The 113,585-nt window shown below is 72.2% G+C and carries 101 protein-coding genes and 1 pseudogene (2 of these 102 running past the window's edge); 70 read left to right on the top strand and 32 right to left on the bottom strand.

The window, feature by feature from the left end:
- From ACH4ZA_RS16880 to ACH4ZA_RS16870, 3 genes are all read left to right on the top strand, one after another.
- Positions 1-217, top strand: partial view of a M20/M25/M40 family metallo-hydrolase gene (locus ACH4ZA_RS16880; protein WP_319279457.1) — the end only. The gene continues 1,112 nt to the left of window position 1, outside the view; only the last 217 of its 1,329 coding nucleotides appear in the window; the start codon falls outside the window, past its left edge; the stop codon is at positions 215-217.
- Positions 218-381: 164 nt separating this feature from the next.
- Entirely contained in the window at positions 382-615 is a 234-nt protein-coding gene (gene chpH / locus ACH4ZA_RS16875) for a chaplin ChpH (RefSeq protein WP_319166214.1), read from the top strand.
- 117 nt (positions 616-732) lie between these two features.
- On the top strand, positions 733-1,548 hold the full coding sequence (locus ACH4ZA_RS16870; RefSeq protein ID WP_398430111.1) for a chaplin: 816 nt from the start codon (positions 733-735) through the stop codon (positions 1,546-1,548).
- Between the two features lie 68 nt (positions 1,549-1,616).
- Here the strand turns inward: ACH4ZA_RS16870 and ACH4ZA_RS16865 are convergent, their stop codons facing one another.
- Complete coding sequence (locus ACH4ZA_RS16865) at positions 1,617-1,805, bottom strand: DUF5703 family protein (protein WP_319279459.1); 189 nt, start codon at positions 1,803-1,805, stop codon at positions 1,617-1,619.
- 47 nt (positions 1,806-1,852) lie between these two features.
- Between ACH4ZA_RS16865 and ACH4ZA_RS16860 the strand changes: the two genes are divergently transcribed.
- Positions 1,853-2,533: a hypothetical protein gene (locus ACH4ZA_RS16860; RefSeq protein WP_319279460.1), complete on the top strand. Its 681-nt coding sequence runs from the start codon at positions 1,853-1,855 to the stop codon at positions 2,531-2,533.
- Positions 2,534-2,610: 77 nt separating this feature from the next.
- Here the strand turns inward: ACH4ZA_RS16860 and ACH4ZA_RS16855 are convergent, their stop codons facing one another.
- Entirely contained in the window at positions 2,611-5,052 is a 2,442-nt protein-coding gene (locus ACH4ZA_RS16855) for a helix-hairpin-helix domain-containing protein (RefSeq protein ID WP_398430109.1), read from the bottom strand.
- The gene (locus ACH4ZA_RS16850) at positions 5,049-6,035 is read right to left on the bottom strand and encodes an aldo/keto reductase (protein ID WP_398430108.1); all 987 of its coding nucleotides are present in this window, start codon (positions 6,033-6,035) and stop codon (positions 5,049-5,051) included. Before ACH4ZA_RS16850 ends, ACH4ZA_RS16855 begins: the two co-directional genes overlap by 4 nt.
- A 182-nt stretch (positions 6,036-6,217) precedes the next feature.
- Here ACH4ZA_RS16850 and ACH4ZA_RS16845 point away from each other — a divergent pair, with 182 nt between their 5' ends.
- On the top strand, positions 6,218-7,273 hold the full coding sequence (locus ACH4ZA_RS16845) for an LLM class F420-dependent oxidoreductase (protein WP_398430106.1): 1,056 nt from the start codon (positions 6,218-6,220) through the stop codon (positions 7,271-7,273).
- 236 nt (positions 7,274-7,509) lie between these two features.
- Positions 7,510-8,298, top strand: coding sequence for a ferritin-like domain-containing protein (locus ACH4ZA_RS16840; protein ID WP_398430104.1), 789 nt, complete (start codon positions 7,510-7,512; stop codon positions 8,296-8,298).
- Between the two features lie 17 nt (positions 8,299-8,315).
- On the opposite strand, the gene corA is transcribed toward ACH4ZA_RS16840, so the two are convergent.
- Complete coding sequence (gene corA / locus ACH4ZA_RS16835) at positions 8,316-9,311, bottom strand: magnesium/cobalt transporter CorA (protein ID WP_398430102.1); 996 nt, start codon at positions 9,309-9,311, stop codon at positions 8,316-8,318.
- Between the two features lie 62 nt (positions 9,312-9,373).
- Between corA and ACH4ZA_RS16830 the strand changes: the two genes are divergently transcribed.
- The 4 genes from ACH4ZA_RS16830 to mshC all read left to right on the top strand — a co-directional run bounded on the left by ACH4ZA_RS16830 (position 9,374) and on the right by mshC (position 12,928).
- Positions 9,374-10,060 (top strand): histidine phosphatase family protein, encoded by a 687-nt coding sequence (locus ACH4ZA_RS16830; RefSeq protein ID WP_398430101.1) that lies wholly within the window; start codon positions 9,374-9,376, stop codon positions 10,058-10,060.
- Positions 10,061-10,172: 112 nt separating this feature from the next.
- Positions 10,173-10,763: a DUF3090 domain-containing protein gene (locus ACH4ZA_RS16825; protein WP_057579653.1), complete on the top strand. Its 591-nt coding sequence runs from the start codon at positions 10,173-10,175 to the stop codon at positions 10,761-10,763.
- Positions 10,727-11,560, top strand: a complete 834-nt coding sequence (locus tag ACH4ZA_RS16820; protein WP_398430100.1) for an SCO1664 family protein — start codon at positions 10,727-10,729, stop codon at positions 11,558-11,560. Before ACH4ZA_RS16825 ends, ACH4ZA_RS16820 begins: the two co-directional genes overlap by 37 nt.
- 138 nt (positions 11,561-11,698) lie before the next feature.
- Complete coding sequence (gene mshC / locus ACH4ZA_RS16815; protein WP_398430098.1) at positions 11,699-12,928, top strand: cysteine--1-D-myo-inosityl 2-amino-2-deoxy-alpha-D-glucopyranoside ligase; 1,230 nt, start codon at positions 11,699-11,701, stop codon at positions 12,926-12,928.
- Between the two features lie 130 nt (positions 12,929-13,058).
- Here mshC and ACH4ZA_RS16810 read toward each other — a convergent pair whose 3' ends face one another.
- From ACH4ZA_RS16810 to ACH4ZA_RS16785, 6 genes are all read right to left on the bottom strand, one after another.
- A complete protein-coding gene (locus ACH4ZA_RS16810; RefSeq protein ID WP_398430097.1) occupies positions 13,059-14,021 on the bottom strand; it encodes a PAC2 family protein in 963 nt (320 codons plus the stop codon).
- Positions 14,022-14,284: 263 nt separating this feature from the next.
- On the bottom strand, positions 14,285-14,956 hold the full coding sequence (locus ACH4ZA_RS16805) for a FadR/GntR family transcriptional regulator (protein ID WP_020128291.1): 672 nt from the start codon (positions 14,954-14,956) through the stop codon (positions 14,285-14,287).
- A gap of 231 nt (positions 14,957-15,187) precedes the next feature.
- A complete protein-coding gene (locus ACH4ZA_RS16800) occupies positions 15,188-16,804 on the bottom strand; it encodes an FAD-dependent oxidoreductase (protein ID WP_398430096.1) in 1,617 nt (538 codons plus the stop codon).
- A 9-nt stretch (positions 16,805-16,813) separates the two neighbouring features.
- Complete coding sequence (gene glpK / locus ACH4ZA_RS16795) at positions 16,814-18,352, bottom strand: glycerol kinase GlpK (RefSeq protein ID WP_398430094.1); 1,539 nt, start codon at positions 18,350-18,352, stop codon at positions 16,814-16,816.
- Positions 18,353-18,427: 75 nt separating this feature from the next.
- On the bottom strand, positions 18,428-19,222 hold the full coding sequence (locus ACH4ZA_RS16790; protein WP_398430092.1) for an MIP/aquaporin family protein: 795 nt from the start codon (positions 19,220-19,222) through the stop codon (positions 18,428-18,430).
- A 374-nt stretch (positions 19,223-19,596) separates the two neighbouring features.
- Entirely contained in the window at positions 19,597-20,361 is a 765-nt protein-coding gene (locus tag ACH4ZA_RS16785) for an IclR family transcriptional regulator (protein WP_398430091.1), read from the bottom strand.
- Between the two features lie 353 nt (positions 20,362-20,714).
- On the opposite strand from ACH4ZA_RS16785, the gene metH reads away from it, so the two are divergent.
- The 4 genes from metH to ACH4ZA_RS16765 all read left to right on the top strand — a co-directional run bounded on the left by metH (position 20,715) and on the right by ACH4ZA_RS16765 (position 28,781).
- A complete protein-coding gene (gene metH, locus ACH4ZA_RS16780) occupies positions 20,715-24,233 on the top strand; it encodes a methionine synthase (RefSeq protein ID WP_398430090.1) in 3,519 nt (1,172 codons plus the stop codon).
- Between the two features lie 112 nt (positions 24,234-24,345).
- Positions 24,346-25,044, top strand: a complete 699-nt coding sequence (locus tag ACH4ZA_RS16775) for an HAD family phosphatase (protein ID WP_351678432.1) — start codon at positions 24,346-24,348, stop codon at positions 25,042-25,044.
- Positions 25,045-25,518: 474 nt separating this feature from the next.
- On the top strand, positions 25,519-27,126 hold the full coding sequence (locus ACH4ZA_RS16770) for an ABC transporter substrate-binding protein (RefSeq protein WP_398430088.1): 1,608 nt from the start codon (positions 25,519-25,521) through the stop codon (positions 27,124-27,126).
- Between the two features lie 71 nt (positions 27,127-27,197).
- Complete coding sequence (locus tag ACH4ZA_RS16765; RefSeq protein ID WP_398430087.1) at positions 27,198-28,781, top strand: ABC transporter substrate-binding protein; 1,584 nt, start codon at positions 27,198-27,200, stop codon at positions 28,779-28,781.
- Between the two features lie 142 nt (positions 28,782-28,923).
- Here the strand turns inward: ACH4ZA_RS16765 and ACH4ZA_RS16760 are convergent, their stop codons facing one another.
- Entirely contained in the window at positions 28,924-29,595 is a 672-nt protein-coding gene (locus ACH4ZA_RS16760; protein ID WP_107444863.1) for a response regulator transcription factor, read from the bottom strand.
- 14 nt (positions 29,596-29,609) lie between these two features.
- Complete coding sequence (locus ACH4ZA_RS16755) at positions 29,610-30,587, bottom strand: RecB family exonuclease (protein ID WP_398430085.1); 978 nt, start codon at positions 30,585-30,587, stop codon at positions 29,610-29,612.
- Between the two features lie 152 nt (positions 30,588-30,739).
- Between ACH4ZA_RS16755 and ACH4ZA_RS16750 the strand changes: the two genes are divergently transcribed.
- The 3 genes from ACH4ZA_RS16750 (at position 30,740) to ACH4ZA_RS16740 (ending at position 34,083) form a co-directional block, all read left to right on the top strand.
- A complete protein-coding gene (locus tag ACH4ZA_RS16750; protein ID WP_398430084.1) occupies positions 30,740-32,281 on the top strand; it encodes a site-2 protease family protein in 1,542 nt (513 codons plus the stop codon).
- A gap of 73 nt (positions 32,282-32,354) precedes the next feature.
- Complete coding sequence (locus ACH4ZA_RS16745) at positions 32,355-33,257, top strand: tRNA (adenine-N1)-methyltransferase (RefSeq protein WP_046261810.1); 903 nt, start codon at positions 32,355-32,357, stop codon at positions 33,255-33,257.
- A gap of 253 nt (positions 33,258-33,510) precedes the next feature.
- Positions 33,511-34,083 carry a hypothetical protein gene (locus ACH4ZA_RS16740; protein ID WP_398430083.1) on the top strand — a complete coding sequence of 191 codons (573 nt, stop codon included), beginning with the start codon at positions 33,511-33,513 and terminating at the stop codon, positions 34,081-34,083.
- A 57-nt stretch (positions 34,084-34,140) separates the two neighbouring features.
- Here ACH4ZA_RS16740 and ACH4ZA_RS16735 read toward each other — a convergent pair whose 3' ends face one another.
- Entirely contained in the window at positions 34,141-34,446 is a 306-nt protein-coding gene (locus tag ACH4ZA_RS16735; protein ID WP_398430081.1) for a ferredoxin, read from the bottom strand.
- 243 nt (positions 34,447-34,689) lie between these two features.
- Between ACH4ZA_RS16735 and arc the strand changes: the two genes are divergently transcribed.
- The 6 genes from arc to prcA all read left to right on the top strand — a co-directional run bounded on the left by arc (position 34,690) and on the right by prcA (position 40,859).
- On the top strand, positions 34,690-36,456 hold the full coding sequence (arc, locus tag ACH4ZA_RS16730; RefSeq protein WP_398430079.1) for a proteasome ATPase: 1,767 nt from the start codon (positions 34,690-34,692) through the stop codon (positions 36,454-36,456).
- Between the two features lie 233 nt (positions 36,457-36,689).
- Positions 36,690-38,201 (top strand): depupylase/deamidase Dop, encoded by a 1,512-nt coding sequence (gene dop, locus ACH4ZA_RS16725; protein ID WP_373430310.1) that lies wholly within the window; start codon positions 36,690-36,692, stop codon positions 38,199-38,201.
- 188 nt (positions 38,202-38,389) lie between these two features.
- Complete coding sequence (locus ACH4ZA_RS16720) at positions 38,390-38,608, top strand: ubiquitin-like protein Pup (RefSeq protein ID WP_057579613.1); 219 nt, start codon at positions 38,390-38,392, stop codon at positions 38,606-38,608.
- A 45-nt stretch (positions 38,609-38,653) separates the two neighbouring features.
- A complete protein-coding gene (locus ACH4ZA_RS16715; RefSeq protein WP_398430077.1) occupies positions 38,654-39,247 on the top strand; it encodes an endonuclease VII domain-containing protein in 594 nt (197 codons plus the stop codon).
- Positions 39,199-40,044: a proteasome subunit beta gene (prcB, locus tag ACH4ZA_RS16710; RefSeq protein WP_256909858.1), complete on the top strand. Its 846-nt coding sequence runs from the start codon at positions 39,199-39,201 to the stop codon at positions 40,042-40,044. The genes ACH4ZA_RS16715 and prcB overlap by 49 nt, the downstream gene beginning before the upstream one ends.
- Positions 40,045-40,103: 59 nt before the next feature.
- A complete protein-coding gene (gene prcA, locus ACH4ZA_RS16705) occupies positions 40,104-40,859 on the top strand; it encodes a proteasome subunit alpha (RefSeq protein ID WP_107444872.1) in 756 nt (251 codons plus the stop codon).
- An 87-nt stretch (positions 40,860-40,946) separates the two neighbouring features.
- On the opposite strand, the gene ACH4ZA_RS16700 is transcribed toward prcA, so the two are convergent.
- Complete coding sequence (locus tag ACH4ZA_RS16700) at positions 40,947-41,966, bottom strand: LacI family DNA-binding transcriptional regulator (protein ID WP_398430076.1); 1,020 nt, start codon at positions 41,964-41,966, stop codon at positions 40,947-40,949.
- A 119-nt stretch (positions 41,967-42,085) separates the two neighbouring features.
- On the opposite strand from ACH4ZA_RS16700, the gene ACH4ZA_RS16695 reads away from it, so the two are divergent.
- The 12 genes from ACH4ZA_RS16695 (at position 42,086) to ACH4ZA_RS16640 (ending at position 54,448) form a co-directional block, all read left to right on the top strand.
- Positions 42,086-43,345 (top strand): MFS transporter, encoded by a 1,260-nt coding sequence (locus tag ACH4ZA_RS16695; protein WP_398430074.1) that lies wholly within the window; start codon positions 42,086-42,088, stop codon positions 43,343-43,345.
- Positions 43,346-43,354: 9 nt separating this feature from the next.
- Entirely contained in the window at positions 43,355-44,716 is a 1,362-nt protein-coding gene (gene pafA, locus ACH4ZA_RS16690) for a Pup--protein ligase (protein WP_057579606.1), read from the top strand.
- Positions 44,717-44,854: 138 nt separating this feature from the next.
- The gene (locus tag ACH4ZA_RS16685) at positions 44,855-45,859 is read left to right on the top strand and encodes an FKBP-type peptidyl-prolyl cis-trans isomerase (RefSeq protein WP_398430073.1); all 1,005 of its coding nucleotides are present in this window, start codon (positions 44,855-44,857) and stop codon (positions 45,857-45,859) included.
- A gap of 65 nt (positions 45,860-45,924) precedes the next feature.
- Entirely contained in the window at positions 45,925-46,296 is a 372-nt protein-coding gene (locus tag ACH4ZA_RS16680) for an FKBP-type peptidyl-prolyl cis-trans isomerase (RefSeq protein WP_020128331.1), read from the top strand.
- A 153-nt stretch (positions 46,297-46,449) separates the two neighbouring features.
- Positions 46,450-47,427 carry a helix-turn-helix transcriptional regulator gene (locus ACH4ZA_RS16675; protein WP_398430072.1) on the top strand — a complete coding sequence of 326 codons (978 nt, stop codon included), beginning with the start codon at positions 46,450-46,452 and terminating at the stop codon, positions 47,425-47,427.
- 18 nt (positions 47,428-47,445) lie between these two features.
- Positions 47,446-48,519 carry a helix-turn-helix transcriptional regulator gene (locus tag ACH4ZA_RS16670; protein WP_398430071.1) on the top strand — a complete coding sequence of 358 codons (1,074 nt, stop codon included), beginning with the start codon at positions 47,446-47,448 and terminating at the stop codon, positions 48,517-48,519.
- Positions 48,516-48,806, top strand: coding sequence for a hypothetical protein (locus tag ACH4ZA_RS16665; RefSeq protein WP_398430070.1), 291 nt, complete (start codon positions 48,516-48,518; stop codon positions 48,804-48,806). The genes ACH4ZA_RS16670 and ACH4ZA_RS16665 overlap by 4 nt, the downstream gene beginning before the upstream one ends.
- A 20-nt stretch (positions 48,807-48,826) precedes the next feature.
- Positions 48,827-49,021, top strand: a complete 195-nt coding sequence (locus tag ACH4ZA_RS16660; RefSeq protein WP_351672211.1) for a hypothetical protein — start codon at positions 48,827-48,829, stop codon at positions 49,019-49,021.
- A 298-nt stretch (positions 49,022-49,319) separates the two neighbouring features.
- Entirely contained in the window at positions 49,320-49,607 is a 288-nt protein-coding gene (tatA, locus tag ACH4ZA_RS16655; protein ID WP_398430068.1) for a Sec-independent protein translocase subunit TatA, read from the top strand.
- A gap of 47 nt (positions 49,608-49,654) precedes the next feature.
- The gene (gene tatC / locus ACH4ZA_RS16650) at positions 49,655-50,599 is read left to right on the top strand and encodes a twin-arginine translocase subunit TatC (protein ID WP_398430067.1); all 945 of its coding nucleotides are present in this window, start codon (positions 49,655-49,657) and stop codon (positions 50,597-50,599) included.
- Positions 50,600-50,630: 31 nt separating this feature from the next.
- The gene (locus ACH4ZA_RS16645) at positions 50,631-51,521 is read left to right on the top strand and encodes a diacylglycerol kinase (protein WP_398430065.1); all 891 of its coding nucleotides are present in this window, start codon (positions 50,631-50,633) and stop codon (positions 51,519-51,521) included.
- 74 nt (positions 51,522-51,595) lie between these two features.
- Entirely contained in the window at positions 51,596-54,448 is a 2,853-nt protein-coding gene (locus ACH4ZA_RS16640) for a DEAD/DEAH box helicase (protein WP_319281217.1), read from the top strand.
- A gap of 291 nt (positions 54,449-54,739) precedes the next feature.
- Here the strand turns inward: ACH4ZA_RS16640 and atzF are convergent, their stop codons facing one another.
- From atzF to ACH4ZA_RS16620, 4 genes are read right to left on the bottom strand one after another with little or no spacing between them, the layout of a single operon-like run.
- Positions 54,740-56,392: an allophanate hydrolase gene (gene atzF / locus ACH4ZA_RS16635; protein ID WP_398430064.1), complete on the bottom strand. Its 1,653-nt coding sequence runs from the start codon at positions 56,390-56,392 to the stop codon at positions 54,740-54,742.
- 10 nt (positions 56,393-56,402) lie between these two features.
- Positions 56,403-59,909 carry a 5-oxoprolinase/urea amidolyase family protein gene (locus ACH4ZA_RS16630; protein WP_398430063.1) on the bottom strand — a complete coding sequence of 1,169 codons (3,507 nt, stop codon included), beginning with the start codon at positions 59,907-59,909 and terminating at the stop codon, positions 56,403-56,405.
- Positions 59,906-60,508, bottom strand: a complete 603-nt coding sequence (locus ACH4ZA_RS16625) for an urea amidolyase associated protein UAAP2 (RefSeq protein ID WP_319281221.1) — start codon at positions 60,506-60,508, stop codon at positions 59,906-59,908. Before ACH4ZA_RS16625 ends, ACH4ZA_RS16630 begins: the two co-directional genes overlap by 4 nt.
- Positions 60,505-61,332 (bottom strand): urea amidolyase associated protein UAAP1, encoded by an 828-nt coding sequence (locus ACH4ZA_RS16620; RefSeq protein WP_398430062.1) that lies wholly within the window; start codon positions 61,330-61,332, stop codon positions 60,505-60,507. Before ACH4ZA_RS16620 ends, ACH4ZA_RS16625 begins: the two co-directional genes overlap by 4 nt.
- A gap of 174 nt (positions 61,333-61,506) precedes the next feature.
- Between ACH4ZA_RS16620 and ACH4ZA_RS16615 the strand changes: the two genes are divergently transcribed.
- The 6 genes from ACH4ZA_RS16615 to ACH4ZA_RS16590 all read left to right on the top strand — a co-directional run bounded on the left by ACH4ZA_RS16615 (position 61,507) and on the right by ACH4ZA_RS16590 (position 67,105).
- Positions 61,507-62,133, top strand: coding sequence for a TetR/AcrR family transcriptional regulator (locus ACH4ZA_RS16615; RefSeq protein WP_319281223.1), 627 nt, complete (start codon positions 61,507-61,509; stop codon positions 62,131-62,133).
- A 346-nt stretch (positions 62,134-62,479) separates the two neighbouring features.
- Complete coding sequence (locus tag ACH4ZA_RS16610) at positions 62,480-64,102, top strand: ATP-binding protein (RefSeq protein WP_319281224.1); 1,623 nt, start codon at positions 62,480-62,482, stop codon at positions 64,100-64,102.
- Positions 64,099-64,506 carry a roadblock/LC7 domain-containing protein gene (locus ACH4ZA_RS16605; RefSeq protein ID WP_057579584.1) on the top strand — a complete coding sequence of 136 codons (408 nt, stop codon included), beginning with the start codon at positions 64,099-64,101 and terminating at the stop codon, positions 64,504-64,506. Before ACH4ZA_RS16610 ends, ACH4ZA_RS16605 begins: the two co-directional genes overlap by 4 nt.
- Positions 64,503-64,925 carry a DUF742 domain-containing protein gene (locus ACH4ZA_RS16600; protein ID WP_398430061.1) on the top strand — a complete coding sequence of 141 codons (423 nt, stop codon included), beginning with the start codon at positions 64,503-64,505 and terminating at the stop codon, positions 64,923-64,925. The genes ACH4ZA_RS16605 and ACH4ZA_RS16600 overlap by 4 nt, the downstream gene beginning before the upstream one ends.
- Positions 64,906-65,526, top strand: a complete 621-nt coding sequence (locus ACH4ZA_RS16595) for an ATP/GTP-binding protein (protein WP_107444888.1) — start codon at positions 64,906-64,908, stop codon at positions 65,524-65,526. Before ACH4ZA_RS16600 ends, ACH4ZA_RS16595 begins: the two co-directional genes overlap by 20 nt.
- Positions 65,527-65,584: 58 nt before the next feature.
- On the top strand, positions 65,585-67,105 hold the full coding sequence (locus ACH4ZA_RS16590; protein ID WP_398430059.1) for a cytochrome P450: 1,521 nt from the start codon (positions 65,585-65,587) through the stop codon (positions 67,103-67,105).
- A 19-nt stretch (positions 67,106-67,124) separates the two neighbouring features.
- Here the strand turns inward: ACH4ZA_RS16590 and ACH4ZA_RS16585 are convergent, their stop codons facing one another.
- Positions 67,125-68,099 (bottom strand): RluA family pseudouridine synthase, encoded by a 975-nt coding sequence (locus ACH4ZA_RS16585; RefSeq protein WP_319281229.1) that lies wholly within the window; start codon positions 68,097-68,099, stop codon positions 67,125-67,127.
- A gap of 113 nt (positions 68,100-68,212) precedes the next feature.
- Between ACH4ZA_RS16585 and ACH4ZA_RS16580 the strand changes: the two genes are divergently transcribed.
- Positions 68,213-68,794, top strand: coding sequence for a GNAT family N-acetyltransferase (locus tag ACH4ZA_RS16580; RefSeq protein ID WP_319281231.1), 582 nt, complete (start codon positions 68,213-68,215; stop codon positions 68,792-68,794).
- An 83-nt stretch (positions 68,795-68,877) separates the two neighbouring features.
- On the opposite strand, the gene ACH4ZA_RS16575 is transcribed toward ACH4ZA_RS16580, so the two are convergent.
- Complete coding sequence (locus ACH4ZA_RS16575; RefSeq protein WP_319281232.1) at positions 68,878-70,449, bottom strand: amino acid permease; 1,572 nt, start codon at positions 70,447-70,449, stop codon at positions 68,878-68,880.
- Between the two features lie 271 nt (positions 70,450-70,720).
- Between ACH4ZA_RS16575 and ACH4ZA_RS16570 the strand changes: the two are divergent.
- A pseudogene (locus ACH4ZA_RS16570) lies at positions 70,721-70,963 on the top strand (PadR family transcriptional regulator); the annotation flags it as partial.
- 110 nt (positions 70,964-71,073) lie between these two features.
- Complete coding sequence (locus tag ACH4ZA_RS16565; protein WP_398430057.1) at positions 71,074-71,691, top strand: ABC transporter permease; 618 nt, start codon at positions 71,074-71,076, stop codon at positions 71,689-71,691.
- Positions 71,692-71,818: 127 nt separating this feature from the next.
- Here the strand turns inward: ACH4ZA_RS16565 and ACH4ZA_RS16560 are convergent, their stop codons facing one another.
- The gene (locus ACH4ZA_RS16560) at positions 71,819-72,664 is read right to left on the bottom strand and encodes a siderophore-interacting protein (RefSeq protein WP_398430055.1); all 846 of its coding nucleotides are present in this window, start codon (positions 72,662-72,664) and stop codon (positions 71,819-71,821) included.
- 147 nt (positions 72,665-72,811) lie between these two features.
- Positions 72,812-73,750, bottom strand: a complete 939-nt coding sequence (locus ACH4ZA_RS16555) for a 5'-3' exonuclease (protein ID WP_319281246.1) — start codon at positions 73,748-73,750, stop codon at positions 72,812-72,814.
- A gap of 549 nt (positions 73,751-74,299) precedes the next feature.
- Here ACH4ZA_RS16555 and ACH4ZA_RS16550 point away from each other — a divergent pair.
- Both ACH4ZA_RS16550 and ACH4ZA_RS16545 read left to right on the top strand, forming a co-directional pair.
- The gene (locus ACH4ZA_RS16550; protein ID WP_398430053.1) at positions 74,300-74,896 is read left to right on the top strand and encodes a helix-turn-helix domain-containing protein; all 597 of its coding nucleotides are present in this window, start codon (positions 74,300-74,302) and stop codon (positions 74,894-74,896) included.
- Positions 74,896-75,612 (top strand): helical backbone metal receptor, encoded by a 717-nt coding sequence (locus ACH4ZA_RS16545; protein ID WP_398430052.1) that lies wholly within the window; start codon positions 74,896-74,898, stop codon positions 75,610-75,612. The genes ACH4ZA_RS16550 and ACH4ZA_RS16545 overlap by 1 nt, the downstream gene beginning before the upstream one ends.
- Here ACH4ZA_RS16545 and ACH4ZA_RS16540 read toward each other — a convergent pair.
- Entirely contained in the window at positions 75,524-76,690 is a 1,167-nt protein-coding gene (locus tag ACH4ZA_RS16540) for a TDT family transporter (protein WP_398430050.1), read from the bottom strand. The genes ACH4ZA_RS16545 and ACH4ZA_RS16540 overlap by 89 nt on opposite strands.
- A gap of 70 nt (positions 76,691-76,760) precedes the next feature.
- On the opposite strand from ACH4ZA_RS16540, the gene ACH4ZA_RS16535 reads away from it, so the two are divergent.
- A complete protein-coding gene (locus ACH4ZA_RS16535) occupies positions 76,761-77,705 on the top strand; it encodes a LysR family transcriptional regulator (RefSeq protein WP_319281238.1) in 945 nt (314 codons plus the stop codon).
- Positions 77,706-77,919: 214 nt separating this feature from the next.
- Here ACH4ZA_RS16535 and ACH4ZA_RS16530 read toward each other — a convergent pair whose 3' ends face one another.
- Entirely contained in the window at positions 77,920-78,681 is a 762-nt protein-coding gene (locus ACH4ZA_RS16530) for a gamma-glutamyl-gamma-aminobutyrate hydrolase family protein (protein WP_398430049.1), read from the bottom strand.
- A gap of 63 nt (positions 78,682-78,744) precedes the next feature.
- Positions 78,745-79,479, bottom strand: coding sequence for a FadR/GntR family transcriptional regulator (locus ACH4ZA_RS16525; protein WP_398430047.1), 735 nt, complete (start codon positions 79,477-79,479; stop codon positions 78,745-78,747).
- Between the two features lie 105 nt (positions 79,480-79,584).
- On the opposite strand from ACH4ZA_RS16525, the gene ACH4ZA_RS16520 reads away from it, so the two are divergent.
- Genes ACH4ZA_RS16520 through ACH4ZA_RS16510 form a run of 3 tightly spaced genes read left to right on the top strand, consistent with a single transcriptional unit; the run spans position 79,585 to position 83,182 of the window.
- Positions 79,585-80,955 (top strand): glutamine synthetase family protein, encoded by a 1,371-nt coding sequence (locus ACH4ZA_RS16520; RefSeq protein WP_398430046.1) that lies wholly within the window; start codon positions 79,585-79,587, stop codon positions 80,953-80,955.
- An 11-nt stretch (positions 80,956-80,966) separates the two neighbouring features.
- The gene (locus tag ACH4ZA_RS16515) at positions 80,967-82,385 is read left to right on the top strand and encodes an aldehyde dehydrogenase family protein (RefSeq protein ID WP_398430045.1); all 1,419 of its coding nucleotides are present in this window, start codon (positions 80,967-80,969) and stop codon (positions 82,383-82,385) included.
- 14 nt (positions 82,386-82,399) lie between these two features.
- Complete coding sequence (locus ACH4ZA_RS16510) at positions 82,400-83,182, top strand: 3-oxoacyl-ACP reductase (protein WP_398430167.1); 783 nt, start codon at positions 82,400-82,402, stop codon at positions 83,180-83,182.
- Between the two features lie 23 nt (positions 83,183-83,205).
- Here ACH4ZA_RS16510 and ACH4ZA_RS16505 read toward each other — a convergent pair whose 3' ends face one another.
- Positions 83,206-84,408, bottom strand: coding sequence for an amino acid deaminase/aldolase (locus ACH4ZA_RS16505; protein WP_398430044.1), 1,203 nt, complete (start codon positions 84,406-84,408; stop codon positions 83,206-83,208).
- Positions 84,409-84,685: 277 nt separating this feature from the next.
- Between ACH4ZA_RS16505 and ACH4ZA_RS16500 the strand changes: the two genes are divergently transcribed.
- Complete coding sequence (locus ACH4ZA_RS16500) at positions 84,686-87,418, top strand: hypothetical protein (RefSeq protein WP_398430043.1); 2,733 nt, start codon at positions 84,686-84,688, stop codon at positions 87,416-87,418.
- Complete coding sequence (mycP, locus tag ACH4ZA_RS16495; RefSeq protein WP_398430042.1) at positions 87,415-88,611, top strand: type VII secretion-associated serine protease mycosin; 1,197 nt, start codon at positions 87,415-87,417, stop codon at positions 88,609-88,611. Before ACH4ZA_RS16500 ends, mycP begins: the two co-directional genes overlap by 4 nt.
- Before the next feature lie 34 nt (positions 88,612-88,645).
- Here mycP and ACH4ZA_RS16490 read toward each other — a convergent pair whose 3' ends face one another.
- Positions 88,646-89,686 carry a serine hydrolase gene (locus tag ACH4ZA_RS16490; RefSeq protein WP_398430041.1) on the bottom strand — a complete coding sequence of 347 codons (1,041 nt, stop codon included), beginning with the start codon at positions 89,684-89,686 and terminating at the stop codon, positions 88,646-88,648.
- A gap of 154 nt (positions 89,687-89,840) precedes the next feature.
- Between ACH4ZA_RS16490 and ACH4ZA_RS16485 the strand changes: the two genes are divergently transcribed.
- A complete protein-coding gene (locus ACH4ZA_RS16485) occupies positions 89,841-90,572 on the top strand; it encodes an SseB family protein (protein WP_398430040.1) in 732 nt (243 codons plus the stop codon).
- 69 nt (positions 90,573-90,641) lie between these two features.
- On the opposite strand, the gene ACH4ZA_RS16480 is transcribed toward ACH4ZA_RS16485, so the two are convergent.
- Positions 90,642-91,010, bottom strand: a complete 369-nt coding sequence (locus tag ACH4ZA_RS16480; RefSeq protein WP_398430039.1) for a DUF1844 domain-containing protein — start codon at positions 91,008-91,010, stop codon at positions 90,642-90,644.
- 384 nt (positions 91,011-91,394) lie between these two features.
- Here ACH4ZA_RS16480 and infC point away from each other — a divergent pair, with 384 nt between their 5' ends.
- The 9 genes from infC to ACH4ZA_RS16435 all read left to right on the top strand — a co-directional run bounded on the left by infC (position 91,395) and on the right by ACH4ZA_RS16435 (position 101,093).
- Positions 91,395-92,096 (top strand): translation initiation factor IF-3, encoded by a 702-nt coding sequence (gene infC, locus ACH4ZA_RS16475; protein WP_079041356.1) that lies wholly within the window; start codon positions 91,395-91,397, stop codon positions 92,094-92,096.
- A gap of 106 nt (positions 92,097-92,202) precedes the next feature.
- Positions 92,203-92,397 (top strand): 50S ribosomal protein L35, encoded by a 195-nt coding sequence (rpmI, locus tag ACH4ZA_RS16470; RefSeq protein WP_003977225.1) that lies wholly within the window; start codon positions 92,203-92,205, stop codon positions 92,395-92,397.
- 96 nt (positions 92,398-92,493) lie between these two features.
- Positions 92,494-92,877, top strand: coding sequence for a 50S ribosomal protein L20 (gene rplT, locus ACH4ZA_RS16465; RefSeq protein WP_057580434.1), 384 nt, complete (start codon positions 92,494-92,496; stop codon positions 92,875-92,877).
- A 188-nt stretch (positions 92,878-93,065) separates the two neighbouring features.
- On the top strand, positions 93,066-93,917 hold the full coding sequence (locus tag ACH4ZA_RS16460) for a TrmH family RNA methyltransferase (protein WP_398430037.1): 852 nt from the start codon (positions 93,066-93,068) through the stop codon (positions 93,915-93,917).
- 47 nt (positions 93,918-93,964) lie between these two features.
- Positions 93,965-95,080 (top strand): ATP-binding protein, encoded by a 1,116-nt coding sequence (locus tag ACH4ZA_RS16455; protein ID WP_398430036.1) that lies wholly within the window; start codon positions 93,965-93,967, stop codon positions 95,078-95,080.
- A gap of 151 nt (positions 95,081-95,231) precedes the next feature.
- Positions 95,232-96,353, top strand: coding sequence for a phenylalanine--tRNA ligase subunit alpha (gene pheS / locus ACH4ZA_RS16450; RefSeq protein ID WP_398430034.1), 1,122 nt, complete (start codon positions 95,232-95,234; stop codon positions 96,351-96,353).
- On the top strand, positions 96,353-98,875 hold the full coding sequence (gene pheT / locus ACH4ZA_RS16445; RefSeq protein ID WP_398430033.1) for a phenylalanine--tRNA ligase subunit beta: 2,523 nt from the start codon (positions 96,353-96,355) through the stop codon (positions 98,873-98,875). Before pheS ends, pheT begins: the two co-directional genes overlap by 1 nt.
- A 269-nt stretch (positions 98,876-99,144) precedes the next feature.
- Positions 99,145-100,485 (top strand): transcriptional regulator, encoded by a 1,341-nt coding sequence (locus ACH4ZA_RS16440; protein ID WP_398430032.1) that lies wholly within the window; start codon positions 99,145-99,147, stop codon positions 100,483-100,485.
- Positions 100,486-100,562: 77 nt separating this feature from the next.
- The gene (locus ACH4ZA_RS16435; RefSeq protein ID WP_398430031.1) at positions 100,563-101,093 is read left to right on the top strand and encodes an NUDIX hydrolase; all 531 of its coding nucleotides are present in this window, start codon (positions 100,563-100,565) and stop codon (positions 101,091-101,093) included.
- Positions 101,094-101,220: 127 nt separating this feature from the next.
- Here ACH4ZA_RS16435 and ACH4ZA_RS16430 read toward each other — a convergent pair whose 3' ends face one another.
- Positions 101,221-102,078, bottom strand: coding sequence for a 3-hydroxybutyryl-CoA dehydrogenase (locus ACH4ZA_RS16430; protein WP_266723634.1), 858 nt, complete (start codon positions 102,076-102,078; stop codon positions 101,221-101,223).
- Positions 102,079-102,259: 181 nt separating this feature from the next.
- On the opposite strand from ACH4ZA_RS16430, the gene ACH4ZA_RS16425 reads away from it, so the two are divergent.
- Positions 102,260-103,480, top strand: coding sequence for a glycoside hydrolase family 10 protein (locus tag ACH4ZA_RS16425; RefSeq protein ID WP_398430029.1), 1,221 nt, complete (start codon positions 102,260-102,262; stop codon positions 103,478-103,480).
- A 28-nt stretch (positions 103,481-103,508) separates the two neighbouring features.
- Here the strand turns inward: ACH4ZA_RS16425 and ACH4ZA_RS16420 are convergent, their stop codons facing one another.
- A complete protein-coding gene (locus ACH4ZA_RS16420) occupies positions 103,509-103,718 on the bottom strand; it encodes a DUF1918 domain-containing protein (protein WP_398430028.1) in 210 nt (69 codons plus the stop codon).
- A 47-nt stretch (positions 103,719-103,765) separates the two neighbouring features.
- On the bottom strand, positions 103,766-104,680 hold the full coding sequence (locus tag ACH4ZA_RS16415; RefSeq protein ID WP_398430026.1) for a DMT family transporter: 915 nt from the start codon (positions 104,678-104,680) through the stop codon (positions 103,766-103,768).
- On the opposite strand from ACH4ZA_RS16415, the gene ACH4ZA_RS16410 reads away from it, so the two are divergent.
- From ACH4ZA_RS16410 to ACH4ZA_RS16400, 3 genes are all read left to right on the top strand, one after another.
- Positions 104,679-106,166 (top strand): PLP-dependent aminotransferase family protein, encoded by a 1,488-nt coding sequence (locus ACH4ZA_RS16410; protein ID WP_398430024.1) that lies wholly within the window; start codon positions 104,679-104,681, stop codon positions 106,164-106,166. The genes ACH4ZA_RS16415 and ACH4ZA_RS16410 overlap by 2 nt on opposite strands.
- Before the next feature lie 24 nt (positions 106,167-106,190).
- The gene (locus ACH4ZA_RS16405; protein ID WP_398430022.1) at positions 106,191-106,661 is read left to right on the top strand and encodes a GNAT family N-acetyltransferase; all 471 of its coding nucleotides are present in this window, start codon (positions 106,191-106,193) and stop codon (positions 106,659-106,661) included.
- Between the two features lie 113 nt (positions 106,662-106,774).
- The gene (locus tag ACH4ZA_RS16400; RefSeq protein ID WP_398430020.1) at positions 106,775-107,368 is read left to right on the top strand and encodes a histidine phosphatase family protein; all 594 of its coding nucleotides are present in this window, start codon (positions 106,775-106,777) and stop codon (positions 107,366-107,368) included.
- Here ACH4ZA_RS16400 and ACH4ZA_RS16395 read toward each other — a convergent pair.
- Positions 107,350-107,865: a DUF6314 family protein gene (locus ACH4ZA_RS16395; protein ID WP_398430018.1), complete on the bottom strand. Its 516-nt coding sequence runs from the start codon at positions 107,863-107,865 to the stop codon at positions 107,350-107,352. The two genes, ACH4ZA_RS16400 and ACH4ZA_RS16395, sit on opposite strands and share 19 nt — an antisense overlap.
- Before the next feature lie 147 nt (positions 107,866-108,012).
- On the opposite strand from ACH4ZA_RS16395, the gene ACH4ZA_RS16390 reads away from it, so the two are divergent.
- The 4 genes from ACH4ZA_RS16390 to argB form a co-directional block, all read left to right on the top strand.
- Positions 108,013-110,547 (top strand): alpha-L-arabinofuranosidase C-terminal domain-containing protein, encoded by a 2,535-nt coding sequence (locus ACH4ZA_RS16390; protein WP_398430016.1) that lies wholly within the window; start codon positions 108,013-108,015, stop codon positions 110,545-110,547.
- Between the two features lie 165 nt (positions 110,548-110,712).
- The gene (gene argC / locus ACH4ZA_RS16385) at positions 110,713-111,741 is read left to right on the top strand and encodes an N-acetyl-gamma-glutamyl-phosphate reductase (RefSeq protein WP_398430014.1); all 1,029 of its coding nucleotides are present in this window, start codon (positions 110,713-110,715) and stop codon (positions 111,739-111,741) included.
- Positions 111,738-112,889, top strand: coding sequence for a bifunctional glutamate N-acetyltransferase/amino-acid acetyltransferase ArgJ (gene argJ, locus ACH4ZA_RS16380; protein WP_398430012.1), 1,152 nt, complete (start codon positions 111,738-111,740; stop codon positions 112,887-112,889). The genes argC and argJ overlap by 4 nt, the downstream gene beginning before the upstream one ends.
- Positions 112,886-113,585: the 5' portion of an acetylglutamate kinase gene (gene argB / locus ACH4ZA_RS16375; protein WP_398430010.1), read on the top strand. The gene runs 206 nt beyond the window's last position; 700 of the gene's 906 nt are visible here — the first part of the coding sequence; it begins with the start codon at positions 112,886-112,888; its stop codon lies beyond the right edge, outside the window. The genes argJ and argB overlap by 4 nt, the downstream gene beginning before the upstream one ends.

The raw sequence follows: 113,585 nt of genomic DNA, 5'->3' as shown, positions 1-113,585 counted from the left end.
GGACCCCACCGCCAAGGCCGTCCCCTACATGCTCTCCGGCGGCACCGACGCCAAGTCCTTCGACGACCTCGGCATCCGCGGATTCGGTTTCGCCCCGCTCAAACTGCCTCCGGAGCTCGACTTCGCCGGCATGTTCCACGGCGTGGACGAGCGGGTGCCGGTGGACGGCCTGCGCTTCGGAGTGAGGGTGCTCGACCGTTTCATCGACGCGTGCTGAACGTCCGGGCGGCACGAGATTCCCTCGGTGAGGGAAATCGGCCGCCTGTGCGGAACGGACTGGGAAGAGTGAATGCGCCGATAAGCGCGTAGCCCCACTAATTCCGCCTCGTTACTGGTGATGCGATCCGCTGCACGGGGTCGCTTTGCCTACAAGGAGGAATAATGATCAAGAAGGTCGTCGCTGCTGCGGCTGCCACTGGTGGGCTGGTTCTCGCGGGCGCGGGCATGGCCGTCGCCGACGCGGGCGCTCAGGGTGCCGCGGTGCACTCCCCGGGCGTCCTGTCCGGCAACGTCGTTCAGGTTCCCGTGCACGTCCCGGTGAACGTCTGCGGCAACACGATCTCGGTGATCGGGCTGCTGAACCCCGCCTTCGGCAACACCTGCATCAACAACTGACGTCGACCCGCTGAGGGGTCGTCCACACCGTCGGCCCCGGAGCGCACGCCATGTGCTCCGGGGCCGACCGGTCTTTTTCCCCATGGAAAAGCCGAGAGCGAAAGCAGGGATTCAGCAATGCGACAGGCCACCCGTAAAAGCCTCATGACCGTGGCGGCGGCGACGGGGGTGATCGCTGCCGCCGGCGGCTACGCCCACGCCGACTCCGGCGCGTACGGCGCCGCCACCGACTCGCCCGGCGTCCTGTCGGGCAACACGGTGCAGGCGCCGGTCAACGTGCCCGTCAACGTCTGCGGCAACACCGTGGACGTCATCGGCGCGCTCAACCCGGCCTTCGGCAACTCGTGCGCCAACAAGGGCGGCGGCGGGAAGTCCCACGGCTACGGCGACCACCAGGGCCGCGGCGGCGGCCAGGCAGGCCACCAGGGCGGCGGCCACGGCGGCGGTCACCACGGCGGCTCCGGCGCGCACGGCGGCTCCGGCGGCGCCCACGCGGGCGGCCACACCGGCGGATCGCCCGGTGTCGGCTCGGGCAACCACGTCCAGGTCCCCGTCGACGTGCCGGTGAACGTGTGCGGCAACAGCGTGGACGTCGTCGGCATCCTCAACCCGTCGATGGGCAACGACTGCGCCAACGGCAGCGGCCCGCAGCGGCCCCCGTCCCGCGGCCACGAGACGCCGGGCAAGCCCGGACACCACGGCCCCGGCAAGCCGGAGGGCCCGGGCGAGTCCACTCCGTCCGCACCCGAGAGGCCGAGCACCCCGGGTCATGCGACGCCGGTCGGCGACTCGTCCGTGCACGGGCCCGCCCTCCACGCGCCGCAGCTCGCGCACACCGGAAGCGGCCTGCCGATGGGCCTCGCGGTGCCGGTCGGCGCGGGCGCACTGCTCGCCGGCGCGGTGCTCTACCGCAAGGCGCGCCCCTCGGCGTGAGGCGTCCCGGCGCTCACGACGGAGCGGGCCCCGCCATGGCGGGGCCCGCTCCGTCTCGTCGTCTCAGCTCACCATGTGGCCCGCGCCTGACGAATGATCCGCCGGCGCAGCCGCACCCGGCGACTGCCGTCGCGCAGCAGGCTCAGGCGGTCCAACTCCCAGTGTCCGTACTCGGCGTGGTCGGTCAGCAGCCGTGTCGCCTCCTTGCGGGAGACCCCGCGCGGTACGTACACGTTGACAAATTCGTATTCCGGCATCGCATCTATTGTGCGGGCTGGGGCCCGGTACGGATAGCGTCTGCACTATGTCTGATGCTGCGCAGCCCACCGCTGCCGAGGTACGCGCCGCCGCCGAGGCGGTCAAGACCGCGCTCGACCGCCACCTGGCCGCGGTCGAACGCAGGACGGGAGAGGACGACCCGGCCGTCTACGAGGCGTTCAACGAGCTGGCCGCGGCCGCCGAGGTCTACGACGAACTGCTCTACGACCGCTACGACGAGGTCACGCCCTTCGAGATCCCCGGCGCGGAGGACTCCCTGCCGCCGTACGCGGGTCCCGAGGAGCCCAACGCCCTGAGCGTGCTCATCCGCCGCGACTACGCCGTCGCGGAGCCGCAGCGGCTGATGGCGCAGGCGCAGCGGGTGGAAGCGGCGGAGGACGAGGGCACGGGCACCGAGGTCTCGGCCACCGTGCACGGCGCGCTGGGCATCCTGTTCGGCGAGTTCGAACCGGACGAGATCGCCTCCCGGCACAAGGAGTTCGGCCTCGAGGAGGCCGACTCGACGCTGTGGGTGCTGGCCGCCGACGACCCGGCAGACCCGGGCGAGTGGCTGGAGACGCCGTTCGACCAGCCCGACCCGGGCAGCGTGATCTGCCGCTTCGACGTCAGCTCGGTCTTCGACGACCTCGACGACGACGCCGACGACGATCTCGTGGACGGGCTGGAGGAGGACGAGGAGCTGGAGACGCTCGACGCGGATCGCTGACCGGCAGCAGGCTGCTTCCGTGACGTAACCGGCGGCGGCCGCCCAGGGGCACCCCTGGGCGGCCGCCGCCGTCCGTGTCAGACCGGGGTCTGCTCGGCGGCCGCCGGGACCTGGGTGCGCAGCAGCACCGGCAGCCGGGTGGTACGGGGCTTCGCCGGGACCTCGGCCACGGCCCGCGCCAGGGCCTGCTCGACGCCGTGCACCACGGAGAGATGGCGCTCCGCCCGGCCGAAGGCCGTGTACACCCAGGGGCGGGAGAGGACCTGCCCGGCGTCCCCGGGCAGCACCACGACCGCCGCGGGCCAGCGGCTGCCCACCGCCTGGTGCGCGGTCAGCGCCCATCCATGACGCACGGCCTGCTCCACCCGCTCTCTCGGGACGACGACGGAGCCCTCGGCACAGGAGAGATGCAGACCCTCGGCGTCGGCCGTCACCACCCGGCCCGGCACCGCACGGCCCGGCACGGGGGAGTGGACGACCCGGTCGCCGGGGTCGAACCCGCCGAAGCGGCCGGGGCCCGGATTGAGCCGTTCTTTCAGCGCGGCGTTGAGCGCGCGCGTACCGGCCGCGCCGCCGTGGCCCGGGGTGATCACCACGGCCTCCTCGGGCGTGATCCCGAAGGCGCGCGGCACCGACTCGGCCAGCAGCTGCACGGTCCGGTGCACGGCCTCCCTGGCGTCCCGCACCGGCACGACGACGACCTCCTTGCCGGGCGCGTCGACCTGGTTCAGCTCACCGATGCCCACGCCGGAGACGAGCTCCCCGATCGGACCCGGATCAGGGGTCCGCGAGGCGATCTGCGGACTCACGCGCGCCGCGAGCAGATCGGCGAAGACCCGCCCCGGGCCCGCGGACCACAGCACGCCCGGATCCCCGCTGAGCACCAGCCGCGCCCCGTCGGGCAGCGACTCCGCCAGCATCGCGGCGCTCTCCACGTCGAGTTGCGGCGCGTCGAGCAGGATCAGCAGGTCGAGCGCGAACGCGCCCTCGGCGTCCCGGCCGGGCCCCTCGGCGCCCGAGAGCAGACCGCGGACGGTCACGACCGCGCCGTCACCCGAGTCGTCGCCCGCGGCGTCCGCCGTGCCGCCCTGCTCGTCGAGGAGAGCGGTGAGGCGGCGTCGTCCGTCGGGTGTGTGGCAGGCCGCGACCGCGCGCAGGCCCAGCCCCCGGGCCGCGGCGAGCAGCGCGGCCGGTTCGGCGCGGGCGGCCTCGCCGCCGGTGTGCAGCACCAGGCCGTTGGCGGCGACGGCGCGGATCAGCTCGGCCGCGCTGCCGGTCGCGGCGGCCGCCGCCGGCTCCCACACAGCGGCGGAGTCCTTCGCCGGCGAGTTGATCACGCGGGCCAGCGCGTCGGCGAGGCTCTCCTCCGCGAGCGCGTGACGCTCCAGTCCGACGAGGACACGAACCGGCCGGCTGTCCTCGTCCGCCCCGCCCTCGTCGGCCGCTCCCCCCGATGCCGGGCCCGCCGCCGACGCCGGCCGCTCGGCGCCCGGCGCGTCCAGGGCGTCCTGGAAGGCGAGCGCCTCACCCTCGGCCAGCGTGTTCTGCACGGCCGTCTGCGCGTCCGGCACGGCGTGGCGGCCGAGGGCCGTGGTGAGCGCCGGCAGGTCCAGGGCGGTGTGACCGGCCAGGGCGGCCTGCTCCAGCAGCCACACCGTGACCGCGCGGCCGCGCCGCTCGTCGTCGGGGGCGCAGTCCGGGCCCAGCAGCGTCCGCGCGAACCCGTCGGCCTGCTCGGGGCGTACCCCGGGGACGCGCAGCAGTTGCCACGGGTCCTCGCGCAGCAGGTGCTCGGCGCCCTCGCCGAGTGCGGCGGCGGTCTGCGGCGCGAGCACCTCGGGCGCACCGCCGTCGGCCAGCGCGCGGCGCACGCCCGCGACGGCGTCCGGCGCCGGCGGTCCGGCGGCCTCGGCGGGAGCCTGCTGCGCGCGGCGCACCGGCTCCTGGGCCGCTCGGCGCGGAGCGGCCTGCGGGTCGTCGAAGACGGTGGCCGCCGGCTTCGCGCCGCCCTCCACCGCGCGGACGGCCGCCAGCAGGTCGGCGGCCGTCCCGCTGAGCTTGGCCCCCGCGGCGATGGGCGCGGCCTTCTCGGCCTTCCGCCGCTCGATCCGCTCCCGCTCGAGCTTCTGCGCGGCCAGCTCGGCCTGTGCCTCGGAGATCTGCCCGGCTGCCTGCCCGTCACCGCCGTCCGCGGCCCCCGAAGCCGCGCCCTCCCCGTCCGCCGCCACGCCACCGGTCTCGCCACCCGCAGCCTCCGCACCCGCACCCTGCGCGCCGGCGGTCTCCGCTTCCGCCCCCGTGCCCACGGCCTCCGCGCCTGCGGTCTCCGCCTCCGCTGCCTCCGCGCCTGCGGCTTCCGGTTCGTTGCCGTCCGTCCCCTCGACGGCTGAGGCGGCGGGACCGGCTGCGGGCGACTCCGCCGTTACGGCGGCGTCCGGTGCGGTGGGGGCTCCGGTGCTCCGCGGTGTCCCCGGTCCGGTGTTCTCCGTCGTGTCCCGCGGCTCCGGCTCCGTGCTCACAGCGTGCTCCAGTCGTGATCGGGATAGCGGTGCACGGGCGCCGACACATCGTCGAGCGCCCGGCAGATCTCGTCAGGAAGACTAAGCGCCTCCACTGACAATGCCGCCGTGAGCTGCTGCGCGTTGCGCGCGCCGACGATCGGGGCGGCCACCCCCGGACGGTCGCGGACCCAGGCGAGGGCGACCTGCAGCGGCGTCACCGCCAGCCCGTCCGCGGCGGTCGACACGGCGTCCACGACGCGGCTCGCGGTGTCGTCGAGGTACGGCTCCACGAAGAGCCCGAAGTGGTCCGAGGCGCCCCGTGAGTCCGGCGGCAGGGCGTCGCCGCGGTACTTTCCGGTGAGCACGCCGCGCCCCAGCGGGGAGGAGGGCAGCAGCCCGATGCCCAGGTCCAGCGCGGCGGGCAGCACCTCGCGCTCGATGCCGCGCTGCAGCAGCGAGTACTCCATCTGCGTCGCCGCGAGCCGGGTGCGCGTGCCCGGCGCGGCGAGCTGCCAGGTGGCCGCCTTGGCGAGCTGCCAGCCGCAGAAGTTGGAGACTCCGGCGTACCGGGCGCGACCGCTGGCGACGGCGATGTCAAGGGCCTGCAGTGTCTCCTCCAGCGGGGTGTCCGGGTCGAAGGCGTGCACCTGCCACAGGTCGACGTAGTCCGTGCCGAGCCGGGCCAGTGAGGCGTCGAGGGCCGCGAGGAGGTGACCGCGCGAACCGTCGAACCGGCGGTCCGGGTCGGGCACGCTGCCCGCCTTGGTCGAGATGATCAGGTCCCGGCGCGGCACCAGCCCTTCCATGACCCGCCCGAGCAGGTACTCGGCGTCCCCGTCCCCGTACACGTCGGCCGTGTCGACGAGGGTCCCGCCCGCCTCCCAGAACGTCTTCATGACGTCCGCGGCGTCGTGCTCGTCGGTGTCGCGGCCCCAGGTCAGGGTGCCGAGCCCGATACGGGACACGCGCAGGCCGGTGCGGCCGAGATGCCTCTGCTCCATGGACGCCGAGATTACTGGCCAGAACTGGGCAGTGGGTTGCCTGTGGACAACCGGATCTCCGGTCCGGGGCGGCCGGGTCCCCGCAGGCGGCGGCCCTCGCGGGCTCCGGGCGACCCGGGCCGGACCTCGTCGCGCTAAGGTCTGCGGAACAGCGTCGTTACTGATGAGTAAGGGGATCGGCCATGCAGCTCGGGATCAACCTCGGCTACTGGGGTGCCGGAATGGACGGCGACAACCTCGCCGTCGCCCAGGAGGCCGACCGCCTCGGGTACGCCGTCTGCTGGGCCGCCGAGGCCTACGGATCGGACGCGGCCACCGTGCTCACCTGGGTCGCCGCGCAGACCGAGCGGATCGACGTCGGCTCGGCCATCTTCCAGATCCCGGCACGTCAGCCCGCGATGACCGCGATGACCGCCGCCACCCTCGACTCCCTGTCCGGCGGCCGCTTCCGGCTCGGCCTCGGCGTCTCCGGACCGCAGGTCTCCGAGGGCTGGTACGGCGTCAAGTTCGACAAGCCGCTGTCCCGTACGCGCGAGTACGTCGAGATCGTCCGCAAGGCCATGACGCGTGAGCGGCTGTCGTACGAGGGCGCGCACTGGACGCTGCCGCTGCCCGGCGGACCGGGCAAGCCGATCAAGCTGACCGTGCACCCGGAGCGCGAGCACATCCCCCTGTACATCGCCGCGATCGGCCCGAAGAACCTCGAGCAGACCGGCGAGATCGCCGACGGAGCGCTGCTGATCTTCCCGTCGGCGGACCACCTCGAGGACACCGCGATCACCCATCTGCGGGCCGGCCGGGAGAAGGCCGGCAAGACCCTCGACGGCTTCGACGTCTGCCCCACGCTGCCGCTCGCGCTCGGCGAGGACAAGGACGTCGAGCGCCTCGCCGACACCTTCCGCCCCTACACCGCGCTGTACGTCGGCGGCATGGGCAGCCGCAAGCAGAACTTCTACAACCAGCTCGCCCAGCGCATGGGCTACGAGCAGGCGGCGGCCGAGATCCAGGACAAGTACCTGGCCGGAGACAAGCAGGGCGCGGCGGCCGCCGTCCCGCACCGGCTGATCGACCAGACCACCCTGCTGGGCTCGGTGGAGCGGATCGCCGACCGCATGAAGGCCTACGCGGCGGCCGGCGTCACCACCCTCACCCTGGCGCCCGCCGGATTCACCCTGGAGGAACGCCTCGCCTCGCTGCGGGCGGGCTCCCGTGCCCTGGAGATCGCCGGCCTCGGATAGCCGCCCGCCGGGAATGTCAGCGGCCGTGGTGGGGGCTCGGGGTGTCTTCCCCGCCACGGCCGTCACGGGGAACAACGCGCCCGGGCCCGCGTGGTTACGCCTGCGCGCCGACTCCCCGGATCCCCCGTTCGGCGGAGCCGTCCGGCACAGCTGTTGCACCGTCGCAGTCGCCGCATTTGACTCGTTTCTCACGGAATGTCGCGAAAACACGCGCCATGCGGAGAGGTGAGCGACGAGTGCTTTCGGCCAGGAGTCTGTTCCAGGAGATCATCGACAACGACCGGTCCTTCGCGCTGTTCTGCTCCATCGCCGCCGGCGGGGAGTCGCAGGGCGGCTGGGAGAACGCCCGGATCGCCGCGCTCGTCCCGCCGGGCGAACGCGATCTCGCCCCCCGGATCGCCCGCCACGGCGCCGACGAGGACAAGCACGGGCGGATCTTCAACGCCCTGATGCGCAGGCGCGGTCTGGACCCCGTGCCCGTGCCGCCGGAGACCGACTACACGATGCTGCTGGAGCGCCGCGGCATCGGTCTCGCCCACGACCGGCTCAGCGCGGACGAGCCGCTGAGCGTGCCGGACATCGTCACCTACCTCGCCCACAGCCGGGTCACCGAGCAGCGCGCCTCCGAGCAGATGGAACTGCTGCGCAGGCACTTCGCCGACCACCCCGACCTCGGCCGCGCCGTGAAGATGATCTCGAACGACGAGGACAACCACCTCGCCTACTGCCACGAGGAACTGCTGCGCTTCGCCCGCGCGGGCCACGGCCGCGCCATCCAGCGCACCCTGCGCGCCTGCGCGCTCGCCGAGATCCGCGTCTACCGGGACGTCAGCCTGGCCGTCATGGACCACATGGGCCGGCTCCTCGGCTGGCCGAAGGCGAAGGCGGCCGTCCTCGCGGCCGGCATTCACGCCGTGTACGCGTGGGAGCGGGTCGTCGGCTGGCGGCGCATGGTGTCCCTGGAGATGCCCGAGCGCCGTGACGCGCTCGGCGGCTCTGCGACCACCGCCGCCGAGTTCGCCTGAGCCGTGCGGCCGTCCGGCTACAGCCAGCCGCGCCGCTTGAACAACCGGAACAAGAGCACCTCGAGCACGCCCATCACCGCGATGACCGCCGGATACGACCACACCCAGTGCAGTTCCGGCATGTGCTCGAAGTTCATGCCGTAGATCCCCGCGATCATCGTGGGCACGGCGGCCATCGCCGCCCACGCCGAGATCTTGCGCATGTCGTCGTTCTGCCGGACGCTCATCTGCGCCAGATGCGCCGACAGGATGTCCGTCACCAGCCGGTCCAGGCCCTCCACGGACTCGTTCACGCGCGTCAGGTGGTCGTGCACGTCACGGAAGAAGGGCCGCGCCCTGTCGTTCACGAACGGCACGCCCGAACCGTACGCGCCCGTGCCGGCCAGCCGGCTCAGCGGCGGCCCCAGCGGGCCGGTCGCCCGGCGGAACTCCAGGATCTGCCGTTTGAAGGTGTAGATCCGCGACGCCGTGTTCCGCGAACCGCCCCCGTCCGGCGAGAACACCTCCGTCTCCAGCTCCTCCAGGTCGGTCTGCAGCTCCGTCGCCACGTCCAGGTAGTGGTCCACGGTGGCGTCGGCGATCGCGTACACGACCGACGTCGGCCCCTCGGCGAGCAGTTCCGGCTCGTCCTCCAGCCGGCGCCGCACGGCGGCCAGCGGGGCGCCGTCGCCGTGCCGGACGGTCACCAGGAAGGAGTCGCCCAGGAACACCATCACCTCGCCGGAGGAGACGGTGTCGCTCTCCGCCTCGTAGACGACCGGCTTGAACACCAGGAACAGGGAGTCGTCGTAGACCTCCAGCTTGGGCCGCTGGTGGGCCTTCAGCGCGTCCTCGACGGCCAGCGGATGCAGCCCGAACTCCTGGGTGACGTGGTCGAACTCCTTCTCGGTGGGCTCGTGCAGCCCGATCCAGACGAACCCGCCCGCGGAACGCGCCTCGTCCACGGCGTCGGAGAAGTCCTGCGGGCCCTCGGCACGGCGCCCGTCACGGTAGATGGCACAGTCGACGATCACGCGTCGCATTCTCCCCTCGCACCCTCGCCGGCACACGCGCGCGTACGCCTACCCTGGGCCGCATGCCCACGCTGATCCTCGTCCGGCACGGCCGGTCCACCGCCAACACCTCCGCCGTGCTCGCCGGCTGGACGCCGGGAGTCGCCCTCGACGAGCGCGGCGCCGCACAGGCCGCGGCGCTGCCCGGAAGGCTCGCGGCGCTGCCCCTCGCGGAAGTCGTCGCGAGCCCCCTGCAGCGCTGCCAGGAGACGATCCGGCCCCTCCTCGACGCCCGCCCCGGCCTGCGCGCGCACACCGACGAGCGGATCGGGGAGTGCCACTACGGCGACTGGTCCGGCCGCAAACTCGCCGAGCTGATGGACGAGCCGCTGATGGAGGTCGTGCAGTCGCACCCCTCCGCCGCCGCCTTCCCCGGCGGCGAGTCGCTGCGGGCCATGCAGACCCGCGCCGCGGAGGCGGTCCGCGAGTGGAACGCGCGCGTGGAGCGCGACCACGGCGCCGACGCCGTCTATCTGATGTGCTCGCACGGCGACGTCATCAAGTCGCTCGTGGCGGACGCTCTCGGACTTCATCTCGACCTCTTCCAGCGGATCTCCGTCGAACCGTGTTCCGTCACCGCGATCCGTTACACCCGGCTGCGCCCCTTCCTCGTGCGTCTCGGCGACACCGGCGACCTCGCCTCCCTCGCACCGCGCGAGGAGCCGCCGACCGGGGAGGCCACGGTCGGGGGCGGTGCGGGCGCACCGTGATCGTCGGCCGCAGTAGGGTGAAGCGGTTCGTGTAGGCGCGCCTACCCGCACGGACGATCCTCATCCGCCTCCCCGACCCACGACGACCCTCGATTCCCATGGAGATCAGGACGTGTCCCGTCAGGTGTTCCTCTACGACCCGCCGGACCGCTTCGTGGCCGGTACGGTCGGACTGCCCGGGCGCCGCACTTTCTTCCTCCAGGCCACCGCCGGTACCCGGGTGACCAGCGTGGCCCTGGAGAAGACCCAGGTCGCCGCACTCGCCGAGCGCATGGACGAACTGCTGGACGAGGTCGTGCGGCGCAGCGGCGGCAGCGCCGCGGTGCCCGCCGTGTCGCCCGCCGAGAACACCGACACGGCGCCCCTCGACACCCCCATCGAGGAGGAGTTCCGGGTCGGCACCATGGCCCTTGCCTGGGACGGCGAGGAACAGCGCATGATCGTCGAGGCGCAGGCCCTGGTGGAACTCGAGGCGGACTCCGAGGAGGACCTCGCGGAGGCCGAGGAGAAACTCCTGCAGGACGAGGAGAACGGACCGCCGATGCTGCGGGTCCGGCTCAGCGGCTCCCAGGCGAGGGCCTTCGCCAAGCGCGCCCTCGACGTCGTCAACGCCGGCCGTCCGCCGTGCCCGCTGTGCAGCCTGCCGCTCGACCCGGAAGGACACGTATGTCCGCGCCAGAACGGATACCGCCGGGGGGCGTGACCACCACCGACCCCGCGACCGCCGCACTCCTCGCGCACGGGGAGCTCACCGTGCGCGGACGCATCCGTGAGGCCTCGAACGCGGCCCTGTACTGCACCGTCTCCCACGAGGGCCGGGAGGCCGCCTGCGTCTACAAGCCCGTCGCCGGCGAGCGGCCGCTCTGGGACTTCCCGGACGGCACCCTCGCCGGCCGCGAGGTGGCCGCCTACGAGGTCTCCGAGGTCACCGGCTGGGGCCTCGTGCCGCCGACCGTGCTGCGGGAGGGACCGTACGGCGAGGGCATGTGCCAGCTGTGGATCGAGACGGCGCCGGAGGCAGAGCTGCTCGCCCTCGTGGACGCGCAGGAGCCCGGGCCGGGCTGGAAGGCCGTCGGATTCGCCGAGGTCGGCGAGGGCCGCACCGCGCTGCTGGTGCACGCCGACGACGAACGGCTCAGACGGCTCGCCGTCCTCGACGCGGTGATCAACAACGCCGACCGCAAGGGCGGCCACCTGCTGCCCACCGCCGACGGCCGGCTCTACGGCATCGACCACGGCGTCGCCTTCAACGCCGAGAACAAGCTGCGCACCCTGCTGTGGGGCTGGGCGGGCGAGCCGCTGAGCGGCGAGGCCCTGGACGTTCTCAAGGCCCTCAAGAGCGCCCTGGAACCGGCCGGCCGACTGGCGACCGCGCTGACCGCGCTGATCACCCCCGCCGAACTCGACGCCACGCGCGCGCGTACCGAGGCGCTGCTGGAGTCGGGCATCCACCCCGAGCCGACGGGCGACTGGCCGGCGATCCCCTGGCCTCCCGTGTAGCCGCGCCCCGCCCTCGCGGGACGCCGTCCGGAACGCGCCGGCCCGGGCACACCGGCCGGGATCGCACAAGAACGCCTTCCCGGCCATCCGGCCCGCTCCGGTTCGTACCCGCAACTGCCGTCCGGTTAGGCTCATGACATGCATGCCTGGCCCGCTTCCGAGGTCCCCGCCCTGCCTGGTCAGGGCCGCGACCTGAGGATCCACGACACCGCGACCGGCGGCCTGGTCTCCCTCGCCCCCGGTCCCGTCGCCCGTATCTACGTCTGCGGCATCACGCCGTACGACGCGACCCACATGGGTCACGCGGCGACCTACAACGCGTTCGACCTCGTTCAGCGCGTGTGGCTCGACACCAAGCGGCAGGTTCACTACGTCCAGAACGTGACCGACGTCGACGACCCGCTGCTGGAGCGGGCCGAGCGCGACGGCGTCGACTGGACCGCCCTGGCCGAGAAGGAGACGGCGCTCTTCCGCGAGGACATGACCGCGCTGCGGATGCTCCCGCCGCAGGACTACATAGGCGCCGTCGAGGCGATACCCGGCATCGTCCCGCTCGTCGAGCGGCTGCGCGACGCGGGCGCCGCCTACGAGCTCGAGGGCGACGTCTACTTCTCCGTCGAGTCCGACCCGCACTTCGGCGAGGTCTCGAACCTGGACGCGGCGGCCATGCGGCTGCTGTCCGCCGAGCGCGGCGGCGACCCGGACCGCCCGGGCAAGAAGAACCCGCTCGACCCGATGCTGTGGATGGCGGCCCGCGAGGGCGAGCCCAGCTGGGACGGCGGCTCGCTCGGCCGGGGCCGCCCCGGCTGGCACATCGAGTGCGTGGCCATCGCACTGGACCACCTCGGGATGGGCTTCGACGTGCAGGGCGGCGGCTCCGACCTCGCCTTCCCGCACCACGAGATGGGCGCCTCCCACGCTCAGGCGCTGACCGGCGAGTTCCCGATGGCCAAGGCGTACGTCCACGCCGGCATGGTCGCCCTCGACGGCGAGAAGATGTCGAAGTCCCGCGGCAACCTCGTCTTCGTCTCCCGGCTGCGCCAGGACGGCGTCGACCCCGCCGCGATCCGCCTCACCCTCCTCGCCCACCACTACCGCGCCGACTGGGAGTGGACCGACCAGGTCCTGGCGGACGCCGAGGCACGGCTCGGCCACTGGCGCGCGGCCGTCTCCCGGCCCGACGGGCCGCCCGCCGAGGCCCTGGTCGACGAGATCCGGGAAGCCCTCGCGAACGACCTCGACGCACCCGCCGCGCTGGCCGCCGTCGACCGCTGGGCCGCGCTCCAGCAGGAGCAGGGCGGCACCGACATGGGCGCCCCCGGCGTCGTCTCCCGCGCGGTGGACGCCCTGCTGGGCGTAGCGCTGTAACCCGTAGGGAACCGGTCACCTGCCGGACGGCGACAGGGGCGGTGCGCACATCGCGCACCGCCCCTGTCGCCGTCTCCGACGCCCGGGCCGGCCGGCCGAGCCGCCGCCTCAGGCTGTTCTGCCGCCGGTTTCAGTCGTCCGACGAATCGCCGTCGTCGGACGACTCCTCGCTCGGTCGGTCGTCCGAAGCCTCCTCGCTCGGCTTCGGGGGGTACGGGGGACGGGTGCGCTCCCCGGGGTCGGGCGGGCCGCCGCCGTCCCGCCGCCGCAGATAGCGCTCGAACTCGCGGGCGATCGCCTCGCCCGACGCCTCCGGCAGCTCGGCGGTGTCGCGGGCCTCCTCCAGCGTCTGGACGTACTCGGCGACCTCGGTGTCCTCGGCCGCCAGCTGGTCCACGCCCACCTGCCAGGCACGCGCGTCCTCGGGCAGCTCGCCCAACGGGATGCGGACGTCGATCAGGTCCTCCAGGCGGTTGAGGAGGGCCAGCGTCGCCTTCGGGTTCGGCGGTTGCGACACGTAGTGCGGCACGGCCGCCCACAGGCTCACCGCGGGCACCCCGGCGTGCGTGCACGCCTCCTGGAGGACGCCGACGATGCCCGTGGGGCCCTCGTACTTGGTCTCCTCCAGGTCCATCCGCTGCGCCAGGTCCGCGTCGGACGTCGTCCCGCTGATCGGCACCGGACGCGTGTGCGGGGTGTCGCCGAGCAGCGCGCCCAGGATGACCACCAGCTCCACGCCCAATTCGTGGGCGAAGCCGAGCAGTTCGTTGCAGAACGAGCGCCAGCGCATCGACGGTTCGATGCCGCGCACCAGCACCAGGTCGCGGGGCTTGTCACCGCCGACCCGGACCACGGACAGTCTCGTCGTCGGCCAGGTGATCTTGCGCACGCCCGCGTCCAGCCACACCGTCGGACGGTTCACCTGGAAGTCGTAGTAGTCCTCGGCGTCCAGCGCCGCGAACACCTCGCCCTTCCACTCCCGCTCCAGATGCGCGACCGCGGTGGAGGCGGCGTCGCCGGCGTCGTTCCAGCCCTCGAACGCGGCCACCATGACCGGGTCGATCAGCTCGGGAACCCCCTCGAGCTCGATCACCCAGCGCCTCCTTCCGACGTGCCCTCGCTTGACCACCCAACCTTACGGCGTTCTGCGGGGGCGCCCGCAGCCCCTTTGTACGGGGAGTGAACGGATCACTGCCCCGTTCGCCACCCCCGAACACCCCCGAGCCGGCACCGGGCGAGCCCGCCCGGCCGACCGTGCCGGTCGACGGCCGGGGAGGGCCGCGGGAAAAGCCGGGCGCCAGGGGGTCCGTGCGGCGCCCCCGGCCGCGCTCACCGCACTCACCGCACTCACCGCGCTCACAGCGTGGAACGCAGCCACTGCTCCACACTCGCGATGTGCACCGTCGCCCACGATCTGGCGGCCTCCGCGTCGCGGTCGCGCAGGGCCGCGAGGATCGCCCGGTGCTCCCGCAGGGTGCCGGCGACGGCGTCCTCCTGGGTCAGCCCCCGCCAGATCCGGGCCCGGGTGGTGGGCCCGGACAGCCCGTCGAGCAGCGAGCACAGCACCGAGTTGCCCGCGCTCTGCACGATGCCCCGGTGGAACTCCAGGTCGCCCGCGACGAGTTCCTCCACCGAGGGCTCGGCGCCGAGCTTGTCCAACTGGGCGTCCAGGGCGTCCAGTTGCTGCTCGCTTATGCGCAGGGCGGCCATCGCCGTCGCGGCCGGCTCCAGTATCCGGCGCACCGCCAGGAACTCGAGGACCGTGTCGTCGCGGTGGAAGTCGACGACGAAACTCAGCGCCTCCAGCAGCAGTTGCGGGTCGAGGCTGGTGACGTAGGTGCCGTCGCCCTGCCGCACGTCCAGGATCCGGATGAGGGACAGCGCGCGCACCGCCTCCCGCAGGGAGTTGCGCGACAGCCCGAGGTCGGCGGCCAGCTCGCTCTCCTTGGGCAGCCGGTCGCCGGGGCGCAGCGCACCCGAGACGATCATGCCCTTGATCTTCTCGATCGCCTCGTCGGTGACTGCCATGACCGGCCTCGCTCTCGTCCGTCGTCCAGACATCGGATGTCTCGTCGCCATTATGAGGCCAGAGCGGGGGACTGCCTCCACCCCTGCGAAAGGGGCGGCTCCATAGGGGTGGAGCCGCCCCTTCCCGGTGCCGGCCCCGGTACGAGAGGGCCGTCCCCCGGCGCCGGCCCCGGTCAGGGCGGCGGGCCGGCGGAGGGTCGGTGTGCCGTCGGGCAGGTCACTTCCCGCAGGTCACTTCTTGTCGAGCAGGTCCTGCACCCCCGCGCGGACCTCGTCCGTGGCGAGACCGCGGATCGTCAGCGTCGTACGGCGGCGCAGCACGTCGTCCGCCGTCTCGGCCCACTCGTTGTCGCGGGCGTACACGACCTGCGCCCAGATCTCCGGGGCGTCCGGGTGGACGCGTGCGCCCAGCTCGGGGTTGTCGTTGGCCAGCCGCGCGATGTCGAAGGCCAGCGAGCCGTAGTGGGTCGCCAGGTGCTTCGCGGTGTCGGCGGCCATGCGCGGGCCGGGCGCCGGGTTGTCGACCAGCAGCCGGTGGGCGACCGCGCGCGGGTTGGCGACGCCGGGCAGCGGCAGCTTCTTCGGCAGCGAGGAGATCGGTTCGAAGTCGTCGCCCAGCGGGTGGCCCGGCAGCGCCTCCAGCTTCTGCATGACCGTGCGGCCGATGTGCCGGAACGTCGTCCACTTGCCGCCGGCGACGGACAGCATGCCGCCCCGGCCCTCGGTGACGACGGTCTCGCGCTTGGCCTTGGCGGTGTCGCCCGGGCCGCCCGGCAGCACACGCAGACCGGCGAAGGCGTACGTGATCAGATCGCGGTCGAGCTGCTGGTCCCGGATGGAGAACGCGGCCTCGTCGAGTATCTGGGCGGTGTCCTTCTCGGTGACCGCGACGTCCGCCGGGTCGCCCTCGAACTCCTCGTCGGTGGTGCCGAGCAGCAGCATGTCCTCCCACGGGAGGGCGAAGGTGATGCGGTACTTGTCGATGGGCGTGGCCAGCGCGGCCCGCCAGGGCGCGGTGCGCTTCAGCACCAGGTGCGCGCCCTTGGACAGGCGGATGGACGGCGCCGCGTTCGGGTCCTCCATCCGGCGCAGGTGGTCGACCCACGGTCCGGTCGCGTTCAGCACGAGCCGGGCGTTGACGCCGAACTCGTCGCCGGAGAGCCGGTCGCGCAGGTCCGCGCCCGTGACCCGGCCCTTGGTGAAGCGCAGGCCGGACACCTCGGCGTGGTTGAGGACGACGGCGCCCGCCTCGACGGCCGCGCGGACCGTCATCAGCGCCATGCGCGCGTCGTTCATCTGGTCGTCGCCGTACACGGCCACGGCCTTCAGGTTGTCGGTGCGCAGCTCGGGCACGTCCTGTGCGGCCTTCGCCGGCGACAGGAGGTGACCGACGCCGTCGCCGAACGCCGACAGTGCGGAGTAGGCGAAGACGCCCGCCCCGAGCTTCGCCGCGCCGTGCGGCCCGCCCTTGTACACGGGGAGGTAGAACGTGAGCGGGTTCGCCAGGTGGGGGGCCACCTGGCGGGAGACCGCACGGCGCTCGAAGTGGTTCTCCGCCACCAGCTTCACCGCGCCGGTCTGCAGGTAGCGCAGACCGCCGTGGAGAAGCTTGGAGGAGGCGGAGGAGGTGGCGCCGGCGAAGTCGCCGGCGTCGACCAGGGCCACCCTGAGGCCGGACTGCGCGGCGTGCCAGGCGGTGGAGATGCCCAGGATGCCGCCGCCGATGACGAGGAGGTCGTACGACGCCTTGGAGAGCTGCTCCCGGGTCTCGGCGCGGCTCGGGTTGGAGCCGGACGCCGGGCGCGTCCCCAGGGCAGGCACGGACTGCAGGGTGGACTGACTGGTCATGTGGGGTTCTTACTCCTCGTCCTCGAGCCAGCCCATGGTCCGCTCGACGGCCTTGAGCCAGCTCTTGTACTCACGGTCGCGGGTCTCCGCGTCCATGCGGGGGGTCCACTCGGCGGCCCGCCGCCAGTTGGCGCGCAGGTCGTCGGTGTTGGTCCAGAAGCCGACGGCGAGGCCGGCGGCGTAGGCGGCGCCGAGGCAGGTCGTCTCGGCGACCATCGGGCGCACCACGGGCGCGTCCAGGAAGTCCGAGAGGGTCTGCATCAGCAGGTTGTTGGAGGTCATGCCGCCGTCGACCTTGAGGGCCGCGAGCTCGACGCCGGAGTCCTTCGTCATGGCGTCGGTGATCTCACGGGTCTGCCAGGCCGTGGCCTCCAGGACGGCGCGCGCGAGGTGCGCCTTGGTGACGTACCGGGTGAGGCCGGCGATCACGCCGCGGGCGTCGGAGCGCCAGTACGGGGCGAACAGTCCGGAGAACGCCGGCACGAAGTAGGCGCCGCCGTTGTCCTCGACGGAGAGCGCGAGCGTCTCGATCTCGGCGGCGGTGGAGATCAGGCCCATCTGGTCGCGCATCCACTGCACCAGCGAACCGGTGACGGCGATCGAGCCCTCGAGGGCGTACACCGGCTTCTGGTCGCCGATGCGGTAGCCGACGGTGGTCAGCAGCCCGGAGTACGAGTTGATGATCTTCTCGCCGGTGTTCAGCAGCATGAACGTGCCGGTGCCGTACGTGGACTTGGCCTCGCCCTCCGCGAAGCAGGTCTGGCCGAACAGGGCCGCCTGCTGGTCGCCGAGCGCGGAGGCGACCGGGATGCCGCCGAGCAGCTCGCCGAGCCTGCCGCCGGTGACCTCGCCGTAGACCTCGGCGGAGGAGCGGATCTCGGGGAGCATCGCCAGCGGGACGCCGATGGACTCGGCGATCTTGTCGTCCCACTCCAGCGTGTGGAGGTTCATCAGCATGGTGCGGGAGGCGTTGGTGACGTCGGTGTAGTGCTTGCCGCCGTCGACGCCGCCGGTCAGGTTCCAGATGACCCAGGTGTCCATGGTGCCGAAGAGGATGTCGCCCGCCTCGGCGCGCTCGCGCAGGCCCTCGACGTTGTCGAGCAGCCAGCGGGCCTTGGGGCCGGCGAAGTACGAGGCCAGCGGGAGGCCGGTCTCCCGGCGGAAGCGGTCCTGGCCGACGTTGCGGCCGAGCTCGCGGCACAGGGCGTCGGTGCGGGTGTCCTGCCAGACGATGGCGTTGTGGACGGGCTGACCGGTGTTCTTGTCCCACAGCAGCGTGGTCTCACGCTGGTTGGTGATGCCGATGGCCTTGATGTCGTCCCGGGTGATGCCGGCCTTCTCGATGGCTCCGGCGACGACTTCCTGGACGTTGGTCCAGATCTCGTTGGCGTCGTGCTCGACCCAGCCCGGCTTGGGGAAGATCTGCTCGTGCTCCTTCTGGTCGACGGAGACGATCCGGCCGTCCCGGTCGAAGACGATGCAGCGCGAGGAGGTGGTGCCCTGGTCGATGGCGGCGATGAACGGGCCGGCGGTGTGCGCGTCGGTCACTGAGTGCTCCTGGGGTTTCCGTGGATAAGAGGCTGTCTGTACGGCGCTGCCGAGTACGCGGTGCAGTTGGTGCTCTTAAGCGAAGGCGACGTTGTAGATGCCTGCGGCGATCGCGCCGCCGATCAGCGGACCGACCACCGGGATCCAGGCGTAGCTCCAGTCGGAGCCGCCCTTGTTGGGCAGGGGCAGGAGGGCGTGCACGATGCGCGGGCCGAGGTCACGGGCCGGGTTGATCGCGTACCCGGTCGGACCGCCCAGCGACAGACCGATGGAGACGACCACGAGCGCGGTGACGAGGGCGCCCAGGGTGCCCAGGCCGTTGCCCTTGTCGTTGAGGCCCTGCGTGAGGACGGCGAGGACCAGCACGATGGTGCCGATGATCTCCGTGGCCAGGTTCTGCCAGACGACGCGGATCTCCGGGCCGGTGGAGAAGACGCCCAGGACCGGGCCCGCGCCCTGCTCCTGCGCCTCGACGGCCTTGACCTTGGTCGACTGCGCGCCCGGACCGCCGACGATCTCCTTGTCGGTGAGGTGGGCGTGGAACTGGCCGTAGTAGGCGACCCAGACCAGCGTGGCGCCGATGGCGGCGCCGAGCAGCTGCCCGGCCCAGTAGACCGGAACGTTGCTCCAGTCGTCGTCCTTGATCGCGAGTGCGAGGGTGACCGCCGGGTTGAGGTGGGCGCCGGAGAGCGGCGCCGAGGTGTAGACAGCCGTCAGAACGGCGAAACCCCACCCGAAGGTGATGGCGAGCCAGCCGGCGTTGCGGGCCTTGGAGGCCTTCAGCGTCACGGCGGCGCAGACGCCGCCGCCGAGCAGGATGAGTATGGCGGTACCGATGGTCTCGCCGATGAAGATGTCGGAGCTGGACACCCGCGACTCCTTTGTCCTTCGTCCAGGGAAGCCGAACCCCGGGTCCCGCCGGGGGTTCGAGCGCCCTCGGGGGTGAGAGCGATGCCGGCCTTTGGCGTTGTCACACTCTAGCGCGTATTGCCGTTAGGTGTTCGACAATGTCGACCGATGGACGGGAGTCTTGCCCGGCGGTTACGTGTGCGTCAAGAGTGCCGTTATCGAAAACGCGATCGTTATTGATCGCTCTGGGTCGTCGATCTTCGCGTGGGTGCGCACATACTCGCCCCCGATGCCCACTTCAGGCGGCTTTCGCAGGGTATGACGGCGGCCGGGACGTCCTCGGACGCCCCGGTCAGGTCTTACGCAGTTCTCAGGAAGGGCAGCCGCGCGGCCGCTCAGAAACGCCCGCCGCCCAGGTCCCTGGAGACCGCGCGGGCGCAGTCGCGCACCGCGGCGATCAGCTCCGGGCGCAGCTCGCCGTCCCGGCCCAGCCGCTCCACGGCGCCCGTGACGCCGACCGCGCCGACGGGCATGCGCCGCCGGTCGTGGATGGGCGCCGCGATCGAGGCGACGCCCTCCCAGGTCTCCTCGACGTCCGCCGCGTACCCGCGCGCACGGGTCATGTCGAGGATGTGCTCGAACGCCTCCGCGTCGCACACCGTGCGGTCCGTGTAGGGCTTGCGCTCGGCCTCCAGGGCCTCGCTGTGCGCGACCGGGTCGTAGGCCGACAGCACCTTGCCGAGGGCCGTGGAGTGCAGCGGCTGCATGGCCCCGATCTCCAGCACCTGCCGGCTGTCGTCGGGCCGGAAGACGTGGTGCACGATCAGCACGCCCTGCTGGTGCAGCACCCCCAGGTGCACGCTCTCGCCGCTGGACCGCGCGAGGTCGTCCGTCCAGACCAGGGCACGCGCGCGCAGCTCGTGCACGTCCAGGTAGGTGGTGCCCAGGCGCAGCAGCTCGGCGCCCAGCTGATAGCGCCCCGAGACGTCGTCCTGCTCGACGAAGCCCTCCTGCTGCAGGGTGCGCAGGATGCCGTGGGCGGTGCCCTTGGCCAGGCCCGTGGACGAGGCGATGTCCGACAGGCCCAGCCGCCGCTCGCCGCCCGCGAGCAGCCGCAGCATCGCGGCCGCACGCTCGACCGACTGGATGTTCCGCGCCATCGCCCTCCCGCCTCCGTCCCCATCGGACCGCCTGTGGGCGGCATGCACTTCCGCCGTTCGGCAATGTCGAACACTACCGGTCCATGCCGACCTCTCGCCAATGGTTCGGTCGACAGGTGTTCCGCCGGGCGTCCCCCGGAAGCAGCAAGGCCGTCGCACGGCCGTGGCACCCGCCGGACCCGCCGTGGCCGGGTCCCGCCCGGCCGCCACACCCGTCCGCCCCGTGGACGCCCTGACCATAAGGCCTCCGTCCCGGCTACCCTGACGGCGTGCGCGCTCATCGGGAAGCCCCTGCTCCATGCATCCCGAGGTGACGCAAAGCCGACAGCCGTCGCATCCGAGGGAGCCCTTTCATGGCCTCTGTGCCGCCGACCCCTTCCGCCGACAGCCGGACCCGTGTGTCCGCGCTCCGAGAGGCCCTGGCCACCCGCGTGGTGGTGGCCGACGGAGCCATGGGCACCATGCTCCAGGCCCAGGAGCCCACCCTGGAGGACTTCCAGGACCTCGAGGGCTGCAACGAGGTCCTCAACGTCACCCGGCCCGACATCGTGCGCTCCGTGCACGAGGAGTACTTCGCCGCCGGCGTGGACTGCGTCGAGACCAACACCTTCGGCGCGAACCACTCCGCCATGGCCGAGTACGACATCGCCGAGCGGGTGCACGAGCTGTCCGAGGCCGGCGCCCGCATCGCCCGCGAGACCGCCGACGCCTTCGCCGCCCGCGACGGACGCACCCGCTGGGTCCTCGGCTCGATCGGCCCCGGCACCAAGCTGCCCACCCTCGGCCACATCGGCTACGGCACCCTGCGCGACGGCTTCCAGGCCAACGCCGAGGGCCTGCTCGCCGGCGGCGCCGACGCCCTGATCGTCGAGACCACCCAGGACCTCCTCCAGACGAAGTCGTCGATCCTGGGCGCCAAGCGCGCGATGGAGGCGACCGGCGCCGACGTGCCCCTGCTGGTGTCCATGGCGTTCGAGACGACCGGCACCATGCTGCTCGGCTCCGAGATCGGCGCCGCGCTCACCGCGCTGGAGCCGCTCGGCATCGACATGATCGGCCTGAACTGCTCCACGGGCCCCGCCGAGATGAGCGAGCACCTGCGCTACCTCGCCCGGCACTCCCGCACCCCCCTGCTGTGCATGCCGAACGCCGGACTGCCGATCCTCACCAAGGACGGCGCCCACTTCCCGCTCGACGCCGAAGGCCTGGCCGACGCCCAGGAGAACTTCGTCCGCGACTACGGGCTCAACCTCATCGGCGGCTGCTGCGGAACCACCCCCGAGCACCTGCGCCAGGTCGTCGAGCGCGTCCGCGGCCTCCAGCCCGCCGAGCGCAGTCCCCGCCCCGAGCCCGGTGCCGCGTCCCTCTACCAGACGGTGCCCTTCCGCCAGGACACCTCCTACCTCGCGATCGGCGAACGCACCAACGCCAACGGATCCAAGAAGTTCCGCGAGGCCATGCTGGCCGGCCGCTGGGACGACTGCGTGGAGATGGCCCGCGAGCAGATCCGCGAGGGCGCGCACCTGCTCGACCTGTGCGTGGACTACGTCGGCCGCGACGGCGTCGCCGACATGGAGGAGCTCGCCGGCCGCTTCGCCACCGCCTCCACCCTGCCGATCGTCCTTGACTCCACCGAGGTCGAGGTCATCCGGGCCGGCCTGGAGAAGCTCGGCGGCCGCGCCGTGATCAACTCGGTGAACTACGAGGACGGCGACGGCCCCGACTCCCGGTTCGCCAAGGTCACCAAGCTCGCCCAGGAGCACGGCGCCGCCCTGATCGCGCTGACCATCGACGAGGAGGGCCAGGCCCGCACCCCCGAGACGAAGGTCGCCATCGCCGAACGGCTGATCGAGGACCTCACCACGAACTGGGGCATCCACGAGTCGGACATCCTCATCGACACCCTCACCTTCACCATCTGCACCGGCCAGGAGGAGTCCCGGCGCGACGGCGTGGCCACCATCGAGGCGATCCGCGAGCTCAAGCGCCGTCACCCCGACGTGCAGACCACCCTGGGCCTGTCGAACATCTCCTTCGGTCTCAACCCCGCCGCCCGCATCCTGCTGAACTCCGTCTTCCTCGACGAGTGCGTCAAGGCGGGCCTGGACTCCGCGATCGTCCACGCCTCGAAGATCCTGCCCATCGCCCGCTTCAGCGAGGAGGAGGTGCGCACCGCCCTCGACCTGATCCACGACCGGCGCGCCGAGGGCTACGACCCCCTCCAGAAGCTCATGCAGCTCTTCGAGGGCGCCACCGCCAAGTCCCTCAAGGCCGGCCGGGCCGAGGAACTGGCCGCGCTCCCCCTGGAGGAGCGCCTCAAGCGGCGCATCATCGACGGCGAGCGCAACGGCCTGGAGGCCGACCTCGACGAGGCGCTGCAGAGCCGGCCCGCCCTCGACATCGTCAACGAGACCCTCCTGGACGGCATGAAGGTCGTGGGCGAGCTGTTCGGCTCCGGCCAGATGCAGCTGCCGTTCGTGCTGCAGTCCGCCGAGGTCATGAAGGCGGCCGTCGCCCATCTCGAACCGCACATGGAGAAGTCCGACGACGAGGGCAAGGGCACCATCGTGCTCGCCACCGTCCGCGGCGACGTCCACGACATCGGCAAGAACCTCGTCGACATCATCCTGTCCAACAACGGCTACAACGTCGTCAACCTCGGCATCAAGCAGCCGGTCTCCGCGATCCTGGACGCCGCCGCCGAGCACCGCGCCGACGTCATCGGGATGTCCGGCCTGCTGGTGAAGTCCACGGTGATCATGAAGGAGAACCTGGAGGAGCTCAACCAGCGCGGACTCGCCGCCGACTACCCGGTCATCCTCGGCGGCGCCGCACTGACCCGGGCCTACGTCGAGCAGGACCTGCACGAGATCTACGAGGGCGAGGTCCGCTACGCCCGCGACGCCTTCGAGGGCCTGCGCCTCATGGACGCCCTGATCGGCGTCAAGCGGGGCGTGCCCGGCGCGAAGCTGCCCGAACTCAGGCAACGCCGGGTGCGCGCGAGCGCCGCCCCCGCCGAGGTCGAGGAGCGGCCCGAGGAGGGCCACGTCCGATCCGACGTCGCCACCGACAATCCCGTGCCGAAGCCGCCCTTCGAGGGCACCCGCGTCATCAAGGGCATCCAGCTCAAGGAATACGCCTCCTGGCTCGACGAAGGCGCCCTCTTCAAGGGCCAGTGGGGCCTCAAGCAGGCCCGCACCGGCGACGGGCCGACCTATGAGGAACTCGTCGAGAGCGAGGGCCGGCCCCGGCTGCGCGGCCTGCTGGACAAGCTGCAGACCGACAACCTCCTCGAGGCCGCCGTGGTCTACGGCTACTTCCCCTGCGTCTCCAAGGACGACGACCTGATCATCCTGGACGAAGGGGGCAACGAGCGGACCCGCTTCACCTTCCCCCGCCAGCGCCGCGGACGCCGGCTGTGCCTCGCCGACTTCTTCCGCCCCGAGGAGTCGGGGGAGACCGACGTGGTCGGCCTCCAGGTCGTCACCGTCGGCTCGCGCATCGGCGAGGAGACGGCCAAGCTCTTCGCGTCGAACTCCTACCGCGACTACCTCGAGCTGCACGGCCTGTCCGTGCAGCTGGCCGAGGCCCTCGCCGAGTACTGGCACGCACGCGTGCGCTCGGAACTCGGCTTCGGCGGCGAGGACCCGGCCGAAGTCGAGGACATGTTCGCCCTGAAGTACCGCGGCGCCCGCTTCTCCCTCGGCTACGGCGCCTGCCCCGACCTGGAGGACCGCGCCAAGATCGCCGAGCTGCTCCAGCCCGAGCGGATCGGCGTCCACCTGTCCGAGGAGTTCCAGCTCCACCCCGAGCAGTCCACGGACGCCATCGTGATCCACCACCCCGAGGCGAAGTACTTCAACGCCCGGTGACGCGAGCGCGTCGCCCGGCACACTGATCCGATAAGTCGTACACTGGTCGGTCCACTGCAGGCCGGTTCCCCCAGCGGGAACCGGCCTGCTCGTCCCTCAAGGAGGTACGCGGATGACCAGTACGGTTCCCGCGCCAGTCACCCGCACGGCCGAGGGCTCCGCCCTGCAGGCCGTGCTCCTCGACATGGACGGCACCCTGGTGGACACCGAGGGTTTCTGGTGGGACGTCGAGGTGGAGATCTTCGCCTCGCTCGGACACGCCCTCGACGACTCCTGGCGGCATGTCGTGGTCGGCGGCCCGATGAGCCGCAGCGCACAGTTCCTGATCGAGGCGACCGGGGCCGACGTCACGGTCGGCGAACTCACCGTCCTGCTCAACGACGGCTTCGAGGACCGCATCACCCGCGCCCTGCCCCTGATGCCGGGAGCGGCCCGGCTGCTCGCCGAGCTGACCGAGCACGAGGTGCCCACCGCCCTCGTCTCCGCCTCCCACCGGCGCATCATCGACCGCGTCATCGCCTCCCTCGGAGTCGAGCACTTCCGCCTCAGCGTCGCCGGCGACGAGGTCGCCCACACCAAGCCGCACCCCGACCCCTATCTGCTCGCCGCCGCCGGACTCGGCGTGGACCCCACGCGATGCGCGGTCGTCGAGGACACCGCGACGGGCGTCGCCTCGGCGGAGGCCGCGGGCTGCCACGTGGTCGCGGTGCCCTCCGTGGCCCCGATCGCCCCCGCGTCACGACGCACCGTCGTCCCCTCGCTCGAACAGGTCGACCTGTCTTTTCTGCGCGGCCTGATGCCGCTCAACTGATCACCGCGCCACCTTTCGTGATCGGCCGATGACGGAAATGCAGCGGCCTTCACCCAGCGTGCACCGCCGATAACCAGGAATTCGGCGGATGCGCGCGGCGCGGAATTCCGATCTTCATCGACCGCTCCGCGACGGTCGAATTCCGCACCGCCCCGAACCCCCTCCGGCTGTGACGTTCCCCACCCGGCCGAGGCTCGACAGATGACTCTCCGTATGCATCCCGGCCACACCGGGGGCGTTCGAAGGCGACCTTGTGTCCCGATTGGTAAGCGGCTGTACGAATCCTTCCCCGGACGGCTGTTCAGTGCGTCCGCAGCCGGTTTCGCTGCGTGATGGGCTTTCAACTCCGGTGCCTGCGAACCCTCCTGTCGACGCGCACTAATCTCTTTGCGAGAACATCGACTACCCCCGTGATCGGCAGCGCCACCCCTGCATGCCGGGTACACGGACCGACAGCTCTGGAGAAACTCGAGCATGAACCGCAAGACTTTGGTGCTGCCGGCCGTGGTCGGTCTGCTCGCGCCCGTGCTCGCAGCCTGCGGAGGGTCCGACAGCGGGAGCGGCGGCGGCGACGCCATCGTCGTGGGCACCACCGACCGGTTCACCGCCACCAAGGACGCCCCGGCCCCGCTCGACCCGGCGTACTCCTACGACGTCGGCACCTGGAACATCCTGCGCCAGACCGTGCAGACCCTGATGATCCAGCCCAAGGGCGAGGGCGAGCCCGTCCCGGAGGCGGCCCAGAGCTGCGGCTTCACCGACACCGGCAACGAGCGCTACGCCTGCAAGCTGCGCAGCGGCCTGCAGTTCGCCGACGGTGACGACATCACGGCGAAGGACGTCAAGTTCTCCATCGACCGCGCCCGTGCCATCAAGGCCGACTCCGGCGTGTTCGCCCTGCTGTCCACCATCGACACCATCGAAACGCAGGGCGACAACGAAGTCATCTTCCATCTCAAGACCGCCGACGCCACCTTCCCCTTCAAGCTGTCGACCCCGGTCGCCGGCATCGTCAACCCCGACGACTACGACAAGGGCAAGCTGCGCGACGGTTTCGCGGTCGACGGATCCGGCCCCTACATCCTCAGGGCCGACACCGACGGCGACGAGATGACCAAGGCCGTGTTCACCAGGAACCCCCACTACAAGGGGACGCTGAAGGTGAACAACGACGAGGTCGACATGGTGTCCTACAAGGACGCCGACGCGATGGGCACCGCCCTCGAAAAGGGCGACATCGACCTGATGACCCGCACCATGTCGCCCGAGCAGATCAAGAAGCTCTCCGAGGCGTCCGCCGGCGGAGACATCGACCTGGTCGAACTGAACGGCCTCGAGATCCGCTACCTCGCGTTCGACACCACGGACCCGGCCGTGAAGTCCAAGGCCGTCCGCCAGGCCATGGCCCAGATCATCAACCGCAACGAGCTCGTGTCGAAGGTCTACGGCTCCCAGGCCGAGCCCCTCTACTCGCTCGTCCCGGCCAGCCTCACCGGCCACTCCAACTCGTTCGTCAACACCTACGGCGAGCCCAACGTCGCCAAGGCCAAGGCCCTGCTGGCCGACGCGGACATCACCAAGCCGGTGAAGCTGACGCTGAACTACACGACCGACCACTACGGTCCGGCCACCAAGCAGGAGTTCGAGGTGCTGCAGAAGCAGCTCAACGACAGCGGCCTGTTCGACGTGTCCATCAAGGGCACCGCCTGGGAGACCTTCGTCCCGGCCGAGCGCAAGGGCGAGTACGCCGTCTACGGCATGGGCTGGTTCCCCGACTTCCCCGACGCCGACAACTTCGTCGCCCCGTTCCTCGACAAGGACAACTTCCTCAAGTCGCCCTACAGCAACGGCGACATCATCGACACCCTGATCCCGTCCTCCCGCCGCGAGGCCGACCGCCAGAGCGCCACCAAGAGCCTGACGGAGATCCAGGACATCGTCGCCAAGGACGTCCCGATCCTGCCGCTGTGGCAGGGCAAGCAGTACGTCGCCGCCAACAACGACGTCACGGGCACCGCATACGCGCTCAACTCCTCGGCGACCCTGCAGCTGTGGGAGCTCGGCCGCGGCGCGACCGGCTGACGAGAGCCCTTCCCGGCCCGGGGCCCGGACCGCGGCTTCGGTGTGACGACAACACGACGACAAGGCGATACGTGAACCTGCGCAACCAGTGGCCGGTCCTGCCGATCATGGCGGGGCTGGCCTCCGGCCTGTTGACCGGATGCGGCACCCAGGGAGGGGGATCGGGGGGCGACGGCTCCGGGGTGGTCCTCGGCATGTCCGACGAGGTGCTGGCCACCGACCCCGCCTCCGGCTACGACCCCGGCTCCTGGATGCTGTTCAACAACGTCTTCCAGTCGCTGCTGAGCTTCCCCAAGGGCGGCACCGAACCCGAGCCCGACGCCGCCCGCGAGTGCCGGTTCACCGACACGCGGACCCAGGTCTACAGCTGCACGCTGAAGGACGACCTCAAGTTCAGCAACGGCGACGCGCTCACCTCGGAGGACGTGAAGTTCTCCTTCGACCGCACGCTGAAGATCAACGACGACGCGGGCCCCGCGATCATGTTCTCCACGCTCGCCGCGGTCGAGACGCCCGACGAGAAGACCGTCGTCTTCAAGCTCAAGACACCCGACGCCACCTTCCCCAGCAAGATCGCCTCGGGCGCCGGCTCCATCGTCGACCACCGGCAGTACGACGCCGACGGCCTGCGCGAGGACGGCGAAGCCGTCGGCTCCGGCCCCTACACGCTCGACTCCTTCAGCGACGACGAAGCCGTCTTCTCCGTCAACGACCACTACCGGGGCACCGCCTCCGAAGCCCAGAACACCGGCGTCACCCTCAAGTTCTTCGCCGGCGACCAGAAGGCCCTCAAGCAGGCCCTGCTCGACGGCGACGTCGACATCGCCTACCGGGGCCTGACCGCCGCCGACATCGCCGACATCCAGCAGAGCAGCGCCGACGCGGGCGCCGAAGTCGTCGAGGGCAGCAGCGCCGAAGTCCAGCACCTCGTCTTCAACATGAACGACCCGGTCGCCGGAAAGCTCGGCGTGCGACGGGCCATCGCCCACCTCATCGACCGCGAAGCCCTCATCAAGAACGTCTACCAGGGCACCGCCGACCCGCTCTTCTCGATCGTCCCGGCCGGCATCGCGGGCCACAACACCGCGTTCTTCGACCGCTACGGCGCCCGGCCCTCCCGGGCCAAGGCCGCCGCCGCCCTCGCCGCCGACGGCATCACCGACAAGGTGCGGCTCACCCTCTGGTCCACCCCGTCCCGCTACGGCCCGGCCACCGACCAGGAACTCAAGGCCGTCGCGGCCCAGCTCAACGCCAGCGGCCTGTTCGACGCCGACGTCAAGTCCGTCGCCTTCGGCCAGTACGAGAAGGACATCACCGCCGGCAAGTACGGCGTCTACGTCAAGGGCTGGGTGCCCGACTACCCGGACGCCGACAACTTCACCTCGCCCTTCTTCGGAGAGGGCAACGTGCTGAGCAACCACTACACCGACAAGACGATCACCGAGACGCTCATCCCGCGCACCGCCGCGCAGAGCGACCGCGGCGCCACCGACGCCGACTACGGCCGGCTGCAGAACATCGTCGCCGCGCAGGTGCCCGTCCTGCCCGTCTGGCAGGGCAAGCAGTACGCCGTCGCCGGCGAGCACGTCTACGGCCTGGAGAACTGCCTGGACGCCTCCACGGTGTTCCGCTTCTGGGAACTCAGCAAGAGCTGAGCCGCACGGACGACGGCCCCGCCCGACGGGTCCGCTGACGACAGCGAAGGGCGCCCCCGCCGCACGGGGGGCGCCCTTCGTCGTATCCGGGGCCGCGCCGGGCAGGGCCGCCACGCAGGGGACCCGTGCCCGAACCGCTCGGCTACTGCGCGCCGGGACGCACCAGACCGCTCTCGTACGCGTACACCGCGGCCTGCACCCGGTCACGCAGCCCCAGCTTCGTCAGCACATGCCCGACATGCGTCTTCACCGTCGTCTCGCTGACGAACAGATCGGCGGCGATCTCGGCGTTCGACAACCCCCGCGCCACCAGCTTCAGCACCTCCACCTCCCGGTCGGTCAGCGTGTGCAGCGTGTCCGGCACCGGCTCCTCGCCCGACGGCAGATGCGTGGCGTACTTGTCCAGCAGCCGCCGCGTGATGCTCGGCGCCAGCATCGCCTCACCGGACGCCACCACCCGGATCGCCTGCACCAGCTCGTTGGCCGGGGCGTCCTTCAGCAGGAACCCGCTGGCCCCCGCCCGCAGCGCCTCCACCACGTACTCGTCCAGATCGAACGTGGTCAGCACCAGCACCTTCGCCGGACCGTCCCGCCCCGGACCGGTGATCTGCCGGGTCGCCTCCACCCCGTCCATCCGCGGCATGCGGATGTCCATCAGCACCACATCGGGCTGCAACGCCCGCACCTGGTCGATGGCCTGCAGGCCGTCTCCGGCCTCGCCGACGACCGCGATGTCCTGCTCGGCCTCCAGAATCATCCGGAAGCCCGTGCGCAACAGCGGCTGGTCGTCGACCAGTAGGACGCGGATGGCCACGTGGATCTCCTTCTCTAGCCCGGCCCCATTCTGCCCTGCGCCTCGTCCTGCGAGGCGGCCGCCCTCACCGGCGCCTCCAGCGTCACCGGCAGCGGATACGGCGGGGGAGTGCCGCCGAACTCCGGACAGTGCGCCCGGTGATCGCACCAGCCGCACAGCTTCGTCGGCCGGGGCCGCCACTCGCCGGTGCGCGTCGCCTGCCGGATCGCCTCCCACAACGCGAGCAGCTTGCGCTCGACGCGCTCCAGATCCGCCACGACCGGGTCGTACGTCAGCACGTCCCCGCTGCCCAGGTACACCAGCTGCAGCCGCCGCGGGACGACGTTCTTCAACCGCCACACGACCAGCGCGTAGAACTTCATCTGGAACAGCGCGCCCTCGGCGTACTCCGGCCGCGGGGCCTTGCCCGTCTTGTAGTCGACGATCCGTACCTCGCCCGTCGGCGCCACGTCGACCCGGTCGATGATCCCGCGCAGCCGCAGACCCGAATCCAGCTCCGTCTCCACGAACAGCTCCCGCTCGGCGGGCTCCAGCCGCGTCGGGTCCTCCAGCGTGAACCAGCGCTCGACCAGTTGCTCCGCCTCCGCCAGCCAGCCGGCGAGCCGCTCTCCTTCCGGATCGTCGGCGAACAGCTCCACCACCTCCGGCCGCGTCTCCCGCAGCCGGTCCCACTGCCCCGGGATCAGCGACTTCGCCCCCGCCGCCGTCCGCTCCGCCGCCGGCGCATCGAACAAACGCTCGAGGACGGCGTGCACCAGCGTCCCCTTCGTCGCCGCCGGACTCGGCTTCTCCGGCAGCCGGTCGATCACCCGGAACCGGTACAGCAGCGGGCACTGCATGAAATCACCGGCCCGCGACGGCGACAGCGACGCCGGAGCCACCGCGACCACCCCCGCCGCCGCCCCCTCCGGCCCGGCCGCCCCCGTGCGCGACGGCTCCTCCACCACACCCCCGTCGCCCGCCCGGGCGACGCCCTCGCTGCTGCTCTCCATGACCACAGACCATACGGCCCGCCACCGACAGTCACCCACAAGCCGGGAAACGCGGGGGGTGCCGAGCGGAACACCTCACGACCGCCGCATACCATCGGTCACAGACCCTCCCGCCCGGCACGGGCAGGAGACGCTTCGATCGAGGGGACACCGTGGTGGAAAGCGGCGGGAGCGGGCGGCCGCGGCCGGACAGCGAACAGTCGGCCGAGCACCCCGCGACACCTGCGTCCGCGGCCACCGACGTCCAGCCCGGCGAGCCCCGGGCCACCGGCCCCACGGGCGCCCCCCGGCAGCAGCCGGCCCCGCACGACGACGGTCCCACCCCCGAACCGGCTCCCACCCCCGCCGACGACAGGGCCGGCGGCGGCACGGCCGACGGCGACGAACCCGCAGCGGGCAAGGCCGGAACCGACGACGCCGCACCCGGCGAGGCCCACGCCGACCAGACCGGCGCCCGCGACACCACCCACCGCACCGCCGGAGCCGAGCGCCCCGCACCCCCCGCCCTCCCCAAGGGCCCCCCGCCCCAGCGACCCCCGGAGCAGCCCCGCGGCGGCATCCTCATGGGCCGCCCCTTCGGCGTACCCGTCTACGTCGCCCCCAGCTGGTTCCTCGTGGCCGCCCTCATCACCTGGGTCTTCGGCGGCCAGCTCGACCGCGTCCTCCCCGAGCTCGGCGCCGCCCGCTACCTCGTCTCCCTCTTCTTCGCGGTCGCCTTCTACGCCTCCGTCCTCATCCACGAACTCGCCCACACCATCGCGGCCCTCCGCTTCAAACTCCCCGTCCGCCGCATCCAGCTCCAGTTCTTCGGCGGCGTCTCCGAGATCGAGAAGGAAGCCGAGACGCCGGGCCGCGAGTTCTGGCTCGCCTTCGTCGGCCCCCTCCTCTCCCTCGCCCTGGCCGGCGTGTTCTACCTCGCCATGAACGCCGTCGAACCCGGCACGGTCCCCGGCGTCCTGGTCGCCGGCCTGATGATCTCCAACCTCATCGTGGCGATCTTCAACCTCCTGCCCGGCCTCCCCCTCGACGGCGGCCGCATGCTCCGCGCCGTCGTCTGGAAGATCACCGGCAGGCCGATGACCGGCACCGTCGCCGCCGCCTGGGTCGGCCGCGCGCTCGCCGTCTCCGTCCTCATCGGCCTTCCCCTGCTCACCCAGTCCGGCGCCCTCGGCTCCGGCGCCGAGGACAGCGTCGGCATGGACACCGTCACCGACGCGCTCCTCGCCGCCATCCTCGCCGCGATCATCTGGACCGGCGCCGGCAACAGCCTGCGCATGGCCCGCCTGCGCGAACACCTCCCCGAACTGCGCGCCCGCACCCTCACCCGGCGCGCCGTCCCCGTCGAGACCCACACCCCCCTGTCCGAAGCGCTGCGCCGCGCCAACGACGCCGGCGCCCGCGCCCTCGTCGTCGTCGACGCCAACGGCGAACCGCTCTCCCTCGTCCGGGAGTCCGCGATCGTCGGCGTCCCCGAACACCGCCGCCCCTGGGTCGCCGTCAGCGGCCTCGCCCAGGACCTCAGCGACGGCATGCGCGTCTCCGCCGAACTCGCCGGCGAGGACCTCCTCGACGTCCTGCGCGCCACCCCCGCCACCGAATACCTCGTCGTCGAGGAGACCGGAGAGATCTTCGGCGTGCTCTCCGCCGCCGACGTCGAACGCGCCTTCGTCAGGGCCATGGCCCGCCCCAGCTGACCACCGCCCTCCCGAGCCGGTGCGCACGCACCCGATGGTCGGCGGCCCCGCCAAACGCCGGTAGGCTGTTCACATGTCCGAACCGACCGGTGCCGCCCGCAGGCGCGGGCCCTTCAAGGTCGGGGACCAGGTTCAGCTGACCGACCCCAAGGGCCGCCACTACACGTTCACGCTCGAAGCCGGGAAGAACTTCCACACCCACAAGGGTTCCTTCCCGCACGACGAACTGATCGGCGCACCCGAGGGCAGCGTTGTCCGCACCACCGGGAACGTCGCCTACCTCGCGCTGCGCCCCCTGCTCCCCGACTACGTCCTCTCCATGCCCCGCGGGGCAGCCGTCGTCTACCCGAAGGACGCGGGACAGATCCTCGCCTTCGCCGACATCTTCCCCGGCGCACGCGTCGTCGAGGCCGGCGTCGGCTCCGGCTCGCTCAGCAGCTTCCTGCTGCGCGCCATCGGCGACCAGGGCATGCTGCACTCCTACGAGCGCCGCGAGGACTTCGCCGAGATCGCCCAGCAGAACGTGGAGCGTTACTTCGGCGGCCCGCACCCCGCGTGGCAGCTCACCGTCGGCGACCTCCAGGACAACCTGTCCGACACCGACGTCGACCGCGTCATCCTCGACATGCTCGCCCCCTGGGAGTGCCTGGAGGCCGTCTCCAAGGCCCTGGTGCCCGGCGGCATCCTGTGCTGCTACGTCGCGACCACCACCCAGCTCGCCCGCACCGTCGAGTCCATCCGCGAGATCGGCTCCTTCAACGAGCCGACCTCCTGGGAGTCGATGATCCGCAACTGGCACGTAGAAGGCCTGGCCGTCCGCCCGGACCACCGGATGATCGGCCACACCGGCTTCCTGCTCACCGCCCGCCGCCTCGCCGACGGCGTCGAGCCGCCCATGCGCCGCCGCCGCCCCGCCAAGGGTGCCTACGGCGAGGACTACACCGGCCCCAACGCAGACGGAGGCAGCGGCCGCTGACCCGGCCCACGCCACCCCGGCCCAACGACAAGGCGCCGTGACCGAGTTCCCCCAGCATCACGGGAACACGAGCACGGCGCCTTCTCGTTGCCCGACCCCGAAACACCGATCGGCACGGACAAGACACCACGCTCCGCACCCGCTCGGGCACGTCCGAAATCCCGCACCCCGCCGTTCCCCCGCCCTGTGACGTGTGGCACGATGCTCGCCAACCCCACCCCCACCGGCACAGCCACCGCAGGAGAAACTCCTAGTGCAGCACCCCGCCGTCCCGGAACTGGCACACACCCACACCCGGCCCATCCACTGGGTCGCGACCGCCACCGCCATCGCCGGCGTCGTCGCCCTCTCCTCGCTGCTGCAACCCGGACCCGCCACCGCAGCCCAGGCCGCCGCCCCCGACGCCAGGCCCGCCCCCACCACGGCCCCCTCCACGGCGGACGTCGACTTCCCCCTCGACTGCGGCCCCGAACAAGCCCTCGTCGTGAAGAAGGCCAGCGGCGACCTCGACGGCGACGGCGCCCCCGAAACCGTGGCCGTCGTCCACTGCGACGCCCCCATGGGCACCCCGCCCGACGGCGTCTACGTCCTCACCCACAACCCGGGCCACACCCACGCGCGCGTGGTCGCCACCCTCGTCGACCCCCGAGCGCGCAACACCGTCACCGGCCTCACCGTCACCGACGGAGCCGTCCTCGCCACACTCCTCGGCTACTCGACCCCCGACGTGCCCAGTTGCTGCCCCGACGTGAAGGACAGCGCCCGATGGCAGTGGAAGGACGACAAGTTCGTCCGCTCCGCCCCCGCAGGCGCCCGGAGCGTCTAGACCGGCCTGTTCGCCCTGTGAGAAATCAGACAGCCCTCACAGCCCGCGACCGGCACGTCACTCGGCGTCCGGGCCGTACACCTCGACCCGGTCCGAGACCCGGCGCACATGAATGCAGTCGCCCGGACACTCCCGCGCCGAATCCACCACATCCGCCAACAACGGCAGCGGAACAGGCGTCACCGCCCCCACCGCCTGCAACAGCTCGTCGTCCGCGCCCTTGACGTACGCCAGGCCGTCGATGTCCAGCTCGAACACCTCCGGCGCGTACTGCGCACAGATCCCGTCACCGGTGCAGAGATCCTGATCGATCCAGACCTCCAGCGCCTCACCGCTCACACCGGTCTCCTGCTGCACGCCCATGACTCCTGCCGTTTATCGTCGATCCGCCGGGGAACCATGCAGGCCCCGCCGGGTGTTGAACACTTCGACCCTACCCCCGGCCGCTTTCCAATCATGTTCGGTGGGTATTCCCCTGGCGTGAGGGAGAGCGCAAGGGTGAAGATCGGACACACCCCGACAGTCTTTGTGATCTAGGGGTTTCAATCGACACCCACCCAGGTAGGGTCTGGAAGCGTCCAGCTCCCCTTGGAGGAGGTGAGGACCGTGGCAGCCCACGACGACGACATGAACCGCGGCATCCGCCCGGGACGAGGGTCCGACGACCCGTCCGGGCAGATTGCCTACCTTGAGCAGGAGATCGCCGTCCTGCGGCGCAAGCTCGCCGACTCTCCGCGACACACGAGGATTCTCGAAGAGCGGATCGTCGAGCTGCAGACCAACCTGGCCGGCGTGTCCGCCCAGAACGAGCGGCTCGCGAGCACACTCCGCGAGGCCCGCGACCAGATCGTGGCCCTCAAGGAAGAAGTCGACCGGCTCGCGCAGCCGCCGGCCGGCTTCGGCGTCTTCCTCACGGCGAACGAGGACGGCACCGCCGACATCTTCACCGGGGGCCGCAAACTCCGCGTGAACGTGAGCCCCGGCGTCGAGCTCGAAGAGCTCCGACGCGGCCAGGAAGTGATGCTCAACGAAGCGCTCAACGTGGTCGAGGCCATGGAATTCGAGAGCGTCGGCGACATCGTCACCCTCAAAGAGGTCCTCGAGGACGGCGTCCGCGCCCTCGTCCAGGGACACACCGACGAGGAAAGAGTGGTCCGCCTCGCCGAACCGCTCCTCGACGTCGTCATCCGCCCCGGCGACGCCCTGCTGCTCGAACCACGCTCCGGGTACGTCTACGAGGTCGTCCCCAAGAGCGAGGTCGAGGAACTCGTCCTCGAAGAGGTCCCCGACATCGGCTACGAGCAGATCGGCGGCCTCGGCGGACAGATCGAGATGATCCGCGACGCCGTCGAGCTCCCCTACCTCTACCCCGACCTCTTCAAGGAGCACGAGCTGCGCCCGCCCAAGGGCGTCCTGCTCTACGGGCCGCCCGGATGCGGCAAGACGCTCATCGCCAAGGCCGTCGCCAACTCGCTGGCCAAGAAGGTCGCCGAGGTCACCGGCCAGGCCACCGGCAAGAGCTTCTTCCTCAACATCAAGGGCCCCGAACTCCTCAACAAGTACGTCGGCGAGACCGAGCGCCAGATCCGCCTCGTCTTCCAGCGCGCCAGGGAGAAGGCCTCCGAGGGCACCCCCGTCATCGTCTTCTTCGACGAGATGGAGTCCCTCTTCCGCACCCGCGGCTCCGGCGTCAGCTCCGACGTCGAGAACACCATCGTCCCGCAGCTCCTCGCCGAGATCGACGGCGTCGAAGGCCTGCAGAACGTGGTCGTCATCGGCGCCTCCAACCGCGAGGACATGATCGACCCCGCCATCCTGCGCCCCGGCCGCCTCGACGTGAAGATCAAGATCGAGCGCCCGGACGCCGAAGCGGCCAAGGACATCTTCCAGAAGTACCTCACCGAACGCCTGCCCCTGCACTCCGAGGACGTCGGCGAACACGGCGGCGACAAGACCACCACCGTCCAGAGCATGATCCAGACGGCAGTGGAGCACATGTACGCCGAATCCGAGGAGAACCGCTTCCTGGAGGTCACCTACGCCAACGGCGACAAGGAAGTCCTCTACTTCAAGGACTTCAACTCCGGCGCCATGATCGAGAACATCGTCGGCCGCGCAAAGAAAATGGCCATCAAGGACTTCCTCGACAAGAACCAGAAGGGCCTGCGCGTCTCCCACCTCCTCCAGGCGTGCGTGGACGAGTTCAAGGAGAACGAGGACCTCCCCAACACCACCAACCCCGACGACTGGGCCCGCATCTCCGGAAAGAAGGGCGAACGGATCGTGTACATCCGCACCCTCATCACCGGAAAGCAGGGCGCGGACACCGGACGCTCCATCGACACGGTGGCGAACACCGGGCAATACCTGTAAAAGCAGGGCGGCTGCGGGTGCCCACCACGGGTACCCGCAGCCGTTTGCTTTCCGGGCCACGGCTGGAGCAAGGCAATGACGCAAATGATCTCCCCACCAGCGCAGAGGCGTTCTAGGCTCTTCCGTACCGCCGGGTCGCTAGTTGCGGGGACGGGCACCGCACACGCACCGGAGCACCACCGGTATCTGAGCGGCGCCCACGACCGAGGGTGCCGCCGGGCAAGGAGGGCCGCATGACCGTACGGCGAGTAATGGGCATCGAGACGGAGTACGGCATCTCCGTCCCCGGCCACCCCAATGCCAATGCCATGCTCACCTCGTCCCAGATCGTCAACGCCTACGCCGCGGCGATGCACCGGGCCCGCCGAGCCCGGTGGGACTTCGAGGAGGAGAACCCGCTGCGCGACGCGCGGGGCTTCGACCTCGCCCGCGAGGTCGCCGACTCCAGCCAGCTCACCGACGAGGACATCGGCCTCGCCAACGTCATCCTCACCAACGGCGCACGTCTCTACGTCGACCACGCACACCCCGAGTACAGCGCCCCGGAGGTCACCAACCCCCGCGACGCCGTCCTCTGGGACAAGGCCGGCGAACGCATCATGGCCGAGGCCGCCGAACGCGCCGCCGCGCTCCCCGGCGCCCAGCCGATCCACCTCTACAAGAACAACACCGACAACAAGGGCGCCTCCTACGGCACGCACGAGAACTACCTGATGAAGCGCGAGACCGCCTTCTCGGACATCGTGCGCCACCTCACGCCCTTCTTCGTCTCCCGCCAGGTCTTCGCCGGCGCCGGCCGGGTCGGCATCGGCCAGGACGGCCACGAACACGGCTTCCAGCTCAGCCAGCGCGCCGACTACTTCGAGGTCGAGGTCGGCCTGGAGACGACGCTGAAACGCCCCATCATCAACACCCGCGACGAACCGCACGCCGACGCGGAGAAGTACCGCCGGCTCCACGTGATCATCGGCGACGCCAACCTCTCCGAGATCTCGACCTACCTCAAGCTCGGCACCACGGCTCTGGTCCTGTCGATGATCGAGGACGGCTTCATCGCCGTCGACCTCGCCGTCGACCAGCCCGTGCGCACCCTCCACCAGGTCTCCCACGATCCGAGCCTGAAGCGGCTGGTCACCCTCCGCAGCGGCCGCACACTCACCGCCGTCCAGCTCCAGATGGAGTACTACGAGCTGTCGCGCAAGTACGTGGAGGAGCGCTTCGGCGCGGACGCCGACGACCAGACCAAGGACGTCCTCGCCCGCTGGGAGGACACCCTCACCCGCCTCGAGAACGACCCCATGAGCCTCGCCGGCGAGCTGGACTGGGTCGCGAAGCGCGAGGTCATGGAGGGGTACCGGCGCCGCGACGACCTCGACTGGGACGCCGCCCGCCTGCACCTCGTCGACCTCCAGTACGCGGACGTACGGGCCGAGAAGGGCCTGTACAACCGTCTGGCGGCCCGCGGGCGCATGAAGCGACTCCTGGACGAGTCCGAGGTCGAGCGGGCCGTCAGCAAGCCCCCGGAGGACACCCGCGCCTACTTCCGCGGCCGCTGCCTCGAGCAGTACGCCGACGACGTGGCCGCGGCCTCCTGGGACTCCGTGATCTTCGATCTGCCGGGCCGGGACTCGCTCCAGCGCGTCCCAACCCTGGAACCCCTTCGCGGAACGCGAAATCACGTCAAGGAGCTCCTGGACCGCTGCCGCACGGCAGAAGACCTGGTCAAGGTGCTCTCGGGCGGCTGAACGGTTATCCGGACGGTATCTGCCCGGCGGGGTGGAAAGCGCCCCGGCCGGGAATCATCGAGATGGTCCCCGTGCGTTGACGCAACTGCGGGGCCGATGTCGGACCCGGCTTGTAGGGTCTGATCATCACCGATCGGCAGGAATGCCGACCTGTCGACCACATCGGGCGAAAGAGCGGGGTGAGGGTTATGGCGACCAAGGACACCGGCGGCGGCCAGCAGAAGGCGACGCGCTCCACGGAGGAGGTCGAGGAGCAGGCTGCCGAGACGCAGGGCTCCGAGGACCTCAAGGAGCGCCAGGAGAAGCTGAGCGACGACGTCGACTCGGTTCTTGACGAAATTGACGATGTACTCGAAGAGAATGCTGAGGATTTCGTGAGGTCCTTCGTTCAGAAGGGCGGGCAGTAGGAGCCTCCCGCCTTCGAATTGAAGGTGGGGGTGGGGGATCCCGGCTTGAGCGAAGAATCGGAGTCCAGGCGCTGTTCGCGCTGCAAGCGGCACTTGCCGCGGGCCGCGTTTGCCGGCAACAAGGCCATGCCCGACGGCCTCCAGGCGTACTGCCGTGAGTGCTCTGCGGAGTACTACCGGCAGCGTCAGGAGGCCAAGGGGAAGAAGGTTCGGGAGAAGGTCGCGGTGCCCCCGGGGCACAAGCGATGCCCGCAGTGCGAATCGGTGAAGCCGCACGCCGAATGGGAGGTCAACAAGTCCTCCTCGGACGGCTGGTCGAGCTACTGCCGGGAGTGCCGGGCCGAGCGGAATCGGATCAGCTACTTCAAGCGTAAGTACGGCCTCACGCCCAAGGAGTTGGACGCGCTGATCACGTCTCAGCGTGGAGTCTGCTGCATATGTCTGGCAGCACCCGCCGCGCATGTGGATCACTGCCACGAGACGGGTAGGGTCCGAGGCGTACTGTGCTTCAGCTGCAACGCTGCACTGGGGCAGTTCAAGGATCGGCCCGACGTCATAAGGCGGGCTGCGACATACGTGGAAGGAAACGCGTGGAAGCCAACACTCGTAGCACCGGGCGTCTACCAGCTGCCTTCCTGACGCCTGGGTCCTCGTCCTTCATGGACTTCCTGTCCGAGCACCAGCCGGAGATGCTGCCCGGCAAGCGGCAGCTGCCGCCCACGCAGGGTGTGATCGAGGCGCCGCACGGGACGACGATCGTGGCCGTCACGTTCCCCGGCGGCGTCGTGCTCGCCGGTGACCGCCGGGCCACGATGGGCAACGTCATCGCGCAGCGGGACATCGAGAAGGTGTTCCCGGCGGACGAGTACTCGGCCGTCGGCATCGCCGGCACCGCGGGCCTGGCCGTCGAGATGGTGAAGCTGTTCCAGCTGGAACTGGAGCACTTCGAGAAGGTCGAGGGTGCGCAGCTCTCCCTGGAGGGCAAGGCGAACCGGTTGTCGACGATGATCCGGTCGAATCTGGGCATGGCCATGCAGGGTCTGGCGGTCGTGCCGTTGTTCGCGGGGTTCGACGTGGACCGGGACCGGGGGCGGATCTTCTCGTACGACGTGACGGGTGGTCGTTCGGAGGAGCACCACTACGCGGCGACGGGTTCGGGTTCGATCTTCGCGCGCGGGGCGATGAAGAAGCTGTACCGGGACGATCTGACGGAGGAGCAGGCCACGACGCTCGTGGTGCAGGCTCTGTACGACGCGGCGGACGACGATTCGGCGACGGGCGGTCCCGATGTCGCGCGTCGGATCTACCCGATCGTCACGGTGATCACCGAGGACGGGTTCCGCAGGCTCACCGACGAGGAGTCGTCGGGTATCGCCCGTTCGATCCTCGAGCGTCGCCTGGAGCAGCCGGACGGCCCGCGTGCGGCGTTGCTGTAGGCGTGTCCGTGTGTGTCCCAGGTGATCCAGTGACTTCGACAGAAAGGGACGGATAACCGGTGTCGACTCCGTTCTATGTCTCACCCCAGCAGGCGATGGCGGACCGCGCGGAGTATGCGCGCAAGGGCATCGCTCGTGGCCGCAGCCTGGTCGTGCTGCAGTATGCCGACGGCATCGTGTTCGTCGGTGAGAATCCGTCGCGTGCGTTGCACAAGTTCAGTGAGATCTATGACCGGATCGGCTTTGCGGCCGCCGGTAAGTACAACGAGTACGAGAATCTGCGGATCGGTGGTGTGCGGTATGCCGATCTGCGGGGTTACACCTATGACCGTGACGATGTGACGGCGCGTGGTCTGGCGAACGTGTACGCCCAGACGCTGGGCACGATCTTCTCTTCGGCCGGTGAGAAGCCGTACGAGGTGGAGTTGGTGGTGGCCGAGGTGGGTGACACGCCGGACGGTGACCAGATCTACCGTTTGCCGCACGACGGGTCGATCGTGGACGAGCACGGTTCGGTCGCGGTGGGTGGCAACGCGGAGCAGATCAGCAGTTATCTGGATCAGCGCCATCAGGACGGTATGAGTCTGGCGGAGGCGCTGAAGCTGGCTGTCCAGGCGTTGTCGCGTGACACGAACGGGACGCAGCGGGAGATTCCGGCCGAGCGGCTGGAGGTTGCGGTGCTGGACCGTACGCGGCCGCAGCAGCGTAAGTTCAAGCGGATCGTGGGTCGTCAGCTGGCGCGGTTGCTGGAGGCGGGCGGCGCTTCCACGGAGGCGGAGAGTTCGGACGACTCCGAGGACGTCGGTAAGGAGTAGGTCCGCGCTCCTGTGGGGCCGGCCCCCGTTCCGGTGATTCGCCTTTTTCACGCCCCGACCTGTGTCCCGGTCGGGGCGTGAGGTGTCTCAGGAGGGTCTGGGCGGGGCTGTGGAGGCGCGGACGACGAGGTGGACGGGAATGTCGCCGGCGTCCGGTGTGCGGCCGTCCAGGACGGCGAGGAGGGCGTGCATCCCGCGTTCGCCGAAGAGTTCGGCGTCGAGTCGCACGGTGGTGAGTTCGGGGTCGAGGGCGGTGGCGAGGGCGAGGTCGTCGAGGCCGGTGACGGAGACGTCGCGGGGGATGTGCAGGCCGAGGCGTCGTAGGGCTTTGTAGGCGCCGGCGGCGAGTTTGTCGTCGTCGCAGACGACGGCGGTGGGGCGGGGGCCGGAGGCGGCGCGCAGGGCGCTCTCGGCGGCGGCGAGGGCGCCGTCGATGGTGACGGGCGTGGTGGCGGTGCGCAGGGTGGTGCCGGGTTGTGCGGTGATGCGGGCGGCGAGTTCGTGTGCGCGGACGTGGAAGGTCCAGGAGGGCACGTCGGCGGCGAGGTGCAGGAAGTGGCGATGGCCGAGGCCGAGGAGGTGGTCGGCGATCTGGCGTATGCCGTCGGTGATGTCGAGGTTGACGGTGGCGGCGCCCAGGCTGCCGACGGGGTCGCTGTCGAGCATGACGAGGGGGAGCTGGTCGCCGCGGAGGGCGGTGAGGGCGTCGGCGGCCATGGAGGAGGCGATGACGCCGTCGAGGGCGGCTTGGGCGGAGGCGAAGGGGGAGCGGGCGGGGCCGATGCCTTCGGGGGACGGGTAGAGGACGACGCCGAAGCCGTGTTCTGCGGCGACGCGGGCGGCGCCGGTGTAGACGCCGGCGAAGAACTCGGTGGTGAGGACGGGGACGACGAGGAGGACGGTGCGGGTGTGGCCGAGGCGGAGGTTGCGGGCGGCGAGGTTGGGGCGGTAGCCGAGTTCGCGTGCGGCGAGGCGTACGCGTTCGGCGGTGGGTTCGGAGACGCGGCCGCGCCATTTGTCGCCGAGTACGAGGGAGACGGCGGCCTGGGAGACTCCCGCGGCCTGGGCGACGTCGCGGCTCGTCGGGCGCGTGCTGCCTCGTGGCACGGTGGGGTCGCTCCTTCGTCTGGACTGGTGAACAGCGCACATGGTACGTATGGCGGAGGAAGTTATACGTAAAACCTCGGGGTGCTCGCCGCCCGGGGCGAGCCGACGGAGGCGGGACATTGGCCGCGGGATACCTGGAGATCCTCAGGGCGAAGCACGCTGCCCGGCTGCTCGTCGGCACGCTCGTGGGCCGGCTGCCCAATGCCACGGCGGCCATCGCGATCGTGCTGTTCGTGCGGGCGCAGGGCGGTTCGTACAGTCTCGCGGGCGCGCTGGCGGCCGTGTACGGCGTCGCGAACGCCGTGGGGCAGCCGCTGCTGGGGCGGCTGGTGGATCTGCACGGGCAGCCGCGGGTGCAGCTGCCGGCGGCGCTGGCCTCGGCCGCGGCGATGGCGGTGTTCGCGTTCGCGGGCACGGAGCCGCTGCCGGCGGCGTATGCGGCGGTGGCGGCTTCCGGCCTGTTCACGCCGCCGCTGGAGGGCGGTCTGCGGGCGCTGTGGCCTTCGGTGCTGAGGCGCGAGGACCAGGTGCACACGGCGTACGCGATGGACGCGGTGGCGCAGGAGGTGATGTTCACGGTGGGGCCGCTGCTGGTGACGCTGTGTGTGTCGCTGTGGTCGGCTCGGGCGGCGCTGGTGGTGCTGAGCGCGGTGGGGGTGGCGGGGGCGTTGTGGGTGGTCGTGTCGCCGCCGTCGCGCGCGTGGCGTTCGGCTCCGCGTGAGGCGCACTGGCTGGGCGCCCTGCGCTCGCGCGGTCTGCTGGCGTTGCTGGGGGCGTTCTTGTTCATCGGGATGGCGCTGGGTTCCATCACGGTGGCGTCGGTGCCGTACGCGGACGAGCACGGCGGGGACGCGGTGTACGGCTGGCTGATGGCGGCGCTGGGGCTGGGTGCGCTGGTCGGGGGACTGGTGTACGGGGCGCGTCGGTGGGCCGGGCCGCCGGAGCGGCGGTTGCGGGTGCTGGTGGCGCTTCTGGCGGTGTGTTATCTGCCGTTGACGTCGATGCCGGGGGCGGTGGCGATGGTGGCGTTGACGGCATTGGCGGGGGTGTTCCTGGCGCCTGTCATCGCGTGTGCGTTCGTCATCGTGGACCGGCATGCGCCGGCGGGGACGGTGACGGAGGCGTTCTCCTGGCTGGTGACGACGTTCACGGTCGGCGCGTCGGTGGGCACGGGGGTGGCGGGTCCGGTGGTGGAGGCGGGCGGGGCGCTGTGGGGTTTCGCGGCTCCGGCTGTCGCGGGGGGTGTGTCGTTGGTGGTTTTGCTGGCCACGGGGCGGGTACTCGCAGTTCCCGCCGGGGGTGGGGTTGTTGCGGCTTCATCGGAAAATGATCCAAACCGTGCTGTCGAACCCCGTTTCAGTTCAGGGGATCGGGCGTAATGTTCAGTCATGGACCGCCGCATTTTCGGGCTGGAGAACGAGTACGGCGTCACATGTACGTTCAGGGGACAGCGCCGGCTGTCTCCCGACGAGGTGGCGCGGTACCTCTTCCGCCGTGTCGTGTCATGGGGCCGAAGCAGCAATGTCTTTCTGCGGAACGGCGCCCGTCTCTATCTCGACGTGGGTTCGCATCCGGAATACGCGACACCGGAATGTGACAACGTGACCGAGTTGGTCACCCACGACAAGGCCGGCGAGCGCATTCTCGAGGGACTCCTGGTGGACGCGGAGCGACGCCTGCACGAGGAAGGAATCGCGGGCGACGTCTACCTCTTCAAGAACAACACGGACTCGGCGGGCAACTCTTATGGTTGTCACGAGAACTATCTGGTGGCGCGGCACGGGGAGTTCTCCCGGCTCGCGGACATCCTGATTCCGTTCCTGGTGACCCGGCAGCTGCTGTGCGGCGCGGGCAAGGTGCTGCAGACGCCCCGTGGGGCGGTCTACTGCGTCAGCCAGCGGGCCGAGCACATCTGGGAGGGCGTGTCGTCGGCGACGACCCGTTCGCGGCCCATCATCAACACCCGCGACGAGCCGCACGCGGACGCCGAGCGGTACCGCCGTCTGCATGTCATCGTGGGCGACTCGAACATGTCCGAGACGACCATGCTGCTGAAGGTCGGCGCGACCGACCTGGTGCTGCGCATGATCGAGGCGGGCACGGTGATGCGGGACCTGACGCTGGAGAACCCGATCCGGGCGATCCGGGAGGTCAGTCACGACATCACGGGCCGGCGCAAGGTCCGTCTGGCCAGCGGCCGGGAGGCCTCCGCGCTGGAGGTGCAGCGGGAGTACTACGAGAAGGCCGTGGACTTCGTCGAGCGCCGGGGCGTCCGTACGGGCACAGTGGAGCAGGTCCTGGAGCTGTGGGGCCGCACGCTGGACGCGATCGAGGCGGAGGACCTCGACCGGATCGGCACCGAGATCGACTGGGTCATGAAGTACAAGCTCATCGAGCGGTACCGGGCCAAGCACAACATGACGATGTCGCATCCGCGCGTGGCGCAGATAGACCTCGCCTACCACGACATCCACCGGCGTCGTGGTCTGTACTACCTGCTGGAGCGCAAGGGGCAGGCGGCGCGGATCTGCAACGACTTGAAGATCTTCGAGGGCAAGTCGGTGCCGCCGCAGACCACTCGGGCGCGGTTGCGCGGTGACTTCATCCGGCGGGCGCAGGAGCAGCGCCGGGACTTCACGGTGGACTGGGTGCATCTGAAGCTGAACGACCAGGCGCAGCGCACGGTGTTGTGCAAGGACCCGTTCCGTTCGGTGGACGACCGGGTGGAGAAGCTGATCGCCGGCATGTGAGGAATGCGTTCCGCGCGCTGCCGCGTGCGCGGAACGGAACGCAACGCGGGCGCCGTACGTTTCCCGTACGGTGCCCGTCGCGCGTCGTAGAGTTGCGCGCACGCCATCAGAAGATCGACCGATTACGAGGCTTTCATCGTGCGCCGACGCTCCCTCATCCTCGCCGCCGTACCCGCGGGACTGGTCACGCTCGCCGGGTGCGGCGACGACAAGTCCGACACGAGCAAGGCGAGCGGCGGCGCGTCGCCCTCCGCGGGGGCCGCGTCCGCTGCTCCTCCGCCGAAGATCGTCGACGGTCCGCTGCCGGCCATCACGGCGGGGGTGAAGTTCGGCGAGAAGCCGACGGTCGCCAAGGGCACCGGGGAGCCCTCGGACCAGCTGGCGGTGAAGACGGTGATCGCGGGCAGCGGGAAGACCGTCGCGGAGAACGACTACATCCAGGCCCACTGTCTCGGTCAGATCTGGGCCAGCGGGAAGGTTCTCCTCAACTCCTACGACTCCAAGAGGATGCAGTTCACCCGGCTTGCCAAGGGCGGCAACCTCGAGGGCTGGACGTATGCGCTGACGGGGAAGAAGACCGGCAGCCGGGTGCTGTTCTCGGTGCCGCCGGCCTGGGGTTTCGGCAAGGAGGGCAACTCGCAGGCGGGCATCACGGGCACGGACACCCTGGTGTTCGTGTTCGACATCCAGAACACGTTCAACTCGACGGCTTCGGCCGAGGGCAAGGACGTACCGCAGAACGAGGCCGGGGTGCCCAAGGTCGGCACGAACACCGACGGGAAGGCGCCCTCGATCGAGATCCCCAAGACGAAGGCGCCGACGAAGCTGGTGTCGAACTACGTGATCGAGGGGGACGGCGCCGAGCTCGCGGCCGACGACACCGTGCTGGTGCAGTACAAGGGCGTCGTCTGGGCCACGGGCAAGGAGTTCGACTCGACGTACCGCAGCAAGGCGCTGACGTCGTTCTCGCTGCAGCAGGTGGTCCCGGGCTGGGCGCAGGGTCTGACGGGCAAGAAGGTGGGCAGCCGCGTCGTCATCGTCATTCCGCCGGCGCTGGGGTACGGCGACAACCCGCCGAGCGGCAGCGGCATCGAGAAGGACTCCACGATGGTCTTCTCGGTGGACATCATCGCCAAGGCGTGAGGCCGTCCAGGGTGTAAGACTGTCCGTGTTGTTGCTTTTCCGTGAGACGTGCAGGAGCCAGTGACGTGAGCATTGACAAGCCCGAGATCGACTTCCCCGGTGGCGAGCCCCCGGCGGACCTCGAGATCAAGGACATCTGGGAGGGCGACGGCGAGGTCGCGCAGGCGGGCCACAACGTCAGCGTCCACTACGTGGGTGTCGCCTTCAGCACCGGTGAGGAGTTCGACGCCAGCTGGAACCGGGGCACGCCGTTCCGCTTCCCGCTGGGCGGCGGCCGGGTCATCAAGGGCTGGGACCAGGGCGTGCAGGGCATGAAGGTCGGCGGCCGTCGTCAGCTGACGATCCCGGCGCACCTCGCCTACGGCAACCAGAGCCCGACCCCGGCGATCAAGCCGGGCGAGACGCTGATCTTCGTGGTGGACCTGCTCGGGGTCTGACCCGGCGCGACCGGTCGGCGTCGATCACGGCGCGACCGGTGTCGCTCATCCGGGGCCCATGCCCGTCCGGGCATGGGCCCTCGGCTTTGTCCGGGCACCGCGGGGCGGTACGGTCGTCGATCGTAAGCACCATAGGGGAGGCGAAGGGCGTCGATGGCCATTGCCAAGGCCGAGCGGCTGATGAACCTCGCGCTGTGTCTGCTCGGGACGCGCAGGCCGCTCAGCAAGCGCGAGCTGCGCGACTCCATCGAGGCGTACGTCGAGACCTTCCGGGCCGGGCACGGTGCGCCGGCGTCGGAGGACTCCTTCAACCGGATGTTCGAGCGGGACAAGGACGATCTCCGTGAGCTCGGGCTGGTCATCGAGACCGTGGAGAGCCTGGACGGCGAGATCGGCTATCTGGCCCGCCGGGACAGCAACCGGCTGCCGCCGATCACCCTGGACGCCGAGGAGGCCGCGGCCCTGGGGCTTGCGGCCAAGGTGTGGCAGCAGGCCCGGCTCGCGGGGGCGGCCAGCGGCGCCCTGCAGAAGCTGCGCGCCGCGGGACTGCCCGAGGACGTCGACCCCTACGAGGCCCACAGCGCGCTGGAGCCCCGGATTCCGGTGCACGAGGCCGCGTTCGAGCCGCTGATGCTGGCCTGCCGCGACCGCCGTCCGGTGGTGTTCGACTACCGTAAGGCGACCGCGGCCCGTCCGGAGCCCCGGCTTGTCGAGCCGTGGGCGCTGGAGTGCTGGCGCGGGCACTGGTATCTGGCCGGCTTCGACCGTGACCGGGGGGCCGAGCGGGTCTTCCGGCTGTCGAGGATCACCGGCAAGGTGCGTTCGCGGGGGGCGCGTTTCACCGTGCCGGTCCCCGACGTGGTCACCGTGCGCGAGACCGTCGCCAGCTGGGCGGGGGAGACCGCCGACCGCAGCGCGCTGATCCGGCTGCGTACGGACGCCGGGTTCCCGTTGCGGGCGAAGGCCACCGCGGTGCGGGAACTCGGGGACGGGTGGGACGAGTTGGAGATTCCGTACGGGCACGGACTGGACGCCTGGCTGGTGGAGTTCGGGCCGGACGTGGTGGTGCTGGAGCCGGCCGAGCTGCGGGCGGACGTCGTGGACCGGCTGCGGGCCGTGGCCAAGGGCTGAGGGGGAGCGAGCAACACAGTGGCAGGCAAACCGGTCAGGCCCACGAACGCGATCGACCAGACCCGGCGGATGCTCTCCCTGGTGACGTACCTGCGGGAGCGCCCGGGCGCGCGCATCGAGGACGTGGCGCGGGCCTTCGGCATCACCGAGGACGAGCTGGTCTCCGACCTCGACGTGCTGCCCATGTGCGGCACGAGTTTCCGCGGCGGCGACCTCCTCGACATCGACACCGACGGCGAGCGCATCTGGTGGCACAACCCGGCCGCGCTCGGCGCGGACGCCGCCGAGCCGCTGCGGCTGGCCGCCGACGAGGCGACCGCGCTGCTGGTGGCGGCCCGGGCGGTGGCGACGCTGCCCGGTCTGCGCGAGGGCGACCGGCAGGCGCTGCTGCGCGCCACGGCGAAGGTGGAGACCGCCGCGGGCGAGGCGGCCGGGGCCAGCTCCCGTCTGTCGGTGACGTTCGAGTCCGAGGGCGGGGTCTTCGCCGACGTCGACCGGGCGATCTCGGAGCGGCGCCGGCTGTGGATCCGCTACTACTCGCCCGCTCGTGACGAGGTCACCGAGCGCGAGATCGACCCGATCCGCCTGGTCAGCGTGGGACACACCTATGTCGAGGCCTGGTGTCGCCGCTCGGAGGCGCGCCGCACCTTCCGGCTGGACCGGGTGGCCGAGATCAGGATCCTCGACGAGCCGTCGGCGCCGCCGGAGATCGAGCTGCGGGACCTTTCGGAGGGGCTGGTGCAGCCGTCCGCGGAAGATCCCGAGGTCGTCGTCGAGGTGGGCCCCGGGGGCCGTTGGGTCGCCGAGTACTACCCGCACGACAGCGCCGATGAGCTTCCCGACGGCGGGCTGCGTATCACTCTGCGCACGCCCGACCCGGCCTCGCTGCGGCGGCTGGCCCTGCGGCTCGGGCGTGACGGGCGGATCGTCTCGCCGCCGGACCTCGCCGACAGTGCCCGCCGGGCCGCCCGCGAGGCGCTGGCGGCGTACGACGGGTTCGAGGCGGCGGGAACGGCAGCCGGACCGGCGGCCGTGCAGGGGGCCCGGCAGCAGGGCGAGGGCCGGATCGACGGGCGGGAGCAGGGGCTTTGAGCGAGTCGGTGACGTCCGGGGTGCGGACGCTGTCGGTGGCGTCCGCGTTCGCGGGGATGCGCAGTGTGGGCCCGGTCCTGTTCCGGGCGGCCTGCCCGGACTGCCGGGGTCGTTTCGAGCTGACCGCGAGCGCGCTGAGGCTCGCGATCGGTGCGTCCAGCCGTACCACCTTCTACTCGTTCACCTGCCCCGACTGCGGGGCGGCCGTGCGCAAGCCGGCCGGCGAGCGCATCGTCGAGCTGCTCACCGGCGGCGGGGTCAGGACCCTGCGCCTGCAGACCCCGTAGCGGGGTCTAGGCTCGGCCCCATGTTCTGGCCGATGTGCGCGGTTGCGTTGGGTTTCGCGGGTCTCGCCGTTCTGGCGGTGTTCGCCGTGCGGGTCTTCCTCGAGGCGCGGCGTCTGGGCCGGCAGGTGGCGGAGTCCGCGCGCCGTATCGACCGGGCCGCCCAGGACCTGGAGCGGGCGGCGGTGAGCGCGGCTCGTGCCGCGGACGCCCTGTGACTTGCCCTCCGGGCCGGTCGGCGCGGCGATCTCGGGCCGTCGGGCTGCGGTCGTTCTGTGAGTCCCCGGGCGAATGCGTTTTGGGACACTTCGCCCTCCCGCGCCGGTGGGGGAGGCAGGTACGCTGCTGATCGCGGCCCGGATAACGAGGCCCGAGCCGCGCACCGGGAGTAGGCACAGGGATTGCCTCACGTTTACCCCTGAGCGTTACGATCGCTGTCAACACGATCGTTCGGACAGTTGTCCGACCGGTCGGACGGTAACCACCCCCGCAGCCTCGGTGAGAAGGTAAAGACTTATGTTCGGAAGGCTCGGCGCCCCCGAGATCATTCTCATCCTCGTCGTCGTCATCCTGCTGTTCGGCGCCAAGAAGCTTCCCGACATGGCGCGGTCGCTCGGCAAGTCCGCTCGCATCCTCAAGAGCGAGGCCAAGGCGATGAAGGAAGACGGCAGCAGCACGGCCACTCCGGCCGGCCCGCCGCACCACGACGAGCAGCCCCCGGCTCAGCGCACCATCCAGGCCTCTCCCGGTGACGTGACCAGCTCCCGTCCGGTCACCGAGCCGACGGACACGACCAAGCGCTGACGCAGGGCCGGTGACCTCCGGCCCGCCGCACGAGATGGGAACGTGGGTTGCTGAAGTCTGCCCGCAAAGAGGAGATGGACCCCGAGGGGCGGATGCCCCTCGCGGATCACCTTCGTGAGCTCCGCAACCGGCTCGCGAAGGCGATGCTGGCCATCGTCGTCGTGACGATCGTGGCCGCCTTCTTCTACAAGAACATCATCGAGTTCTTCACGAACCCGATCCTGCACGCCGTGGGGTGCGAGTCCAGTTTCGCGGAGCTGGCGCACCAGCGCAGCGGCACCTGCGCCCGTATCGTGCTGAACGGTCTGCTCACGCCGTTCACGCTCGCCCTGAAGGTCTCCCTGATGGCGGGCGTGATCTTCGCTTCGCCGGTCTGGCTTTACCAGCTGTGGGCCTTCGTCGCGCCGGGCCTGCACAAGCACGAGCGCAAGTACGCGTACGCGTTCGTCGGCACGGGCGTTCCGCTGTTCCTCGGCGGCGCGTTCTTCGCGTACAAGACGCTGCCGACCATGGCCAAGGTGCTGCTGCAGTTCTCGCCCGCGGACCTGGACAACCAGCTGCCGCTGGACGACCTGCTCGACCTGATCGTGCGCATGGTGCTGGTCTTCGGGCTCTCCTTCGAGCTGCCGCTGCTGCTGGTGATGCTCAACCTGACCGGGGTGCTCACCGGCAAGCGCATGCTCGGCTGGTGGCGCGGGATGATCATCGGGATCACGGTGTTCGCCGCGGTCGCCACGCCCAGCACCGACCCGCTGACCATGCTGGCGCTCGCCGGCCCGATCTGGGTCCTCTACTTCTGCGCGACTGCCTTCTCCCTGCTCAACGACCGTCGCAAGAGCCGTCGCGACGCGATGGGGCCGGCCGACGACGAAGCCTCCGACCTGGACCTCACGCCCGAGGACCTCGGCGAGGTCGAGACGGTCACGGCGAGCCGGTCACTGCCGGAGCAGTCGACCACGGAGCGCGTCAACGGTTATGACGACGTGACCTGAGAGGCGCCGGAGAGCTCTTAAGGTCATGCCCGTGACCAGCGAGATCACCCTCTTCGTCAATCCCGCGGCGGGCCGCGGCCGGGGCGCCCGTGCGGCGCGGCCGGCCGCTTCCGCGTTGCGGGCGGCCGGCTACCGCGTGCGCACGGTCCTCGGCGAGAACGCCGGGGACGCCCTCGCCCGCGCGCGGGCCGCCGTCGCGGACGGCACCGGTGCGCTGGTCGCCGTCGGCGGCGACGGCATGGCCCACCTCGCGCTCCAGGCCGTCGCCGGCACCCGCACCCCGCTCGGCCTGGTCGCCGCCGGCACCGGCAACGACTTCGCCCGCGCCCTGGGCCTGCCGCTGCGCGACCCGGCCGCCGCCGGAAGGCTGATCGCCGACGCCCTCAAGGCGGACCGGATCCGTGACGTCGACCTCGGCCGTACCGGCGAACGCTGGTTCGGCACGGTCCTCGCCTCGGGCTTCGACTCCCGCGTCAACGACCGCGGCAACCGTCTGCGCTGGCCTCCCGGGCGCGCCCGGTACGACCTGGCGATGCTCGTCGAACTGGCGGGCCTGCGCCCCTTCCCGTACCGGATCACGCTCGACGACGGCGCCGTCCTGGAGGTCGAGGCGACCCTGGTCGCCGTCGGCAACGGTCCGTCCTACGGCGGCGGCATGCGGATCTGCCCGGGCGCCGACCTCGCCGACGGGCTGTTCGACGTCACCGTGGTCGGGCACTGCAGCCGTACGACGCTGCTGCGGGTCTTTCCGATGGTGTACCGCGGCACGCACGTGGAGCGTCCCGAGGTCACCGTGCACCGGGCGGCGAAGGTCGTGATCGCCGCCGAGGAGGTGTGGGGGTACGCGGACGGGGAGCGCCTCGGACAGCTGCCGCTGACCGCCCGGTGCGTGCCGGGCGCGGTCCGGGTCGTCGGGCCCTGAACCCTTCCGGCACGGCGCCGGCCGTGCCCCTGTGAGCTGGGCGTACCGAGGTTCGACCGTCGCGGATCCGGATAATGATCGTCCTGTTGTCGGTGCGGCCCGGTACGCTCGAAAGCACGATGACAGAGGATCTCTCCCCGGCCGAGCGGTACGAGGCGGCGCGCAGGCGCGCTGTCGAGCAGGCCACCTCGCTCGCGTCCTTCCGCGAGATGTACGACTTCGGTCTCGACCCCTTCCAGATCGAGGCCTGCCAGGCGCTCGAGGCGGGCAAGGGCGTCCTGGTCGCCGCGCCCACCGGTTCCGGCAAGACGATCGTGGGCGAGTTCGCCGTCCACCTCGCTCTCCAGCAGGGCAAGAAGTGCTTCTACACGACGCCCATCAAGGCGCTGTCCAACCAGAAGTACTCCGACCTGTGCCGCCGCTACGGCAGTGACAAGGTCGGTCTGCTCACCGGCGACAACAGCGTCAACTCCGACGCCCCCGTGGTCGTGATGACCACCGAGGTGCTGCGGAACATGCTGTACGCCGGCTCGCAGACCCTCCTCGGCCTCGGGTACGTGGTGATGGACGAGGTGCACTACCTCTCCGACCGCTTCCGCGGCGCCGTGTGGGAGGAGGTGATCATCCATCTCCCCGAGTCGGTCACCCTGGTCTCCCTGTCGGCGACCGTGTCCAACGCCGAGGAGTTCGGCGACTGGCTGGACACCGTGCGCGGCGACACCGAGGTGATCGTCTCCGAGCACCGGCCCGTGCCGCTGTTCCAGCACGTCCTCGCCGGACGGCGGATGTACGACCTGTTCGAGGAGGGCGAGGGGCACCGCAGGGCCGTCAACCCCGATCTCGCCCGCCTGGCCAGGATGGAGGCCTCCAAGCCCTCGTACCAGGACCGCAGGCGCGGCCGGAACGTGCGCGAGGCCGACCGTGAGCGGGAGCGCCGGCAGCGCTCGCGGGTGTGGACGCCCGGGCGGCCGGAGGTCATCGAGCGGCTCGACGCCGAGGGGCTGCTGCCCGCCATCACGTTCATCTTCAGCCGGGCCGCCTGCGAGGCCGCCGTCCAGCAGTGTCTGTACGCCGGGCTGCGGCTGAACGACGAGGAGGCGCGCGCCGAGGTCCGCGCCCTGGTCGAGGAGCGCACCGCCGCCATCCCCCACGAGGACCTGCACGTCCTCGGCTACTACGAGTGGCTGGAGGGCCTGGAGCGGGGCATCGCCGCCCACCACGCGGGCATGCTGCCCTCCTTCAAGGAGGTCGTCGAGGAGCTGTTCGTGCGCGGCCTGGTCAAGGCCGTCTTCGCCACCGAGACGCTCGCCCTGGGCATCAACATGCCGGCCCGTTCGGTCGTCCTGGAGAAGCTCGTCAAGTGGAACGGCGAGCAGCACGCCGACATCACCCCCGGCGAGTACACCCAGCTCACCGGGCGCGCGGGCCGGCGGGGCATCGACGTCGAGGGCCACGCCGTCGTGCTGTGGCAGCGCGCCATGAACCCCGACCACCTGGCCGGGCTCGCCGGCACCCGCACCTATCCGCTGCGCTCCAGCTTCAAGCCGTCGTACAACATGGCGGTCAACCTCGTCGAGCAGTTCGGGCGGCACCGCTCGCGCGAGCTGCTGGAGACGTCGTTCGCGCAGTTCCAGGCCGACCGTTCGGTGGTCGGGATCTCCCGGCAGGTGCAGCGCAACGAGGAGGGCCTCGACGGCTACCGGGCCTCCATGACCTGTCATCTCGGTGACTTCGAGGAGTACGCGCGGATGCGCCGCGACCTCAAGGACCGTGAGACGGAGCTGGCCAAGGAGGGCGCGGCCCAGCGGCGCGCCGAGGCCGCCGTGGCCCTGGAGAAGCTCAAGCCCGGGGACGTCATCCACGTGCCCACCGGCAAGTACGCGGGTCTGGCGCTGGTGCTCGACCCGGGGCTTCCCGCCGGGCGCGCCAACGGCCACCGCGGCTTCGACCACCACGACGGGCCGCGCCCGCTGGTCCTCACCGCCGAGCGGCAGGTCAAGCGGCTCGCGTCGATGGACTTCCCGGTGCCGGTCGAGGCGCTGGACCGGATGCGGATTCCGAAGACGTTCAACCCGCGCTCGCCGCAGTCCCGTCGGGACCTGGCCTCGGCGCTGCGCACCAAGGCCGGGCACATTCCGCCGGAGCGGGCCCGCAAGCAGCGCTCCCAGGCGGCCGACGACCGGGAGATCGCCCGCCTGCGCACCGCGATCCGGGCGCACCCCTGTCACGGCTGTTCCGACCGGGAGGACCACGCCCGCTGGGCCGAGCGCTACCACCGGCTGCTGCGCGACACCTCTCAGCTGGAGCGCCGCATCGAGGGACGCACCAACACCATCGCCCGTACCTTCGACCGGATCGTGGCGCTGCTGACCGAGCTGGACTATCTGCGGGGCAACGAGGTCACCGAGCACGGCAAGCGGCTCGCCCGGCTGTACGGCGAACTCGATCTGCTCGCCAGCGAATGCCTGCGCGCCGGCGTGTGGGAGGGGCTGGCCCCCGCCGAACTCGCCGCCTGCGTCTCGGCGTTGGTCTACGAGGCTCGGGTCGGCGACGACGCGATGGCGCCGAAGCTGCCCTCCGGCAAGGCGAAGGCCGCGCTCGGCGAGATGGTGCGGATCTGGGGCCGGCTGGACGCGCTGGAGGAGGACTTCCGGATCAGCCAGACCGAGGGCGTGGGGCAGCGTGAACCCGACCTCGGGTTCGCCTGGTCCGCCTACATGTGGGCCTCCGGCAAGGGGCTCGACGAGGTGCTGCGCGAGGCGGAGATGCCGGCCGGCGACTTCGTGCGCTGGTGCAAGCAGGTCATCGACGTGCTGGGGCAGATCGCGGCGGCTTCTCCTGCGGAGGGCTCGAGTGTGGCGAAGGCTGCGCGCAAGGCTGTCGATCAGCTGCTGCGGGGAGTGGTGGCCTACTCGTCGGTGGGGTGAGTGAGGGGCGGCGGGTGCGGGGGGTTCGTTGCTGGTCGCGCAGTTCCCCGCGCCCCTGAGGGGTGTTTGCCCCGGCCTTGGGTGTGGGGTGGCCGGGGGGCGGGTGCGCAGTTCCCCGCGCCCCTGGGGGTTTGTCCGCCGTGCCGCTGAAAGGCTTGCCGCCCGCCCAGCGCGCTTGAGGGGTGTTTGCCCCGGCCTTGGGTGTGGAACGGCCGGGGGCGGGTGCGCAGTTCCCCGCGCCTCTGGGGGCTTGCCGCCCGCCCAGCGCCGCTGAGGGGCGGTGCTGCGGGACTACGCCTGGAGTTGGTTGAGGTAGGTGCGCCAGCTGCCGTGTGGCGTGATGTCCTCGGCGTCCTTCAGCGCGCTCGGCTCGCACAGGAAGCCGGGGACCGCGCTGCCGTCCGACAGGTGCACGCTGCCCAGCGTCATCGGGCGGGGGAGTGCGGACAGCAGGCGGCCGAGGCCCTGTGCGGGCAGACGCCACACCTCGGCCTCGATCGCCGCGCCCCCCTCGCCGACGTGCTCGAGGCCCGGCTTCGGTGGTGAGGTGCGCAGGGCGTGCAGGCGGTAGACCGGGGCGGTCGTGGTCGTGACGTCGAGCCGGGCGCCCAGCGCCAACAGCTGCGGGTTCAGCGGCTGGCCCGTCAGATGCGCGCCCACGACGGCCAGTCGGGTCTCGGGCTGGAGCAGGGCGGCGATCCGCGCCAGCCGCTCGTCCGTGTGCGCCGGTCCGACGAGCATCACGCCGAACGGGAGGCCGTTCACCTCGCCGGCCGGCGCCGCCACCGCCGCGAGGTCGAAGAGGTTGGTGGAGTTGGTGAATCGGCCCAGCCGGGCGTTGGCGCCCAGCGGGTCGGCGGCGACCTCCGCGAGCGTGGGGTGTCCGGGAGCGGTGGGCAGCAGCAGGGCGTCGGCGTCGGCCAGTTCGGTCAGGGCGCGGGTGCGCAGGGCGGCCAGCCGGTCCTGGTCGGCGAAGAGCCGGTGGGCGGGGATGTCGCGGGCGCCGGAGATGATGGCGGCGACCGTCGGGTCGAGGCCCGCCCCGCCCTCGGCGACCGCCTTGTCGACGAACGCGCCGACGGCGGTGTAGCGCTCGGCCACGAAGGCGCCCTCGTACAGCATGGCCGCGGCCTCCGTGAAGGGGGTCAGGTCCAGGGGGCGGAGTTCGGCGCCGGCCGCCGCCAGCTGCCGGGCCGCCGCCTCGTACGCCTCGCCCCAGCCCTCGTCCAGCTCGCCGAGCTGCGCGCGCGGCGGGACGGCGATCCGCCAGGGGCCGGGAGAGCGCCCGGGGAGTGTCGGCGGGGGGCCGGCGGCCATGTGCGCCAAGGCCTGCTCGGCCTCCGCGAGGGTGCGGGCGAACACCGTCACGCAGTCCAGGGACGCGCACGCCGGGACGACGCCGGCCGTGGGCACCAGGCCCCGGGTCGGCTTCAGTCCGACGATGCCGTTGAAGGCGGCCGGCACTCGGCCCGAGCCCGCGGTGTCCGTGCCGAGCGCGAGGTCGACGATGCCGAGGGCGACCGCGACGGCCGAGCCGGAGCTGGAGCCGCCGCTGACGCGGGCCGGATCCCACGCGTTGCGGACCGCGCCGTACGGGGAGCGGGTCCCCACCAGGCCGGTCGCGAACTGGTCCAGGTTCGTCGTGCCGAGCAGCAGTGCGCCGGCCGCGCGCAGACCGGCCACCGCCGGGGCGTCCTCGGCGGGCTCGTAGGCGTACGCCGGGCAGCCCGCGGTGGTGGGCAGGCCGGCCGCGTCGATGTTGCCCTTGACGGCGAAGAGCCGTCCGGCGAGGGGGAGTCGCTCCCCGGCGGCGACGCGTTCGTCGATCGCGCGGGCCTCGGCCTCGGCCTCCTCCCGGGGGCGCAGGCAGATCCAGATCTCGGGGCGGTCCACGGCCTCGACGCGGTCGTAGGCGGCGCGGATCCGGCGGAGCGTCGTCGACATGGGGTTCCTCTCAGTTCGCGGCCGGGGCCAGGACGACCAGCGCCGTCCCCGCCTCCACCTGGTCGCCGGGCCGGGCCAGCACCTGCGCCACCACGGCGTCGACGGGCGCATGCACCCTGGACTCCATCTTCATCGCCTCCAGGGCGAGCAGCGGCTGACCCGCGCTCACCACGTCCCCGGGCGAGACGTTCACCTGCCACACGGACGCCGCGAACTCCGCCTCGACCAGCCGGCCGCCCGCGGGGACGGTCACCTCGGCCGGGGGTGCGGGCGTGGCCGTGGCCGCCTGGGCCCGCGCGAACTCGCCCGCCGCCTCCCACGCGTCGCGCTCGGCGGCGAACGCCGCCTGCTGACCCGTCCTGAACGCGGCGATGGAGTCGGCGTGTTCGGCGAGGAACGACCGGTACGCGGCGAGCGAGAACGTGCCCTCCTCGATGCGCGGGACGAACCGGCCCGAGGTGATGTCGGCTCGCAGTTCCAGCAGTTCGTCCGCGTCGACCGGGTACCAGCGGATCCGGTCGAAGAAGCGCAGCAGCCAGGGCGAGCCGGGTGCGAACGCGCCGCGCTGCTGCCACGGCGACCACACCTGCGTCGTCCGGCCCACGAACTGGTAGCCGCCGGGGCCCTCCATGCCGTAGACGCACAGGTACGCGCCGCCGATGCCCACCGAGTTCTCCGCCGTCCAGGTGCGCGCCGGGTTGTACTTCGTCGTCACCAGCCGGTGCCGGGGGTCGAGCGGGGTGGCCACGGGCGCGCCCAGGTAGACGTCGCCGAGGCCCAGGACCAGGTATTCCGCGGCGAAGACCGTGTCGTAGACGTCCGCCGGCGTGCCGAGGCCGTTGACGCGGCGGATGAACTCGATGTTCCACGGGCACCAGGGGGCGTCGTCGCGGACGCCCGCCATGTAGCGCGCGATGGCCTCCCGGGTCGCCGGGTCGTCCCAGGAGAGCGGCAGGTGCACGGTGCGGGAGGGCACGACCAGCTCGTCCGTGGGCGGCAGCGCGGTCACCGTCCGCCGTACGGACGTGAGGAGTTCGCACAGCGGGAGGCGGCCCGGGTCGGTCCGGATCTGCAGGGAGCGGATGCCCGGCGTGAGGTCGGTGACACCGTCCTGGCCGGCCTCGGCCACCGCCTCCATCAGGGCGTGCACCCGCATCCGCAGGGCCAGGTCGAGCTGCATGGGGCCGAACTCGACCAGCAGGTTGTCGTCGCCGCTGCGCCGGTACGTCACGTCGCCGTCCCGGGCCAGCACGCCGCCGTCGACGATCACGGCGCGCGGTGCGCCGTCCACGTCCACCGGCCGGAAGCGGACCGTGTCGCCGGGGCGCAGCTGGCCCAGCTTCCAGCGCTCGGAGCTGAGGACCGTCGCCGGGCACACGAACCCGCCGAGCGAGGGCCCGTCCGGTCCGAGCAGCACCGGCATGTCGCCCGTGTAGTCGACGGCGCCGACGGAGTACGGCGTGTCGTGGATGTTGGACGGGTGCAGGCCCGCCTCGCCGCCGTCGGTGCGCGCCCAGCGCGGCTTGGGCCCGATCAGCCGCACGCCGGTGCGGGCCGAGTTGAAGTGGACGCTCCAGTCGGCGGCGTAGAAGTCGCGGATGTCGTCCTCGGTGAAGAACTCCGGTGCGGCGTGGGGTCCTTCGACGGCGCCGACGTCCCAGACGGAGCCGAACGACGGTGGGTCCGCGACCGGGGAGCCCTCGGCGGTCGTCCCGCCGTGCAGGACGTCCCCCGTCCGCAGCGCCCGTCCGCCGTGACCGCCGAACCGGCCCAGGGTGAAGGTGCTCGCGCTGCCGAGGAAGGCGGGGACGTCCAGGCCGCCCGCGAACAGGACGTAGGTGCGCAGCCCGTGTTCGCGCGGCGCGCCGACCTCCAGCAGGGAGCCGGCGGGCACGGTCACCGGTTCCCACTGGGCGACCGCGGCGCCGTCGACGGTGACGGGCGCGGGCGCGCCCGTCACGCAGACGGTCGTGGCGTGGCTGAACCGCAGTGCCGGACCGCGCAGGGTGCACTCCAGGCCCGGGGCGCCCTCGGGATTGCCCAGTGCCCGGTTGCCGAGGCGGAAGGAACGGTCGTCCATGGGGCCGGACGGGGGGACGCCGACCTGCCAGTGCCCGGTGCGGCCCGGCCAGTCCTGGACGGTGGTGAGGGTGCCGCCGGAGACCACCTCGACGCGGGGGGTGGGGTCGTGCACCTCGGAGAGCGTCGCCGTCGAGTGGGCGGCCGTGACCACGCGGTCGTCGGCCAGCGCCGCCCGCACCAGCCCCAGGTTGGTCTCGATGCCGTCGACGCGGGTCGCGGCCAGGGCGGCGTCGAGGCGCCGCAGGGCCTCCGTGCGGTCGCGGCCGTGCGCGATCACCTTCGCGAGCATCGGGTCGTACGACGTCGTCACCTCGGTGCCGGTCTCCACCCAGCCGTCGACGCGCACCCCCTCGGGGAAGTCCACCCGGGTCAGCAGACCGGCGCTGGGCCGGTGTCCGCGGCTCGGGTCCTCGGCGTAGAGGCGGGCCTCGACGGCGTGGCCGCGCGGCGGGCCAGGGTCGCGGACGACGTCTGCCTCGCCCCGCGCGAGGCGCAGCATCCAGCCGACGAGGTCGACGCCGTAGATCTCCTCGGTGACCGGATGCTCCACCTGCAGACGGGTGTTGACCTCGAGGAAGTACGCCTCCTCGCGGGCCGCGTCGTAGACGTACTCGACGGTGCCGGCGGAGCGGTAGCGCACCGAGGCGCACAGGTCGCGAGCTCCGGCGGCGAGCCGGGCGCGCACATGGTCGGGGATGCCGGGCGCCGGGGCCTCCTCCAGGACCTTCTGGTTGCGGCGCTGCAGCGAGCAGTCGCGGTCGCCGAGGACGACGACGCCGCCCTCGCCGTCGCCGAACACCTGGACCTCGACGTGGCGGGCGTTGCCGACGAGTCGTTCCAGGAAGACGCCGGCGGTGGAGAAGGAGGCCGCGGCGACGCGCTGGACGCGTTCCCAGGCGTCGGCCAGCTCGTCGGGTCCGGAGCAGGCCGACATGCCGATCCCGCCGCCGCCCCCGGTCGCCTTCAGCATCACCGGATAGCCGATCGCCCGGGCCTTCTCCTGTGCTTCGGTCAGCGAGCCGAGCAGTCCGGTGCCCGGCGCGAGGGGCACCCCGGCCGCCTGCGCCGCCGCCCGGGCGGTGTGCTTGGCGCCGAACAGTTCCAGCTGCTCGGGCGTCGGACCGACGAAGACGATGCCGGCGTCGGCGCAGCGGCGGGCGAAGGACGCGTCCTCGGAGAGGAAGCCGTACCCCGGGTGGATCGCCCCGGCCCCGGTGTCCTTGGCGGCCCGCAGGACCAGGTCGGCGTCGAGGTAGGACTCCTTGGCGGGGGCCGGTCCGAGCCGCACCGCCTCGTCGGCGAGCCGGACGTGCGGCGCCGAGCGGTCGGGGTCGGAGTACACCGCGACCGTGCGCAGGCCGAGCTCGCGGGCGGTGCGGATGATGCGGACGGCTATCTCGCCGCGGTTGGCGACCAGCAGCGTGTCGAAGGTCATGCGCCGGCCGCCTCGGTGATCGTCATCTCCACCGCCGTCGGCTCGAAGCCGTTGCACGGGTTGTTGATCTGCGGGCAGTTGGAGACCAGCACCAGCACGTCCCGTTCGGCGCGCAGTGAGAGGGACAGACCGGGCGCGGACAGGCCGTCGACGATGCCGAGGGTGCCGTCCTTCTCGACGGGCACGTTCATGTACCAGTTGATGTTGGAGACCAGGTCCCGTTTGCCGAGGCCGTGCCGGGCGCCCTCGGCGAGGAAGTTGTCCACGCAGGCGTGCTGGGCGAACGTGTGGTGGCCGTAGCGCAGGGTGTTGGACTCCTTGGAGCAGGCGCCGCCGACGGTGTCGTGGCGGCCCACGTCGTCGGCGGTCACTGTCATCAGCGCGGTGTGCTCGTTGGACATCAGCACGCTGCCCGTGGTGAGGAAGATGCCGCCCTGGGCGTGGACGGTGTCGGGGGCGCTGTAGCGCACGGACGTGTCGTGGGCGTCGTACACGAGGAAGTCGACGGCCTGGTTGCCGTGCAGGTCGGTGATGACGAGGGTGGCGCCGGCGCGGACGACGGACGACCAGGCGGCGCGGGCGGGAACGACGGTCTTCATGCGATCCCCCGGGCGATGAGGTGTTCGGCGGTGTTGAGGAAGGCGCGGCGGCCCTCGGGGGTGGCGTCCCACAGCGGGTCGCCCGGCCGTGTCGGGCCGGCCCGCCAGGCGAGGACCTCGAGTGCGGTGCTGACGTACTGCGGGCGCGGGTCGCACGGGTGCGGCACGTTGGCGATCAGGACCGTCACGTCCTGTTCGGCGCGCAGGGTGACGCTGCCGCCCGGGCCGGCCGACCCGGTGAAGTCGAGGGCGCCGTCCTCGCCGACCCGCACGCCCTGGAAGAAGGAGAGGGACGGCGGCAGGTCGCGCGGCTCGAGGCCGTTCTTGGCGGCGGCCAGTTTGAACAGCTCCCGGCCGGCCGGGGAGGGGGACTGCGGGGCGCCGTCGCCGTAGCGCTCGGTGTTGCGCACGAGTGTGGAGGTGCCGCACAGGGCGTCGTGCCGGCCGGCGGTGTCGACGACGACCGAGGCGAGGACGCGCCCCTGGTCGGAGAGGAGCAGGACGCCCTCGCCGAGGTAGGCGTTCCACTGCACCTTGACCGTGTCGGCGACGTTCAGCCGCTCCCAGGGGCGGTCGGCGGCGAACAGGAGCAGATGGGCGCAGGCGTCGCCGTGCAGGTCGGTCAGGCGCAGTTCGGTTCCCCGGGCCAGGACGCGGTGGGTGTAGTTGCCGCCCGCGACCGTCTCGGCCCAGACCAGCAGCCCCGCCTCGCAGGGCGGGGCCGGCCAGTCCCGGGCCGGGACGACCGGCATGGCCTCGGCGTGTGCGCCCTCCTGGGCCCGGGCGTGGGCGCGTGCTCCGTATGTGGTCGCTGTCGCCGCCATGGCGGACCTCCGCAGCTCGGTTCCGTCACTGTCGCGTTGATTTCTGTCGCCCGACAGAAATTAGGTCCGGGGCGGGTCGCCGCCGTTGCCCTCCGGTTGCGGGCCGGTTACCGACTCCTCACCGGGCGCCCGGTCGAAGATCGCCGGAGCGGGGCGTGTGCGAGGATCGAACGCATGGGGACGGACAGCGGGCGTCGAGTGGGCCGACCACGCGCCGCGCAGCGCCCGGACAGCGGGCTCGCGCCGCGCGCCGAACTGCTCGTGGCGGCCGCGGAGTTGTTCACCACGCGCGGTTACGCCGCCACCACGACCCGGGCCGTCGCCGAGCGCGCGGGCATGCGCCAGGCCTCCATGTACCACTACGTCTCCGGCAAGGAGGAGCTGCTCGCGGACCTGCTGGAGTCGACGGTCGCGCCGTCGCTGACCTGCGCCCGCGAGCTGCTCGCCGACGCCGCACGGCCGGCCGAGGAGCGGCTGTGGGAGCTGTGCCGCACCGACGTGGAGCTGCTGTGCGGCGGTCCTCACAACCTCGGCGGTCTCTATCTGCTTCCCGAGGTGCGCGCCGAGCGGTTCGCCGGCTTCCACGCCGTGCGCGCCGAACTCAAGGACGCCTATCGCCGGCTGATCGCCGCGACGAAGGCGGGTGACGCGCTCGGCGCGGACGAGCTCGACGTGCGCACCGACCTCGTCTTCGGGCTCATCGAGGGCGTCATCCTCGTGCGCCGGTCGGGTCCGCAGGACTCGGCCTCACGTTTCGCCCGCGCCACCGCGGACGCCGCCCTGCGCATCGTGCGGGACTGACGAATGCCGTGCGGCGCCGTGCGGGGCTGACGAAATCCGTGCGCGGCTGACGCGAGGGCGACCGGGCCCCGCCCGGCGCCGCTCGAAGGCTGGTGCCGCCATCCGTCCCGGTGAACTGTTTCGCACGCCCGTACGCGGCTACTCCACGTGTTCGCACGATTGCGGGGCGTGCAAATGGGCTGAGGTTACTCCACGTACGGGAGCGGTTTCAGGCGGTTGCCGAATATGACACGGCGATGATCCGGTCGGACTAAGCTCGCCCGCGGCGCACCGAGTTGAGACGAATTCGTGCGCTTGTTCCCCGATATCCCGAAGATGACGACAGATCCCTACAGAGGGTGCCCACATGGTGAGTGTTCAGTCCCCACCCGGTCGCCGAGAACTGCCCCTTGCGCGCGTGCTGTTGCTGCCCGCGATACTGATGGCCGCGGCGACCGGCGCCGCCGTCGCCCTGGTGGCGGCGCAGGCCCGGTTCGCCGTCGGCGTCTGCGGAGGCCTCGCCACCCTTCTGGTGATCGCGGCGGGAGCCGAGTCGGTCCGTCGCGGCCGGCGACTGCGGGAACTGCGCGCGGAGCGGGACCAGCGCCTGGCGTATCTGGAACGACGGGTCGCCGACCACGCCGAGGAGAACCGCCGCCTCGCCCAGGAACACGTGCCGAGCGCCGTTCAGTGGCTGCGCGCCGGAAATTCCCCCAGGGAGGTGATGCGCGACCTCAGCGAGAGTGATCCTTCGTTCCGTGAACTCGACGACGCGCAGCGCGCCGTGGTCCGCAGGATCCTCGACATCGTCGACCACGAGGAGTCCCTGCGCGACTCCGCCCAGCGCTCCTTCGTCAGCGTCGCCCGCCGGGTGCAGGCCATCGTCCACCAACAGGCCGCGGAACTGCGGGAGATGGAGGAGGACCACGGCCGCAACCCCGAGGTCTTCGACGACCTGCTGCGCATCGACCACGGCACCGCGCTGATCGGTCGCCTCGCCGACTCCATCGGCGTCCTCGGCGGCGGCCGGCCCGGCCGCAACTGGCCCCAGCCGGTCCCGCTGTACAGCGTGCTGCGCGGCGCCATGTCCCGCATCCTCGAGTACCGCCGCATCCAGCTGGACTCCATCGCCAAGGTCAACATCCGCGGGCTCTCCGTCGAACCGCTCATCCACGCGCTCGCCGAACTCCTCGACAACGCCACCCGCTACTCGCCCCCGCAGAGCAAGGTCCACGTCAACGCGGTCGAGGTGCAGACCGGCATCGCCATCGAGATCGAGGACGCCGGCGTCAGCCTCAGCGAAGAGGCCCGCGCCAAGGCCGAACGCATGCTGGAGCAGGCCAAGGCGGGCGTCGACATCCAGGACGTCGGCGGCACCCCGCGCCTGGGCCTCGCGGTCGTCGGCCGTCTGTGCACCTCGTTCAACCTCCAGGTCTCACTGCGCACCTCGGCCTACGGCGGCGTCCGGGCCGTCCTCATCGTGCCGAGCGAGATGCAGACCTCCGATCCGGCCCCCGGCTTCGCGCACGGCATCGGCGCCACCGCCGTACCGCAGATCGACCTGAGCACCATCGGCGAGGGCCCCAAGCGCCCGCCCAAGAAGCGCCGCCCCACCAACGCGCGCATCCCGGCCGGAGTGTCCCTGACCGACGACGTGCCCGAGGTCACCGAGTGGACCGAGCAGGGCCTGCCCCAGCGCCGCAGCAAGACGACGATCTCGATCACCCAGCGCTACCGGGAGGCGTACGCCGCCCAGGACGCCGCCCGCGAGGGCAAGCCCGACCCGTTCGCACGGCCCGAGCCGGAGCCGCAGCCCGCGCAGGAGAAGCGCGAGCCCGGACTGGCCTTCGAGGCCTTCTGGGAGGGCCTGAAGAAAGTCGCTCCGCCCGGGGTGCACCCCACGGACTTCACCCGCAATCCCACCGCCTACCTGCACCTGCTCGAAGACAAGGCCAAGACCGAGGCCGACGATGAAGGGGACCCCACGTGATCCAGCAGCGCCAAAACTTCGACTGGCTGCTCAAGGAGCTCTACGACGGCGTTCCGGGCATCGAGATGATCGTGGTGCTGTCGGCCGACGGACTGCGCATCGCCCGTTACGCCGGCGACCCCGACGCCGCCGACCGGGTCGCTGCGGCCTGCGCCGGCCTGCAGAGCCTGGCCACCGCCGTCGGACAGGAGATCCACTCCAGCAACGGCGAGATGGACATGGTCGTCATCGACCTGAGCGGCGGCTACTTCTACATGATGTCGGCCGGCGCCAACGCCTACCTCGCGGTCCTCGCCGACGTGCGCTGCGAGGCGGGCCGGATGAGCGGCATGATGCGCGACCTGGTCGTCCGCATCGGCGCCCACCTGACCAGTCCTCCCCGGCGCAACGGGCAGAACGTATGACCCCTCCGCAACGCCGGCGGCGACAACCCCTGCCCGCACCTCTTCCGCCGCCCCCGCCGCCCCCGCAGGCCGCGGAGCCCCCGCAGGAGGGGGAAGGCAAGAACCCCGAACGGCTGTACATCATCACGGGAGCCGACGGGGAGCGGGCGCCCCTCGACCTCGTCACGCTGATCGTGGCGTGCGCCGAGACGCCTTCGTCGGCCCCGCCGGAACAGACCGCGGTGCTGCGGATGTGCCGCGCCCCGCTCTCGGTGGCCGAGGTGTCGGCCTATCTGGGCCTGCCGTTCAGCGTGGTGACGGTGCTGCTCACCGAGATGCTGGCGGCCGAGCTCGTCCAGGCACGCGCCCCCATCGTCCGGCAGCAGCTCCCGGACCGTTCCCTTCTCGAAGCGGTGATGCATGGACTTCAACGGCTCTGACACGCTCCCCGGCCCACGGGCCGAGGACCATCTGCCGCACACCACCACCGCCGCGGCGAAGATCGTCATCGTGGGCGGCTTCGGCGTCGGCAAGACCACCATGGTCGGTTCGGTCAGCGAGATCAGACCGCTGACCACCGAGGAGACGATGACCCAGGCGGGCATCGGCATCGACGACGACTACGGCTCCGAGACCAAGACCGCCACCACCGTGGCCATGGACTTCGGCCGCATCCGCATCACCGACCAGGTCGTGCTCTACCTCTTCGGCACCCCCGGCCAGGAGCGTTTCTGGTTCTTGTGGAACGGCCTCTTCGAAGGGGCGCTGGGCGCGGTCGTCCTGGTCGACACCCGCCGCCTCGAGGTCAGCTTCGAGGTGATGGGCCGGCTCGAGGAGGGCGGCGTGCCCTTCGTCGTCGCCGTCAACACCTTCCCCGACGGGCCCCGCTACCCCCTCGACGACCTGAGGGCCGCGCTCGACCTGCCGCCCGAGATCCCGATCGTGGAGTGCGACGTCCGGCGGCGCGCCTCCAGCCGCGACGTCCTGATGACCCTCATGCGCTTCCTGCACTCCCTGGCGCTCAGCCGCAGCCTCACCTGACCCGCACGGCACCCCATCCACCGACACCGGATTCAGCACAGTTTCGGAGCGACCCCCTGTGACTCCCGAACACCCCACCCCCACCGGCGCCCCCACCGGCCCGTCCGACCTGGCCCTCGACCCGCCGACCGGCTGTCCCGCGCACGTGCGCGGCCCCGGCGGACTGGCCCGTCTCTACGGCCCCGGAGCGGAGGACCTGAACGAACTGTACGAGCGACTGCGCGAGGAACACGGCCCCGTGGCGCCCGTCCTGATCCACGACGACCTGCCGATGTGGATGGTCCTCGGCCACGCCGAGAACCTGCGCATGACGCGCACGCCCTCGCAGTTCACCAAGGACAGCCGCACCTGGTCGCAGCTGGGCGACGGCAGGGTCCGGCCCGACCACCCGCTGATGCCGCACATCGCCTGGCAGCCCATCTGCGCCCACGCCGAGGGCGACGAGCACAAGCGGCTGCGGGGCGCCGTCACCGCGGCCCTCGCCACCATCGATGACCGCAGCGTGCGCCGCCACATCAACCGCTCCAGCCAGCGCCTGGTCAACCGCTTCTGCGAGAAGGGCGGTGCGGACCTGGTCGGCGACTTCGCCGAGCACCTCCCGATGGCCGTGATGTGCCATGTCCTCGGTATGCCCGACGAGTACAACGACACGATGGTGCACGCCGCCCGGGACGCCCTCAAGGGCACGGAGACCGCGGTCGCGAGCCACGAGTACGTCGTCGGGGCGCTCGCCCGGCTCACCGCCCGTCGCCGCGCCGAGCCCGAGGACGACTTCACCAGTCACCTCGTCGGCCACCCCGCCGGACTCACCGACGACGAGATCAGGGAGCATCTGCGCCTGGTCCTCTTCGCCGCCTACGAGGCCACCGTCAACCTGCTGTCCAACGTGCTGCGCATGGTCCTCACCGACCCGCGTTTCCTCGCCCAGCTCAACGGCGGCCAGATGACGGTGGCGGAGGCGGTCGAGCAATCACTGTGGGACGAGCCCCCGTTCAGCACGATCTTCGGCTACTTCGCCAAACAGGACACGGAGCTGGGCGGTCAGCGCATCCGCCGCGGCGACGGCCTCTTCTTCGCGCCGGCGCCCGGCAACGTGGACCCCCGGGTACGCCCCGACCTGTCCGCCCACATGCAGGGCAACCGCTCCCACCTCGCCTTCGGCAGCGGCCCGCACGAGTGCCCCGGTCAGGACATCGGCCGCGCCATCGCCGACGTCGGCGTCGACGCGCTGCTGATGCGGCTGCCGGACATCCAGCTCGACTGCGACGAGGACGAGTTGCGCTGGACGACGTCCATCGCCTCACGGCACCTGGTGGAACTGCCGGTCCGGTTCGAGCCGAAGCCCCAGCAGGACGTCAAGCACAAGCCGAGCCACGCCCCCGTCCCGCCGCAGCGCACCATGCGTCCGGTGAGCACCCCGCCGCAGGCCGCGCCCGCGCCGGACCCCGTCGCAGAACCGGCCGCCGCGCCACGCCCCGCACCGCCGGCGCCGCCGGTCACGGCCGCCGCACAGCCGGCCGCGTCGGCCCACAGGCCGAACGCCTGGCGCCGCTTCCTGGCCTGGTGGCGCGGCTGCTGAGCCGGTCTCCCGGCACCGCTCACCGAGCGGCACCCGGCTGTGCGGCGGCGGCCCAGCGGTCGTACGACGCCCAGGCCTGCAGCACACGACCGCTGCGCAGCCGGTGCTCCCTCCCCGTGACCGGATCGGTGAACTCCAGTTCCCGCGCGAGCAGTTGCAGCGGACGCCGGAAGTCGCCGGCCGGCACGGGGGCGGCCACCTCGGGGTAGAGCGGATCCCCGAGGACGGGCACGCCGAGGGAGTTCAGATGGACGCGCAGCTGGTGCGTCTGTCCGGTCGCGGGCAGCAGCCGGTAGCGGCCGAGCCCCCGTGCGGCGCTGTGCTCGAGCAGTTCGACGCGGCTCTCCGCGTTCGGCTCTCCCGCCACCTCGTAGGCGGCCAGGACCCCGCGCTCCTTGACGATCCGGCTGCGCACCGTCCGGGGCAGGACCAGGGCGGGGTCGTACGGCGCGACGGCCTCGTACACCTTGCGCACCCGGCGCTCACGGAACAGCCCCTGGTAGGCGCCGCGCTCCTGCGGCCGCACCGTGAACAGCACCAGCCCGGCCGTGAGCCGGTCCAGGCGGTGCGCGGCGCCGAGCGCGGGGAGGTCCAGCTCGCGCCGCAGCCGGGCCAGCGCCGTTTCCGTGACATGGCTGCCGCGCGGGGTGGTGGCCAGGAAGTGCGGCTTGTCGGCGACGACGATGTGCTCGTCGCGGTACACGATCTCCAGCGGGAAGGGCACGGGCGTCTCGGGCGGCAGCTCGCGGTGGAACCACACGAACATGCCCGGCACGTACGGCGCGTCGGGCGCGACCGGCGTCCCGTCGGCGCCGACGACCAGGCCGGCCGCGAGCATCCCGTCCACGATCGGTGCGCGCGCCTCGCCGAGCCGTTCCACCAGGTGATCCCGGACGGTGGCCCAGTCGCCCTCGCCGGGCAGCCGCACCCGCACCGGGTCGATGCCGTCGCGCTGAGGCAGGGGTGAGGGCGGGGGAGGGGTGCGGCGTCTCATCGGGGTCCAGCGTACGGCGAGGGGGCGCGGTGGCAGGCCCCACGAGGGCCCGGGCCCGTGCGTGGCGGGGAAATCCGGTTGACGGTCCGCGACTTCTTGGCAGGATGCCGATCATGCCCTACACCGCCGACCCCGTCCTGCCCGCCGGCACCCTCTCGGGCGCTCCGCAGCCCGAGCTCCGCACCGGCGACGGCCTGCTGCTGCGCCCCTGGCGGGCCGAAGACGTGCCGGCCGTCCACGCCGCCTTCCAGGACCCGGCGATGCACCAGTGGCACATCCGGGCCGCCGACTCCGAGGAGGAGGTGGCGGGCTGGATCGAGGAGTGGCGGACGTGCTGGCGGGAGGAGAGCAGCGCCCAGTGGGCCGTCGTCGACGCGCACACCGACGACCTGCTGGGCCGGGTGGCGCTGCGCGGCGTCCAGCTGGCCGAGGGCGTGGCCGAGGTCGCCTACTGGACGACCAGGGCGGCCCGCGGCCGGGGTGTCGCGCCGCGCGCCACGACTGCCCTCACCCGGTGGGCCTTCGACGAGATCGGCTTCCACCGCCTGGAGCTGATGCACGCCACCGCCAACGAGGCCTCCTGCCGGGTCGCCGGCAAGGCGGGCTTCGCCCTGGAGGGCGTCAGGCGCAGTGCGGCACTCCATCAGGACGGCTGGCACGACATGCACCTGCACGCGCGCGTGCAGGGCGACTGACCTCGGCCGCCCTGCACGCACGCGTGCAGGCTCTGTTCGTGTCCTCGGTCCGGACGTCTCCTCGGTCCGGACGTGGCCTCGGTCTAGACGTCCCCCCGGACCGCCTCCGTCTCCGGGAGCGCGGTCGCCGGGGCGGTCGTGCGGCCGCGGTACGCGCGGAAGGCGACGCCCGCCGCGACCGTCGCGGTCAGGAACAGCACGGTGAACCACTGGAAGTACCAGTGGCCGCCCGCCGGGTCGTACACCGCGGCGCGCGGCCAGGCAAGGTTGACCGTCATGAGCAGGCCGTACAGGAGCGCGAGGGCGTTCACCGGGACGCCCCAGCGGCCCAGGGAGAACAGCGGGGCGCCCGTCTCGTCCGTGCCCGCCGAGGAGAATCCGCCGCGCAGCCTGCGGACCAGCAGCGGGCCGGTGACCATCGCGTACGCCAGGTACAGCATCACGATGCAGGTGGTGCCGATGGCCAGGAAGGCGTCCGGGGAAGCGAAGTTGAGCAGCAACAGGGCCGCTGCGAGGACGCCGACGACCAGCGCGGGGGCGCCCGGCATGCCGGTGCGGGGGTTCACGCGTGCGAGGCGGGCGGAGAGGGGGAGTTGGCCGTCGCGGGCCATGGAGAACAGCATGCGGCAGGCCGCGGTCTGGATGGCGAGGGTTGCCACCGCGATGGCCACCACCACGTCGGCGAGCAGCACCTTGCCGACGCCGTCGCCGAGGCTGCTGGTGAGGACGTAGCTGAGCCCGTCGACGCCGAGGCGGCCGTCGTCGAGGCTGGGCGCGGCCAGCAGTCCGCCGAGCACGATCAGCCCGCCGAGCAGTCCCGCCGCGCCGAGCGCGGTGAGGATCGTGCGGGGCGCGGTGCGCCGGGGGCAGTGGGTCTCCTCGCTCATCTCGCCCGCGCTGTCGAAGCCGATCATCACGTAGGCGGCCGTGAACGAGCCCACCGCGAGCGCCCCGAACAGCCCGGACTGGGCCGCGCCCGTCGTGTGGAAGGTGATGCCGGGGCTCCGCTCGGAGTGGGTCAGCAGCAGGACGACGATGAGGACCGCGCCGATGATTTCGGCGGTCACGCCGACCCGGTTGACCAGGGACATCACCCGGTTGTCCAGGACGTTGACGAGTGTGGTCAGCACCAGCAGGACCACGCCGAGCAGGGCGGCGTTGGCCGCCCCGTCGGGTGAGGTGGGCGCAGGGTCGTCGCCGATCAGCTGGAATCCCGACCAGATCGCCGGCAGCACCATCTGCAGCGCGAGAGCCGCCGCCGCGACCACCACGATCTGGCCGATCACCATGATCCAGCCCGCGAACCAGCCGAACGACGGCGTCGACAGCCGCGACGACCACTGGTAGATCGCGCCGGAGATCGGGTAGCGCGCCGCCAGTTCCGCGAAGCAGGCGGCGACCAGCAGCTGTCCGACCAGCACGACCGGCCAGGTCCAGAAGAAGACCGGGCCGCCGAAGGCGTACCCGAAGGCGAAGAACTGGAAGACGGTCGTCAGGACGGAGATGAAGGAGAACCCGGCGGCGAACGAGGCGTACCGGCCCAGGCTGCGATGCAGTTCCTGGCGGTAGCCGAACTCGGCGAGCGAGCCGTCGCCCGCGCCGGGGTCGTGCGGCGGGTCGGGACGTACGTCGGGGGAAGTCGTGGTCGTCGTCACGGCGGAACCTGCCTTGGGCCCAGGGAACGGAATTCCTGTCGGGCGACAGAAATTAGGGACGAGCTGTTTCGTGCGCGTCACGCGGGCGTGTCCGGAGCGGGCCCAAGTCCTCACGTCGCTCCGGCGTCATCCGATCGCGTTATATCGCGTTCCTGTTCCCGCCTGACTCGCGATGCATTCGGTAACGGATATGCGTGGCCGGGGAGAGTGAGGTGATCGCCGTGGCGGGCAAGCGCGCCGCAAGCTCGGCAACCCGTCGGCGCTCTCCGGGCTGACGACGCTGCTGCAGAATCCGGTGCACCCCTACGAGATCGCCCGGACCCTGCGCAGTCAGGGCAAGGACACCCGCACGAAGACCGACTACGGCTCGCTGTACACCTTCGTGCAGAACCTCGGGAAGCACGGTCTCGTCGAGGTGGCCGGCGTCGAGCGCCAGGGCAACCGTCCCGAGCGCACGGTCTACGGGCTCACCGGGGCCGGGCGGGAGGAGATGGCCGAGCGGCCGTCCGACCTGGCCCCGTCCGCCCGTCCCTCGACGACGTCTACGTGCGCTACGCGGGCCGCCGTTACGCCGAGGCGGACACCGGCGGCGCAGCCGACCCGCTTGTCCTCGCGGGGGGTCCGATGAGCACGGCGATCCTGCGGACCTGGTGGATGACGCAACGTCAGCTGATGGTGTTCGCCCGTCAGCCCGCCTACGCCGTGATCACGCTGATCCAGCCGGTGAGCTGGCTGTTCCTCTTCGGCGGCCTCTTCGGGAACGTCGTCGAGCTGGGCGGTTTCGGCACCGGCTCCTATCTGGACTACCTGGTGCCGGGCGTCGTCGTGACGAGTGCGCTCGCCTCCAACCTGTGGGCGGGCATGGGCACGTTGGGGGGGGTGGGTGTCGCCGTCCTGGTCGCCGCCTCGGTGCTGCCGGGCACCGTCTTCGGGGCGCTGTCCAACGCGCTGGGCATGCTGGTGCGGGAGCGGGAGTCGATCATCGGCGTCGACACGTTCCTGCTGCTGCCGCTGACCTTCCTCTCCAGCGCGTTCATGGCGCCGGACGGGATGCCCGGCTGGATCCGGCACGCGGCCCGCTTCAATCCGCCGGACTGGGCGATGGTCGCGGGCCGTTCGGCCCTGTCCGCCGATCCCGACCGGGACGCGGTGCTCGTCCGCGGCGGGGGGCTGCTCGCGCTCGCGGTGGCGGCCGTGTGGCTGTCGATCCGGACGATCAGGACGTACCGGCGGTCGGTCTAGGGCGAGCGGGCGTCGGGCGGCCGCACGAGCCGGCCCGCGACGGCCGCGGCGCCGAGTGGTTCGGGCGGCCCGCTCCACGGGGCGGGCCGTGTCCGACGGCTCGGTGCGCCGGGGCCCCTCGTGCCGGTCACGCGGCCGGGTTCGCGCCCTCCTGCTCCGCCTCCACGCGCGCGTTCCACTCCCGCTTCGCGGCCTGCCAGCCGTCCTCGTTGTGACCGAGCCGCCAGTAGCCCGAGATCGACAGGTCCTCACGGGGGATCTGCAGTTCGACGCGCAGCAGCCTGCGCAGCTCCTTCACGCCGGCCGCCTCGCCGTGCACGAACGCGTGCGGGCGGCCCGCGGGGAACTCGAGGGCCCGCACGGCCTCGACCAGCTTCTCGCCGACCGGCCGCCCGTCGCGGTGCAGCCAGACGACCTCGACGTCGGAGTCGATCTTCTGCTCCTCCTCGGGGCCGCTCACCTCGATGAAGGCGTGGGCGACTGCGCCGGCGGGCAACGCCTCCAGGGCGGCCGCGATGGCGGGCAGGGCGCTCTCGTCGCCGGCCAGCAGATGCCAGTCGGCGGAGGGGTCCGGGGCGTACGCGCCGCCGGGGCCCATGAAGCGGACGGTCTCGCCCGGCTGGACGCGCGCGGCCCACGGCCCGGCCAGTCCCTCGTCGCCGTGGATGACGAAGTCGAGGGTCAGCTCCCGGTGTTCGGCGTCCCAGTGGCGCACGGTGTACGTCCGGGTCACGGGCCACTGGTCGCGGGGGAACTCGGCCCGCACGCGCTCCAGGTCGAAGGGCTCCGGGTAGTCGACGCCCTCGGGACCGAAGAGGAGTTTGACGTAGTGGTCGGTGCAGGAGCCCGTGGCGAACTCGGCGAGCCCCTCGCCGCCGAACACGACGCGCTGCATGTGCGGGGTGAGCCGTTCGGTGCGGACGACCTGCGCGGAGTGGGTCTTCCGTGGCTTCCGTGCCGGACGTTCTGCCATGACGGCCTCCCAGTCATCCATGCTTAGGTAAACCTAAGTTAGCACCTCTCCCCGGTGAACGTCCTCAGGTCCGGGGTCCGGTTCGCCCCTCCTGCCCGGACGACCCGTCGGGCCCGGCAGGGGTGTTCCCGGGCGCGGGGGCGACGCCTACGCGCGCCGTGCGCCCAGCGTCGTCAGCAGCCGCTGCAGCGACCCGCCGAGACCCCAGCGCTCCGCCAGCGCCTCCAGTGCCTCCCCGTCCCGCGGTGCGTGCGGCAGCGAGGTGGTCACCTCGGGCAGCGGCACGTCGTCGGCGACCTTGACCACCTTGGGCGCGACGGCGACATACGGCCGCGACTCGTCCAGCCGCCTGCGCTGCGACGGCGTCAGCTTCGCCTTCGGGTCGTCGACCGCCGCCATGATCCCGGCCAGATCGCCGAACTCCGTCAGCAGCTTGGCCGCGGTCTTCTCCCCGATGCCCGGCACGCCCGGCAGACCGTCGCTCGGGTCACCGCGCAGCAGGGCGAGATCCGCGTACCCGCGCCCGTCGACCCCGTACTTCTCGCGCAGCCACGTCTCGTCCGTCAGCTGCAGCGAGCCGACGCCCTTCAACGGGTACAGGACCCGCACCCCGCGTGCGTCGTCCACGAGTTGGTAGAGGTCGCGGTCGCCGGTGACGATGTCGACCGGGCCCTTCGCCCGCCCGGTGAACGTGCCGATCACGTCGTCCGCCTCGTACCCGGCGACGCCCACGCGCGCGATGCCGAGCGCGTCCAGGACCGCCTCGATGATCGGCACCTGGGGCGAGAGGGTGTCCGGCACCTCCTCCTCGTCCGGTCCGGTCGCGCGCTCCTCGGCGACGCGGTGTGCCTTGTAGGACGGGATGAGGTCGACCCGCCACTGGGGGCGCCAGTCGGCGTCCATGCAGGCGACCAGGTCGTCCGGCCGGTGGTCCTTCACCAGCCGGTCGATGAACTCCAGCAGTCCGCGCACCGCGTTCACGGGCGTGCCGTCCGGGGCCCGCACGGAGTCCGGGACGCCGAAGTAGGCGCGGAAGTACAGCGAGGCGGTGTCGAGAAGCATCAGTCGTCCGGTCACGCCACGCATCATGCCGCACGGACGCCCCACCCACCGGCGGGCGTTCACCCCGGTGTCGCGGCCCGCACGAGAACCCCGGCCCGTCCGGCGCGGGTGCCGGCGGCTGATCCGGGGCAGGAAAGCCGGGCGGCGCGGTGACCTGACAGCACCGCGACCGTCCTTCGAGGGGCGGGCCCGCCGGACCGCTGCGCGGCGGTCGGCGGTGCCCGTCCCTCGGGCCGTGGTGGAGGCGCGGTCGAACCTCGTCCACAGCATGGATCCGGCCAACCACAGAGCGCTACGCTCAGACCCGGACCGGCTCTCCCCGAGGCCGGGGACGAGCGGGAACACCGGCGGCCGTCCGCGCATTGAACCGGTAGACGGCGGGGCGGGCCTCCCGCCGGACCCTGCGCGGTCCCGCCGGCTGGCGTGAACTGTGAGGTCGGATGTCACGCCGGGTGTCGTCGATGTGACAGGCCCGTGAAACGGTTTGCCGAACATGCGTAGGGTGCAGAGAACTCATCAGAGGACGTGTCCGAGGACACACGGCACCGACGAGCGAAGGAGGGAGCCGGAGCGATGGGCGACCACAAAGAACAGCCCCTGCGGGTGGGCGCGGCCGTGCGGCGCCGGCGCCGCTCCCTGGAGCTCACTCTCGCCGTGGTGGCCGAGCGCAGCGGTCTCTCCGTCCCGTTCCTGAGCCAGATCGAGAACGACCGGGCGCGGCCCAGCACCAGCTCCCTGGAGAAGGTCGCGGACGCCTTGCGCACCACCGCCGTGGAGCTCCTCGCCGCCGCCGACCCGGCCTGCAGCGTCGACGTCGTCCGCGCCGAGATCTCCGAGCCGGGCGCCGGACCGGAGTCCGATCCGGAGCCGCGCTCGCGTTCGCTTGTCCGCGGGCACCACCAGATGCACGCCTCCGAGTTCACCGGCGACCATGACGCGGGCCGCGAGTTCCAGTACCGCAACGACCAGCTGATGTACGTCGCCGACGGCGCGGTGGAGATCGAGGCGGAGGGACGCGCGTACCGGCTGGGCCGCGGCGACACCCTGTACCTCACCGGCGGGGTCCGCCACCGCTGGCGGGCGACCGTGCCGGACACCCGTGTGGTGGTCGTCGCGGTGGCCGAGCACATCGAGGCCGTACGCGACCGGGACCGGGGCCGGAAGCGGTAGTGCGGGTCGTCTCGCTGGTGCCGTCGCTCACCGAGGCGGTGGCCGCGTCCGCGCCCGGCGTCCTGGTCGGCGCCACGGACTGGTGCTCCCACCCGGCAGGCCTGGACGTCGCCCGGATCGGCGGCACCAAGAACCCCGATACGGCACGTGTCGTCGCGCTCGCGCCCGACCTCGTGATCGCCAACGAGGAGGAGAACCGGGGGCCGGACCTCACGGCGCTGCGCGCGGCGGGTCTCGACGTGCTGGTGACGGAGGTCCGCGGCGTCCCCCAGGCCTTCCGGGAGCTCTCGCGGGTGCTCCGGGCGTGCGGCGGACCGGCGCGGCCGGACTGGCTCGCCGAGGCGGAGGAGGCGTGGGCGGCGCCTGCGCCGTTCGAGCGCCGCACGGCGGTCGTGCCGGTCTGGCGCCGGCCGTGGATGGTCCTGGGCCGCGACACGTTCGCCGGCGACGTGCTGGCCCGCCTGGGCGTGCACCAGGTGTACTCCGGGCACCCCGAGCGCTACCCGCGGACGGCGGTCGAGGACCTGCTCGCCGCCGGCCCGGACCTGGTCGTCCTTCCGGACGAGCCCTACCGCTTCACCGCAGACGACGGCCCGGAGGCCTTTCCCGGCCTGCCCTGCGCGCTGGTCAGCGGACGGCACCTGACGTGGTACGGGCCGTCACTTGCCGAAGCGCCGCGGGTGCTGGGCGGGGCGCTGCGAGCAGCTCTCCGCTGAGCAGCCCCCGGACGGTGTGCGCCGCGACCACCCCCCAGGCGGTCGCCAGGGCGACGTACAGCGCACAGGCGAGCAGGCCGTAGGCGAGGAGCCCGGTGTGCCGGGCCAGCGCCGCCGCCCCGGTCACACAGGTGCCGACCGGGAAGGTGAACGCCCACCACGTCATCGCGAAGCCCATCCCGTGCCGGCGGGCACGCACCACGTGCGCGGCGGCCAGGCAGAGCCACAGCAGCGCGAACCCCATGACGGGCACCCCGTACAGCACGGCGAGTACGGCGAATCCGCGGCCGTCCGGACCGGGCAGCACCCCCGGCGCGACCTCCGCGAACCGCGCGACGGCCGTGGTGGACTGCCCGAGCGGGCCGAGGACCAGGAACAGGGCCGGAGTCAGGACGAGCGGCGGCGGCCCGCCGGTCACCAGCCGCGCGAACACCAGCGGCAGCATGACGAAGGTGGCGAGCAGACTCAGTCCGAACAGCGCGACGCACAGGAGCAGCAACGTCTCCCGCGGCTGCCCGGCGGGCACGTGCGGCGCCAGCGACGGGCCCACCGCGGCGGACACCATGGGCGCGACCAGCGGCAGCAGCCACACCGGTGTGGCCCGGGAGGCCTCCGCCCGGTGGCGTACGGCCATCAGGTACGGGACGGCGACGGCGGCGGCCAGTGCGACGGCCGTGCCCGCGGTGAAGAGCACGGCGTCGAGGGCGACCGCGGCCGATGTGCCGATCCAGTCCCGGCCGACAGCCGGCGCGCCGCCTCCGACGGCGAGCAGCGCCATCGCGAGGCAGCCGTAGAACGGCGCCGTCGCCGGGTCGAGGAGATGGGTGCGGGCCTGGTCGCGGTGGTGCCGCCAGTGCAGTGCCCGGGCGGCGAGCAGGACCAGCAGCAGCACCAGGGAGAGCGCCCAGAACACCGTGCACAGCGGCCGCAGCCCCGGCGGCCGGACGGGAAGCGCGGCACCTGCCGTGCCGAGGATCGCGGTGCCCATGACCGTGGCGTACCACTGCGGTCCGAGGTGACGGACGGCTTCGGCGCGCGGACGGGACAGGACGGACAGGGGCTGGGCGGCGGTGACCATGACTCCACGGTCGCCCGGCCGGGCGACCGTCACCAGGGACGATGACTCTATGGGGGCATAAACTGGCTTTATGGGGAGTGCGGCGGGTGCGCGGGACGCGCAGGAACAGGGGCCCGGCGGCGGGGGTTCGATCGCGCATCGCGTTCCGGACCTGGGCGCGTTGGAGCTGCTGCTGGCGGTGGCCAGGCTGGGCAGCCTCGGCGCGGCCGCACGCGAACTGGGCATCACCCAGCCCGCCGCGAGCAGCCGGATCCGTTCCATGGAACGGCAGTTGGGCGTGGCCCTGGTGGACCGTTCGCCGCGCGGCTCCCGTCTGACGGACGCGGGCGCGCTGGTGACGGACTGGGCGCGGCGGATCGTCGAGGCGGCGGAGGCCTTCGACGCGGGGGCGCAGGCGCTGCGCGACCGCCGCGACTCGCGGCTGCGGGTGGCGGCCAGCATGACCATCGCCGAGTACCTGCTGCCCGGCTGGCTGCTCGCGCTGCGCGCCGGCCGGCCGGACACCGCGGTGTCGCTGCTGGCGGGCAACTCGGCGGCCGTCGCCGAACGGCTGCTGGCCGGGGAGGCCGATCTGGGCTTCGTGGAGGGCCTCACGGTCCCGGCCGGCCTGGACTCCGCCGTGATAGCCCACGACCGCCTCATCGTGGTCGTGGCGCCCGCGCACCCGTGGGCCCGCCGCGGGCGCGCGCTGCCCGCCGCCGAACTGGCGTCGACGCCGCTGATCCTGCGGGAGAAGGGCTCCGGGACCCGTCAGGTCCTCGACACGGCCCTCGGCGGCCTGGCCCGCCCGCTGATCGAGCTGTCCTCGACGACGGCGGTGAAGGCGGCCGCGGTGAGCGGGGCGGGGCCGGCGGTCCTCTCCGAACTGGCGGTCGGCGAGGAACTGGCGCTGCGCCGGCTCATCGGCATCCCGGTCGAGGGAGTCCCCCTGGCCCGGGACCTCAGGGCCGTCTGGCCGACGGGCCACCGCCCCACCGGCCCGGCCCGCGAACTGCTGTCCCTCACGCGAGGCTGACGGGCGCGGCGACGAGACGTCCGGGGCGCGGCGCTCAGGGCGGGACGTTCGCGTACGAGGCTTTCGTGGGCGAGCCACGCGAGGAGCCGGGCGGGAGCGGCACGTGAGCCGGGCGTGAGCCGCGGGCGGGCCCCGCCGGGCACGAGGCAGGCGAGACGGTCTCGGCCCGCGGCCGGCCGAGGGTGGTGCGGGGCCGCGGTGCGGGGCTGCGGGCTCAGACGGCGCGGCGGGACGCCGCTGTCACGAGGGAGCGCACGACCCGCACGTCCTCGCCCATCTCGGGATGCCACTGCACCCCGAGCACCCACCCGGCCGAGGGCAGCTCGACGGCCTCCACGGTGCCGTCCGCCGCGTGGGCCGACGGCACGAGGCCCGTGCCCAGGCGGTCCACCGCCTGGTGGTGGTAGGTCGGCACCAGGTCCTGCCCGTCGACGATCCCGCCGTACAGGGTGCCGGGCACCGGGTCGACCGGGTGATCGCCGAAGACGCCCTCCGTCCGGGCGTGCCCGTCGAGGTGCTGGACCAGGGTGCCGCCGAGCGCGACGTTCAGCAGCTGCATGCCCCGGCAGACGCCCAGCAGCGGGACGTCCGCCGCCAGCGCCGCCTCGATCAGGGCCAGCTCCCACGCGTCCCGCTCGGGGGCCGGCGGGCCGGTGCGGGGATCGCGCTCGGCGCCGTAGCGGGCCGGGTCGACGTCCGGGCCGCCCGCGACGACCAGGCCGTCGAGGCGGGCCACGGTCGCCGCCGCGTGTTCGGGCGCGTCCGGCGGGAGCATCACGGCCAGCCCGCCGGCCCGCTGGACGAGCCTCGGATACGCCGCCGGCAGCAGCGCCGCCTCCAGCTCCCACACCCGCCAGCGAGTGCCGGGCTCCAGGTACGTGCTGATGCCGATCAGCGGCCTGTCTTCCGGCCCTCCCGGCCCCCCCGGCCCGCGCGTCCCTTCCGGCGACTTCGCGCCGTGTCCCGTCACCGTCATGCGTCCTCTCCGTGGACCTTCAATGGACATCTTTCGAACCTTTGCCGACTGTTTCCGCGCGCTTCACGTCAGGAAGCCCCTGAGCAGCGCCGCTGTTCCCGCGCAGTGCTCCCGCATGATCTCCCGCGCGCCGTCCGCGTCCCGGTCCAGGACCGCCTCCACCAGCGCCGTGTGCTGCCGCTGCGAGTGTTCCAGATTGCGCACGAGCAGCGGGATGCAGTCGAGCAGGTCGTTCACCGTGGCCCGCACCGCCGCGTACCGCGCCGTCAGCGACGGTGAGCCGCACAGCTCGGCGAGGGTCAGATGGAGCATCGTGTCGAGTCGGCGGTAGTCGGCCGGGGACGCGTTCCCGGTGGCGGCGAGCGCCTCGCGCAGCCGGCGCCCCTGCTCGTCCGTCAGACCGTGCGACGCGCACAGACCCGCCGCGCCCGTCTCCAGCACCTCCCGGAACCGCAGCACGTCCTCGACGTCGGTCTCCGCGATCCGCCGCCGCAGCTCGTCCTCGCCGCCGGCGTCCGTGCGCGGCAGGACGAAGGTCCCGCCGTACCGGCCCCGGCGGGACTCGACCAGCCCCTGGTCCTGGAGGACCTTCAGCACCTCGCGCAGCGTCACCCGGCTGATGCCGAGCCGCTCCGCGAGATCCCGCTCGGCCGGCAGCCGTTCGCCCCCCGGGACCAGACCCAGTCGTACGACCTGCAGGATCTGCTCCAGCGCCTCCTCGAAACCGTTTCCGGCCCGCACCGGCCGGAGCACCGGCGTCAGCCGGTCGTCCGGTCCGCCGTCAGCGTTCACCGGCATCAGGCCGCGCCCCCTTCCCAAGCAATGGTTCTCCGCAATACCTTATGGCTCCCGGCCCGTCCGAAGAAGACGGGGGAGCCGGGGAAGCCGAAGGAGGCCCTTCCCGTGGCAGACCGCACACCCCCGCTCGGCGTCGAGGAGCTGCGCGCCCTCGTGGCGAGCGGTGAGATCGACACCGTCGTCCTCGCCTTCCCCGACATGCAGGGGCGCCTCCAGGGCAAACGGTTCGCCGCCGGGTTCTTCCTCGACGAGGTGCTCCGGCACGGCACCGAGGGCTGCAACTACCTCCTCGCCGTCGACACGGAGATGAACACCGTCGACGGTTACGCCATGTCCTCCTGGGAGCGCGGATACGGCGACTTCGCGATGCACCCGGACCTCGCCACCCTGCGCCGCGTGCCCTGGAACGCCGGCACCGCGATGCTGATCGCCGACCTCGCCTGGAACGACGGCACGCCGGTGGTCGCCGCCCCCCGCCAGATCCTGCGCCGCCAGCTGGAACGCCTCGCCGAGCACGGGTTCACCGCCCAGGTCGGCACCGAGCTGGAGTTCATCGTCTTCAAGGACAGCTACGAGGCCGCCTGGGACGCGAACTACCGCGGGCTCACCCCGGCCAACCAGTACAACATCGACTACTCGGTCCTCGGCACCGGCCGCATCGAACCGCTGCTGCGCCGCATCCGCAACGAGATGGCCGGCGCCGGCCTCACCGTCGAGTCCGCGAAGGGCGAGTGCAACCCCGGCCAGCACGAGATCGCGTTCCGCTACGACGAGGCCCTGGTCACCTGCGACCAGCACGCCGTCTACAAGACCGGCGCCAAGGAGATCGCCGCCCAGGAGGGCGTGTCCCTCACTTTCATGGCCAAGTACAACGAGCGCGAGGGCAACTCCTGCCACATCCATCTCTCGCTCACCGACGCGGACGGCGCCAACGTGATGGCCGGCACGGCGGCCGACCCGGACGGCATGTCCGAGGTGATGCGGCACTTCCTCGCCGGGCAGCTGGCCGCCCTGCGCGACTTCTCCCTCCTGTACGCCCCCAACATCAACTCCTACAAGCGGTTCCAGCCGGGCTCCTTCGCCCCGACCGCCGTCGCCTGGGGGCACGACAACCGCACCTGCGCGCTGCGGGTCGTCGGCCACGGCCGCTCCACGCGCTTCGAGAACCGGCTGCCCGGCGGTGACGTGAACCCGCACCTGGCCGTCGCGGGTCTGGTCGCGGCCGGGCTGTACGGCATCGAGCACAAGCTGGGGCTGCCCGAGGCCTGCGCAGGCAACGCCTACGCCGGCGACTACGCGCACGTTCCCACCACGCTCCGCGAGGCCGCCGAGCTCTGGTCGGCCAGCCCGATCGCGCTGGCCGCCTTCGGGGAGGAGGTCGTCGCCCACTACCGCAACATGGCACGCGTCGAGCTCGAGGCCTTCGACGCCGCGGTCACCGACTGGGAGCTGCGCCGCTCCTTCGAACGTCTGTGAAAGGTCCCGCCTTGTCCCACCCGCACGAGCAGTCCGCACCCGAGCAGTCCCCGCACGAGCAGTCGCCGCACGAGCTGGTCGTGCTCAACCCGGCCACCGAGGAGGTCGTCGCCGTCGTCCCGGCCGCCGACGCGGCCGACGTGGACCGCGCGGTCGCCCGGGCCGCCGCCGCGCAGACCGCCTGGGCCGCGGCGGCCCCCGCCGACCGCGCCCGACTGCTGCGCCGCTTCGCCGACGTGGTCGACGCGCACGTCGAGGAACTGGCGCTGCTCGAGGTCCGCGAGGCCGGCCACCTCCTCGGCAACGCCCGCTGGGAAGCCGGCAACGCCCGCGACCTGCTGCACTACGCGGCGGGCGGCGTCGAGCGGCTCCTCGGCAGCCAGATCCCCGTCCCCGGCGGCTGGAACGTCACCTTCCACGAGCCGCTCGGCGTGGTGGGCGTCATCGCCCCGTGGAACTTCCCCATGCCGATCGCCGCCTGGGGCGCCTTCCCGGCCCTCGCGGCGGGCAACGCGGTGGTCCTCAAGCCTGCCGAGACCACCCCGCTCACCGCCCTGCGGCTGGCCGAACTCGCCCTGGAGGCAGGCCTGCCCGAGCATCTCCTCCAGGTGCTGCCGGGCTACGGCGCGGTCGCCGGACGGGCGCTCGTCGACCACCCCGACGTCGCGAAGATCGTGTTCACGGGCTCCACCCGCACCGGCCGCGAGGTCATGGAGCGCTGCGCCCGGCAGGTCAAGCCGGTCACCCTGGAACTCGGCGGCAAGAGCCCGAACATCGTGTTCGCCGACGCCGACCTCAAGACCGCCGTCGACCCGTACTCCTTCCTGGACAACTCCGGTCAGGACTGCTGCGCCCGCACCCGGATCCTCGTCCAGGAGTCGGTGTACGACGAGGTCGCCGACCACCTGGCGCGGGAGCTGGCCGCCGTGGTGGTCGGAGACCCGGCCGACGAGGCGACCCGGATGGGTCCGCTGATCTCCCGTCAGCAGGTGGACCGCGTACGCTCGTTCGTCCCGGACGACGCGCAGGCGCTGCGCGGCAGCGCCCCCGACGGCCCCGGGTTCTGGTTCCCGCCGACCGTGCTCACCGGCGAACGGCCCGACTCCGCGGCCGCCCGCGAGGAGATCTTCGGACCCGTCGCCGTGCTGCTCCCCTTCACCGACGAGGCGGACGCGGTCCGGCTCGCCAACGACACCCCCTACGGCCTCTCCGGCTCCGTCTGGACCCGCGACGTCGGCCGCGCGCTGCGCGTCTCGCGGGCCGTGCGCGCCGGGAACCTGTCCGTCAACTCCCACTCCAGCGTCCGCTACTGGACCCCGTTCGGCGGCTACAAGCAGTCCGGCGTCGGCCGCGAGCTGGGCCCGGACGCCCTGACCGCCTTCACCGAAACCAAGAACGTCTTCATCAGCACGGAGGGCCCCGCACAGTGACGTCATCCACCCCCCTGCCCGACGAGAACATCTGCCGCCGCCTGGTGGGCCGCACGGCCGTCGTCACCGGCGCCGGCAGCGGCATCGGCCTCGCCGCGGCGCGCCGGCTCGCCTCCGAGGGCGCGCACGTCGTCTGCGGCGACGTCGACGAGACCCGCGGCAAGGCGGCCGCCGAGGAGGTCGGCGGGATCTTCGTGAAGGTCGACGTCACCGACCCCGGCGAGGTCGAGGCGCTGTTCAGGACGGCGTACGACACCTACGGCAGCGTGGACGTCGCCTTCAACAACGCGGGCATCTCCCCGCCCGACGACGACTCCATCCTGGAGACGGGCCTGGAGGCCTGGAAGCGCGTCCAGGAGGTCAACCTGACCTCCGTCTACCTGTGCTGCAAGGCGGCCATCCCCTACATGCGCCGGCAGGGCCGCGGCTCGATCATCAACACGGCGTCCTTCGTGGCGCGGATGGGCGCGGCGACCTCGCAGATCTCGTACACGGCGTCCAAGGGCGGTGTCCTCGCCATGTCCCGCGAGCTCGGCGTGCAGTTCGCCCGGGAGGGCATCCGCGTGAACGCCCTGTGCCCCGGGCCGGTCAACACCCCGCTGCTGCAGGAGCTGTTCGCCAAGGACCCCGAGCGGGCCGCCCGCCGCCTCGTCCACATCCCCGTCGGCCGGTTCGCCGAGGCCGAGGAGATCGCCGCCGCCGTCGCCTTCCTGGCCAGCGACGACTCCTCGTTCGTCAACGCCACCGACTTCCTGGTGGACGGCGGGATCTCCGGGGCCTATGTGACCCCGCTGTAGAACCCGGCGGCCCGGGGCGGCGGTCAGAGGAAGGTGTGACCCTCGCCCCGGTACGTCGGCACGGTCGCCGTCACGGCGTCCCCCTCGACGAGGTGCAGCATCTCGAAGCGCTCGCACAGCTCGCCGGCCTTCGCGTGCCGGAACCACACCTTGTCGCCGATCAGCAGATCGTCGGCGGGGGAGCCGAGCAGCGGCGTCTGCACCTCGCCGGGGCCCTCCTGGGGGTCGTAACGCAGGCCCTCGGGGAGGTAGGGCACCGGCAGCCGGTCGGGTCCGGCCGCACCGGAGGCCGGGTAGCCGCCGCCGAGCACCGTCACCACCCCGACGCCGGGCCTGCGCACGACCGGCATGGCGAACAGCGCTGCCGGACGCCCGCTGAACGACGTGTAGTTGTCGAAGAGCCGCGGCACGTACAGCCCGGACCCGGCCGCGATCTCCGTGACCGCGTCCTCCGCGGCGGTGTGCTGCACACTGCCGGTGCCGCCGCCGTTGACGTACTCCAGGTCCGGCACGACGGCCCGCACCGCGCGCACCACGGCCGCGCGCCGCTCGGCGATCTCCCGGCGGGCGGTGGCCTGCATCAGCCGGATCGCACGGGACCGCAGGGGCCGTCCGGCGACGGCGTCGCCGACACCGGCGATGTGCCCCTCGTACGCCATGATCCCCACCAGCCGGAAACCGGGCCGCCGGGCCACCGCCCGTGCCACGTCGGCGACCTGGGCGGGGGAGTGCAGCGGCGAGCGCAGGGCGCCGACCCGGACCCGGCCGCCGAACAGCTTCAGCGCGGTGTCCAACTCCAGGCAGACGCGGATGACTTCGGTGCCGCCGGCCCGCGCCGCGTCGATCAGGTCCAGCTGGGCGACGTCGTCGACCATGACGGTGACGGCGGCGGCGAGCTTGGGATCGGCGGCCAGCTCGGCGTAGCCGCCGCGGTCGGCCGACGGGTAGGCGAGGAGGACGTCCTCGAAGCCCGAGCGGGCCAGCCACAGCGACTCGGCGAGCGTGAACGACATGATCCCCGCGAAGCCGTCCTTCGCCAGGACGCGTTCCAGCAGCGTGCGGCAGCGCACGGACTTGCTCGCCACCCGGATCGGCTTGCCGCCGGCCCGGCGGACCAGATCCTCGGCGTTCGCGTCGAAGGCCTCCAGGTCCACAAGGGCGAGCGGGGCGTCGAGATGGGCGGTGGCCCGGTCGTACCGGGCCCGGTCGGCGGCGCGCGCAGTCATGAAGGAAGCCTGCCAGACAGGATTACCGCAGGGTAGAGGGACGTTCCGGGCTAATGCCCCGGGGGGCGCCGACTGGTTCCCGTTCGAGCGGCGACAAGCCGTAGAGTGACGCGCACGTACGGAGGACGGCTCCGGCCGGACAGCCGCGTCGGGATGCCGGTCCGCCCGCGTGGGTATGCCTGCCCGCGACGGACGACCTGGTCGTGCCGGCCCGCCCGGACGAACCGACGGCCCGCGTACGAGAACGACGGCCCGGGGACGAGGAAACGGGGGGTGCATGAGCACGGAAGCACGCCGCGCCTCGGTCCCCCCGCACCCGGACGTGCCGCCCCACCCCGGCGTCCCGCCCCGCCCGAGCGTGCCGCCCCGCCCGGCCCGGCCGCCCGCTCCCGTGCCGGCGGACGCCCCCGACGCGGCGGACACCGCGACCGCCCGCACGGGGACCTCCCGGTCCGCCGCCTCCGGCCGGCCCCCGCAGGAGCCCCCGCACGGTCCGGCACGCGACGGCGGCGAGCAATCGGGGGGCGCGCCGCAGACCACGAACGGCCCGGCCGGACGGCAGGCCACGCACCGGACCGCCTCCGGGGAGCCGGCGCCGGACACCCGCGACACCGGCACGACCGACGACGGCGGTGCGCCCGCCTCCGAGGACGCCGCTCCCCCCAGCCCCCGCACCGCCCCCCGCTTCATCTCCCTGCGGGCCCAGCACACGGACGCCATGACCCCGCCCCCGCCCCCAGCGTCGGCCCGCTTCCCGGACACCCCGCCACCGCCGAGCCGCCCCGCGCAGCCCCCACGCGGCGACGACGCCGCGCGGCCGGCGTCGGCCGACGAGCGCCCGCCTGCCGTCCCGCGCCCCGCCCCGCCCCACGACTTCCGTCGCGCCCCCCGTGCGGCGAGGCCGGCGCCCCGCCCGACGGACGGCCAGGAGACCGCCGGCACGGCCGCCACGCGCCCCTTCACCACGAGCTTCTTCCGCCCCTCGCCGTCCCCGCGCCCCACACCCCCGGACGCCCCGAGCCCCGCAGCCGCCGAGCCCCCGCATCCCGCGTCCGGCGGCACCCGGCCGCCCGCGGGTCAGCCCCCGCATGCCACGTCCGGCGGGGTCCGGCCGCCAGCGGCCGCCGAGCCCCCGCGACCCGCGACCGGCACCCCCCGGCCTCCCGCGGCCGCAGAGCCCCCGCACCCCACGACCGACGGCACCCGGCCGCCCTCGGGTCAGCCCCCGCATGCCACGTCCGGCGGGGTCCGGCCGCCGGCGGCCGCCGAGCCCCCGCATCCCGCGTCCGGCGGCACCCGGCCGCCCGCGGGTCAGCCTCCGCTTGCCACGTCCGGCGGGGTCCGGCCTCCGGCGGCCGCAGAGCCGTCGCATCCCGCGTCCGGCGGCACCCGGCCTCCGGCGGCCGCAGAGCCGTCGCATCCCGCGTCCGGCGGCACCCGGCCGCCCGCGGGTCAGCCTCCGCTTGCCACGTCCGGCGGGGTCCGGCCGCCCGTGCCCGCCGAGCCCCCGCGGCCGGCGGCCGGTGACGATCGGCGTTCCCCGTCCGCCGGCATCCCGCGTCCCCCGGCCCCGGCGCGCGACGCCGCGTTCGCCGTCCCCGGCGACGGGCCGGACGTCCTCGGCGGGCCGTCCGGTCAGGGCGCGGGCCGCGCCGCCGGCCCAGGTCCCTTCCGGCCCTTCGACCCGTCTCCTCGGCCCGTCCGGCCGGACGCCTCCGGCGCCACCCCGCCGGCCGCTCCGCGCCCCGCCGACAGCGACGACCCGCGTGCCTCGGACCGGCAGGGTTCCCGCCCCGCCCCCGCCTCCGCCGACGACCCGCGCCCCGCGGACCGGCAGGGACCGCACCCCGCCCCCGCCCCCGCCGACCGGGACCGTCCGCGCTCCGCGGGCGCCGGCAGTGCGCACACCTCCGACCACGCCTGGACTCCGCTGCCGCGGGACTGGGTGCCCGCGCCGGAGGCGGTCGGCGGCGCCCCGCGCGCCGGCTTCCCGAGGGTCTCGCCGCCGGACGACGGACCGGCGTGGACTCCCGCAGCGGCCCTGCGGCGACCCGACTTCGCCGTGCCGCCCCCGCCCGCGCCCCCCGCGCCGCAGGCTCCGCGGCGGCCCGAGACCGCCCCCGACGCGGCGATCGGACCCGACCCGTCGCTCTCCTGGAGCGCTCCGATGTCGCCGGACGGCGGCCCCGGCGCCCGGCGGCCCGTGGTGACGTTCGCCCGGCCCGAGGGATACCGCGACACGCCCTGGATCCTCGGCCGACGGGGACGCACCGCCGCGGCCGCCGTGTGCGCCGTCCTCGGACTGGGCCTCATCGGCGGTGCCCTGACCGGCAGTTGGCTCGTCGGCGGCTCGGACGACGGCGTCGATCGCAGCGCCTACGTCACCGCCGGCGGCCTGTGGCACAACGTGCCCGTCGACCAGCTGTTCCCGCCCACGGTGGACGGCCAGGGGGCCGGTCCCGGGGGCGCCGACCGCGCCTGGACGCGGATCGCCGTCGCTCCGGACGGCGGCTGCGCCGACGCCTTCGACCCGCTGCTGCTGAAGGTCCTCGCCCCCGTCGGCTGCGAGCGACTGCTGCGGGCCACCTACACCGACGCCACCCAGAGTTACGTGACCACCGTCGGCCTGCTGTTCACCACCGCCGACGCGGCCGCCATGCGCTCCCTCGACGCCCGCGTCACGAAGGAGGGCCTGGCGAAGAGGGCGGATCTGATGCCCCGTCCGTACGCCGCCAAGGGCACCGCGGCCGCCGCGTTCGGCGACAAGCAGCGCGCAGCGTGGACGCTGTCCGTCCTGACGGACGCGCCGGTCGTCGTGTACGCCGTCTCCGGCTGGGCCGACGGCCGCACCGTGGACACCCCCCAGCCCGCCCCCGCGGCCACCGCGTCCGGCGCCACCACCGCGCCCGCCCAGGCGGGTCTCGGCAACGAGGCGCAGGGCCTCGCCGACCGCATCGAACGCGGCCTGCGCAAGACCGTCGTCACGCCGCCCTCGGAGCAGCCCTCATGAGCCGACGCACCACCGCCCGCAGGGCGGGCCTCCTCAGCTGCCTGCTCGCGTGCTCCGTGGCGTTCCTGCCGGCCGCACAGGCCCACGCCGACGGCATCCGCGCCCAGCAGTGGGCCCTGACCGCCCTGCACACCGAGCAGGCCTGGCAGACCACCAAGGGCAAGGGCGTCACGGTCGCCGTCCTGGACACCGGCGTCGAGGCCGACCACCCCGACCTCGTCGGCAACGTCCTCACCGGCAAGGACCTCGTCGGCTTCGGCGCCGCGCGCGGCGACCGCGCCTGGGCCCGCCACGGCACCGCCATGGCGAGCATCATCGCCGGTCACGGGCACGGCTACGGCAACGACGACGGCGTGCTCGGCATCGCGCCGGAGGCGAAGATCCTCCCCGTCCGCGTGATCCTCGAGGACGGCGACCCGCAGCGCGCCAAGGCCCGCAACACCCGGGGCAACGCCCTCGCCGAGGGCATCCGCTGGGCCGCCGACCAGGGCGCCGACGTCATCAACCTCTCCCTCGGCGACGACTCCGCCTCCGCGCACCCCGAACCGGCCGAGGACGAGGCCGTCCAGTACGCGCTGAAGAAGGGCTCGGTCGTCGTCGCCTCGGCCGGCAACGGCGGCGAGAAGGGCGACCACATCTCCTACCCGGCCGCCTACCCGGGCGTCATCGCCGCGACCGCCGTCGACCGCTACGGCACCCGCGCCTCCTTCTCCACCCGCCGCTGGTACGCCACGGTCAGCGCGCCCGGCGTCGACGTCGTCATCGCCGATCCGGACCACAAGTACTACCAGGGCTGGGGGACCAGCGCGGCCTCCGCGTTCGTCTCGGGGGCGGTGGCGCTCGTCAAGGCCGCCCACCCCGGTCTGACCCCGGCGCAGATCAAGAAACTCCTGGAGGACACCGCCCGCAACGCCCCGAACGGCGGCCGTGACGACTCCCGCGGCTACGGCTTCATCGACCCGGCCGCGGCGATCAGGACCGCCGGCCGCCTCGCGCCGCAGGGCCTGCAGTCCGCGGCCTACGGGGAACGCTACTTCGGCGCCGGACCGGACGAGGCGAAGACGCAGGACGCCACGTCGAGCTGGGCCGGGCTGTTCGCGGGCGGCGCCGGAGGCGTGCTGCTGGTGACGGCGGTCCTGCTGTGGCGCGGCCGCCGCGAGCGCGACCGGCACGAGCCGTACGAGGCCCTCTGAGGCAGCGGCACGCCGCTGACGCGTTCCGGCAGGCCTAGCCGGAGGCGGATGCGGAGTCGGCCACCGCCGACGCCGACGCCGAGGGTGTCGGCGGGGCCCCGGAGGCCGGCCCCGCGTCGTCGCCCGCCACGACCGCCACCGCCGTCCTCGCCACCGTCTCCACCAGGGAGATCCCCGCGGCCTGCGTCGCGTTGCCGTTCGACAGCACGGCCACCAGGTAGTCGCGGCCGCCGGCGGTCACCCGCCCGATGCTGTCGACGTCCCACAGTCCGGTGGCGCTGCGGGGCAGCCAGCCGTTCTTCAGCGCCCACGAGGAGCCGTCGGCCGCGGCCGAGACGCCCCACTGCTGGCCCGCGGCGATCCGCCCCATCAGGCCCCGCACGTATGTCCGCGACGCCTCGCTCAGTTCCGACGTGTCGCCGAACACCTGCCGCAACAGGGTGAGCTGGTCGGCGGCCGTGGTCCGGGTGAGCCCCCACAGCATGCCCTCGCCGCCCGTGGTGTCCGTCAGCCCGAACCGCTCGTTCGCCGCGTCCAGCCCCTCGGCCGTTCCGATGCTCCGCCACAGCGCCGAGGCCGAGTCGTTGTCGCTGTCCTCGATCATCGCGACGGCGTACGCCTTCTCGGCCGCCGTGAGGCGACGGCCGGCGTCCTGCGCCTGCAGCAGCAGAGCCGCCAGGATGTCCACCTTCACGATGCTGGCCGTGTCGAAGGCGCTCCCGCCGTACACGGCGGCGGCCCCGGAGTCCATGGCGAGCACCGCCACGGACACGGCGGCCCCGCCCGGCACCGTCACCGACCCCATCGCCGACGCCAGCAGCGCGTCGTGGTCCTCCTCGGGCGCCGTCACGTGCTCCACCGCCACCTTCCCGTCTCCCGGTCCGGACGCCGGGACGGACGGCGTCGCAGTGGACGACGATACGGCCCCCGTGCGCGGGAGGGACCGCGCCTTCACGTAGACGGTCCCGCCCGCCGTCGCCCCGAGGACGGCGGCCACGGCGAGCGCGACCGGGAGGAACGGACGGCGCCGGGAGGGGCGAGCGCGGCGACCGCGACGTGCTCTGGAGGACTCCATGCCCGCGAGGGTGGAGGCGGCGGCTGTGCGGACCGTGGGACGGGCGTAAGAGCCGCCTCAGCGGGGACTGAGAATCCCGTGAAAGCGTCACCGGCCTGTTCCCGGACCGGCCCGGCACGAGCCGGGCGGCGTCCCCCCGATAGGGTCGACGACCGTGGCGAACAAGAACATTCCCGACCCCGGCTTCTCCGACGACGACGGCTCCGCCGACCCCCGGCTGAGCGCGGCGCTCGCCGCCTGGGCCGAGGACCGCGACGCCGTGGGACCGGTGCTGGAGGCCCTCAGGGGCGCCCGGCTCCTGGTGCCCGTGGTGGCCGTCCTCGGCGAGGTGGAGGTGGACGAGAACGGGCTGCGCCGCGAGAAGACCAGTGACATGGCGGTTCCGACCCTGAAGGCCGGCGCCCGCACCGCCCTGCCCGCCTTCAGCTCCACCGACACCCTCGCCCGCTGGGATCCCGAGGCCCGCCCGGTGGCCGTGCCGCTGCACCAGGCGCTGCAGGCCGCCGCGCACGAGAAGGCGGACACGCTCGTCCTCGACCTGGCCGGACCGGTGCCCTTCGAGCTGACCGGGCCGGCGCTCCTGGCGCTCGCCGAGGGCCGCACCTCCACCGAACCGCTCGCCGATCCGGCGGTCGTGGCCGCTGTCCGGGCCGCCGTCGCCGCCGGGCCGGAGGTCGTCCGCGCCCATCTCGGGCCGGGCGGGGCGGACGGCATCCTCGCCCTCGTCCTCGACCCGTCGGCCGATCCCGCCGAGGCCGCCGAGGCGGTGGCCCGGCGGCTGGCCGCCGACGAGACGCTGAGGGCCCGCCTGGTGCGCGGCCTCGACCTGGCACTGCTGCCGGCCGGGTCCACGCCGCCGGGCGAGCCCCTGTACGTCCGCGAATGAACCGCCAGCGCGCGGACCGCCAGCGAGCGGACCGCCCGTGGACGGACCGTCCGCACGGACTTCGGCGGATCAGCCGTAGATCGGGCCCGTGTACTTCTCGCCCGGGCCCTGACCGGGCTCGTCCCGCACGACCGACGCCTCGCGGAACGCCAGCTGCAGCGACTTCAGGCCGTCGCGCAGCGGCGCGGCGTGGAAGGAGCTGATCTCGGTGGTGCTCGCGTCCAGCAGACCGGCGAGGGCGGTGATCAGCTTGCGGGCCTCGTCCAGGTCCTTGTACTTGTCGCCCTCCTCGGTCAGCCCGAGCTTCACGGCGGCGGCGCTCATCAAATTCACGGCGACCGTCACGATCACCTCGACGGCGGGGACCTCGGCGATGTCGCGGGTCATCTCGTCGAAGTCGGGGGAGCCGGCCGCATCGCCGGGGGAGGTGTCACTCATGCCCCACACGATAGGACCCGCAGCACGCCCCCTTGACAGCAGGAGGCGGACGACGGCTGATTAGCGCCCGCCTGTCCGAGCTGGTAATCTCGTGTAACGACCGGTCGGACACGCGTGCCATCCAGCAGGCGGGCCCGGCCCACAAGTGGAGGCTCCGAACTCCCACCCGATCGTCCCCCGAGGACGGCGGGTCACCCCGGTCAGGCGGTCGCCATCGTTCCGTACGGACGATGGAATCGCCCGGTAGTGCGCCCCGCGATCCTCGCGGCGGTGCTCCGGTAGTGCTTGGAGCCCCGCATGTGATCGTTCGGGGCATTTTTTGTGCGTCGACGTGGTTGAACACCTATCGAACACAGACGTTACGTGGCTGTCCGCCAGACTGCCGTGTGGTGCTACCGAGGAGGATCCATCAGCACCGAGCCCCGCATCAACGACCGGATTCGCGTTCCCGAAGTGCGACTTGTCGGTCCCAGTGGCGAGCAGGTCGGCATCGTGCCGCTTGCCAAGGCACTGGAGCTTGCGCAGGAGTACGACCTCGACCTGGTCGAGGTGGCCGCGAGCGCACGCCCGCCGGTCTGCAAGCTCATGGACTACGGGAAGTTCAAGTACGAGTCGGCCATGAAGGCCCGTGAGGCGCGCAAGAACCAGGCGCACACGGTCATCAAGGAAATGAAGCTCCGGCCGAAGATCGACCCGCACGACTACGACACCAAAAAGGGTCACGTCGTCCGGTTCCTCAAGCAGGGCGACAAGGTCAAGATCACGATCATGTTCCGCGGCCGCGAGCAGTCCCGCCCCGAGCTGGGCTACCGACTGCTGCAGCGTCTCGCGGAGGACGTCCAGGACCTCGGGTTCATCGAGTCGAACCCGAAGCAGGACGGCCGCAACATGATCATGGTCCTCGGTCCGCACAAGAAGAAGACCGAGGCCATGGCCGAGGCCCGTCAGGCGCAGGAGGCCCGCAAGGCCGAGGCGAAGGCCAACCCGGGCCGTTCGCAGAACGCCGCGGACGCCGACGCCGTGAACGCCGAGGCCGACGTCGAAGCAGACGTCGAGGCCCCTGCCGAGGCTTCCGCCGAGGCGTGATCCACGGGGCGCGAGTCCCGAGGGTTAACCGATACAAGCGACGTTCCACCGTGCCCGGTTTCACGACCGGGCACCGGAACGCCACCGACGAGGAGAGAACGGCGCTATGCCGAAGAACAAGTCGCACAGCGGTGCCAGTAAGCGCTTCAAGATCACCGGCTCCGGCAAGGTGCTCCGTGAGCGCGCCGGCAAGCGCCACCTGCTCGAGCACAAGTCGTCCCGCGTGACGCGTCGCCTCACCGGCAACGCCGAGATGGCCCCGGGCGACGCCGCGAAGATCAAGAAGCTTCTCGGCAAGTGACGTCAGGCGCAGCCAACGCGCCTGATCCCTGACCGGGACCCAATCGTTTCCGGGTCGTGTGAGTCCAACCGCGGCCCCGCTACAAGGAGTTAACAAGTGGCACGCGTCAAGCGGGCAGTAAACGCCCACAAGAAGCGCCGGGCGATCCTCGAGGCGGCCTCCGGCTACCGCGGTCAGCGTTCGCGCCTGTACCGCAAGGCCAAGGAGCAGGTCACCCACTCGCTGGTCTACAACTACAACGACCGCAAGAAGCGCAAGGGCGACTTCCGTCAGCTGTGGATCCAGCGCATCAACGCTGCGGCCCGCCAGAACGGCATGACGTACAACCGCCTCATCCAGGGTCTGAAGGCCGCGAACATCGAGGTCGACCGCAAGATCCTGGCCGAGCTGGCCGTCAACGACGCCACCGCGTTCGCCGCGCTGGTCGAGGTCGCGCAGAAGGCGCTGCCCGCGGACGTGAACGCGCCGAAGGCCGCGTGACGCTGCGCTGGCTCTGAGCCGACGTCGGTGAAGGACCCGCAGGTTCATCCTGCGGGTCCTTTGCTGCTGACGCCCGCCGAGGCCGTCCGTTCGGGTGCGGGCCGCCGGTGGCGGGTCGCGCAGTTCCCCGCACCCCCAGGTCGGACCACTCGCGCCGGCCGAAAGTCGATCGAGTTGCGAAGGTGAACATGCCCCCCGCCAGCCCCGAGCTGATCTCCCCCCGTTCCCCCCGTGTGGCCGCCGCCCGGCGGCTGGCCCGGCGGAACTTCCGGGGGAAGGAGCGGCTGTTCCTCGCGGAGGGGCCGCAGGCCGTCCGGGAGGCTGCGGGGTACGGCAGGGAGACGCTGGTCGAGCTGTTCGCCACCGTCGAGGCCGCGGAGCGGTACGCCGACATCGTGGGGGAGGCCAGGGCGGCCGGCGCCCGCGTCCACCTCGCCGACGAGCAGGTCATCGCGGAGATCTCCACGACCGTCACCCCGCAGGGGCTCGTGGGCGTGTGCCGGTTCGTCGACACGCCCTTCGAGGAGATCGTCGCCGCCCGGCCCCGGCTCGTCGCGGTCCTGGCGCATGTGCGCGACCCCGGCAACGCCGGCACCGTCCTGCGCTGCGCGGACGCCGCCGGCGCCGACGCCGTCGTCCTCACCGACGCGTCCGTCGACCTGTACAACCCCAAGGCCGTCCGGGCCTCCGTCGGGTCCCTGTTCCATCTGCCCGTCGCCGTCGGGGTCCCCGTGGAGCAGGCCGTGGCCGGGCTGCAGGAGGCCGGGGTGCGGATCCTCGCCGCCGACGGCGCGGGCCGGGACGACCTCGACGACGAACTGGACAAGGGCGCCATGGGCGGGCCCACCGCCTGGGTGTTCGGCAACGAGGCCTGGGGTCTGCCCGAGGAGACCCGCGCCCTCGCCGACGCCGTCGTCCGCGTCCCGATCCACGGAAAGGCCGAGAGCTTGAACCTGGCGACCGCGGCCGCCGTATGTCTCTACGCGTCGGCCCGTGCACAGCGCGCCTCCGGAGGGTGCCGCTCCGTCACGGGCAGCTAGTAGGGTGGCGTGCTCGGGGCTCCTCGTCTGGGAGGTGGGGTACGGGGATGAGTGTCGGCACGAACAGCGCACCGGGAGCGGCCCGCGCCGCCGGTGACCTGGCCGAACTCGGCATAGACCCCGACGATCTGCCCGACGGGCTCGTCGTGGCCGACGAGCACGGGCACGTCGTCTGCTTCAACGCCGCCGCCCAGCGCATCACCGCCGTCGCCGCCGCGGACGCCCTCGGACAGCGCCTCGACAAGGCGCTGCCGCTGGAGGACCTCGAAGGCCGCCGCTGGTGGCAGCTGACCGACCCCTACGGCGGCCTCGCCATCCGCGTCGGCCAGCCCGAGCGCAACCTGCTGCTGCCGGGCGGGCGCGAGGTGCTCGTCTCGGTTCGCTACGTACGCACCGCACCCACCGGGCCCGTCCGCCGGGTCGTCGTCTCGATCCGCGACACCGAGGCCCGCCGCCGCACCGAACGCAGCCACGCCGAGCTGATCGCCACCGTCGCCCACGAGCTGCGCTCGCCCCTGACCTCCGTCAAGGGCTTCACCGCCACCCTGCTCGCCAAGTGGTCGCGGTTCACCGACGACCAGAAGCGGCTGATGCTGGAGACCGTCGACGCCGACGCCGACCGGGTCACCCGTCTCATCGCCGAACTGCTCGACATCTCGCGCATCGACTCGGGGCGGCTGGAGCTGCGTCGCCAGCCCGTCGACATGGGAGCCGCCGTGGGACGTCACATCCAGGCCTACGTGGCCGCCGGACAGCCCGCCGACCGGTTCCTGCTGCGCATCGAGCAGCCGCTGCCCGCCCTGTGGGCCGACCCCGACAAGGTCGACCAGGTCCTCAGCAACCTCATCGAAAATGCCGTGCGTCACGGCGAGGGAACCGTCACCATTGACGTCACGCCCGCCGCGTCTCCCCGTGAGGGGGAGGAAACCGGTACCTCGGTCACCGTGAGCGACGAGGGCGCAGGCATCCCGGAGGACTCCATGAACCGCGTGTTCACCCGCTTCTGGCGGGGCAGCAAGCGCGGCGGCACGGGCCTGGGGCTGTACATCGTCAAGGGCATCGTCGAAGCCCACGGCGGCGTCATCACGGTCGGCCGCGCCCCGGGCGGCGGCGCGGAGTTCCGATTTACGCTGCCCGTGAGCACTCCGGCGTATCTCACCTGAGAGCGGCCGGGCGGCCCGCGGGCGCGTTCGCACACCTTCACCCCGTTAGACTCGGCCTTTGGCACCTTTGTGTCCCAGGGACGGCCCTCTGACCTCTGCGTGAGTCGGTGACGGGGACCTTCAGCCAGCCAATCGGAAGACACGGGAAGAGATGTCGGCACCGAATAAGTCGTACGACCCGGTAGAGGTCGAGGCCTTGAAACCGGAAGAGATCGAGCGCATGCGGGACGAGGCGCTCGCCGCCTTCGCCGCCGCGGACTCCCTCGACGCGCTCCAGGAGGCCAAGGTCGCCCACACCGGCGGCGCCTCCCCGCTGGCCCTGGCCAACCGCGAGATCGGCGCGCTGCCGCCGCACGCCAAGGCCGCCGCGGGCAAGCTGGTCGGCCAGGCCCGGGGCGCCGTGAACAAGGCCCTCGCCACGCGTCAGGAGGAGCTGGAGGCCGAGCGCGACCAGCGCGTCCTGGTCGAGGAGGCGGTGGACGTCACACTGCCCCACGACCGCGTGCCGGCCGGCGCCCGCCACCCGCTCACCACGCTGTCCGAGCGCATCGAGGACGTCTTCGTGGCCATGGGCTACGAGGTCGCCGAGGGCCCGCAGGTCGAGGCCGAGTGGTTCAACTTCGACGCCCTCAACATCGGGCCCGACCACCCGGCCCGCGGCGAGGCCGACACCTTCTTCGTGCAGGGCCCCGACGGCGGCGCCGAGTCCGGCGTCGTGCTGCGCACCCACACGTCTCCCGTGCAGATCCGCTCACTGCTGTCGCGCGAGCTGCCGGTGTACGTGATCTGCCCCGGCCGCGTGTACCGCACCGACGAGCTGGACGCCACCCACACTCCGGTCTTCCACCAGGTGGAACTGCTCGCCGTCGACGAGGGCCTGACCATGGCCGACCTCAAGGGCACCCTGGACCACATGGTCCAGGCACTGTTCGGCGAGGGCATGAAGACCCGGCTGCGGCCGAACTTCTTCCCCTTCACCGAGCCGTCCGCCGAGATGGACATGGTCTGCTACGTCTGCCGCGGCGAGTCCGTCGGCAACCCCGACCGCCCCTGCCGCACCTGCTCCAGCGAGGGCTGGATCGAGCTCGGCGGCTGCGGCATGGTCAACCCCAAGGTGCTGGCCGCGTGCGGCGTCGACCCGGAGAAGTACAGCGGGTTCGCCTTCGGGTTCGGCATCGAGCGAATGCTGATGTTCCGCCACAACGTCGAAGACATGCGAGACATGGTCGAGGGTGACGTCCGGTTCACCCGGCCGTTCGGGATGGAGATCTGATGCGGGTCCCGCTTTCCTGGCTGCGGGAGTACGTCGACCTGCCGGCCACCGAGACCGGCCGTGACGTGCAGGCCAAGCTCGTGTCGGCGGGCCTCGAGGTCGAGACCGTCGAGCACCTCGGAGCCGACCTGAAGGGCCCGCTCGTCGTGGGCCGGGTGCTCACGATCGAGGAGCTCGAGGGCTTCAAGAAGCCGATCCGCTTCTGCACCGTCGACGTCGGCACCGCCAACGGCACGGGCGAGCCGCAGGAGATCGTCTGCGGCGCCCGCAACTTCGCCGTCGGCGACAAGGTCGTCGTGGTTCTCCCGGGCGCCGTCCTGCCCGGCGGGTTCGCGATCGCCGCGCGCAAGACGTACGGCAAGACCTCCCACGGCATGATCTGCTCCGGCGACGAACTGGGCATGGGCGACGACGGCAGCCACGGCATCATCGTGCTGCCGCCGGAGACCGAGGTCGGCAAGGACGCCATCGAGCTCCTCGAACTGGTCGACGAGGTGCTGGACATCGCCGTCACCGCCAACCGCGGCGACTGCCTGTCCCTGCGCGGGGTCGCCCGCGAGGCCGCGATCGCCTATGGTCTGCCGCTGCGCGACCCGGCCCTGATCGACGTGCCGGCCCCGAACGCCTTCGGCTACCCCGTGCAGGTCTCCGAGCCGATGGGCTGCGACCGTTTCACCGCTCGCACCGTCACCGGTCTGAGCCCCGAGGCACGCTCCCCGATCTGGCTGAAGCGCCGGCTGCAGAAGGTCGGCATGCGCCCGATCTCGCTCGCCGTCGACGTCACCAACTACGTGATGATGGAGCTCGGCCAGCCGCTGCACGCCTACGACCGCAACCTGGTGCAGGGCGCCATCGGCGTCCGCCGGGCCGCGGAGGGCGAGCGGATCGTCACCCTCGACGGGGTCACCCGCACGCTGCACGCCGAGGACCTGGTCATCACCGACGACCGCGGTCCGATCGGCCTGGCCGGCGTCATGGGCGGCGCCGACACGGAGATCGCGGACCACGACGTCTTCGAGGAGGGAGGACGCTCCACCGGTGACGTGGTCATCGAGGCCGCCCACTTCGACGCGGTGTCGATCGCGCGCACCGCCCGCCGGCACAAGCTGTCCTCCGAGGCGTCCAAGCGCTTCGAGCGCGGCGTCGACCCGCAGGCCGCGGCTGCCGCCGCACAGCGCACCGTCGACCTGCTGGTACTGCTCGCCGGCGGCACGGCCGACGCGGGCGTCACGGAGATCATCGCGCCGTCCGCCCCGCACACGATCAGCGTCCCGGCGGACCATCCGGACAGGGTCGCGGGCGTGGTGTACGGCCGCGAGACCGTCGTGCGCCGGCTGCAGGAGATCGGCTGCGACGTCTACGGGCAGGACGAGCTGATCGTCACGGTCCCGTCCTGGCGGCCCGACCTCGCCGAGGCCAACGACCTGGCGGAGGAGGTCATCCGGCTGGAGGGTTACGAGAACCTGCCGTCCACGCTGCCCAAGCCGCCGTCGGGCCGCGGTCTCACCCACCGGCAGCGGCTGCACCGCCGCGTCGGCCGCGCGCTGGCCGGCGCCGGCTACGTCGAGGCGCCGAACTACCCGTTCGTGGGCGAGCAGGTCTTCGACCAGCTCGGTCTCGACGCCGACGACCCGGCCCGCCGTGTCGTGCGGCTCACCAACCCGCTCAACGACGAGGAGCCCGCGCTCCGCACGTCGCTGCTGCCGGGGCTGCTGGCCGCGCTGCGGCGCAACGACGGCCGGGGCCAGCACGACCTTGCGCTCTTCGAGACGGGTCTGGTCTTCCTCCCGCGCGAGGAGCAGGGCGTCGCCGGTCAGCTGCCGGTCGACCGTCGTCCCACCGACGAGGAGCTGGCGTCGCTGGACGCCGTGCTGCCCGAGCAGCCGCGCCATGTCGCCGTCGTCCTCGCGGGCGCCCGCGAGCAGGCCGGCTGGTGGGGCAGGGGCCGTCCGGCGGACTGGGCCGACGCCGTCGAGTCGGCGCGCACGGTCGCCCGGGAGGCCGGCGCCGAACTGATCGTCCGCAAGGGCCAGTACGGGCCGTGGCATCCCGGCCGGTGCGCCGAGTTCGCGGTGGTCGTGGACGGCGCGGAGAGGGTCGTCGGTCACGCGGGCGAGCTGCACCCCCGGGTGCTGAAGGCGCTGGGCCTGCCCGCCCGCACCTGCGCGATGGAGCTGGACCTCGACGTCCTCGAGGCGGTCGGCGACGACACCCCGCAGGCGCCGGGCATCTCCGCCTTCCCCGTCGCCACGCAGGACGTCGCCCTCGTCGTCGACGGGTTCGTGCCGCACGCCGAGGTCGAGGCCGCGCTGCGCGAGGGCGCCGGCGAACTGCTGGAGGCGATCCGGCTGTTCGACGTGTACGAGAACGCGGAGCAGCTGGGCGACGGGCGCAAGTCGCTCGCCTACGCGCTCCGCTTCCGCGCCGGCGACCGGACGCTGACGGTCGACGAGGCGTCGGCGGCGAGGGACGCGGCGGTGGCCCTGGCCGGCGAGCGCACCGGAGCCGTCCTGCGCGGCTGAGCACGGCGCACCACACCGACGGCGCGGCTCCTGCCCCCTGCACGGGGAGCGGGGGACCGCGCCGTCGGCCGTGTGACCCGAATCGCCGGGCCGTCGCTTTTCGAGGGGGAGCCGACGGCCCGGCGAACCTCTTGCGAGGCATTCCAGTCAAACCGACCGGAAACGCTCGGCGACAGTGCGCACACCCGGTGATTGCAGGCATTCCGTTCGCACCCCGTGTGAAGGCCGTGCCACTAGGCTGACGGCACCGAGGTACCGGGGGGCCACCCATGCAGCCCAACACTCTGCTCGACGCGATCCTGGACGAGGCGGGCATCTCGCACGCCGGCCTCGCCGCCCACGTCAACCAGGCCGGCCGGGCCCGCGGGCTGGCCCTGCGCTACGAGCACACGGCGGTGGCCCGGTGGCTGAAAGGGCAGCGGCCGAGGGGCCAGGTGCCGGACCTGATCTGCGAGGTGCTCGCGGGCCGGCTGCACCGTCCGGTCACCCTCGACGACATCGGGCTCGGCGTCCCCGGCGAGTCGTCCGCTCCGCACGGCACCTCGCTCTCCGGGTTCGTCGAGCGGGCAACCGCGCTGTGGCGCTCCGACGAGCAGCAGCGTCCGCACATCCTGGGCGCGCCCGCCGTCACCGGCACACCCGCCGTGATGCCCGTCTGGGAGTGGGAGAACCCGCCGGAGGACGTGGACGTCTCGCGCGGCGGCCGGCATCGCGTCACCTCCACCGACCTGGAGATGCTGCGGGCCGCCCGTACCCACTACGAGCAGCTGTACCGCAAGGCCGGAGGCATCGCGACGCGCAGCCGCATCGTCGGCTTCCTGAACGCCGAGGCCGCCCCGTTGCTGCGCGGCAGCTACACCGACGAGACGGGCCGTCAACTGCACCGGGCGACCGGGGGGTTGGTGGCGGTCGCCGGGATCTGCGCCTACGACTCGGACGCGCACGGACTGGCCCAGCGCTACTTCCACCAGGCGCTCAGACTGGCGAAGGCCAGCGGGGACCGGGGGCTCGGGGCCTACGTCATCGCCCTTCTCGTCAACCAGTCGCTGTTCATGCGGGAGTACCGGCAGGCGGTCGCCTTCGCGGAGGCCGCGCTGCGGGCGGCGGGCAAGCACATCACGCCCGCTCTCGCCTCGGACCTGTACGCGATGCAGGCCAAGGCGTACGCGCACCTCGGCGACGGCACGAGCGCCCTGTCGTGCATCCGGCGTGCGGAGACGGCCGCCGATCGCATCCTGCGTGGTCGCGAGCCCGACGAGACGGGCTATGTCCAGCCGGGCCTGGTCAACGTCCAGGTGGCGGAGGCGCTGCTCAGCCTCGGCGACCTGGCCGCGGCCGCCGAGCACGCGGCGGCCGCCGTCGGCACCCCGGCGCACGACCGGGGCCGGGTGCACCGGCTGGCCATGCTCAGCACGATCGAGCTGCGGCAGGGCAATGCCGACAAGGCGGTGGTCACCGCGATGGAGATGGCCGAACAGGCCCGGGGGATGGAGTCGCAGCGGCTGCGCGACCGACTCCGGGCGGTGCGCGAGCACCTGGCGCGCAGCGGCTGCGTGGGCACGGCCGAGGCGGCCGAACTCATCGACGGGGCGCTGCGCGTACCGCTGTAGACGGGGCCCGGCCGCCACCGTCGCCGCATGGTTCCTGCTGCGATATTGCCACTTACTCGAAGGAAGGTGGCAGAACCGTGCAGTGGACGAAACAGAACGAGCAAACTGTGTATGAAAACCGCTGGTTCAGCGTCAACCTGGCAGATGTGGAGCTGCCCGACGGTCGGCACCTCGACCACTTCCTCATACGGCTGAGGCCGGTCGCCGTGGCCACGGTCGTGAACGCGGCGAACGAGGCGCTCCTGCTGTGGCGGCACCGTTTCATCACCGACAGCTGGGGCTGGGAGCTCGCTGCGGGCGTGGTCGAGGACGGCGAGGACGTCGCCCGCGCCGCCGCCCGGGAGCTCGAGGAGGAGACCGGCTGGCGGCCGGGGCCGCTGCGCCACCTGATGAGCGTGGAGCCGTCCAACGGGCTCACCGACGCCGTCCACCACATCTACTGGTCGGACCGCGGGGAGTACGTGGGGCACCCGGTGGACGACTTCGAGTCGGACCGCCGCGAATGGGTTCCCCTGGAGGCCGTCCCCGACCTCGTCGCCCGGGGGGAGGTCCCGGCCGCCAACATGGCGGCCGCTCTGATGCTGCTGCACCACCACAGGATCGGCTGAGCCAGTGCCCCGGCTCCCGCGGGCCCGCCCGGGTCGCGCGCGCGGGGCGCGGGCACGCCCGGCGGGTGGAACGCCGAGGGCCCGGCGCCGCGAGCAGCGCCGGGCCCGTCCCGCACGGGGCCGGCCGTCAGTACGTGTAGAAGCCCGAGCCGGTCTTGCGGCCGAGGCGGCCGGCGTCGACCATGCGCTGGAGCAGTGGGGGAGCGGCGTACAGCGGCTCCTTGTACTCGTCGTACATGCTCTGCGCCACCGAGGCCACGGTGTCCAGGCCGATCAGGTCGGACAGCTTGAGCGGGCCCATCGGGTGGGCGCAGCCCATCTCCATGCCGTTGTCGATGTCCTCGCGGCTGGCGATGCCCGTCTCGAACATCCGGATCGCCGACAGCAGATACGGGATCAGCAGGGCGTTGACCACGAAGCCCGATCGGTCCTGGGCGCGGATCGCGTGCTTGCCCAGCACCTTCTCCGCGAACAGCTGCGCCCGGCCGAGCGTCCCCTCGGAGGTGGTCAGCGCCGGGATCAGCTCGACCAGCTTCTGCACCGGGGCCGGATTGAAGAAGTGCACGCCGACGACCTGGTCGGGCCGCGAGGTGGCGACCGCCAGCTTCACCAGCGGGATGGAGGAGGTGTTGGAGGCGAGGATCGCGTCCGGGCGGGTCACCACCTGGTCGAGGACCTGGAAGATCTCCGTCTTGACCTGCTCGTTCTCCACCACCGCCTCGACGACCAGGTCGCGGTCGGCGAACTCGCCGAGGTCGGTGGTGAAGCTCAGGCGCGCCAGCGTCGCGTCGCGCTCCTCCTCGGAGATCTTGCCGCGCTCGGCGGCCTTGGCCAGGGAGTTGAACAGCCGGGTACGGCCGATCTCCAGGGCTTCGCCGGTCGTCTCGGCGACCTTGACGTCGAGACCGGCGCGGGCGCAGACCTCGGCGATGCCCGCCCCCATCTGGCCGCAGCCCACCACTCCGACCCGTTCGATGTCGGTCACATCGTCCCTTTCGCCGCGCTGACTTCGTTGGCAGGGGCACGCCCACCGGATTCCGGCAGGCCTGCTCCGATCGTGCACGTTACTAGCAAGTATCGATGATCGATCGCCGGGGTGGGGGCATGCTGGGGCCCGACACGATCCGTGACCGTACGGATCCACGGAGTATGTGGGGATGTGTGCGATGGGGCGACTGACCCGGCGGGCGTTCGCGCTGGCAGCGCTGTCGGCGTTCACCACGACGGGTGCGGCGGCCGCTCCCGCGGGGGAGCGAAGAGCGACGACCGAGATGCGGGGGATGTGGGTGGCGACCGTCTCCAACCGCGACTGGCCGTCCCGCCCCGGCCTGTCCGCCGCGGCGCAGCGCGCCGAACTGATCGCGCTGCTCGACCTGGCGGTCAGCAGGCGGCTGAACACGGTGGTCTTCCAGGTGCGCCCCACGGCGGACGCGCTGTGGCCCTCACCGTACGAACCGTGGTCCCAGGTGCTCACCGGCGTCCAGGGCCGCTCGCCCGGCTGGGACCCGCTGGGCACGGCCGTCACGGAGGCCCACGCGCGCGGACTCCAGCTGCACGCCTGGTTCAACCCGTACCGCGTCGCCACCCACGACGATCCCACGAGGCTCGTCGCCGCCCATCCCGCACGCAGGCATCCGGACTGGCTCGTCCCGTTCGGCGGGAGGCTCTACTACAACCCCGGTCTGCCGGAGGTCCGTGCCTTCGTCCAGGACGCCGTCCTGGACGCGGTCCGCCGGTACCCCGTGGACGCCGTGCACTTCGACGACTACTTCTACCCCTACCCGGTGGCCGGGCAGACCTTCGACGACGAGGCCGCCTACGACGCCCACGGCGGCGCCTTCTCCAGCCGGGCCGCCTGGCGGCGCGACAACGTCGACCGGCTGGTGCTGGAGACCGCCGCCCGGATCAAGGCCGTACGGCCCACGACCCAGTTCGGCATCAGCCCGTTCGGGGTGTGGCGCAACGCCTCGACCGACCCGCGCGGCTCCGCCACCCGGGCGCTGCAGTCGTACGACGACATCCACGCCGACACCCGCAAGTGGGTGCGCCAGGGCTGGATCGACTACGTCGTGCCGCAGCTGTACTGGAACATCGGGCTGTCGGCCGCCGACTACGCCAAGCTCGTGCCCTGGTGGGCGGAGGTGGCGAAGGGCAGCCGCACCCGCCTGTACATCGGCGAGGCCCTCTACCGGGCGGGCGATCCCGCGCAGCCCGCGGCCTGGCAGGACCCGGCCGAGCTGTCGGACCACCTCGATCTGGCGGCCCGGCACCCCGAGGTGCGCGGCCATGTCTTCTTCGCCGCCAAGGACGTGCGGACGGACCGGATCGGGGCGATGGCGAGAGTGGTCTCGGACCACTACCCGAGGCGGGCGGAGGCTCCGCGGTGAGCCGGGGCCGCGGAGCCGGCGCCGTGTGTCACGACCGGGGCTCGCCGGCGCCGGCCGACCTGTGACGGATCTCGGTGTCGGGGCCGGGTGAGCACACACCGACGTGCCCGTCCTCGAAGCGGACGCGGTACGGGGGGCTGCCCGCCCGGCCCATCACCTCGAGGATCTCGCCGACCTTGTCGTGTTGCCCGACCACCCTGCCGTGCTGGACGAACTGGTCGCCCTCGGTTGCGCGCATCTGTGGGGCCTCCTCACCGGGTGCGGGAGCGGCGGCGCGTTCCTGGACTAGCCGCGCGCCCGCTGTGTGACGGCGATGCAGACGAGCACGGCTGCCGCCGTCAGCGGAGCGGCGGGCGTGAGGTGCTCGCCCAGCAGCAGCACCGACCACACCAGTGTGAGCAGCGGCTGGGCCAACTGCAACTGGCTGGCCTTCGGAACGCCGATGGCCGCCATGCCCCGGTACCAGACCACGAGCCCGAGGAACTGCGAACCCGCCGCGACCCACAGCAGCCCGGTCACGCTGTGCACGGTCAGACGGGCGCTCTCGTGGGCCAGCGCCAGCCAGGCCGCGGGCACGCCGACGGGCAGGCAGAACACCAGCGCCCAGCCGATGACCTGCCAGCCCGGCATCACCCGGGCTAGCCTGCCGCCCTCGGTGTAACCGGCGGCGCACACCAGCAGCGCCGCGAACAGGTACAGGTCGGCCGTGGTCGCGGCTCCACCGCTCTGCTGCACGGTGAACGCGGCCACCGCGCAGGCGCCGGCCACGGCCGCCGCCCAGAACGTACGGGACGGGCGCACGCCCGTGCGCAGGGCGGACAGCAGCGCCGTCGTCAGCGGCAGCAGACCGACCACGACGGCGGCGTGCGCGGTGGTGGACGTCCGCAGGGCGAGCGTGGTGAGCAGCGGGAAGCCGACGACCACCCCGCCGGCGACGACGGCGAGCCCCGCCCAGTGCCGCCGGGCGGGCGGCGGGATGCGCAGCGCGAGCAGACAGGCGCCCGCGATCAGTGCGGCCAGGACGCTGCGCACGGCGACCAGCGCCCACGGGCCGAAGCCCTCCAGCCCCCAGGCGGTGGCGGGGAAGGTCAGGGAGAAGGCGACGACCCCGAGGGTTGCCTGCAGGGTGCCGCGACCGCTCGGCCGGGAGGTGCTGACCGCTATCGCTGTCGGTGCAGTAGCGCTACTCTGTACTGTCATGCAAGAGCGTAGCAGTGTGGGTGAGCTGGCGGATCGGCTGCGCAAGGAGCTCGACCGCTACTCTCCCGGTGGAAAGCTCCCATCGAGCCGGGCCCTGGTCGAGAGATTCCGGGTGAGCCCGGTGACCGTGTCGCGGGCGCTGGCGCAGCTGGCCGCGGAGGGCCTGGTGGTGACCCGTCCCGGCGCGGGCGCCTTCCGGACCCGGCCGACGCGCGCCACGGCCGCGCCCGCGGCGGACACCTCCTGGCAGGAGGTCGCGCTGAGCGCGGACGGAGCCGCCGACCTGGTCCCGCGTTCGGTGGACGCCTCGGGCGTCACGGTGTCGCTGGCCGCTCCGCCACCCGGTGTGATCGAGTTCAACGGCGGCTATCTGCACCCCTCGTTGCAGCCGGAACGCGCGATGGCGGCGGCCCTGGCGAGAGCCGGGCGGCGTCCCGGAGCCTGGGGGCGGCCGCCCATGGAAGGGCTGCCCGAGCTGCGCGAGTGGTTCGCCCGGGCCATCGGCGGCTCGCTCACCGCGGCCGAGGTGCTGGTGAGCGCCGGCGGCCAGGCCGCGCTCACCACCGCCCTGCGCGCCCTCGCCCCGCCCGGCGCACCGGTCCTGGTCGAGTCGCCGACCTACCCCGGCATGCTGGCGATCGCCCGGTCGGCGGGGCTGCGCCCGGTGCCGGTCCCGGTCGACGCGGACGGGGTGCGACCACAGCTGCTCGCCGACGCGTTCCGGGCCACCGGCGCCCGGGTGTTCGTCTGCCAGCCGCTGTTCCAGAACCCGACCGGCGCCGTGCTGGCCGCCGACCGGCGCCCGCAGGTGCTCCGCATCGCCCGCGAGGCGGGCGCGTTCGTCGTCGAGGACGACTTCGTGCGCCGCCTCGCCCACGAGGACGCCGGGCAGCTGCCGAGGCCGCTGGTCGCCGACGACCCCGACGGCGTCGTCGTCCACGTCGGTTCGCTGACCAAGGCGACCTCGCCGAGCTTCCGGGTCAGCGCGCTGGCCGCGCGCGGGCCGGTCCTGGAGCGGCTGCGCGCCATCCAGGTCGTCGACACCTTCTTCGTGCCCCGCCCGCTGCAGGAGGCGGCGCTCGAACTGGTCGGCTCGCCGGCCTGGCCCCGACATCTGCGGACCGTCGCCGCCGAGTTGCGGACCAGGCGGGAGGCGATGACCTCCGCGCTGCGGCTGCGGCTGCCCGAACTCGAACTGCCGCACATCCCGTCCGGCGGTTACCACCTGTGGCTGCGGCTGCCCGGCGGGGCCGGGGACGCCTCCAGCGCCCTGGGCTCCCAGACCGAGGCTGCGTTCACGGCCGCGGCCCTGCGGGCCGGCGTCGCCCTCACCCCGGGCCGGCCCTACTTCAGCGCCGAACCCCCGGCCGCCCACGTGCGGCTGAGCTTCGCCGCCGTCGCCGGCACGGAGGAGATCGCCGAGGGCGTCCGGCGGCTGCGGGCGGCGTGCGACGAGGCGCTGCCCGCAAACCGTTCGACAGCGTGAACGCCGTCCTGTGAGGATCCGGCCATGACTGCCACGCACCCCGGGAACCCCACCCCGCCCCTCGCCGAGGGCTACGAGATCTCCACCGACCCCGCCCGCGTCGACGCCGAGCGCGTGCACCGCTGGCTGTCCACGGACGCGTACTGGGCGACCGGCCGCGGGCGGGAGAAGCAGGACCGGGCGATCGACGCCTCGCTGAACTTCGGCGTGTACGACACGACGTCCGGCGAGCAGGTCGCCTACGCGCGGGTCGTGACGGACCTCGCGACCTTCGCGTGGCTGTGCGACGTCTACGTGGACCGTGCGGTGCGAGGGAAGGGCATCGGCACCGCGCTGGTCGCCGCCGTGCGCGACCACCTGCGTCCCCACGACCTGCGCCGCATCCTGCTCGCCACCCAAGACGCGCACGGGGTGTACCGGCAGGTCGGCTTCGAGGCGCTGGAGAAGCCCGACAACTGGATGGCGCTGATCTTCGACCGGCCCGGCACGGCATGACCGCGCTGTTTTCTGGCGACTTGTCCCACGGGCCCTGACCCGTCGGTAAGTTTTCTTCCGGCCGTCCGCCGACACCTCTTGACCTGCGCAGTTGCGCGGCTCACCATCACCGCATGCCACTTCGGGTCACGTTCGTCGCCGCCGCTCGCAGCTCCCCGCTGCTCGCGGAGCGCTTCGAGGACGACCGGCCGCTGGACCAGGCGGGCTGGGGCGAGGTGCAGCGCGCGGCCTCCGAGCTGCTCCCGCTCGCGGCCGCCGAGCTGCGTTACTGCTCGCCGACCCCGCGCAGCCGGGCCACCGGGGACGCGCTCGGATACGCCCCGCTGGTGCAGCTCGCGCTGCGCGACTGCGACATGGGCCGCTGGCGCGGGTTCACGCTCGGCGAGGCGATGGCGCGGGAGCCCGAGGCCGTGGACGCCTGGCTGGCCGACCCGTTGGCCACCCCGCACGGCGGCGAGTCCCTGCTCGGTTTCATCTCCCGGGTGGGCGGCTGGCTCGACACCCGGCCGGTGGAGGACGGCTGCCGCATCGTCGCCGTCGCCGAGCCGAGCGTGATCCGCGCCGCCCTGGTGTACGCGCTGAAGGCGCCGCCCTCGACGTACTGGAACATCGACGTGCGCCCGCTGTCCACGACCACCGTCACCGGCCGCGGGGGCCGCTGGAACCTGCGTCTCGAAGGAGCGCCGGTTCAGCCCACGCGCGCGTAGTCGGTGACGAGGAGCAGGTCCTTGACGGGGCCGGCCACGCGCCAGACCGTCCGCCAGCGGTCCCCGTCACGGACGGTGAACTCGCCCCGGTAGAGGTCCGCCGAGCAGGGGTGGTCGGCCACGTGCCGTCCGGTCGTGAGATCCAGGTCGTGGAAGGGGCGGCCGTCGGCGAACCGCACGTCCGCCGTGCCGGGCCGGGAGCCCGGCAGAAAACGCAGCGTGCGCGCGGCGGGCCGGGCGACGCCGAGCCAGACGAACGTGCCGCACTCCTCGTGCAGCAGCCCACCGTCCGCAAGCGGCCCACCGTCCGCAAGCGGCTCACCGTCCGCAAGCGGTCCGCCGTGCTCCCCGGGGGCGTCGCGGTGCGGCGCTCCGAACACCGTGACGCCCTCGAAGCGGCCCTCGCCGCCGCCCGCCAGGTCCCGCACCGACCGCTCCACCCGCCAGCTTCCCGTGAGGTACGCCAGCACGTCCGGCACTGGCCGGAACCCGCCCATGGGACGCCCCCTCCGTCACTCCCGCCGTCGCACGCCCCATTGACGTGCCTCGGTCACCTCTCTATCTTGCCGTTCGCAGTGTTGATCATCGTCTGATATTTCGAACGACTCGCAGAGAACTCCCCCCATCGAGCCGCGGAGTCATTCATGTCGCGCAGCACCACCCGAACCACCCGAGGCATCCGAACCGCACGCACCACCCGCACCGCCCGCACGCGCTGGAGAATCGGCCTTCCGGTCACGGCCCTGCTGACCGCCACCGCCCTCCTCCCCGCCCCGGCGCACGCCGAGTCCGTGACCGACTACAGCATCAGCGTCGACCCGTCCGCCAAGGGCGCGAAGATCGACGACACGATGTACGGCGTCTTCTTCGAGGACATCAACCGGGCGGCCGACGGCGGCCTGTACGCCGAACTCGTGCAGAACAGGTCCTTCGAGTACGCCGCCGTCGACAACAGGTCGTACACCCCGTTGACCTCCTGGACGGTCGAGGGCGCGGCGGAGGTCCTGAACGACGCCGGCCGGCTCAACGACCGCAACCGCAACTACCTCTCGCTGGGCGCGGGCTCGTCGGTCACGAACTCCGGGTACAACACCGGCGTCCGGGTCGAGCAGGGCAAGAAGTACGACTTCTCGGTGTGGGCCCGCGCCGAGAACGGCGCCACCCTCACCGTGAGCCTCCAGGACGCCGGCGGCGCGCTGGCCGCCGCCCGCACGGTGGCCGTCCGCAAGGGCGGCTGGGTCCGGTACCAGGCGTCCTTCACCGCCGCCCGCACCAGCAGCGACGGCCGGCTGACGGTGGGCTCCTCGGCCGCGACCGCCCTCGACATGGTGTCGCTGTTCCCCCGGGAGACCTACCGCAACGAGCCCAACGGACTGCGCAAGGACCTCGCCGAGAAGATCGCGGCCCTGCATCCCGGGTTCGTGCGCTTCCCCGGCGGGTGCCTGGTGAACACCGGTTCCATGCAGGACTACAGCGAGGCGTCCGGCTGGCAGCGCGCCCGCTCCTACCAGTGGAAGGACACCGTCGGACCCGTCGAGCAGCGCGCCGTCAACTCCAACTTCTGGGGCTACAACCAGAGTTACGGCCTCGGCTACTACGAGTACTTCCGCTTCGCCGAGGACGTCGGCGCGATGCCGCTGCCCGTGGTCCCCGCCCTGGTCACCGGCTGCGGCCAGAACAGGGCGGTCGTCGACGAGGCGCTGCTCAAGCGCCACATCCAGGACACCCTGGACCTGATCGAGTTCGCCAACGGCCCGGTCACCTCCCCCTGGGGCAGGAAGCGCGCGCAGATGGGCCACCCTCGCCCCTTCCGTCTGACCCACCTCGAGGTCGGCAACGAGGAGAACCTGCCCGTCGAGTTCTTCGCCCGCTTCAAGGAGTTCCGCTCCGCGATCGAGGCGAAGTACCCGGACGTCACCGTCATCTCCAACTCCGGTCCCGACGACTCGGGTTCGACCTTCGACACGGCCTGGAAGCTCAACCGGGACGCCAAGGTCGACATGGTCGACGAGCACTACTACAACAGCCCGCAGTGGTTCCTGCAGAACAACGACCGCTACGACTCCTACGACCGCGGCGGCCCCAAGGTCTTCCTCGGCGAGTACGCCTCCCAGGGCAACGCCTTCAAGAACGGGCTGGCCGAAGCCGCGTTCATGACCGGCCTCGAACGCAACGCCGACGTCGTCGAACTCGCCTCCTATGCGCCGCTGTTCGCCAACGAGGACTACGTCCAGTGGCGCCCGGACCTGGTGTGGTTCAACAACCACGCCTCCTGGAACTCCGCCAACTACGAGGTCCAGAAGCTGTTCATGACCAACGTCGGCGACCGCGTGGTGCCCTCGTCGGCGACCGCCACCCCCTCCCTCCAGGGCCCGATCACGGGCGCCGTCGGCCTGTCGACCTGGGCGACCAGTGCGGCGTACGACGATGTGCGGGTGACCGGTGCGGACGGCGCGCCACTCCTGAGCGACGACTTCTCCGGTGACGCCTCGCGGTGGACGCACACCGGCGGCGGCAGCTGGTCACTGCAGGACGGGCAGTACGTGCAGACCGACGCCGCCGCCGAGAACACCATGGTCTCGGCCGGTGACGCCGCCTGGCACGACTACGACCTGCACGTGAAGGCCACCAAGAAGTCCGGCAAGGAAGGGTTCCTCGTCGCGTTCGGCGTCAAGGACACCGGCAACTACTACTGGTGGAACCTGGGCGGCTGGAACAACACCCAGTCCGCCGTCGAGCAGGCCGTGGACGGCGGCAAGTCGACGCTGGTCTCCAAGGCCGGGTCCGTCGAGACGGGCCGCGCCTACGACATCGACGTCAAGGTGCGCGGCCGGCAGGTGACCCTCTACCTCGACGGCCAGGAGTGGGGCAGCTTCACCGACGACAAGCCGGCCGAGCCGTTCCGGCAGGTCGTCACCGAGGACCGCGGCACCGGCGACCTGATCGTCAAGGTCGTCAACGCCCAGTCCTCGGACGCCCGTACGGCGATCGACCTCGGTGGCGCCAAGGTCGCCTCCAGGGCGAAGGCGATCACCCTCACCGCGGCCCCGGACGCGGTCAACACGGAGACCGGCACGCCGGTCGCCCCGGTGACCTCCACCGTCACCGGGGTCGCGGGGAAGTTCACCCACACCTTCCCGGCGAACTCGATCACCTTCCTGCGGATCAGGCAGCTCTGACCCGCGGAGGTGACGGATCCCGGCGGGCGCGGGCGGGCCACCGCTCACGCCCGCCGGGGTTACGCGGGCCGCGGGAGCGGGCAGGGATCACTCCGGGTCGGCTCCTGCATGGATTGCATAAACGTGCATCGAAACGTATAGTCATGCCATCCAGGAGGAGGAGTCATGGTGGTACGTGCGGCGGTGGCCGGAGCGAGCGGGTATGCGGGCGGAGAGCTCCTGCGCCTGCTCCTCGCGCACCCCGAGGTGGAGATCGGCGCCCTGACCGGCCATTCCAACGCCGGGCAAAGGCTGGGCGGGATCCAGCCGCACCTGCTGCCGCTGGCCGGCCGCGTCCTCCAGGAGACCACCCCCGAGGTCCTCGCCGGACACGACGTCGTCTTCCTCGCCCTCCCGCACGGCCAGTCCGCGGCCGTGGCCGAGCAGCTCGGCCCGGAGGCCCTCGTCGTCGACATGGGCGCCGACTTCCGACTGAAGGACCCGGCCGACTGGGAGCGGTTCTACGGCTCCGCGCACGCCGGGACCTGGCCCTACGGCCTCCCCGAACTGCCGGGCGGCCGCGCGGCGCTGGAGGGGTCCAAGCGCATCGCGGTCCCCGGCTGCTATCCGACGGCCGTCTCGCTCGCGCTCTTCCCGGCGTACGCGGCGAGCCTGACCGAGCCCGAGGCCGTGATCGTCGCCGCCTCCGGCACCTCCGGCGCCGGCAAGGCGGCCAAGCCTCACCTGCTGGGCTCCGAGGTCATGGGGTCGATGTCGCCGTACGGCGTGGGCGGCGGCCACCGGCACACCCCGGAGATGATCCAGAACCTCAGCGCCGCCGCCGGAGAGCCCGTCTCCGTCTCCTTCACGCCCACCCTCGCGCCGATGTCCCGCGGCATCCTCGCCACGTGCAGCGCCAAGGCGAAGCCCGGCGTCACCGCCGAGTCCGTGCGCGCCGCCTACGAGAAGGCCTTCGCCGACGAGCCGTTCGTCCACCTCCTCCCCGAGGGGCAGTGGCCCGCGACCGCCTCCGTCTACGGCTCCAACGCCGTCCAGGTACAGGTCGCGTACGACGCGGCCGCGGATCGCGTCATCGCCGTCAGCGCCATCGACAACCTGACCAAGGGCACCGCCGGCGGCGCCCTGCAGAGCATGAACATCGCCCTCGGCCTCGACGAGACCACGGGGCTTTCCACGATCGGAGTCGCACCGTGAGCGTCACGGCAGCCAAGGGATTCACAGCGGCGGGCATCGCCGCCGGGATCAAGGAGAACGGCAACCCGGACCTGGCCCTCGTGGTCAACGACGGGCCCCGCCGCGCCGCCGCCGGCGTCTTCACCTCCAACCGCGTGAAGGCCGCGCCCGTGCTGTGGTCGGAGCAGGTCCTCAGGAGCGGCGAGCTGACCGCCGTCGTGCTGAACTCCGGCGGCGCCAACGCGTGCACCGGACCCAAGGGCTTCCAGGACACGCACGCGACGGCCGAGAAGGTCGCCGAGGTGCTGGAGATCGGCGCGGGCGAGGTCGCCGTCGCCTCCACCGGCCTCATCGGCGTCCTGCTCCCGATGGACAGGCTGCTGCCGGGGATCGAGACCGCCGCCGGTCAGCTCTCCGAGCACGGCGGCGAGAAGGCCGCCATCGCCATCAAGACGACGGACTCGGTCCACAAGACGTCCGTGGCCCAGGGCGACGGCTGGACCGTCGGCGGCATGGCCAAGGGCGCCGGCATGCTCGCCCCCGGCCTCGCCACCATGCTGGTCGTCCTCACCACCGACGCCGACGTCGACAGCGGGACCCTGGACAAGGCGCTGCGCGACGCCACCCGGGTCACCTTCGACCGCGTCGACTCCGACGGCTGCATGTCCACCAACGACACCGTGCTGCTGCTGGCCTCCGGCGCCTCCGGCGTCGCTCCGTCGTACGAGGAGTTCGCCGAGGCCGTGCGCGCCGTGTGCGACGACCTCGGCCAGCAGCTCATCCGCGACGCCGAGGGCGCCAGCAAGGACATCAAGATCGAGGTCGTGGGCGCGGCCAGCGAGGACGACGCCGTCGAGGTGGGCCGCTCGATCGCCCGCAACAACCTCCTCAAGTGCGCCGTCCACGGCGAGGACCCCAACTGGGGCCGGGTGCTGTCCGCGATCGGCACCACGAAGGCCGTCTTCGAGCCCGACCGGCTCAACGTCGCCATCAACGGCGTCTGGGTCTGCAGGAACGGCGGCGTCGGCGAGGACCGCGACCAGGTCGACATGCGCTACCGCGAGGTCCACATCGTCGCCGACCTGGCCGCCGGCTCGGAGTCGGCCGTCATCTGGACCAACGACCTGACCGCCGACTACGTCCACGAGAACAGCGCGTACTCCTCATGAGCAACGTGACCCGCAAGCACACCGCGCTCCCCAAGGCCCAGATCCTCATCGAGGCGCTGCCCTGGCTGGTCCGCCACAACGGCAAGACCGTCGTCATCAAGTTCGGCGGCAACGCCATGATCGACGATGACCTGAAGGCCGCGTTCGCCCAGGACGTCGTCTTCCTGCACCATGCCGGCATCAGGCCGGTCGTCGTGCACGGCGGCGGTCCGCAGATCAGCGCCGCCCTCGACCGGCACGGCATCGTCAGCGAGTTCAGGGCAGGCCTTCGCGTCACCACCGAGGAGGCCATGGACGTCGTACGGATGGTGCTCGCCGGGCAGGTCCAGCGCGAGCTGGTCGGCCTGCTCAACCAGCACGGTCCGCTCGCCGTCGGACTGACCGGCGAGGACGCGCACACCATCACCGCCACCAGGCACCAGCCGCAGATCGACGGCGAGTCCGTCGACATCGGGCGGGTCGGCGAGATCACCGCGATCGACACGGGCGCCATCGAGGCACTGCTCGCCGACGGCCGCATCCCGGTCGTCTCGTCGATCGCCAGGAGCCAGGACGACGGACATGTCTACAACGTCAATGCTGATACGGCGGCTGCGGCACTCGCTGCTGCTCTGGGCGCCGAAACCCTCATGGTCCTCACGGACGTCGAGGGCCTCTACGAGGACTGGCCCAACAGCGACGAGGTGATCAGCCGCC

The organism is Streptomyces sp. NPDC020597 (genome assembly GCF_044335095.1).
Lineage (GTDB): Bacteria > Actinomycetota > Actinomycetes > Streptomycetales > Streptomycetaceae > Streptomyces.
Note: the sequence above shows the minus strand (reverse complement) of the source record. Positions and strands in the feature narration are given on the sequence as shown.

Excerpts from the sequence above, each read along its gene's own strand:
- ACH4ZA_RS16720 (WP_057579613.1), top strand. The coding sequence starts at position 38,390 with ATGGCGACCAAGGACACCGGCGGCGGCCAGCAGAAGGCGACGCGCTCC.
- ACH4ZA_RS16630 (WP_398430063.1), bottom strand. The coding sequence starts at position 59,909 with ATGACCTTCGACACGCTGCTGGTCGCCAACCGCGGCGAGATAGCCGTC.
- tatA (WP_398430068.1), top strand. The coding sequence starts at position 49,320 with ATGTTCGGAAGGCTCGGCGCCCCCGAGATCATTCTCATCCTCGTCGTC.
- ACH4ZA_RS16535 (WP_319281238.1), top strand. The coding sequence starts at position 76,761 with ATGGGGAGTGCGGCGGGTGCGCGGGACGCGCAGGAACAGGGGCCCGGC.
- pheT (WP_398430033.1), top strand. The coding sequence starts at position 96,353 with ATGCGGGTCCCGCTTTCCTGGCTGCGGGAGTACGTCGACCTGCCGGCC.
- ACH4ZA_RS16830 (WP_398430101.1), top strand. The coding sequence starts at position 9,374 with ATGCCCACGCTGATCCTCGTCCGGCACGGCCGGTCCACCGCCAACACC.
- ACH4ZA_RS16420 (WP_398430028.1), bottom strand. The coding sequence starts at position 103,718 with ATGCGCGCAACCGAGGGCGACCAGTTCGTCCAGCACGGCAGGGTGGTC.
- atzF (WP_398430064.1), bottom strand. The coding sequence starts at position 56,392 with ATGTCGACGACGCTCCGCCGGATCCGCGCCGCCTACGACCGCGTCGAG.
- ACH4ZA_RS16460 (WP_398430037.1), top strand. The coding sequence starts at position 93,066 with ATGCCCCCCGCCAGCCCCGAGCTGATCTCCCCCCGTTCCCCCCGTGTG.
- metH (WP_398430090.1), top strand. The coding sequence starts at position 20,715 with ATGGCCTCTGTGCCGCCGACCCCTTCCGCCGACAGCCGGACCCGTGTG.
- ACH4ZA_RS16865 (WP_319279459.1), bottom strand. The coding sequence starts at position 1,805 with ATGCCGGAATACGAATTTGTCAACGTGTACGTACCGCGCGGGGTCTCC.
- ACH4ZA_RS16595 (WP_107444888.1), top strand. The coding sequence starts at position 64,906 with ATGGACTTCAACGGCTCTGACACGCTCCCCGGCCCACGGGCCGAGGAC.
- ACH4ZA_RS16395 (WP_398430018.1), bottom strand. The coding sequence starts at position 107,865 with ATGGGCGGGTTCCGGCCAGTGCCGGACGTGCTGGCGTACCTCACGGGA.
- ACH4ZA_RS16425 (WP_398430029.1), top strand. The coding sequence starts at position 102,260 with ATGGGGCGACTGACCCGGCGGGCGTTCGCGCTGGCAGCGCTGTCGGCG.
- ACH4ZA_RS16480 (WP_398430039.1), bottom strand. The coding sequence starts at position 91,010 with ATGAGTGACACCTCCCCCGGCGATGCGGCCGGCTCCCCCGACTTCGAC.
- ACH4ZA_RS16500 (WP_398430043.1), top strand. The coding sequence starts at position 84,686 with ATGAGCACGGAAGCACGCCGCGCCTCGGTCCCCCCGCACCCGGACGTG.
- ACH4ZA_RS16565 (WP_398430057.1), top strand. The coding sequence starts at position 71,074 with ATGAGCACGGCGATCCTGCGGACCTGGTGGATGACGCAACGTCAGCTG.
- ACH4ZA_RS16555 (WP_319281246.1), bottom strand. The coding sequence starts at position 73,750 with ATGCGTGGCGTGACCGGACGACTGATGCTTCTCGACACCGCCTCGCTG.
- ACH4ZA_RS16850 (WP_398430108.1), bottom strand. The coding sequence starts at position 6,035 with ATGGAGCAGAGGCATCTCGGCCGCACCGGCCTGCGCGTGTCCCGTATC.
- ACH4ZA_RS16415 (WP_398430026.1), bottom strand. The coding sequence starts at position 104,680 with ATGACAGTACAGAGTAGCGCTACTGCACCGACAGCGATAGCGGTCAGC.
- ACH4ZA_RS16405 (WP_398430022.1), top strand. The coding sequence starts at position 106,191 with ATGACTGCCACGCACCCCGGGAACCCCACCCCGCCCCTCGCCGAGGGC.
- ACH4ZA_RS16455 (WP_398430036.1), top strand. The coding sequence starts at position 93,965 with ATGAGTGTCGGCACGAACAGCGCACCGGGAGCGGCCCGCGCCGCCGGT.
- ACH4ZA_RS16845 (WP_398430106.1), top strand. The coding sequence starts at position 6,218 with ATGCAGCTCGGGATCAACCTCGGCTACTGGGGTGCCGGAATGGACGGC.
- chpH (WP_319166214.1), top strand. The coding sequence starts at position 382 with ATGATCAAGAAGGTCGTCGCTGCTGCGGCTGCCACTGGTGGGCTGGTT.
- pafA (WP_057579606.1), top strand. The coding sequence starts at position 43,355 with ATGGACCGCCGCATTTTCGGGCTGGAGAACGAGTACGGCGTCACATGT.
- ACH4ZA_RS16540 (WP_398430050.1), bottom strand. The coding sequence starts at position 76,690 with ATGGTCACCGCCGCCCAGCCCCTGTCCGTCCTGTCCCGTCCGCGCGCC.
- ACH4ZA_RS16550 (WP_398430053.1), top strand. The coding sequence starts at position 74,300 with ATGGGCGACCACAAAGAACAGCCCCTGCGGGTGGGCGCGGCCGTGCGG.
- ACH4ZA_RS16625 (WP_319281221.1), bottom strand. The coding sequence starts at position 60,508 with ATGAAGACCGTCGTTCCCGCCCGCGCCGCCTGGTCGTCCGTCGTCCGC.
- ACH4ZA_RS16745 (WP_046261810.1), top strand. The coding sequence starts at position 32,355 with ATGTCCGAACCGACCGGTGCCGCCCGCAGGCGCGGGCCCTTCAAGGTC.
- mshC (WP_398430098.1), top strand. The coding sequence starts at position 11,699 with ATGCATGCCTGGCCCGCTTCCGAGGTCCCCGCCCTGCCTGGTCAGGGC.
- ACH4ZA_RS16610 (WP_319281224.1), top strand. The coding sequence starts at position 62,480 with ATGGTGAGTGTTCAGTCCCCACCCGGTCGCCGAGAACTGCCCCTTGCG.
- ACH4ZA_RS16525 (WP_398430047.1), bottom strand. The coding sequence starts at position 79,479 with ATGCCGGTGAACGCTGACGGCGGACCGGACGACCGGCTGACGCCGGTG.
- ACH4ZA_RS16870 (WP_398430111.1), top strand. The coding sequence starts at position 733 with ATGCGACAGGCCACCCGTAAAAGCCTCATGACCGTGGCGGCGGCGACG.
- ACH4ZA_RS16580 (WP_319281231.1), top strand. The coding sequence starts at position 68,213 with ATGCCCTACACCGCCGACCCCGTCCTGCCCGCCGGCACCCTCTCGGGC.
- mycP (WP_398430042.1), top strand. The coding sequence starts at position 87,415 with ATGAGCCGACGCACCACCGCCCGCAGGGCGGGCCTCCTCAGCTGCCTG.
- ACH4ZA_RS16755 (WP_398430085.1), bottom strand. The coding sequence starts at position 30,587 with ATGGAGAGCAGCAGCGAGGGCGTCGCCCGGGCGGGCGACGGGGGTGTG.
- ACH4ZA_RS16615 (WP_319281223.1), top strand. The coding sequence starts at position 61,507 with ATGGGGACGGACAGCGGGCGTCGAGTGGGCCGACCACGCGCCGCGCAG.
- ACH4ZA_RS16770 (WP_398430088.1), top strand. The coding sequence starts at position 25,519 with ATGAACCGCAAGACTTTGGTGCTGCCGGCCGTGGTCGGTCTGCTCGCG.
- ACH4ZA_RS16785 (WP_398430091.1), bottom strand. The coding sequence starts at position 20,361 with ATGGCGCGGAACATCCAGTCGGTCGAGCGTGCGGCCGCGATGCTGCGG.
- ACH4ZA_RS16530 (WP_398430049.1), bottom strand. The coding sequence starts at position 78,681 with ATGACGGTGACGGGACACGGCGCGAAGTCGCCGGAAGGGACGCGCGGG.
- ACH4ZA_RS16440 (WP_398430032.1), top strand. The coding sequence starts at position 99,145 with ATGCAGCCCAACACTCTGCTCGACGCGATCCTGGACGAGGCGGGCATC.
- ACH4ZA_RS16560 (WP_398430055.1), bottom strand. The coding sequence starts at position 72,664 with ATGGCAGAACGTCCGGCACGGAAGCCACGGAAGACCCACTCCGCGCAG.
- ACH4ZA_RS16585 (WP_319281229.1), bottom strand. The coding sequence starts at position 68,099 with ATGAGACGCCGCACCCCTCCCCCGCCCTCACCCCTGCCTCAGCGCGAC.
- ACH4ZA_RS16505 (WP_398430044.1), bottom strand. The coding sequence starts at position 84,408 with ATGACTGCGCGCGCCGCCGACCGGGCCCGGTACGACCGGGCCACCGCC.
- pheS (WP_398430034.1), top strand. The coding sequence starts at position 95,232 with ATGTCGGCACCGAATAAGTCGTACGACCCGGTAGAGGTCGAGGCCTTG.
- ACH4ZA_RS16800 (WP_398430096.1), bottom strand. The coding sequence starts at position 16,804 with ATGACCAGTCAGTCCACCCTGCAGTCCGTGCCTGCCCTGGGGACGCGC.
- rpmI (WP_003977225.1), top strand. The coding sequence starts at position 92,203 with ATGCCGAAGAACAAGTCGCACAGCGGTGCCAGTAAGCGCTTCAAGATC.
- ACH4ZA_RS16820 (WP_398430100.1), top strand. The coding sequence starts at position 10,727 with ATGTCCGCGCCAGAACGGATACCGCCGGGGGGCGTGACCACCACCGAC.
- ACH4ZA_RS16775 (WP_351678432.1), top strand. The coding sequence starts at position 24,346 with ATGACCAGTACGGTTCCCGCGCCAGTCACCCGCACGGCCGAGGGCTCC.
- ACH4ZA_RS16640 (WP_319281217.1), top strand. The coding sequence starts at position 51,596 with ATGATCGTCCTGTTGTCGGTGCGGCCCGGTACGCTCGAAAGCACGATG.
- ACH4ZA_RS16600 (WP_398430061.1), top strand. The coding sequence starts at position 64,503 with ATGACCCCTCCGCAACGCCGGCGGCGACAACCCCTGCCCGCACCTCTT.
- argC (WP_398430014.1), top strand. The coding sequence starts at position 110,713 with ATGGTGGTACGTGCGGCGGTGGCCGGAGCGAGCGGGTATGCGGGCGGA.
- ACH4ZA_RS16410 (WP_398430024.1), top strand. The coding sequence starts at position 104,679 with ATGCAAGAGCGTAGCAGTGTGGGTGAGCTGGCGGATCGGCTGCGCAAG.
- ACH4ZA_RS16860 (WP_319279460.1), top strand. The coding sequence starts at position 1,853 with ATGTCTGATGCTGCGCAGCCCACCGCTGCCGAGGTACGCGCCGCCGCC.
- dop (WP_373430310.1), top strand. The coding sequence starts at position 36,690 with ATGACCGTACGGCGAGTAATGGGCATCGAGACGGAGTACGGCATCTCC.
- ACH4ZA_RS16735 (WP_398430081.1), bottom strand. The coding sequence starts at position 34,446 with ATGGGCGTGCAGCAGGAGACCGGTGTGAGCGGTGAGGCGCTGGAGGTC.
- ACH4ZA_RS16660 (WP_351672211.1), top strand. The coding sequence starts at position 48,827 with ATGTTCTGGCCGATGTGCGCGGTTGCGTTGGGTTTCGCGGGTCTCGCC.
- ACH4ZA_RS16400 (WP_398430020.1), top strand. The coding sequence starts at position 106,775 with ATGCCACTTCGGGTCACGTTCGTCGCCGCCGCTCGCAGCTCCCCGCTG.
- ACH4ZA_RS16620 (WP_398430062.1), bottom strand. The coding sequence starts at position 61,332 with ATGGCGGCGACAGCGACCACATACGGAGCACGCGCCCACGCCCGGGCC.
- ACH4ZA_RS16805 (WP_020128291.1), bottom strand. The coding sequence starts at position 14,956 with ATGGCAGTCACCGACGAGGCGATCGAGAAGATCAAGGGCATGATCGTC.
- ACH4ZA_RS16675 (WP_398430072.1), top strand. The coding sequence starts at position 46,450 with ATGGCCATTGCCAAGGCCGAGCGGCTGATGAACCTCGCGCTGTGTCTG.
- ACH4ZA_RS16390 (WP_398430016.1), top strand. The coding sequence starts at position 108,013 with ATGTCGCGCAGCACCACCCGAACCACCCGAGGCATCCGAACCGCACGC.
- ACH4ZA_RS16490 (WP_398430041.1), bottom strand. The coding sequence starts at position 89,686 with ATGGAGTCCTCCAGAGCACGTCGCGGTCGCCGCGCTCGCCCCTCCCGG.